At 59.2% G+C, this 110078-nt stretch carries 125 protein-coding genes, 6 tRNA genes, 2 rRNA genes and 1 pseudogene (1 of these 134 running past the window's edge); 86 read left to right on the forward strand and 48 right to left on the reverse strand.

Annotation, left to right across the window (positions count from 1 at the left end):
• The 51 genes from IE079_RS12915 to rplQ all read left to right on the forward strand — a co-directional run.
• Positions 1 to 1176: ribosomal RNA gene (locus IE079_RS12915) — 23S ribosomal RNA — on the forward strand; the annotation flags it as partial.
• Positions 1177 to 1266: 90 nt separating this feature from the next.
• Positions 1267 to 1382: ribosomal RNA gene (gene rrf / locus IE079_RS12920) — 5S ribosomal RNA — on the forward strand.
• Positions 1383 to 1746: 364 nt separating this feature from the next.
• Complete coding sequence (locus IE079_RS12925) at positions 1747 to 2709, forward strand: biotin--[acetyl-CoA-carboxylase] ligase (protein ID WP_189577100.1); 963 nt, start codon at positions 1747 to 1749, stop codon at positions 2707 to 2709.
• Positions 2706 to 3443 carry a type III pantothenate kinase gene (locus tag IE079_RS12930; RefSeq protein WP_189577102.1) on the forward strand — a complete coding sequence of 246 codons (738 nt, stop codon included), beginning with the start codon at positions 2706 to 2708 and terminating at the stop codon, positions 3441 to 3443. Before IE079_RS12925 ends, IE079_RS12930 begins: the two co-directional genes overlap by 4 nt.
• Entirely contained in the window at positions 3443 to 4204 is a 762-nt protein-coding gene (locus tag IE079_RS12935) for a hypothetical protein (protein ID WP_189577104.1), read from the forward strand. The genes IE079_RS12930 and IE079_RS12935 overlap by 1 nt, the downstream gene beginning before the upstream one ends.
• A gap of 31 nt (positions 4205 to 4235) precedes the next feature.
• Positions 4236 to 4311, forward strand: a tRNA-Thr gene (locus IE079_RS12940).
• Between the two features lie 42 nt (positions 4312 to 4353).
• Positions 4354 to 4437 (forward strand) — tRNA-Tyr (locus tag IE079_RS12945).
• Positions 4438 to 4446: 9 nt separating this feature from the next.
• Positions 4447 to 4521 (forward strand) — tRNA-Gly (locus IE079_RS12950).
• A gap of 13 nt (positions 4522 to 4534) precedes the next feature.
• Positions 4535 to 4610 (forward strand) — tRNA-Thr (locus IE079_RS12955).
• 48 nt (positions 4611 to 4658) lie between these two features.
• Positions 4659 to 5855, forward strand: coding sequence for an elongation factor Tu (tuf, locus tag IE079_RS12960; RefSeq protein WP_189577106.1), 1197 nt, complete (start codon positions 4659 to 4661; stop codon positions 5853 to 5855).
• Between the two features lie 75 nt (positions 5856 to 5930).
• Positions 5931 to 6006: transfer RNA gene (locus IE079_RS12965), tRNA-Trp, on the forward strand.
• A gap of 34 nt (positions 6007 to 6040) precedes the next feature.
• On the forward strand, positions 6041 to 6409 hold the full coding sequence (gene secE, locus IE079_RS12970) for a preprotein translocase subunit SecE (protein ID WP_189577108.1): 369 nt from the start codon (positions 6041 to 6043) through the stop codon (positions 6407 to 6409).
• Positions 6410 to 6422: 13 nt separating this feature from the next.
• Complete coding sequence (gene nusG / locus IE079_RS12975; protein ID WP_189577110.1) at positions 6423 to 6956, forward strand: transcription termination/antitermination protein NusG; 534 nt, start codon at positions 6423 to 6425, stop codon at positions 6954 to 6956.
• A 100-nt stretch (positions 6957 to 7056) separates the two neighbouring features.
• Complete coding sequence (gene rplK, locus IE079_RS12980) at positions 7057 to 7488, forward strand: 50S ribosomal protein L11 (RefSeq protein WP_189577112.1); 432 nt, start codon at positions 7057 to 7059, stop codon at positions 7486 to 7488.
• Between the two features lies 1 nt (position 7489).
• Positions 7490 to 8188 carry a 50S ribosomal protein L1 gene (gene rplA, locus IE079_RS12985; protein WP_189577114.1) on the forward strand — a complete coding sequence of 233 codons (699 nt, stop codon included), beginning with the start codon at positions 7490 to 7492 and terminating at the stop codon, positions 8186 to 8188.
• A 267-nt stretch (positions 8189 to 8455) separates the two neighbouring features.
• Complete coding sequence (gene rplJ / locus IE079_RS12990) at positions 8456 to 8986, forward strand: 50S ribosomal protein L10 (RefSeq protein WP_189577116.1); 531 nt, start codon at positions 8456 to 8458, stop codon at positions 8984 to 8986.
• A gap of 39 nt (positions 8987 to 9025) precedes the next feature.
• Positions 9026 to 9403 (forward strand): 50S ribosomal protein L7/L12, encoded by a 378-nt coding sequence (gene rplL / locus IE079_RS12995; RefSeq protein WP_189577118.1) that lies wholly within the window; start codon positions 9026 to 9028, stop codon positions 9401 to 9403.
• A 245-nt stretch (positions 9404 to 9648) separates the two neighbouring features.
• Positions 9649 to 13725 carry a DNA-directed RNA polymerase subunit beta gene (rpoB, locus tag IE079_RS13000; protein ID WP_189577120.1) on the forward strand — a complete coding sequence of 1359 codons (4077 nt, stop codon included), beginning with the start codon at positions 9649 to 9651 and terminating at the stop codon, positions 13723 to 13725.
• Positions 13726 to 13801: 76 nt separating this feature from the next.
• The gene (rpoC, locus tag IE079_RS13005) at positions 13802 to 18016 is read left to right on the forward strand and encodes a DNA-directed RNA polymerase subunit beta' (RefSeq protein ID WP_189577122.1); all 4215 of its coding nucleotides are present in this window, start codon (positions 13802 to 13804) and stop codon (positions 18014 to 18016) included.
• A gap of 168 nt (positions 18017 to 18184) precedes the next feature.
• Positions 18185 to 18559 carry a 30S ribosomal protein S12 gene (gene rpsL, locus IE079_RS13010; protein ID WP_189577124.1) on the forward strand — a complete coding sequence of 125 codons (375 nt, stop codon included), beginning with the start codon at positions 18185 to 18187 and terminating at the stop codon, positions 18557 to 18559.
• A 111-nt stretch (positions 18560 to 18670) separates the two neighbouring features.
• On the forward strand, positions 18671 to 19141 hold the full coding sequence (gene rpsG, locus IE079_RS13015; protein WP_036203340.1) for a 30S ribosomal protein S7: 471 nt from the start codon (positions 18671 to 18673) through the stop codon (positions 19139 to 19141).
• Positions 19142 to 19159: 18 nt separating this feature from the next.
• Positions 19160 to 21265: an elongation factor G gene (fusA, locus tag IE079_RS13020; RefSeq protein ID WP_189577126.1), complete on the forward strand. Its 2106-nt coding sequence runs from the start codon at positions 19160 to 19162 to the stop codon at positions 21263 to 21265.
• 35 nt (positions 21266 to 21300) lie between these two features.
• The gene (tuf, locus tag IE079_RS13025) at positions 21301 to 22497 is read left to right on the forward strand and encodes an elongation factor Tu (protein WP_189577106.1); all 1197 of its coding nucleotides are present in this window, start codon (positions 21301 to 21303) and stop codon (positions 22495 to 22497) included.
• Positions 22498 to 22681: 184 nt separating this feature from the next.
• Entirely contained in the window at positions 22682 to 22993 is a 312-nt protein-coding gene (gene rpsJ / locus IE079_RS13030; protein ID WP_077529290.1) for a 30S ribosomal protein S10, read from the forward strand.
• A gap of 77 nt (positions 22994 to 23070) precedes the next feature.
• Positions 23071 to 23709 carry a 50S ribosomal protein L3 gene (rplC, locus tag IE079_RS13035; protein WP_189577129.1) on the forward strand — a complete coding sequence of 213 codons (639 nt, stop codon included), beginning with the start codon at positions 23071 to 23073 and terminating at the stop codon, positions 23707 to 23709.
• Positions 23710 to 23720: 11 nt separating this feature from the next.
• On the forward strand, positions 23721 to 24326 hold the full coding sequence (gene rplD / locus IE079_RS13040) for a 50S ribosomal protein L4 (protein WP_189577131.1): 606 nt from the start codon (positions 23721 to 23723) through the stop codon (positions 24324 to 24326).
• On the forward strand, positions 24323 to 24616 hold the full coding sequence (rplW, locus tag IE079_RS13045; RefSeq protein ID WP_189577133.1) for a 50S ribosomal protein L23: 294 nt from the start codon (positions 24323 to 24325) through the stop codon (positions 24614 to 24616). The genes rplD and rplW overlap by 4 nt, the downstream gene beginning before the upstream one ends.
• Positions 24617 to 24633: 17 nt before the next feature.
• Positions 24634 to 25461 (forward strand): 50S ribosomal protein L2, encoded by an 828-nt coding sequence (gene rplB, locus IE079_RS13050; protein ID WP_189577135.1) that lies wholly within the window; start codon positions 24634 to 24636, stop codon positions 25459 to 25461.
• Positions 25462 to 25485: 24 nt separating this feature from the next.
• Positions 25486 to 25761 carry a 30S ribosomal protein S19 gene (gene rpsS, locus IE079_RS13055; protein WP_189577137.1) on the forward strand — a complete coding sequence of 92 codons (276 nt, stop codon included), beginning with the start codon at positions 25486 to 25488 and terminating at the stop codon, positions 25759 to 25761.
• Positions 25762 to 25778: 17 nt separating this feature from the next.
• The gene (gene rplV, locus IE079_RS13060; RefSeq protein ID WP_189577139.1) at positions 25779 to 26111 is read left to right on the forward strand and encodes a 50S ribosomal protein L22; all 333 of its coding nucleotides are present in this window, start codon (positions 25779 to 25781) and stop codon (positions 26109 to 26111) included.
• Between the two features lie 11 nt (positions 26112 to 26122).
• A complete protein-coding gene (gene rpsC / locus IE079_RS13065; RefSeq protein WP_189577141.1) occupies positions 26123 to 26806 on the forward strand; it encodes a 30S ribosomal protein S3 in 684 nt (227 codons plus the stop codon).
• A 12-nt stretch (positions 26807 to 26818) separates the two neighbouring features.
• Positions 26819 to 27232, forward strand: a complete 414-nt coding sequence (rplP, locus tag IE079_RS13070; protein ID WP_189577143.1) for a 50S ribosomal protein L16 — start codon at positions 26819 to 26821, stop codon at positions 27230 to 27232.
• The gene (rpmC, locus tag IE079_RS13075) at positions 27232 to 27423 is read left to right on the forward strand and encodes a 50S ribosomal protein L29 (protein ID WP_008174877.1); all 192 of its coding nucleotides are present in this window, start codon (positions 27232 to 27234) and stop codon (positions 27421 to 27423) included. Before rplP ends, rpmC begins: the two co-directional genes overlap by 1 nt.
• A 1-nt stretch (position 27424) precedes the next feature.
• Positions 27425 to 27691 (forward strand): 30S ribosomal protein S17, encoded by a 267-nt coding sequence (gene rpsQ, locus IE079_RS13080; protein ID WP_189577145.1) that lies wholly within the window; start codon positions 27425 to 27427, stop codon positions 27689 to 27691.
• 59 nt (positions 27692 to 27750) lie between these two features.
• Complete coding sequence (gene rplN, locus IE079_RS13085) at positions 27751 to 28119, forward strand: 50S ribosomal protein L14 (protein WP_091854882.1); 369 nt, start codon at positions 27751 to 27753, stop codon at positions 28117 to 28119.
• 16 nt (positions 28120 to 28135) lie between these two features.
• A complete protein-coding gene (rplX, locus tag IE079_RS13090; protein ID WP_189577146.1) occupies positions 28136 to 28456 on the forward strand; it encodes a 50S ribosomal protein L24 in 321 nt (106 codons plus the stop codon).
• Between the two features lie 14 nt (positions 28457 to 28470).
• Positions 28471 to 29010 carry a 50S ribosomal protein L5 gene (gene rplE / locus IE079_RS13095; RefSeq protein WP_189577148.1) on the forward strand — a complete coding sequence of 180 codons (540 nt, stop codon included), beginning with the start codon at positions 28471 to 28473 and terminating at the stop codon, positions 29008 to 29010.
• Positions 29011 to 29022: 12 nt separating this feature from the next.
• Positions 29023 to 29328 (forward strand): 30S ribosomal protein S14, encoded by a 306-nt coding sequence (gene rpsN / locus IE079_RS13100; RefSeq protein WP_189577151.1) that lies wholly within the window; start codon positions 29023 to 29025, stop codon positions 29326 to 29328.
• An 85-nt stretch (positions 29329 to 29413) separates the two neighbouring features.
• Positions 29414 to 29806: a 30S ribosomal protein S8 gene (gene rpsH / locus IE079_RS13105; protein WP_189577153.1), complete on the forward strand. Its 393-nt coding sequence runs from the start codon at positions 29414 to 29416 to the stop codon at positions 29804 to 29806.
• A 9-nt stretch (positions 29807 to 29815) separates the two neighbouring features.
• Entirely contained in the window at positions 29816 to 30349 is a 534-nt protein-coding gene (gene rplF, locus IE079_RS13110; protein WP_189577155.1) for a 50S ribosomal protein L6, read from the forward strand.
• Between the two features lie 9 nt (positions 30350 to 30358).
• Positions 30359 to 30706, forward strand: a complete 348-nt coding sequence (gene rplR, locus IE079_RS13115; protein ID WP_189577157.1) for a 50S ribosomal protein L18 — start codon at positions 30359 to 30361, stop codon at positions 30704 to 30706.
• A 12-nt stretch (positions 30707 to 30718) separates the two neighbouring features.
• A complete protein-coding gene (gene rpsE, locus IE079_RS13120) occupies positions 30719 to 31219 on the forward strand; it encodes a 30S ribosomal protein S5 (protein WP_189577159.1) in 501 nt (166 codons plus the stop codon).
• A 4-nt stretch (positions 31220 to 31223) separates the two neighbouring features.
• Positions 31224 to 31409, forward strand: a complete 186-nt coding sequence (rpmD, locus tag IE079_RS13125) for a 50S ribosomal protein L30 (protein ID WP_092016150.1) — start codon at positions 31224 to 31226, stop codon at positions 31407 to 31409.
• A 1-nt stretch (position 31410) separates the two neighbouring features.
• On the forward strand, positions 31411 to 31845 hold the full coding sequence (gene rplO / locus IE079_RS13130; protein ID WP_189577161.1) for a 50S ribosomal protein L15: 435 nt from the start codon (positions 31411 to 31413) through the stop codon (positions 31843 to 31845).
• Between the two features lie 17 nt (positions 31846 to 31862).
• Positions 31863 to 33182, forward strand: coding sequence for a preprotein translocase subunit SecY (gene secY / locus IE079_RS13135; RefSeq protein ID WP_189577163.1), 1320 nt, complete (start codon positions 31863 to 31865; stop codon positions 33180 to 33182).
• Positions 33183 to 33215: 33 nt separating this feature from the next.
• Complete coding sequence (gene rpmJ, locus IE079_RS13140) at positions 33216 to 33329, forward strand: 50S ribosomal protein L36 (protein ID WP_004580765.1); 114 nt, start codon at positions 33216 to 33218, stop codon at positions 33327 to 33329.
• A gap of 139 nt (positions 33330 to 33468) precedes the next feature.
• Complete coding sequence (rpsM, locus tag IE079_RS13145) at positions 33469 to 33825, forward strand: 30S ribosomal protein S13 (RefSeq protein ID WP_189577166.1); 357 nt, start codon at positions 33469 to 33471, stop codon at positions 33823 to 33825.
• 14 nt (positions 33826 to 33839) lie between these two features.
• Positions 33840 to 34229: a 30S ribosomal protein S11 gene (gene rpsK / locus IE079_RS13150; protein WP_004580767.1), complete on the forward strand. Its 390-nt coding sequence runs from the start codon at positions 33840 to 33842 to the stop codon at positions 34227 to 34229.
• A 15-nt stretch (positions 34230 to 34244) separates the two neighbouring features.
• Entirely contained in the window at positions 34245 to 34865 is a 621-nt protein-coding gene (gene rpsD, locus IE079_RS13155; RefSeq protein ID WP_189577168.1) for a 30S ribosomal protein S4, read from the forward strand.
• 34 nt (positions 34866 to 34899) lie between these two features.
• On the forward strand, positions 34900 to 35904 hold the full coding sequence (locus IE079_RS13160) for a DNA-directed RNA polymerase subunit alpha (protein WP_189577170.1): 1005 nt from the start codon (positions 34900 to 34902) through the stop codon (positions 35902 to 35904).
• Positions 35905 to 35937: 33 nt separating this feature from the next.
• Positions 35938 to 36333, forward strand: coding sequence for a 50S ribosomal protein L17 (rplQ, locus tag IE079_RS13165; protein WP_189577172.1), 396 nt, complete (start codon positions 35938 to 35940; stop codon positions 36331 to 36333).
• Between the two features lie 120 nt (positions 36334 to 36453).
• On the opposite strand, the gene IE079_RS13170 is transcribed toward rplQ, so the two are convergent.
• From IE079_RS13170 to IE079_RS13210, 9 genes are all read right to left on the reverse strand, one after another.
• Positions 36454 to 37308 carry an alpha/beta hydrolase gene (locus IE079_RS13170; RefSeq protein ID WP_189577174.1) on the reverse strand — a complete coding sequence of 285 codons (855 nt, stop codon included), beginning with the start codon at positions 37306 to 37308 and terminating at the stop codon, positions 36454 to 36456.
• Positions 37278 to 39161 (reverse strand): Lnb N-terminal periplasmic domain-containing protein, encoded by a 1884-nt coding sequence (locus tag IE079_RS13175; RefSeq protein ID WP_189577176.1) that lies wholly within the window; start codon positions 39159 to 39161, stop codon positions 37278 to 37280. The genes IE079_RS13170 and IE079_RS13175 overlap by 31 nt, the downstream gene beginning before the upstream one ends.
• 100 nt (positions 39162 to 39261) lie before the next feature.
• On the reverse strand, positions 39262 to 39723 hold the full coding sequence (locus IE079_RS13180) for a DUF3015 domain-containing protein (RefSeq protein ID WP_189577178.1): 462 nt from the start codon (positions 39721 to 39723) through the stop codon (positions 39262 to 39264).
• Between the two features lie 170 nt (positions 39724 to 39893).
• A complete protein-coding gene (locus tag IE079_RS13185) occupies positions 39894 to 40595 on the reverse strand; it encodes an ABC transporter ATP-binding protein (protein ID WP_189577180.1) in 702 nt (233 codons plus the stop codon).
• Positions 40596 to 40598: 3 nt separating this feature from the next.
• Positions 40599 to 41354, reverse strand: a complete 756-nt coding sequence (gene livG / locus IE079_RS13190; RefSeq protein ID WP_189577182.1) for a high-affinity branched-chain amino acid ABC transporter ATP-binding protein LivG — start codon at positions 41352 to 41354, stop codon at positions 40599 to 40601.
• A gap of 3 nt (positions 41355 to 41357) precedes the next feature.
• A complete protein-coding gene (locus tag IE079_RS13195; RefSeq protein WP_189577184.1) occupies positions 41358 to 42629 on the reverse strand; it encodes a high-affinity branched-chain amino acid ABC transporter permease LivM in 1272 nt (423 codons plus the stop codon).
• The gene (gene livH, locus IE079_RS13200) at positions 42629 to 43552 is read right to left on the reverse strand and encodes a high-affinity branched-chain amino acid ABC transporter permease LivH (RefSeq protein ID WP_189577186.1); all 924 of its coding nucleotides are present in this window, start codon (positions 43550 to 43552) and stop codon (positions 42629 to 42631) included. The genes IE079_RS13195 and livH overlap by 1 nt, the downstream gene beginning before the upstream one ends.
• A gap of 83 nt (positions 43553 to 43635) precedes the next feature.
• Positions 43636 to 44751, reverse strand: a complete 1116-nt coding sequence (locus tag IE079_RS13205) for a branched-chain amino acid ABC transporter substrate-binding protein (RefSeq protein ID WP_189577188.1) — start codon at positions 44749 to 44751, stop codon at positions 43636 to 43638.
• Between the two features lie 291 nt (positions 44752 to 45042).
• Positions 45043 to 45987, reverse strand: a complete 945-nt coding sequence (locus IE079_RS13210) for a TPR end-of-group domain-containing protein (protein WP_227712500.1) — start codon at positions 45985 to 45987, stop codon at positions 45043 to 45045.
• Between the two features lie 204 nt (positions 45988 to 46191).
• Between IE079_RS13210 and IE079_RS13215 the strand changes: the two genes are divergently transcribed.
• Entirely contained in the window at positions 46192 to 46737 is a 546-nt protein-coding gene (locus IE079_RS13215) for a MarR family winged helix-turn-helix transcriptional regulator (RefSeq protein ID WP_189577190.1), read from the forward strand.
• Between the two features lie 364 nt (positions 46738 to 47101).
• On the opposite strand, the gene IE079_RS13220 is transcribed toward IE079_RS13215, so the two are convergent.
• The 8 genes from IE079_RS13220 to trhP all read right to left on the reverse strand — a co-directional run bounded on the left by IE079_RS13220 (position 47102) and on the right by trhP (position 55179).
• Positions 47102 to 47563: a SufE family protein gene (locus IE079_RS13220; RefSeq protein ID WP_189577192.1), complete on the reverse strand. Its 462-nt coding sequence runs from the start codon at positions 47561 to 47563 to the stop codon at positions 47102 to 47104.
• Positions 47560 to 48102, reverse strand: coding sequence for a putative Fe-S cluster assembly protein SufT (gene sufT, locus IE079_RS13225; protein WP_189577194.1), 543 nt, complete (start codon positions 48100 to 48102; stop codon positions 47560 to 47562). The genes IE079_RS13220 and sufT overlap by 4 nt, the downstream gene beginning before the upstream one ends.
• 29 nt (positions 48103 to 48131) lie before the next feature.
• Positions 48132 to 48485 (reverse strand): HesB/IscA family protein, encoded by a 354-nt coding sequence (locus IE079_RS13230; RefSeq protein ID WP_189577196.1) that lies wholly within the window; start codon positions 48483 to 48485, stop codon positions 48132 to 48134.
• 13 nt (positions 48486 to 48498) lie between these two features.
• Entirely contained in the window at positions 48499 to 49752 is a 1254-nt protein-coding gene (locus IE079_RS13235; protein ID WP_189577198.1) for an aminotransferase class V-fold PLP-dependent enzyme, read from the reverse strand.
• A gap of 6 nt (positions 49753 to 49758) precedes the next feature.
• Positions 49759 to 51042, reverse strand: coding sequence for a Fe-S cluster assembly protein SufD (gene sufD / locus IE079_RS13240; RefSeq protein WP_189577200.1), 1284 nt, complete (start codon positions 51040 to 51042; stop codon positions 49759 to 49761).
• Positions 51043 to 51057: 15 nt separating this feature from the next.
• Positions 51058 to 51822: a Fe-S cluster assembly ATPase SufC gene (gene sufC / locus IE079_RS13245; RefSeq protein WP_189577202.1), complete on the reverse strand. Its 765-nt coding sequence runs from the start codon at positions 51820 to 51822 to the stop codon at positions 51058 to 51060.
• A 245-nt stretch (positions 51823 to 52067) separates the two neighbouring features.
• Positions 52068 to 53516, reverse strand: coding sequence for a Fe-S cluster assembly protein SufB (sufB, locus tag IE079_RS13250; RefSeq protein ID WP_189577204.1), 1449 nt, complete (start codon positions 53514 to 53516; stop codon positions 52068 to 52070).
• A gap of 349 nt (positions 53517 to 53865) precedes the next feature.
• Positions 53866 to 55179: a prephenate-dependent tRNA uridine(34) hydroxylase TrhP gene (gene trhP / locus IE079_RS13255; protein ID WP_189577206.1), complete on the reverse strand. Its 1314-nt coding sequence runs from the start codon at positions 55177 to 55179 to the stop codon at positions 53866 to 53868.
• Between the two features lie 147 nt (positions 55180 to 55326).
• On the opposite strand from trhP, the gene IE079_RS13260 reads away from it, so the two are divergent.
• The gene (locus IE079_RS13260) at positions 55327 to 55833 is read left to right on the forward strand and encodes a helix-turn-helix transcriptional regulator (protein WP_227712501.1); all 507 of its coding nucleotides are present in this window, start codon (positions 55327 to 55329) and stop codon (positions 55831 to 55833) included.
• A 75-nt stretch (positions 55834 to 55908) separates the two neighbouring features.
• Here IE079_RS13260 and fabB read toward each other — a convergent pair whose 3' ends face one another.
• The 3 genes from fabB to IE079_RS13275 form a co-directional block, all read right to left on the reverse strand.
• On the reverse strand, positions 55909 to 57123 hold the full coding sequence (gene fabB / locus IE079_RS13265) for a beta-ketoacyl-ACP synthase I (RefSeq protein WP_189577208.1): 1215 nt from the start codon (positions 57121 to 57123) through the stop codon (positions 55909 to 55911).
• Positions 57124 to 57134: 11 nt separating this feature from the next.
• Positions 57135 to 57644 (reverse strand): bifunctional 3-hydroxydecanoyl-ACP dehydratase/trans-2-decenoyl-ACP isomerase, encoded by a 510-nt coding sequence (gene fabA / locus IE079_RS13270; RefSeq protein ID WP_189577210.1) that lies wholly within the window; start codon positions 57642 to 57644, stop codon positions 57135 to 57137.
• Between the two features lie 179 nt (positions 57645 to 57823).
• Positions 57824 to 59011, reverse strand: coding sequence for an NnrS family protein (locus IE079_RS13275; RefSeq protein WP_189577212.1), 1188 nt, complete (start codon positions 59009 to 59011; stop codon positions 57824 to 57826).
• Between the two features lie 134 nt (positions 59012 to 59145).
• Between IE079_RS13275 and IE079_RS13280 the strand changes: the two genes are divergently transcribed.
• The gene (locus tag IE079_RS13280; RefSeq protein ID WP_189577213.1) at positions 59146 to 59520 is read left to right on the forward strand and encodes a SirB2 family protein; all 375 of its coding nucleotides are present in this window, start codon (positions 59146 to 59148) and stop codon (positions 59518 to 59520) included.
• Between the two features lie 38 nt (positions 59521 to 59558).
• Here the strand turns inward: IE079_RS13280 and IE079_RS13285 are convergent, their stop codons facing one another.
• A complete protein-coding gene (locus IE079_RS13285) occupies positions 59559 to 60389 on the reverse strand; it encodes an ion transporter (RefSeq protein ID WP_189577214.1) in 831 nt (276 codons plus the stop codon).
• Positions 60390 to 60608: 219 nt separating this feature from the next.
• Positions 60609 to 61970 carry an MFS transporter gene (locus IE079_RS13290; protein ID WP_189577215.1) on the reverse strand — a complete coding sequence of 454 codons (1362 nt, stop codon included), beginning with the start codon at positions 61968 to 61970 and terminating at the stop codon, positions 60609 to 60611.
• A 287-nt stretch (positions 61971 to 62257) separates the two neighbouring features.
• Here IE079_RS13290 and IE079_RS13295 point away from each other — a divergent pair, with 287 nt between their 5' ends.
• The 3 genes from IE079_RS13295 (at position 62258) to IE079_RS13305 (ending at position 64781) form a co-directional block, all read left to right on the forward strand.
• Entirely contained in the window at positions 62258 to 62719 is a 462-nt protein-coding gene (locus IE079_RS13295) for a universal stress protein (RefSeq protein WP_189577216.1), read from the forward strand.
• A 40-nt stretch (positions 62720 to 62759) separates the two neighbouring features.
• Complete coding sequence (locus IE079_RS13300; protein WP_189577217.1) at positions 62760 to 64262, forward strand: MFS transporter; 1503 nt, start codon at positions 62760 to 62762, stop codon at positions 64260 to 64262.
• Positions 64263 to 64412: 150 nt separating this feature from the next.
• Entirely contained in the window at positions 64413 to 64781 is a 369-nt protein-coding gene (locus IE079_RS13305; RefSeq protein ID WP_189577218.1) for an ankyrin repeat domain-containing protein, read from the forward strand.
• A 253-nt stretch (positions 64782 to 65034) separates the two neighbouring features.
• Here the strand turns inward: IE079_RS13305 and IE079_RS13310 are convergent, their stop codons facing one another.
• The 12 genes and pseudogenes from IE079_RS13310 to IE079_RS13365 all read right to left on the reverse strand — a co-directional run bounded on the left by IE079_RS13310 (position 65035) and on the right by IE079_RS13365 (position 77183).
• The gene (locus IE079_RS13310) at positions 65035 to 66627 is read right to left on the reverse strand and encodes an MFS transporter (protein WP_189577219.1); all 1593 of its coding nucleotides are present in this window, start codon (positions 66625 to 66627) and stop codon (positions 65035 to 65037) included.
• Positions 66628 to 66884: 257 nt separating this feature from the next.
• Positions 66885 to 68027, reverse strand: coding sequence for an NnrS family protein (locus IE079_RS13315; protein WP_189577222.1), 1143 nt, complete (start codon positions 68025 to 68027; stop codon positions 66885 to 66887).
• 49 nt (positions 68028 to 68076) lie between these two features.
• Entirely contained in the window at positions 68077 to 68742 is a 666-nt protein-coding gene (gene trhA / locus IE079_RS13320; RefSeq protein ID WP_189577224.1) for a PAQR family membrane homeostasis protein TrhA, read from the reverse strand.
• Positions 68743 to 69020: 278 nt separating this feature from the next.
• On the reverse strand, positions 69021 to 69731 hold the full coding sequence (locus IE079_RS13325; RefSeq protein WP_189577226.1) for a Crp/Fnr family transcriptional regulator: 711 nt from the start codon (positions 69729 to 69731) through the stop codon (positions 69021 to 69023).
• A 132-nt stretch (positions 69732 to 69863) separates the two neighbouring features.
• The gene (locus IE079_RS13330; protein ID WP_189577228.1) at positions 69864 to 71357 is read right to left on the reverse strand and encodes a nitrite reductase; all 1494 of its coding nucleotides are present in this window, start codon (positions 71355 to 71357) and stop codon (positions 69864 to 69866) included.
• Positions 71354 to 72190: pseudogene (gene cobA, locus IE079_RS13335) on the reverse strand (uroporphyrinogen-III C-methyltransferase); the annotation flags it as partial. The pseudogene cobA and the gene IE079_RS13330, both read right to left, overlap by 4 nt.
• Before the next feature lie 38 nt (positions 72191 to 72228).
• The gene (gene nirJ / locus IE079_RS13340) at positions 72229 to 73425 is read right to left on the reverse strand and encodes a heme d1 biosynthesis radical SAM protein NirJ (RefSeq protein WP_189577232.1); all 1197 of its coding nucleotides are present in this window, start codon (positions 73423 to 73425) and stop codon (positions 72229 to 72231) included.
• Positions 73426 to 73543: 118 nt separating this feature from the next.
• A complete protein-coding gene (ahbB, locus tag IE079_RS13345; protein WP_189577234.1) occupies positions 73544 to 74071 on the reverse strand; it encodes a siroheme decarboxylase subunit beta in 528 nt (175 codons plus the stop codon).
• Positions 74046 to 74516 (reverse strand): Lrp/AsnC family transcriptional regulator, encoded by a 471-nt coding sequence (locus IE079_RS13350; RefSeq protein WP_189577236.1) that lies wholly within the window; start codon positions 74514 to 74516, stop codon positions 74046 to 74048. Before IE079_RS13350 ends, ahbB (IE079_RS13345) begins: the two co-directional genes overlap by 26 nt.
• On the reverse strand, positions 74500 to 75036 hold the full coding sequence (gene ahbB, locus IE079_RS13355) for a siroheme decarboxylase subunit beta (protein WP_189577237.1): 537 nt from the start codon (positions 75034 to 75036) through the stop codon (positions 74500 to 74502). The genes IE079_RS13350 and ahbB (IE079_RS13355) overlap by 17 nt, the downstream gene beginning before the upstream one ends.
• Positions 75033 to 75497, reverse strand: coding sequence for an AsnC family transcriptional regulator (locus IE079_RS13360; RefSeq protein WP_189577239.1), 465 nt, complete (start codon positions 75495 to 75497; stop codon positions 75033 to 75035). Before IE079_RS13360 ends, ahbB (IE079_RS13355) begins: the two co-directional genes overlap by 4 nt.
• Positions 75498 to 75524: 27 nt before the next feature.
• Positions 75525 to 77183 (reverse strand): cytochrome D1 domain-containing protein, encoded by a 1659-nt coding sequence (locus IE079_RS13365; protein WP_373296213.1) that lies wholly within the window; start codon positions 77181 to 77183, stop codon positions 75525 to 75527.
• Between the two features lie 282 nt (positions 77184 to 77465).
• On the opposite strand from IE079_RS13365, the gene IE079_RS13370 reads away from it, so the two are divergent.
• The 5 genes from IE079_RS13370 (at position 77466) to IE079_RS13390 (ending at position 80920) form a co-directional block, all read left to right on the forward strand.
• A complete protein-coding gene (locus IE079_RS13370) occupies positions 77466 to 77822 on the forward strand; it encodes a c-type cytochrome (protein WP_189577243.1) in 357 nt (118 codons plus the stop codon).
• A gap of 13 nt (positions 77823 to 77835) precedes the next feature.
• Positions 77836 to 79035, forward strand: a complete 1200-nt coding sequence (locus IE079_RS13375) for a cytochrome D1 domain-containing protein (protein WP_189577245.1) — start codon at positions 77836 to 77838, stop codon at positions 79033 to 79035.
• Between the two features lie 85 nt (positions 79036 to 79120).
• Positions 79121 to 79795: a PhnD/SsuA/transferrin family substrate-binding protein gene (locus tag IE079_RS13380; protein ID WP_189577247.1), complete on the forward strand. Its 675-nt coding sequence runs from the start codon at positions 79121 to 79123 to the stop codon at positions 79793 to 79795.
• The gene (locus tag IE079_RS13385; protein ID WP_189577249.1) at positions 79792 to 80571 is read left to right on the forward strand and encodes a CbbQ/NirQ/NorQ/GpvN family protein; all 780 of its coding nucleotides are present in this window, start codon (positions 79792 to 79794) and stop codon (positions 80569 to 80571) included. The genes IE079_RS13380 and IE079_RS13385 overlap by 4 nt, the downstream gene beginning before the upstream one ends.
• Positions 80546 to 80920: a hypothetical protein gene (locus IE079_RS13390; protein WP_189577251.1), complete on the forward strand. Its 375-nt coding sequence runs from the start codon at positions 80546 to 80548 to the stop codon at positions 80918 to 80920. Before IE079_RS13385 ends, IE079_RS13390 begins: the two co-directional genes overlap by 26 nt.
• A gap of 4 nt (positions 80921 to 80924) precedes the next feature.
• On the opposite strand, the gene IE079_RS13395 is transcribed toward IE079_RS13390, so the two are convergent.
• From IE079_RS13395 to IE079_RS13420, 6 genes are all read right to left on the reverse strand, one after another.
• Entirely contained in the window at positions 80925 to 81164 is a 240-nt protein-coding gene (locus IE079_RS13395) for a cytochrome C oxidase subunit IV family protein (RefSeq protein ID WP_189577253.1), read from the reverse strand.
• A 10-nt stretch (positions 81165 to 81174) separates the two neighbouring features.
• A complete protein-coding gene (locus tag IE079_RS13400; protein ID WP_189577255.1) occupies positions 81175 to 81747 on the reverse strand; it encodes a cytochrome c oxidase subunit 3 in 573 nt (190 codons plus the stop codon).
• Positions 81748 to 81752: 5 nt separating this feature from the next.
• A complete protein-coding gene (locus IE079_RS13405; protein ID WP_189577257.1) occupies positions 81753 to 83576 on the reverse strand; it encodes a nitric oxide reductase activation protein NorD in 1824 nt (607 codons plus the stop codon).
• A 1-nt stretch (position 83577) separates the two neighbouring features.
• Positions 83578 to 84537, reverse strand: a complete 960-nt coding sequence (locus IE079_RS13410) for a 4Fe-4S binding protein (protein ID WP_189577259.1) — start codon at positions 84535 to 84537, stop codon at positions 83578 to 83580.
• A 61-nt stretch (positions 84538 to 84598) separates the two neighbouring features.
• Positions 84599 to 86014: a cbb3-type cytochrome c oxidase subunit I gene (locus tag IE079_RS13415; protein ID WP_189577261.1), complete on the reverse strand. Its 1416-nt coding sequence runs from the start codon at positions 86012 to 86014 to the stop codon at positions 84599 to 84601.
• Positions 86015 to 86024: 10 nt separating this feature from the next.
• The gene (locus IE079_RS13420) at positions 86025 to 86474 is read right to left on the reverse strand and encodes a c-type cytochrome (RefSeq protein ID WP_189577263.1); all 450 of its coding nucleotides are present in this window, start codon (positions 86472 to 86474) and stop codon (positions 86025 to 86027) included.
• Positions 86475 to 86683: 209 nt separating this feature from the next.
• On the opposite strand from IE079_RS13420, the gene IE079_RS13425 reads away from it, so the two are divergent.
• The 4 genes from IE079_RS13425 (at position 86684) to IE079_RS13440 (ending at position 89944) form a co-directional block, all read left to right on the forward strand.
• Positions 86684 to 87328 carry a bacteriohemerythrin gene (locus IE079_RS13425; RefSeq protein ID WP_189577265.1) on the forward strand — a complete coding sequence of 215 codons (645 nt, stop codon included), beginning with the start codon at positions 86684 to 86686 and terminating at the stop codon, positions 87326 to 87328.
• Between the two features lie 33 nt (positions 87329 to 87361).
• Positions 87362 to 88282, forward strand: coding sequence for an AEC family transporter (locus IE079_RS13430; RefSeq protein ID WP_189577267.1), 921 nt, complete (start codon positions 87362 to 87364; stop codon positions 88280 to 88282).
• 60 nt (positions 88283 to 88342) lie between these two features.
• Positions 88343 to 89335 carry a Vgb family protein gene (locus IE079_RS13435; RefSeq protein WP_189577269.1) on the forward strand — a complete coding sequence of 331 codons (993 nt, stop codon included), beginning with the start codon at positions 88343 to 88345 and terminating at the stop codon, positions 89333 to 89335.
• A 150-nt stretch (positions 89336 to 89485) separates the two neighbouring features.
• Complete coding sequence (locus tag IE079_RS13440) at positions 89486 to 89944, forward strand: DUF2147 domain-containing protein (RefSeq protein WP_189577271.1); 459 nt, start codon at positions 89486 to 89488, stop codon at positions 89942 to 89944.
• A 24-nt stretch (positions 89945 to 89968) separates the two neighbouring features.
• Here the strand turns inward: IE079_RS13440 and IE079_RS13445 are convergent, their stop codons facing one another.
• Positions 89969 to 91000: a histone deacetylase family protein gene (locus tag IE079_RS13445; protein WP_189577273.1), complete on the reverse strand. Its 1032-nt coding sequence runs from the start codon at positions 90998 to 91000 to the stop codon at positions 89969 to 89971.
• A gap of 172 nt (positions 91001 to 91172) precedes the next feature.
• On the opposite strand from IE079_RS13445, the gene IE079_RS13450 reads away from it, so the two are divergent.
• From IE079_RS13450 to IE079_RS13545, 19 genes are all read left to right on the forward strand, one after another.
• Positions 91173 to 92606, forward strand: coding sequence for a thioredoxin domain-containing protein (locus IE079_RS13450; RefSeq protein WP_189577275.1), 1434 nt, complete (start codon positions 91173 to 91175; stop codon positions 92604 to 92606).
• Positions 92607 to 92620: 14 nt separating this feature from the next.
• On the forward strand, positions 92621 to 93130 hold the full coding sequence (locus IE079_RS19030) for a UGSC family (seleno)protein (protein WP_505744172.1): 510 nt from the start codon (positions 92621 to 92623) through the stop codon (positions 93128 to 93130).
• A gap of 32 nt (positions 93131 to 93162) precedes the next feature.
• Positions 93163 to 94578: an L-seryl-tRNA(Sec) selenium transferase gene (gene selA, locus IE079_RS13465; protein ID WP_189577279.1), complete on the forward strand. Its 1416-nt coding sequence runs from the start codon at positions 93163 to 93165 to the stop codon at positions 94576 to 94578.
• On the forward strand, positions 94575 to 96560 hold the full coding sequence (gene selB, locus IE079_RS13470) for a selenocysteine-specific translation elongation factor (protein WP_189577281.1): 1986 nt from the start codon (positions 94575 to 94577) through the stop codon (positions 96558 to 96560). Before selA ends, selB begins: the two co-directional genes overlap by 4 nt.
• A 12-nt stretch (positions 96561 to 96572) precedes the next feature.
• Positions 96573 to 96668 (forward strand) — tRNA-Sec (locus tag IE079_RS13475).
• Positions 96669 to 96902: 234 nt separating this feature from the next.
• The gene (locus IE079_RS13480) at positions 96903 to 97361 is read left to right on the forward strand and encodes an SRPBCC domain-containing protein (RefSeq protein ID WP_189577283.1); all 459 of its coding nucleotides are present in this window, start codon (positions 96903 to 96905) and stop codon (positions 97359 to 97361) included.
• 154 nt (positions 97362 to 97515) lie between these two features.
• Positions 97516 to 97770 carry a type II toxin-antitoxin system ParD family antitoxin gene (locus tag IE079_RS13485; protein ID WP_189577285.1) on the forward strand — a complete coding sequence of 85 codons (255 nt, stop codon included), beginning with the start codon at positions 97516 to 97518 and terminating at the stop codon, positions 97768 to 97770.
• The gene (locus IE079_RS13490) at positions 97770 to 98066 is read left to right on the forward strand and encodes a type II toxin-antitoxin system RelE/ParE family toxin (protein ID WP_189577287.1); all 297 of its coding nucleotides are present in this window, start codon (positions 97770 to 97772) and stop codon (positions 98064 to 98066) included. Before IE079_RS13485 ends, IE079_RS13490 begins: the two co-directional genes overlap by 1 nt.
• Positions 98067 to 98245: 179 nt before the next feature.
• Entirely contained in the window at positions 98246 to 98560 is a 315-nt protein-coding gene (locus IE079_RS13495; protein WP_189577289.1) for a transcriptional regulator, read from the forward strand.
• On the forward strand, positions 98553 to 98852 hold the full coding sequence (locus IE079_RS13500; RefSeq protein ID WP_016914159.1) for a helix-turn-helix domain-containing protein: 300 nt from the start codon (positions 98553 to 98555) through the stop codon (positions 98850 to 98852). The genes IE079_RS13495 and IE079_RS13500 overlap by 8 nt, the downstream gene beginning before the upstream one ends.
• 148 nt (positions 98853 to 99000) lie before the next feature.
• Positions 99001 to 99213 carry a BrnT family toxin gene (locus IE079_RS13505; protein WP_227712502.1) on the forward strand — a complete coding sequence of 71 codons (213 nt, stop codon included), beginning with the start codon at positions 99001 to 99003 and terminating at the stop codon, positions 99211 to 99213.
• A 39-nt stretch (positions 99214 to 99252) separates the two neighbouring features.
• Positions 99253 to 99522: a type II toxin-antitoxin system BrnA family antitoxin gene (gene brnA, locus IE079_RS13510; RefSeq protein WP_189577291.1), complete on the forward strand. Its 270-nt coding sequence runs from the start codon at positions 99253 to 99255 to the stop codon at positions 99520 to 99522.
• A gap of 29 nt (positions 99523 to 99551) precedes the next feature.
• The gene (locus IE079_RS13515; protein WP_189577506.1) at positions 99552 to 100175 is read left to right on the forward strand and encodes a hypothetical protein; all 624 of its coding nucleotides are present in this window, start codon (positions 99552 to 99554) and stop codon (positions 100173 to 100175) included.
• On the forward strand, positions 100123 to 100302 hold the full coding sequence (locus IE079_RS19110; RefSeq protein WP_373296208.1) for a hotdog domain-containing protein: 180 nt from the start codon (positions 100123 to 100125) through the stop codon (positions 100300 to 100302). The genes IE079_RS13515 and IE079_RS19110 overlap by 53 nt, the downstream gene beginning before the upstream one ends.
• Positions 100303 to 100393: 91 nt before the next feature.
• Entirely contained in the window at positions 100394 to 100861 is a 468-nt protein-coding gene (locus tag IE079_RS13525; protein ID WP_189577294.1) for a DUF3291 domain-containing protein, read from the forward strand.
• Positions 100858 to 101241 (forward strand): RidA family protein, encoded by a 384-nt coding sequence (locus tag IE079_RS13530; protein WP_189577296.1) that lies wholly within the window; start codon positions 100858 to 100860, stop codon positions 101239 to 101241. Before IE079_RS13525 ends, IE079_RS13530 begins: the two co-directional genes overlap by 4 nt.
• Positions 101242 to 101258: 17 nt before the next feature.
• Positions 101259 to 101567 (forward strand): DUF1272 domain-containing protein, encoded by a 309-nt coding sequence (locus IE079_RS13535; RefSeq protein WP_189577298.1) that lies wholly within the window; start codon positions 101259 to 101261, stop codon positions 101565 to 101567.
• A 327-nt stretch (positions 101568 to 101894) separates the two neighbouring features.
• A complete protein-coding gene (locus IE079_RS13540; RefSeq protein ID WP_189577300.1) occupies positions 101895 to 102716 on the forward strand; it encodes a type IV toxin-antitoxin system AbiEi family antitoxin in 822 nt (273 codons plus the stop codon).
• Entirely contained in the window at positions 102706 to 103623 is a 918-nt protein-coding gene (locus tag IE079_RS13545) for a nucleotidyl transferase AbiEii/AbiGii toxin family protein (protein WP_189577302.1), read from the forward strand. Before IE079_RS13540 ends, IE079_RS13545 begins: the two co-directional genes overlap by 11 nt.
• Before the next feature lie 114 nt (positions 103624 to 103737).
• On the opposite strand, the gene IE079_RS13550 is transcribed toward IE079_RS13545, so the two are convergent.
• From IE079_RS13550 to IE079_RS13580, 7 genes are all read right to left on the reverse strand, one after another.
• Positions 103738 to 104715, reverse strand: a complete 978-nt coding sequence (locus tag IE079_RS13550) for an NADPH:quinone reductase (RefSeq protein WP_189577304.1) — start codon at positions 104713 to 104715, stop codon at positions 103738 to 103740.
• 116 nt (positions 104716 to 104831) lie between these two features.
• Positions 104832 to 105464: a cation efflux transmembrane domain-containing protein gene (locus IE079_RS13555; RefSeq protein ID WP_189577306.1), complete on the reverse strand. Its 633-nt coding sequence runs from the start codon at positions 105462 to 105464 to the stop codon at positions 104832 to 104834.
• 122 nt (positions 105465 to 105586) lie between these two features.
• Entirely contained in the window at positions 105587 to 106039 is a 453-nt protein-coding gene (gene cadR / locus IE079_RS13560; protein ID WP_189577308.1) for a Cd(II)/Pb(II)-responsive transcriptional regulator, read from the reverse strand.
• Between the two features lie 119 nt (positions 106040 to 106158).
• On the reverse strand, positions 106159 to 107490 hold the full coding sequence (locus IE079_RS13565) for an ATP-binding protein (RefSeq protein ID WP_189577309.1): 1332 nt from the start codon (positions 107488 to 107490) through the stop codon (positions 106159 to 106161).
• Positions 107491 to 107758: 268 nt separating this feature from the next.
• Positions 107759 to 108355 (reverse strand): SCO family protein, encoded by a 597-nt coding sequence (locus IE079_RS13570; RefSeq protein ID WP_189577311.1) that lies wholly within the window; start codon positions 108353 to 108355, stop codon positions 107759 to 107761.
• A complete protein-coding gene (locus IE079_RS13575; protein WP_189577313.1) occupies positions 108352 to 109191 on the reverse strand; it encodes a cytochrome c oxidase assembly protein in 840 nt (279 codons plus the stop codon). Before IE079_RS13575 ends, IE079_RS13570 begins: the two co-directional genes overlap by 4 nt.
• Positions 109192 to 109387: 196 nt before the next feature.
• Positions 109388 to 109519 (reverse strand): DUF2256 domain-containing protein, encoded by a 132-nt coding sequence (locus IE079_RS13580; RefSeq protein WP_189577315.1) that lies wholly within the window; start codon positions 109517 to 109519, stop codon positions 109388 to 109390.
• Between the two features lie 95 nt (positions 109520 to 109614).
• Here IE079_RS13580 and IE079_RS13585 point away from each other — a divergent pair, with 95 nt between their 5' ends.
• On the forward strand, positions 109615 to 110078 hold the 5' end (the start) of the coding sequence (locus IE079_RS13585) for an HAD family hydrolase (protein WP_189577317.1). It continues 1225 nt past the right edge of the window; the window shows 464 of its 1689 coding nt (coding positions 1-464); its start codon is at positions 109615 to 109617; the stop codon falls past the right edge of the window.

A 110078-nucleotide genomic window follows, 5' to 3' on the forward strand; every position in this document is an offset into this window, starting at 1 on the left:
GCGGGTGGAGCGGAAGCCGGTCGAAGATACCAGGCCCCTGCGACTGTTTATTAAAAACACAGCACTGTGCTAACACGAAAGTGGACGTATACGGTGTGACGCCTGCCCGGTGCCGGAAGGTTAATTGATGGGGTTAGTCCTCGGACGAAGCTCTTGATCGAAGCCCCGGTAAACGGCGGCCGTAACTATAACGGTCCTAAGGTAGCGAAATTCCTTGTCGGGTAAGTTCCGACCTGCACGAATGGCGTAACGATGGGGGCGCTGTCTCTACCCGAGACTCAGTGAAATTGAAATCGCCGTGAAGATGCGGTGTATCCGCGGCTAGACGGAAAGACCCCGTGAACCTTTACTATAGCTTCACAGTGAACTTTGAGCATGTTTGTGTAGGATAGCTGGGAGGCTTTGAAACCGGGACGCCAGTTCCGGTGGAGCCGACCTTGAAATACCAGCCTGACCTGTTTGAGGTTCTAACTTCGCTCCCTTATCGGGAGTAAGGACACTGTGTGGTGGGTAGTTTGACTGGGGCGGTCTCCTCCCAAAGCGTAACGGAGGAGCACAAAGGTGGGCTAAGCACGGTCGGACATCGTGCGGTTAGTGTAATGGCACAAGCCCGCTTAACTGCGAGACAGACACGTCGAGCAGGTACGAAAGTAGGTCATAGTGATCCGGTGGTTCTGTATGGAAGGGCCATCGCTCAACGGATAAAAGGTACTCCGGGGATAACAGGCTGATACCGCCCAAGAGTTCACATCGACGGCGGTGTTTGGCACCTCGATGTCGGCTCATCACATCCTGGGGCTGAAGCCGGTCCCAAGGGTATGGCTGTTCGCCATTTAAAGTGGTACGCGAGCTGGGTTTAGAACGTCGTGAGACAGTTCGGTCCCTATCTGCCGTGGACGTTGGAGATTTGAGGAAAGCTGCTCCTAGTACGAGAGGACCGGAGTGGACGAACCTCTGGTGTTCGGGTTGTCACGCCAGTGGCACTGCCCGGTAGCTATGTTCGGACGGGATAACCGCTGAAGGCATCTAAGCGGGAAGCCCCTTCCAAGATGAGATCTCCCCGGGCCCTCGAGGCCCCTGAAGAGCCGTTCAAGACCAGGACGTTGATAGGTCGGGTGTGTAAGCGCTGCGAGGCGTTGAGCTAACCGATACTAATTGCTCGTGCGGCTTGACTATATAACACCCAAGCCAACTGAAAACAGACAACCGCGATAACCTTGATCGGTATCCACTTCAATCTCATCCGCCCAGTGATCAACCGTTTTGCCTGACGACAATAGCGCTCTGGAACCACCTGATCCCATCCCGAACTCAGCAGTGAAACAGAGCAGCGCCGATGGTAGTGTGGCATTTGCCCATGCGAGAGTAGGTCATCGTCAGGCTCCTAAATAAAACACCCCCAGCGGCTTTGCCGTTGGGGGTTTTTTATTTTGGATACGATAGTTCTCTCTCACTACAATGGCCCCATGCGACAAGCCTGCCGCAGGCAGGCGCAGGACGTCGGAGCGCAGCGACGACGGGCCCGAAGGGCCGAAGGCCGCAAGGCCTGAGCAATGTAGGTCATCCCAGTGCGTAGCACTGGCCGAAACCAGCACCCAGCACCCATCGACCACGTTGCATCTGGGCGGCGTCGTTTGGGCGCCTGACGATGACCTGCTGACCCACCCCAAACTTTGTCTTTTCCCTCTCCCTGTAGTTTAATCCCTCACCTTGAACCCAATAGCCACTGACCACTCGGGCGAGCCCATGAACACCAGACCGCTACTCAAATTACTTGCCGATGGCGCGATCCACTCCGGAGAATACCTCGCTGAATCCCTGGGTATCAGCCGAACGGCAATCTGGAAGCAGGTTCGCAAGCTTCAGAGCGATGGTATCCATGTGGACACGATCCGTGGGCGTGGCTACCAGCTTGCGGCGCCAATGGATCTGTTGTCTGCCGAAGGGGTCCGTGAGGGACTACAGGGCGAGCTGGGGGGTCGGATGTCGCTGGAAGTCCATGACCGTATTGATTCCACCAATAGCCAGATAGCGCGACGCTGGCAACAGGGTGAAACCGGTTTGCTGGTAACCATCGCGGATTGCCAGGAGCAGGGTCGGGGTCGTCGTGGGCGGCCCTGGCAAAGTCCTGTGGGTCAGAACCTGTATATGAGTGTTGGCGTCACCATCGCCCGGGGCTTCACTCAACTGGAGGGGCTCAGCCTGGTAGGCGGCATCGCCATGATCGAGTCGCTTGCCCTGCCAGAAGGGGTGAAGGCGGGTCTGAAATGGCCCAATGATCTGCTGCTCGACAACAGAAAACTTGCCGGTATCCTGATCGAACTCCAGGGTGAGCTCGAGGGCGCGGTCAGGGTCATCCTTGGGGTTGGGCTCAACGTTCACATGACGGAGGCAGCGTCGGTGGATCAGCCCTGGACCAGTCTGGCCCTGGCTGCTCCGGGGCGCCCGTGGCGGCGTAACCAGCTGGCAGCTGATATCCTTGACCAGCTGGTGGCTCGACTGGATGCGTTCGAGCAAAGTGGCTTCGCTCCATTCTGTGATCTCTGGAACGAATACGATCTGTTTCGTGGGCAGACACTCAGGGCCACCAGTGGCGACTTATATGGCCAGGGTCTGGGTGTGGACGACGCTGGCAACTACCTTCTGCAGACAGAGCGAGGCCTGCAGAAAATCAACGCCGGGGAAATCAGTTTACGAGTGGCTTCATGAATCTTCTGGTTGATGCGGGTAACACGCGAATCAAGTGGCAGCTGCGGGATGGAGGCGCGCTGCTCCGGGCCGGCTCGGGAAGCCTTGAGGCGAATGATCTGTTTCAGGGGATAACCCCGGGCCAATGGGAGGTTGTCTCGTCGGTGTCCGTGTCCACGGTCCGGTCCGAAAGCGCCCGTCAGTCCCTTGAATCCGTTATCTCCGCCTATACCTCTGCGCCTGTCCGTTTTTTCTGGACCCGGGCGAGCCATGGACAGTTGGTTTGCGCCTACAGTGATCCGGCCACCATGGGCGCAGATCGCTGGCATGCAATGGTCGGCGCCTGGGACCTGATTCGGGGTGCCTGTGCGGTCGTCGACGCAGGCAGTGCGATCACTATTGACTGGATTGATCATCACGGTTATCACCTTGGCGGCTATATTCTTCCCGGTCGGAACATGATGACCGGCTCGTTAAGGCAGGGCACCGCGCGGGTGTTGTTTGAAAGCCAGGAAGCAAGGGGCACCACTCCCGGGCGCTCGACCGCCGAGTGTGTCTTTCACGGAGTGAACTGGATGATCGAGGCGCTGGCATTCAAGCTGGGCCGTGATCTGGAGGTACCGGTGCTGATCACCGGCGGCGACGGCGCGCTTATAAAGGAAGCGCTGGATAACAGTGATGGCTGTCGCATCCCCAGGGCGGAACTGAGACCGGACCTGGTCCTTGATGGTCTGGCGTTGGTGGAGTCCGGATAGTGCGCTGGTTCGTGCTTTTGCTTGTCGCCGCCAATGTGGGTCTCTATTTCTGGTTTTCGGCCAACCAGCCGGAAAACGTCCGTTCAGTTGACGAGGGGAGGCTTCCTCGCGTCGCCGAAATCGAAATGATCGGACAGCGGGACTCTCAGCCTTCTCCCCAGGTGCCGGAGCAACCACCAGTGTCAGAGGAGGACTCTGGCCAGGAGGTTGTGGAGAGCGAGCCGGTCAGCGAGCCTCCGCCGAAGCCCGCCGAGCGTCCCCCGCAGCAATGCTTTGGTATCGGCTGGTTCGAGGAAGAGGCTCACGCCGAGGCCTACCGGCGTCAACTCGCAAGAGAAGAAGTGGATTTCAGGTTTCGTGGCCTGACCCAGCGAGAGGAGGAGCTTGAGCCCTTCCACTGGGTTATCATCCCTCCGCTGGAGAGTCGCCAGGCTGCCATGGAGCGCTACCGTGAGTTGGTGGACCTGGGGGTCGAGGCCTATGTAGTACCCTCCGGGGAGCGGCAGCACGCGATTTCGCTGGGTCTTTTCCGCTCCAGGCGCTCTGCCGAGGATATCCTCCGGCAACGTCGGGAACAAAATATCAATGCAATACTGGTAAAGTTCCCCCGAAATCGTATAAGCTACGCCCTCGTTTTTGAGGGGGTGTCGCCCGGTTCATTTGAGGGCATTGGCAGCACACCCAGCCAGAGCGAGTCCGGTCTACAACTGATTGAATTCAGTGATTGTGAGGGTGTTGCAACCACTGAAAAAAATCCGTAGTATACCGCCCTCGCTGATGAGGCGAGCGTGAGCTGGCGTAGCTCAGTTGGTAGAGCAGCTGACTTGTAATCAGCAGGTCGGGGGTTCGATTCCGTCCGCCAGCTCCATTTAAGTTTTTTGAGTGCCTCCGTATTGACGGAGTCATCTCTGGAGGGGTTCCCGAGTGGCCAAAGGGATCAGACTGTAAATCTGACGCGAAAGCTTCGCAGGTTCGAATCCTGCCCCCTCCACCACTTATTGATGCGGGCATCGTATAGTGGCTATTACCTCAGCCTTCCAAGCTGATGACGCGGGTTCGATTCCCGCTGCCCGCTCCAATTTTGGTTGAATGCTCATGTAGCTCAGTTGGTAGAGCACACCCTTGGTAAGGGTGAGGTCGGCGGTTCAAATCCGCCCATGAGCTCCATTTTATCCGGTCAACGTTACAGTCTGGTTGATTAGGGAGACTGGTCGAATGTCTAAAGCAAAATTTGAACGTAACAAACCGCACCTGAACGTGGGCACCATTGGTCACGTTGACCATGGCAAGACCACGCTCACGGCGGCACTGACTCGCGTATGTCACGAAGTGTGGGGTACTGGTTCTGCAAGCGCATTCGACTCGATCGATAACGCACCGGAAGAGAAAGCGCGTGGTATCACCATCGCGACCTCTCACGTTGAGTACGATTCACCGAACCGTCACTACGCGCACGTAGACTGCCCGGGCCACGCTGACTATGTGAAGAACATGATCACCGGTGCGGCGCAGATGGACGGTGCGATCCTGGTTTGCTCCGCGGCTGACGGCCCCATGCCGCAGACTCGCGAGCACATCCTGCTGTCCCGCCAGGTTGGCGTTCCCTACATTGTCGTGTTCCTGAACAAGGCCGACATGGTAGACGACGAGGAGCTGCTGGAGCTGGTCGAGATGGAAGTTCGCGAACTGCTGAGCCAGTACGACTTCCCGGGCGACGACACGCCGATCATCACTGGCTCCGCGCTGATGGCGTTGGAAGGCAAGGATGACAACGAGATGGGCACTACCGCGGTACAGAAGCTGGTAGAAGCCCTGGACGACTACCTGCCGGAGCCGGAGCGTGCCATCGATCAGCCGTTCCTGATGCCGATCGAGGACGTCTTCTCCATCTCTGGCCGTGGTACCGTTGTAACCGGTCGTGTAGAGCGCGGCATCGTCAAGACTGGCGATGAAGTGGAAATCATCGGTATCAAGGATACCGTCAAGACCGTAGTGACCGGTGTTGAGATGTTCCGCAAGCTGCTCGACGAAGGTCGTGCCGGTGAGAACATCGGTGCGCTGCTGCGTGGCACCAAGCGTGACGACGTAGAGCGTGGCCAGGTACTGGCGGTACCGGGTTCCATCACTCCGCACACCAAGTTCGAGTGCGAAGTGTACGTGCTGAGCAAGGACGAGGGCGGTCGTCATACCCCGTTTTTCAAGGGCTACCGTCCGCAGTTCTACTTCCGGACCACTGATGTGACTGGTTCTTGCGAGCTGCCGGAAGGTGTTGAGATGGTAATGCCGGGTGACAACGTGAAAATGTCTGTTACCCTGATCGCTCCGATCGCCATGGAAGATGGCCTGCGCTTCGCGATTCGCGAAGGCGGCCGTACCGTTGGTGCCGGCGTGGTTTCCAAGATCATCGAGTAACAGCTCCGGTGATTTGAAAGCAGGAGGGCTGCGTTGAGTGGTCCTCTTGTTGCACCGCTTAAAAGGTTTCGGTGCAGGCCAGTAGCTCAATTGGCAGAGCAGCGGTCTCCAAAACCGCAGGTTGGGGGTTCGATTCCCTCCTGGCCTGCCATTTATAACACGTCTGGATACATAAGCTGATTCCTATGGAGTCAAAAGCCCAACAGTCGACCAGCCGCTTTGACGTTCTCAAGTGGCTGGTTGTTTTCGTTTTGATTGCCGTGGGAGTAGTCGGCAATCAGTATTTCAGTGCTGAATCCGTGCTCTATCGGGCCCTGGGATTAGTGGCGCTGGCTCTGGTTGCCGCATTTGTGGCGCTGCAGACTGATCGTGGGCGCCGTTTCGCGACACTGCTGAAAGAAGCCAGGGTTGAGATACGCAAGGTTGTTTGGCCAACTCGTCCCGAGTTGATTCAGACCACGGCGATTGTGGTTGTGTTCGTGCTTGTGGTGGCGCTCATCCTGTGGGGTATGGACTCGTTCATCGGTTTCCTCGTTCAGGGTTTCATCGGTTAAGCAGGGGCAGGCAATGGCTAAGCACTGGTTTGTGGTTCAGGCGTATTCCGGTTTTGAAAAACATGTCATGCGTACGCTGAAAGAGCGTATCGCGTTGAACGACATGGAAGACAAGTTTGGCGACGTCCTGGTTCCTACCGAGGAAGTTGTCGAGATGCGTGATGGCAAGAAGCGCAAGAGTGAGCGCAAGTTCTATCCCGGGTACGTGCTTGTCCAGATGGAAATGGATGACGCGACGTGGCATCTTGTAAAGGATACGCCGCGCGTTCTCGGCTTTATTGGTGGCACCAAAGACAAGCCTGCTCCGATCACCGAGAAAGAGGCTGACGCTATTCTGCGCCGCGTAGAGAGCGGTGTTGATCAACCGAAGCCCAAAACGCTGTTCGAGCCGGGCGAGATCGTTCGTGTTACGGAAGGTCCCTTCGCCGACTTCAACGGCGTGGTGGAAGAAGTGGATTACGACAAGAGTCGTGTCAAGGTGGCTGTTCTGATCTTCGGTCGGTCCACTCCGGTAGAGCTGGAGTTTGGCCAGGTCGAGAAAGACTGACCCGCCTCTGAAGCGAAGGGCTCGCTCACATTGGTGAAGCGGGCTTTTTGTGTCTGAAAACCGGGGAGCCGAAAGGCGATTGAACCCATAGGAGAGCATCATGGCCAAGAAAATCCAGGCGTATATCAAGCTTCAGGTTGCTGCCGGCAAGGCCAACCCGAGCCCGCCCGTAGGCCCCGCGCTGGGTCAGCACGGTGTCAATATCATGGAATTCTGCAAGGCGTTCAACGCAGCCACCCAGGACATTGAGCCTGGCTTGCCGACTCCAGTGGTCATTACCGTCTACAGTGACCGCAGCTTTACCTTTATCACCAAGACCCCGCCGGCACCGGTTCTGCTGAAAAAGGCAGCCGGTATCAAGAGTGGTTCCGGTCGTCCGAACACCGAAAAGGTCGGCACCGTAACCCGCGAGCAGCTGGAAGAGATCGTCAAGACCAAAGAGCCCGATCTGACCGCCGCTGACATGGATGCGGCCGTTCGCACCATCGCTGGTACCGCCCGTAGTATGGGCCTGAACGTGGAGGGTCTGTAAGATGGCCAAGTTGAGCAAACGTCAAAAGCTGATTCGCGAAAAAGTTGACGGGAACCGTGCTTACACCGTCGACGAAGCCGTCGCACTGCTGGTGGAGCTGGGTAGTTCCGTCAAGTTCAAGGAGTCCATCGACGTCTCCGTTAACCTGGGTGTGGATGCGCGTAAATCCGACCAGGTGGTTCGTAGCAGCACGGTTCTGCCGAATGGTACCGGCAAGACGGTCAGGGTGGCTGTGTTTACCCAGGGCGCCAACGCCGACAAGGCCAAAGAAGCCGGTGCTGACATCGTGGGCATGGATGACCTGGCTGACGAAGTCAAGAAAGGCAACATGGATTTCGACGTGGTGATTGCCACCCCGGATGCGATGCGTGTTGTTGGCCAGCTGGGCCAGATTCTCGGTCCGCGCGGCCTGATGCCGAACCCCAAGGTTGGTACCGTGACGCCGGATGTGGAAACCGCGGTCAAGAATGCCAAGGCCGGTCAGGTGCGTTATCGCACCGACAAGAACGGCATCATTCATGCTCCGATGGGTAACGTGGAATTTCCTGCCGAGGCTATCAAGGAAAACCTTGAAGCCTTGATCGCAGATCTTAAAAAGGCCAAGCCTTCAACGTCGAAGGGCGTGTACCTGAAAAAGGTATCACTGTCCTCAACGATGGGTCCTGGCCTCACTGTTGACCAGAGTTCTCTCAACATCTGATCTCTGGCTGACAGTTGCTTTGTAGTCTGGGCGGAAGCCAAGGCTGTCAAAGACCGCAGGCCCCCGCGGCGCGCGTTCCCTCGGGACCGCGCCATAAGGGTTAAAGCAACGCCTGCGCAGACGGTGTGATGACGTTCTCTGAACCCAAACACCGTTAGGCGCCTGAAGAAACAACGCAATGAACATCGTGAACGATGATCAGCGCGTTGGATTTAAGGGCAACGATGGGTTTGCCGGAATACTCCGGCGAAATCGAGGAGAAATCCAGTGGCAATTAGACTCGAAGACAAGAAAGCGATCGTCGCTGAAGTCAACGAGACTGCTGGTACTGCTCTGTCTGTGGTTATGGCTGACTACCGTGGTGTCACTGCTGGTGACATGACGGCGCTTCGTGCCAAGGCTCGTTCGGAGAATGTGCGTCTGAAGGTTGTTCGTAACAACCTGACCAAGATCGCCATTCGCGGTACCGAGTACGAGTGCATTGACGAAGCTCTGGTTGGACCGACCATCCTGGCATTCTCTATGGAAGATCCCGGCGCCGGAGCACGGTTGCTTAAGGATTTTGCCAAGGGAAATGACGCATTCGAGATCAAGGGTCTGGCCTTCGGCGGTGAGCTGATGGGTGCGGAACAACTCGATCGTCTGGCTACTCTGCCAACGCTGCACGAAGCGTTGACCAGGCTGGCTGTTGTCACACAGGCACCGGTTACCAAGCTCGCACGCAGCCTGAACGATGTTCCGGGCCGTATTACGCGTGTTGTAGCAGCAGTCCGCGACCAGAAACGCGAAGCTGCTTGATTCTGTTGAAAACCATATTTTATTTTTTTGGAGAAAGTCATGGCTCTGTCTAAAGACGATATTCTGAACGCAATTGCCGAAATGAGCGTAATGGAAGTGGTTGAGCTCGTAGAAGCAATGGAAGAGAAGTTCGGCGTTTCTGCCGAAGCGGCGGTTGCTGCCGCTCCTGCTGCTGGCGGTGGTGAAGCTGCTGCTGTAGAAGAGCAGACCGAGTTCGACGTGGTTCTGACTGGTCCGGGCGAGAAGAAAGTGAACGTCATCAAGGCTGTTCGCGAGCTGACCGGCCTGGGTCTGAAAGAAGCGAAGGAAATGGTTGATTCCGCTCCGTCCACCGTCAAGGAAGCTGCTTCCAAAGACGACGCTGAAGCGGCCAAGAAGAAGCTCGAGGAAGCAGGCGCTTCTGTTGAGCTCAAGTAATAGCCGATTGCTGATCGGTTCCGTGCATTAGGCATGGATAGGCTGGTGGCTCCGGGCCACCGGCCTTTTTCTGTTGTATATATGCTATAGAGATGGATGCAGTTGCTATAGTAAATAGTCTGCCTCTGTCACCTACGGCCAGAGTCTTGTTCAAGACGGCGCAGTACGCCGAGCAAATCGGCCCCGAAGCAGGTAAATGATTGCTTCTTGATACCAGGTATCAGGTCTAACGCTGGGGAATGCAGATGACTTACTCCTACACTGAGAAAAAGCGGATTCGCAAAGACTTCAGTAAATTGCCTTCCGTGATGGACGTCCCTTACTTGCTGGCTACCCAGCTTGATTCTTACCGGGACTTCCTGCAAATGGAAGCCGACGCTGATGCACGCCAGGAAACTGGCCTGCATGCAGCCTTCAAATCCGTATTCCCGATTGTCAGTTACTCTGGCAACGCGGCGCTTGAATACGTGAGCTACCGTATTGGCGACCCGGTATTCGACGTCAAGGAATGTCAGCTCCGGGGCGTAACCTATGCTGCACCCCTGCGCGTAAAAGTTCGCCTGATCATCTACGATCGTGAGTCCTCCAACAAGGCGATCAAGGATATCAAGGAACAGGAAGTCTACATGGGCGAAATGCCCCTGATGACTGGAAACGGTACCTTCGTTGTCAATGGTACCGAGCGGGTGATCGTGTCCCAACTTCACCGTTCGCCTGGTGTGTTCTTTGATCATGACAAGGGCAAGACTCACTCTTCCGGGAAACTGCTCTATTCTGCCCGCGTGATTCCTTACCGTGGCTCGTGGCTGGACTTCGAATTCGATCCCAAGGATTCCGTGTTTGTCCGGATCGACCGTCGCCGGAAGCTGCCAGCCAGCATTCTGTTGCGTGCTCTGGGCTACACCTCCGAGCAGATGCTCGGGATGTTCTTCGACACCAGCAAGTTCACCGTTGGTGAGGAAGCCGCTCGTCTGGAGCTGGTGCCGAGCCGCCTGCGTGGTGATATTGCCACCTTCGATATCAAGGACAAGGACGGCTCCGTCATTGTCGAGGAAGGTCGTCGTGTTACCGCCCGGCACATCCGTCAGCTGGAAAAATCTGGCATCACCGAACTGGAAGTGCCCACCGAATACCTTCATGGTCGGGTCATTGCCCGTGACATGGTAGACACCAAGACCGGCGAAGTTCTGGTGGAGTGCAACACCGAAATCACCGAAGAAGTGATGGAAAAGATTCTGGGTGCCGGCGTCACTGACGTGGATACCCTTTACACTAACGATCTCGACTGCGGTCCGTTCATGTCCGATACCATTCGTATCGACCCGACCCGTACCCAGCTCGAAGCCCTGGTGGAAATCTACCGGATGATGCGTCCGGGGGAGCCGCCCACCAAAGAGTCTGCGGAGAATCTGTTCAACAATCTGTTCTTCTCTGAAGAGCGGTACGACCTTTCCGGCGTGGGGCGCATGAAGCTGAACCGTCGCCTGGGCCGTGAGGAAAGCACGGGTGAAGGCACACTGACCAACGATGACATCATCGATGTGCTCCGGACGCTGATCGACATCCGTAACGGCAACGGTCATGTCGACGATATCGATAACCTTGGTAACCGTCGTATTCGCAGCGTTGGCGAGATGGCGGAAAACCAGTTCCGTGTCGGGCTGGTCCGTGTCGAACGGGCGGTACGCGAGCGTCTGAGCCTGGCGGAAAGCGAAGGCCTGATGCCTCAGGACCTGATCAACGCCAAGCCGGTTGCCGCTGCGGTGAAGGAGTTCTTTGGTTCCAGCCAGCTGTCCCAGTTCATGGACCAGAACAACCCGCTGTCCGAGGTTACGCACAAGCGTCGTGTATCGGCGCTCGGGCCGGGTGGCCTGACGCGGGAGCGCGCCGGCTTTGAGGTGCGTGACGTGCATCCGACCCATTATGGTCGCGTATGCCCGATCGAAACGCCGGAAGGTCCGAACATCGGTCTGATCAACTCACTGGCGACCTATGCCCGGACCAACTCCTACGGCTTCCTTGAAAGTCCGTACCGGAAGGTTATCGAAGGCCAGGTGACTGACGAGATTGTTTACCTTTCCGCCATCGAAGAGAGTAATTTCATTATCGCCCAGGCCAGCTCCGCGCTGACCGATCAGGGCCGTCTGGCGGATGAACTGGTAACGGTTCGCCACCAGAACGAGTTCACCGTTACTCCGCCGGAGAACGTTAACTTCATGGACGTTTCCCCGCGCCAGGTGGTATCGGTGGCAGCTTCCCTGATCCCGTTCCTGGAGCACGACGACGCCAACCGCGCACTGATGGGCTCGAACATGCAGCGTCAGGCGGTTCCGACTCTGCGGGCGGACAAGCCGGTAGTCGGTACAGGCCTTGAGCGTATCGTTGCCCAGGATTCCGGTGTCTGTGTTACCGCCCAGCGGGGCGGGGTCATCGAGGACGTGGACGCGGCTCGGATCGTGGTGCGTGTGGCAGATGTAGAAACCGAAGCCGGCGATGCTGGCGTGGATATCTACAACCTCATCAAGTACACCCGTTCCAACCAGAACACCTGCATCAACCAGCGTTCCATCGTGAAACAGGGTGATGTTGTCGCCCGCGGGGATGTACTCGCTGACGGTCCGTCCATCGATCTGGGTGAACTGGCACTGGGTCAGAACATACGCATCGCGTTCATGCCCTGGAACGGTTACAACTTCGAGGACTCCATCCTGATCTCCGAGAAGGTGGTTCAGGAAGACCGCTTCACCAGCATCCATATTCAGGAGCTGACCTGTGTGGCTCGTGACACCAAGCTGGGTAGTGAGGAGATTACTGCGGATATTCCCAACGTGGGCGAAAGCGCACTCTCGAAGCTGGACGAGTCCGGCATCGTATACATCGGTGCGGAAGTCGGCCCGGGCGACATTCTGGTGGGCAAGGTGACGCCAAAGGGCGAAACCCAGCTGACGCCGGAAGAAAAGCTGCTGAGGGCGATCTTTGGCGAGAAGGCGTCGGACGTGAAAGACACGTCCTCACGCGTCTCCGCCGGCACCCACGGTACCGTTATCGATGTTCAGGTCTTTACCCGGGACGGCATCGAGAAGGACGAGCGGGCCCTGTTCATTGAGCAGGAGCAGCTCAACAAGTACCGCAAGGATCTTAAGGACGAGTATCGAATTGTCGAAGGTGCCACTTTCGAGCGTCTTACCTCTGCGCTGGACGGGCAGGAAGTGATCAGTGGGCCCGGCCTGAAGAAGGGCGCGGTGCTTGATCAGGACTATCTGAGCGAGTTGGAACGGGGCCAGTGGTTCAAGCTGCGGATGAAGGACGAAGCGCTCAACGAACTGCTTGAAAAGTCCGAGCAGGGCCTGGAAGACCGCAAGAAGGAACATGACGAGCGTTTCGACGACAAGAAGCGCAAGCTTCAGCAGGGCGATGACCTGGCGCCTGGCGTACTCAAGATCGTCAAGGTTTATCTGGCTATCAAACGCCGGATCCAGCCAGGCGACAAGATGGCCGGTCGTCACGGCAACAAGGGTGTTATCTCCGCTGTTATGCCGGTAGAGGACATGCCCTACGATTCGGAAGGCACGACAGTTGATATTGTGCTGAACCCGTTGGGCGTGCCATCCCGGATGAACGTCGGTCAGGTGCTGGAAACGCACCTGGGTGCTGCTGCCAAGGGGCTCGGTCTGAAGATCAATGCCATGCTTGAAGAGCAGCGCAAGGTGTCTCAGATTCGTGAGTTCCTTGGCAAGATCTATAACCACAGCGAAGAAGTTCCGGTGGTGGATCTTGACAGCCTGAATGACGAGGAAGTGCTTCAGCTGGCCAATAACCTGCGCGATGGCGTGCCCATGGCAACAGCCGTCTTCGACGGCGCCAAGGAAGCCGAAGTGAAGCACATGCTTCAGTTGGCCGACATGGACACCAGCGGCCAGGTCACGCTGTACGACGGCCGTACCGGTGATGAGTTTGATCGTCCGGTGACAGTTGGCTACATGTACATGCTGAAGCTGAACCACCTGATCGACGACAAGATGCACGCCCGGTCCACTGGTTCCTACAGCCTGGTTACCCAGCAGCCGCTGGGTGGTAAGGCGCAGTTCGGTGGACAGCGGTTCGGCGAGATGGAAGTCTGGGCCCTTGAGGCCTATGGCGCGGCTTACACGTTGCAGGAAATGCTGACCGTCAAGTCTGACGACGTGAATGGCCGCACCAAGATGTACAAGAACATTGTCGATGGCGATCACCGGATGGAGCCGGGAATGCCTGAGTCGTTCAACGTTCTTGTCAAGGAAATCCGCTCGCTGGGTATCGACATCGAGCTGGAATCCGAGTGAGCCGAATCGTTTTTTGGCAGCGTGAGCGGGCACAACAGTGCCCGCCCGAGATTAACGCCATCCGGAGCTGTTACTGATGAAAGATTTGTTGAATCTTCTCAAGAGCCAGAACCAGAGCAAGGAATTTGACGCCATTCGTATTGGTCTGGCGTCTCCTGACATGATCCGTTCCTGGTCCTTCGGGGAAGTAAAGAAACCCGAGACCATTAACTACCGTACGTTCAAGCCTGAGCGTGACGGTCTGTTCTGTGCCAAGATCTTTGGTCCGATCAAGGACTACGAGTGCCTGTGCGGCAAGTACAAGCGACTCAAACACCGTGGTGTCATCTGTGAAAAGTGTGGTGTCGAGGTGGCCCTGTCCAGCGTTCGCCGTGAGCGAATGGGGCATATTGACCTGGCGAGCCCGGTGGCCCACATCTGGTTCCTGAAGTCCCTGCCGTCCCGCATCGGCATGATGCTGGACATGACACTGCGTGATATCGAAAGGGTGCTGTACTTCGAGTCCTTCATCGTGATCGAGCCGGGCATGACCACCCTCGAGCGTGGGCAGTTGCTCAACGATGAGCAGTACTTCGAAGCGCTGGAAGAGTTCGGTGACGAATTCGATGCCCGTATGGGTGCCGAGGCCGTCAAGATGCTGCTTGAGGACATCGAGCTGCAGGAAGAGGTTGACCGCCTGCGGGAGGAAATTCCCCAGACCAACTCCGAAACCAAGATCAAGAAGTTCACCAAGCGACTGAAGATCCTGGAAGCCTTCCTGTACTCCGGTAACCGCCCCGGCGACATGGTGATGACCGTGCTGCCGGTGCTGCCGCCGGATCTGCGTCCGCTGGTACCGCTGGATGGCGGTCGTTTCGCGACCTCTGATCTGAACGACCTCTACCGTCGCGTCATTAACCGGAACAACCGCCTCAAGCGCCTGCTGGAGCTGAATGCTCCGGATATTATCGTGCGTAACGAGAAGCGGATGTTGCAGGAAGCCGTTGACGCCCTGCTGGATAACGGTCGTCGTGGTCGTGCCATCACCGGTACCAACAAGCGCCCGCTGAAATCCCTGGCCGACATGATCAAGGGCAAGCAGGGCCGCTTCCGGCAGAACCTGCTGGGCAAGCGTGTCGACTATTCCGGTCGTTCGGTGATCGTGGTAGGCCCGTACCTGCGCCTGCATCAGTGTGGTCTGCCCAAGAAGATGGCCCTGGAACTGTTCAAGCCGTTCATCTTCTCCAAGCTGGAGCATCGTGGCCTGGCGACCACCATCAAGGCCGCCAAGAAAATGGTCGAACGTGAAGAAGGCGTGGTCTGGGATATCCTCGACGAAGTCATCCGCGAGCACCCGATCATGCTGAACCGGGCGCCGACCCTGCACCGTCTGGGTATCCAGGCGTTCGAGCCGGTGCTGATTGAAGGCAAGGCCATCCAGCTGCACCCGCTGGTATGTGCGGCCTACAACGCCGACTTCGACGGTGACCAGATGGCGGTGCACGTACCGCTGACCCTGGAAGCCCAGCTGGAAGCCCGTGCGTTGATGATGTCCACCAACAACGTACTGTCGCCGGCCAACGGCGAGCCCATCATCGTGCCGTCCCAGGACGTGGTTCTCGGTCTGTATTACATGACCCGTGAGCGCAAGAACGCACTGGGCGAGGGGCGTGTCTTTGCCGACGTGAAGGAAGTGCATCGTGCCTATGGTGCCGGGGCTGTCGACCTGCAGGCCAAGATCAAGGTTCGCGTCAAGGAAGTGACCTACGACGAGAACGAAGAGCTCAAGACCGAGCACGTTATCGTTGATACCGTGGTTGGCCGCGCGCTGCTGTTCGACATCGTGCCTGACGGCCTGTCCTATGAGACTGTCAACAAGCCGATGGCGAAGAAGAACATTTCCAACCTGATCAATACCTGTTACCGGATTGCCGGCCTGAAGGATACGGTGATTTTCGCCGATCAGTTGATGTACATGGGCTTCCATTACGCCACTGTGTCGGGCACCTCCATCGGCTTCAACGACTTCGAGATTCCTCCCGAGAAATACGAGATGGTCGATGCGGCCACCGACGAGGTGAAGGAAATCGAGTCGCAGTACTCCTCGGGCCTGCTGACCCAGGGTGAGAAGTACAACAAGGTGATCGATATCTGGTCCCGGGCCAATGACAAGGTGTCCAAGGCCATGATGGACCGCCTCTCCCAGGAGCAGGTGGTGGATGCCGAGGGCAAGCCGGTGTTCCGTGAGGACGGTGAGCCGGAGATGCAGGAGTCCTTCAACTCCGTCTACATGATGGCCGACTCTGGCGCCCGGGGTTCCCCCGCGCAGATCCGTCAGCTGGCCGGCATGCGTGGTCTGATGGCGAAGCCGGATGGTTCGATCATCGAGACACCGATTACCGCCAACTTCCGTGAGGGCCTGAACGTACTTCAGTATTTCATCTCCACCCACGGTGCCCGTAAGGGTCTGGCGGATACGGCTCTGAAGACGGCCAACTCCGGTTACCTGACCCGTCGTCTGGTCGATGTATCCCAGGACCTGGTGGTGACCGAAGCTGACTGTGGTACCGAGGAAGGTCTGCTGATGACGCCGCACATTGAAGGCGGCGACGTTGTTGTACCTCTCGGCGATCGTGTCCTGGGCCGTGTGACCGCACGTGATGTATTCACACCGACCGACAAGGACAACGCGGTGGTTGAGGCCGGCACACTGCTGGACGAGAAGACCATCGAGATGATCGAAGGCGCCGGTGTGGATGAAGTGTGGGTGCGCTCCGCCATTACCTGTGAAGCGCGCCATGGCGTGTGTGCCAACTGTTATGGCCGCGACCTGGCACGGGGTCATCTGGTTAACGTGGGTGAAGCGGTTGGCGTTATCGCCGCGCAGTCCATCGGTGAGCCGGGTACCCAGCTGACCATGCGGACCTTCCACATCGGTGGCGCGGCAAGCCGGGCCTCCGCCGTGGACAACATCCAGGTCAAGCACGGTGGCCGGATCCGTCTGCACAACATGAAGTCTATTGAAAAGACCGATGGCACGCTGGTTGTGGTCTCCCGCTCCTCCGCCCTTGCGGTGGCCGACGAGCAGGGCCGTGAGCGTGAGTGGTACAAGCTGCCCTATGGTGCGGTGTTGTCCGTCAAGCACGGCGACGACGTCGAAGCCGGCGCCGTGGTGGCCAAGTGGGATCCTCACACCCACCCGATCATCGCCGAGGGCGTTGGTACGGCCAGATTCGTGGGTATGGACCAGGGCATTACCGTCCGCACCCAGACCGACGAACTGACCGGCCTGTCCACGATCCAGGTGATCGATCCCAAGGATCGTCCGGCGGCAGGCAAGGACCTGCGTCCGGCGATTGAGGTGGTGGATGCCAAGGGTGAGGAAGTGGAACTGCCGGGCGGTGCTCCGGGCCACTATTTCCTGCCGGCAGATGCGCTGGTCACTCTGGCTGACGGGGCTAACGTGGAAGTGGGCGACGTGGTTGCCCGTATTCCCCAGGAAAGCTCCAAGACCCGGGACATTACCGGTGGTCTGCCACGGGTTGCCGACCTGTTCGAGGCCCGTCGTCCGAAAGAGCCGTCCATCCTGGCGGAAATTACCGGTGTGGTGTCCTTCGGCAAGGAAACCAAAGGCAAGAAGCGCCTGGTGATTACTCCGAAGGATGATGACCCGTATGAGGTTCTGATTCCCAAGTGGCGTCAGCTCAACGTGTTCGAGGGTGAGACCGTGGAGAAGGGTGAGGTCATTTCCGATGGCCCGTCCAACCCCCACGACATCCTGCGGCTGTTGGGTGTGGTGGCACTGGCGAAGTACATCACCAACGAGATCCAGGACGTGTACCGTCTGCAGGGTGTTGTCATCAACGATAAACATATCGAGGTTATCGTTCGTCAGATGCTGCGCAAGATGGAGATCACCGATCCGGGCGACACCACGCTGCTGTCCGGGGACCAGGTGGAATATCACCAGTTCCTGGATGCCAACGAAGATGCCATTGCAACGGACAAGCAGCCCGCCAGGGGCGAGCGTCAGTTGCTGGGTATCACCAAGGCCTCCCTGGCCACCGAGTCGTTCATTTCGGCGGCATCGTTCCAGGAGACCACCCGGGTACTCACCGAAGGTGCGGTTACCGGCAAGCGTGATTACCTCCGTGGCCTGAAGGAAAACGTGGTAGTGGGTCGTCTGATCCCGGCCGGTACCGGTCTGGCCTACCACAACGAACGTCGCCGCAAGCGCGAGCTGGAAGAGCAGGGTGTCACTGCGGAAGACGTGGTCGAGGCTCTGAGCGCCGAGCTCAACCGGGAGGAATAAGCCCCGGCGACCTTTAACCCCCGGGAACTACGGATCCCGGGTTGGTTAAAAAGAAATCAGTCGTCTTGACTGACCAGGGCCGCGGGCTTACACTTGCGGCCCTTAATTTTTACCCCCGTTCGCCGGGGGTAAGTTTCATTGGAATGGTTTTTTTTGGAGTTTGCTTACATGGCAACGATCAACCAGTTGGTACGTAAGCCTCGTAAACGCCGGGTAGCCAAGAGCGATGTACCTGCTCTGCAGGCCTGCCCGCAGCGTCGTGGCGTATGCACCCGTGTATACACCACCACGCCGAAGAAGCCGAACTCCGCACTTCGTAAAGTGTGCCGTGTTCGCCTGACCAACGGCTACGAGGTTTCCTCATACATCGGCGGTGAAGGTCACAACCTTCAGGAGCACAGTGTTGTGCTGATCCGTGGCGGTCGAGTAAAAGACCTTCCGGGTGTGCGCTATCACACTGTTCGCGGAACGCTGGACACCCAGGGTGTACAGAACCGTAAGCAGGGCCGCTCCAAGTACGGTACTAAACGACCCAAGTCCTGATGTCCCTGATGGGTGTCTTTTATCGTCACTGTGAACGGTAAGAGTAAGGCTGAGTAGCTTCGTGCTATCTCAGGGGTTCCTGAAGACCTTAATTTTTAGAAGGGCTTATCGATGCCTAGAAGAAGAGTTGCAGCTAAACGGGAGATTATCCCGGATCCGAAGTTCGGCAGTGCACGGCTTGCCAAGTTCATCAACCATGTGATGGAAAGTGGCAAGAAGGCTGTTGCAGAGCGCATTGTTTATGGCGCGCTTGATATCGTTGCCGACAAATCCAAGGAAGAGCCGATCGACATGTTCGAGAAGGCCCTGGAAAACATCCAGCCGATGGTCGAGGTCAAATCCCGTCGTGTTGGTGGTGCTACCTACCAGGTGCCTGTAGAAGTACGGCCTTCCCGTCAAAACGCGCTGGCCATGCGCTGGCTCGTAGAATTTTCACGGAAGCGTGGTGAAAAGTCCATGGCACAGCGACTGGCAGGTGAAATCCTGGACGCCGCTGACAGCAAGGGCTCCGCTGTTAAGAAGCGCGAAGACGTTCACCGCATGGCAGAAGCCAACAAGGCGTTCTCTCACTTCCGTTTCTAATCAGCCGAGGTTTATACAGTGGCACGAAAGACTCCAATCAAACGATACAGAAACATCGGTATCTGTGCCCACGTGGATGCGGGTAAAACCACAACCACCGAGCGGGTACTGTTCTACACCGGTATCTCCCACAAGATCGGTGAAGTGCACGATGGCGCGGCTACCATGGACTGGATGGAGCAGGAGCAGGAGCGGGGCATTACCATCACCTCCGCCGCTACCACCTGTTTCTGGCAGGGCATGGACAAGCAGTACGACGAGCACCGTATCAACATCATCGATACGCCGGGACACGTTGACTTCACCATCGAGGTGGAGCGGTCCCTGCGGGTTCTCGACGGTGCCGTGGTCGTATTCTGTGGCTCCTCCGGCGTAGAGCCCCAGTCCGAAACCGTATGGCGTCAGGCCAACAAGTACGAAGTTCCCCGCATGGTGTTCGTCAACAAGATGGACCGTGCCGGTGCTGACTTCCTGCGTGTGGTTGACCAGATCAAGAATCGCCTGGGTGCCAATGCCGTACCCGTTCAGCTGCCGATCGGTGCCGAAGACGAGTTTGCCGGTATCGTCGATCTGATCCGGAACAAGGCGATCTACTGGAACGAAGATGACGCTGGCGCAACCTATGACGAGCGTGATGTTCCCGAGTCCATGGTCGACGAAGTGGCCATGTACCGTGAGCAGATGGTTGAAGCGGCCGCCGAAGCCAACGAAGAGCTGATGGAACGCTACCTTGATGAAGGCGAGCTGAGCATCGAGGACATCAAGAAAGGTCTTCGCATCCGCACACTGGCCAACGAGATCGTCGTTGCGACCTGTGGCTCTGCCTTCAAGAACAAGGGCGTACAGGCCGTTCTGGACTCCGTCATCGAGTTCCTGCCGGCACCGAACGAAGTCAAGGCGATTCGTGGTGAAATCGACGACGAAGGCACCGAGGCTATCCGTGAAGCGGACGACAATGCGCCGTTCGCAGCCCTGGCGTTCAAGATTGCCACCGATCCGTTCGTGGGTACGCTGACCTTCTTCCGGGTTTACTCCGGTAAGCTGGAGTCCGGCAACGCGGTCTACAACTCCGTGAAGCAAAAGAAAGAGCGCGTCGGCCGTATGGTGCAGATGCACTCGAAAGAGCGTCAGGAGATCAAGGAAGTACTGGCTGGCGATATTGCCGCAGCGATCGGTCTCAAGAACGTCACCACCGGCGACACCCTTTGTGACGAGAACAACAAGATTGTTCTGGAGCGCATGGAGTTCCCGGAGCCGGTTATTTCCGTAGCCGTTGAACCGAAGTCCAAGGCGGACCAGGAAAAGATGGGCGTAGCCCTGGGCAAGCTGGCCCAGGAAGACCCGTCGTTCCGCGTTCGTACCGACGAAGAGTCTGGTCAGACCATCATTTCCGGTATGGGCGAGCTGCACCTGGACATCATCGTTGACCGCATGAAGCGTGAGTTCAAGGTAGAAGCCAACATTGGCAAGCCCCAGGTGGCCTACCGCGAGCGCATTCGCAAGGCGGTGGACGTCGAGGGCAAGTTTGTTCGCCAGTCAGGCGGTCGTGGTCAGTATGGTCACGTCAAGATCAAGCTCGAGCCGCTGCCTCTGGACGAGGAAGATGGCGAGAACTTTATCTTTGAGAATCAGATCGTGGGCGGTGTGGTTCCCAAGGAATACATCCCGGCGGTTCAGCAGGGTATTGAAGAGCAGATGCAGAACGGCTGTTTGGCCGGCTATCCGCTGCTGCGCATCAAGGCCATCCTGTATGACGGTTCGTTCCACGAAGTCGACTCCAATGAGATGGCGTTCAAGGTAGCGGGCTCCATGGCCATGAAGAAAGGCGCACTGGAAGCCGACCCGGCAATCCTCGAGCCGATCATGAAGGTCGAGTGCGTTACCCCCGAAGAATACATGGGTGACGTGGTTGGTGACCTTAACCGTCGTCGGGGCGTTGTCCTGGGTATGGATGAAGGTCCTGCAGGCAAGGTCATCCGTGCCGAGGTTCCGTTGTCGGAGATGTTCGGTTACGCCACAGATCTGCGTTCAGCAACGCAGGGCAGGGCGTCTTACGCAATGGAGTTTGCCGGTTATTCCGAAGCTCCCTCGAACATTGCCGAAGCGATCATTAAAAAGGGTTGATCCCCAGGACTTGAGAAACAGGAAGAGGTATAACCGTGTCTAAAGCAAAATTTGAACGTAACAAACCGCACCTGAACGTGGGCACCATTGGTCACGTTGACCATGGCAAGACCACGCTCACGGCGGCACTGACTCGCGTATGTCACGAAGTGTGGGGTACTGGTTCTGCAAGCGCATTCGACTCGATCGATAACGCACCGGAAGAGAAAGCGCGTGGTATCACCATCGCGACCTCTCACGTTGAGTATGATTCCCCGAACCGTCACTACGCGCACGTAGACTGCCCGGGCCACGCTGACTATGTGAAGAACATGATCACGGGTGCGGCGCAGATGGACGGTGCGATCCTGGTTTGCTCCGCGGCTGACGGCCCCATGCCGCAGACTCGCGAGCACATCCTGCTGTCCCGCCAGGTAGGTGTTCCCTACATTGTCGTGTTCCTGAACAAGGCCGACATGGTAGACGACGAGGAGCTGCTGGAGCTGGTCGAGATGGAGGTTCGCGAACTGCTGAGCCAGTACGACTTCCCGGGCGACGACACGCCGATCATCACTGGCTCCGCGCTGATGGCGCTGGAAGGCAAGGATGACAACGAGATGGGTACTACCGCGGTACAGAAGCTGGTAGAAGCCCTGGACGACTACCTGCCGGAGCCGGAGCGTGCCATCGATCAGCCGTTCCTGATGCCGATCGAGGACGTCTTCTCCATCTCTGGTCGTGGTACGGTTGTGACGGGACGTGTAGAGCGCGGCATCGTCAAGACCGGCGACGAAGTGGAAATTATCGGTATCAAGGACACCGTCAAGACCGTTGTTACCGGTGTTGAGATGTTCCGCAAGCTGCTCGACGAAGGCCGTGCCGGTGAGAACATCGGTGCGCTGCTGCGTGGCACCAAGCGTGACGACGTAGAGCGTGGCCAGGTACTGGCGGTACCGGGTTCGATCACTCCGCACACCAAGTTCGAGTGCGAAGTGTACGTACTGAGCAAGGACGAGGGCGGTCGTCATACCCCGTTCTTCAAGGGCTACCGTCCGCAGTTCTACTTCCGGACCACTGACGTGACTGGCTCTTGCGAGCTGCCGGAAGGTGTTGAAATGGTAATGCCGGGTGACAACGTGAAAATGTCTGTTACCCTGATCGCTCCGATCGCCATGGAAGATGGCCTGCGCTTCGCGATTCGCGAAGGCGGCCGTACCGTTGGTGCCGGCGTGGTTTCCAAGATCATCGAGTAACAGCTCCGGTGATCCGGAAAAGGGGCTGCTGCGCAGCCCCTTTTTCTGTTCCGCAAGTACGCGTGCTCGGCAATGTTTGGCAGATCTATAGCTGCTTGACACTGCTGGGTATTATGCATACAATGCGGCTCCTTTTTTTGAAGGTCGGCTAACAGTAGCTGTTACTAGTGGAGTTTGGTGCATCATGCAAAGCCAAAAGATTCGAATCCGGTTGAAGGCGTTTGATTATCGCCTTATCGACCAGTCCACGCAGGAGATCGTCGATACCGCCAAGCGGACCGGCGCCCAGGTGCGTGGACCTATCCCTCTGCCGACGCGGAAGGAAAAGTACACCATCCTGATCTCTCCGCACGTCAACAAGGACGCGCGCGATCAGTATGAAATTCGCACACATAAGCGTTTGCTTGACATTGTTGAGCCGACGGAAAAGACAGTAGATGCTTTGATGAAGCTGGATCTGGCAGCAGGTGTAGACGTTCAGATCAGCCTCGGCTAATACCAGCCTGGTATTGGTCAGTGTAACTGTCCTAAGGCCATAGAGGGTGCGAGCCCCGTACACTATAGAGGTGAAACATGGCAATTGGTGTAGTCGGTCGTAAGGCCGGAATGACCCGTATTTTTACGGAAGACGGGCAAGCAGTGCCCGTAACGGTAATTGAGGTTGAATCCAACCGCATTACCCAACTGAAAACCCTCGAAAGCGATGGCTATCGTGCCGTTCAGGTAACTGTTGGCAACCGTCGCCCCTCCCGGGTATCCAAGGCCCAGTCCGGTCACTACGCGAAGGCGGGTGTCGAGGCTGGTCGTGGTCTGTGGGAGTTCCGTCTTGCCGATGACGAAGGCGACGAACTCCAGGCCGGTGGCGAGATCACCGTCTCCGTCTTTGAAGATGGCCAGACCGTGGATGCCACAGCCCACTCCAAGGGTAAGGGTTTCCAGGGTGGCGTGAAGCGCTGGAACTTCTCCATGCAGGACGCCACTCACGGTAACTCCCTGTCCCACCGTGCTCCGGGTTCCATTGGTCAGAACCAGACCCCGGGTAAGGTATTCAAGGGCAAGAAGATGGCCGGTCAGATGGGCAACAAGCAGGTAACCACCCAGAATCTGGAAGTGGTTCGTGTTGATGCCGAGCGCAATCTGCTGCTGGTCCGCGGCGCTGTTCCCGGTGCTACCGGTGGCAACGTGATCATCAAGCCTGCAGTTAAAGCCTGAGGAGCGGTGCGATGGAATTGACAATTACAGGTAGCGGTCAGGGAATTTCGGTTTCCGATGCCGCGTTCGCCAAAGAATTCAACGAGTCGTTGGTTCACCAGGTCGTCACCGCCTACATGGCTGGTGGCCGTCAGGGTACCAAGGCTCAGAAAACCCGTTCTGAAGTCAGCGGCGGTGGCAAGAAGCCGTGGCGTCAGAAGGGTACGGGCCGCGCCCGTGCCGGCACCATCCGTAGCCCGATCTGGCGCTCCGGTGGCGTAACCTTCGCCGCCAAGCCCCGTGGCTTCGAGCAGAAGGTGAACCGGAAGATGTACCGCGCGGCAATGCAGTCCATTTTTTCCGAGCTGGTTCGTCAGGAGCGTCTGGTCCTGGTTGACGACATTAATGTCGACACCCCGAAGACCAAGGCATTCAACGAAAAGCTGAAGGGTCTGGGCGTCAGCAATGCCCTGATTCTTGCCGAGAATGTAGAGCAGAACCTTCATCTGGCGTCCCGCAATATTCCGCACATCGACGTGCGCGACGTTGCAGGCCTTGATCCGGTAAGCCTGGTTGCCTTTGAGAAGGTTGTGGTTACCGTTCCGGCTCTTAAGAAGATCGAGGAGATGCTGGGATGAATCAGGAACGTATCTACAAGGTTCTTCTGGGACCTCACGTATCAGAAAAGACGTCTCTGGCTGCCGAGAGCAACCACGTTGTCTTCCGGGTCGCCCCGGACGCAAGCAAACCGGAGATCAAGAAAGCCGTTGAACAGCTGTTCAACGTCACCGTCGAAGGTGTTCAGGTTCTGAACCGTAAGGGTAAGCTCAAGCGTACCGTTCGCGGCTTCGGCAAGCGTTCTGACATTCGTAAGGCTTATGTGAAGCTTGCGGAAGGTCAGGACATCGATTTTCTGGATGTGGAATAAGGTAAAGGGGTCGTAATATGCCGATCGTCAAAACCAAACCAACATCTGCCGGACGCCGTCACGTTGTAAAGCTTTACAACCCGGACCTCCACAAGGGGCGCCCTTACGAGCCGTTGGTAGAGTCGAAGAGCAAATCGGGTGGTCGTAACCATTTTGGTCGTATCACTACCCGTCACGTTGGTGGTGGCCACAAGCAGCACTACCGCATTATTGATTTCAAGCGGACCAAAGATGGTATCCCGGCGGTTATCGAGCGCCTGGAATACGATCCGAACCGCTCTGCGCACATCGCACTGCTGAAGTATGCTGATGGTGAGCGTCGCTACATTATCGCTCCCAAGGGCGTGCGGATCGGTGACCCTGTTCGCTCCGGTATCGACGCACCGATCAAGGTGGGCTCCACGCTGCCGCTCCGGAACATTCCGGTCGGTTCCGTGATCCACTGCGTCGAACTCAAGCCTGGCAAAGGTGCCCAGCTGGCTCGCTCCGCGGGCGCATCCGTACAGCTGGTTGCAAGGGAGGGGGCATATGCCACCATCCGCCTGCGTTCAGGTGAAATGCGTAAGGTGCTTGTAGAGTGCCGTGCAACGCTGGGTGAAGTATCCAACAGCGAGCACACTCTCAAGCAGCTTGGTAAAGCGGGTGCATCACGTTGGCGCGGCAAAAGGCCAACAGTACGTGGTGTTGCTATGAACCCAGTTGACCACCCACATGGTGGTGGTGAAGGGCGTACCTCTGGCGGGCGTCACCCGGTTACTCCGTGGGGTGTTCCGACCAAAGGGCATAAGACTCGTAAGAACAAGCGTACTGACAAGATGATAGTACGTCGTCGTTCGGCCAAGTAAAACGACTACATAGAGGTAATTGCTGTGCCACGTTCTTTGAAGAAAGGTCCTTTTATAGACCTGCATCTGATGAAGAAGGTCGAAACAGCTCTGGAAGCGAACGACAAGCGGCCGATCAAGACCTGGTCCCGTCGTTCCACGATCTTTCCGGAGTTCGTTGGTTTGACCATTGCAGTCCACAACGGCAAGCAACACGTGCCCGTCTATGTGACCGAAGATATGGTTGGTCACAAGCTGGGCGAGTTCGCGGCAACGCGTTCTTACCGTGGTCATGCAGCCGACAAGAAAGCTAAACGCTGATTGTGAGGGGAAACGAAATGGAAGTAGCAGCCAAGTACAAGGGCGCTCGCCTCTCTGCTCAGAAAGCACGTCTTGTCGCTGACCAGGTACGTGGGAAGGCAGTTGAGGACGCCCTTAACATTCTGACTTTCAGCCCGAAGAAGGCATCGGTGATCATCAAGAAAGCTCTTGAGTCCGCCATTGCCAACGCTGAGCATAACGAAGGTCTGGACGTAGATGATCTGCGGGTTTCCACCGTCATGGTGGATGAAGGTCCGACGCTCAAGCGGATCAAGGCTCGAGCCAAGGGGCGCGCTGACCGCATTTTGAAGCGCACCTGTCATATCACCGTCAAGGTCGCCGACAAGTAGGAGATGCTCAGATGGGTCATAAAGTAAATCCGACCGGCATGCGCCTGGGAGTTGTCAAAGAGCACAACTCCGTCTGGTATGCCGAGAAGAAGGACTATGCAAAAAAACTGCTGAATGACATCCAGGTCCGTACGTTCCTGGAAAAGCGCCTGGCCAAGGCGTCAGTCAGCAAGATTGTGATCGAGCGCCCTGCTCAGAACGCCCGTATCACGATCCACACCGCCCGCCCCGGTATTGTTATCGGCAAGAAGGGTGAAGATGTTGACCGTCTGCGTCGCGAAGTCGGCGAACTGATGGGAGTGCCTGTGCACATCAACATCGAAGAAGTCCGCAAGCCGGATCTGGATGCCAAGCTGGTAGCGCAAAACGTTGCCGGTCAGCTCGAGCGTCGTGTGATGTTCCGTCGTGCCATGAAGCGCGCGGTTCAGAATGCCATGCGTCAGGGCGCCAAGGGCATCAAGATCCAGGTTGGTGGTCGTCTCGGGGGCGCCGAAATTGCCCGTTCCGAGTGGTACCGTGAAGGTCGCGTTCCGTTGCACACATTGCGTGCAGACATTGATTACGCCACCTACGAAGCGAAAACCACCTACGGCATCATCGGCGTAAAGGTATGGATCTTCAAGGGTGAGATTCTTGGTGGCATGGACGAGGTCCGCGCTGACAAGAATGCCTCTCGCAAGAAAGGTTCCAAGTAAAGGGGCACTCGTATGCTGCAGCCAAAACGCACCAAATTCCGAAAGGTAATGAAAGGCCGTAACACCGGTCTTGCTCATCGCGCCAATAAAGTGAGCTTCGGTGAATACGGATTGAAAGCGACAACCCGTGGGCGTATAACAGCACGCCAGATAGAAGCGGCCCGTCGGACCATGACGCGTCGTATCAAGCGGGGTGGAAAGATCTGGATCCGGGTGTTCCCGGACAAGCCGATCTCCAGCAAACCGCTTGAAGTTCGTATGGGTAAAGGTAAGGGTTCTGTCGAGTACTGGGTAGCGGAGATCCAGCCAGGTCGTATGCTCTACGAAATGGAAGGGGTCCCGGAAGACGTGGCGCGTGATGCGTTCACTCTTGCCGCTGCCAAGCTGCCCGTTCAGACAACCTTTGTAACGAGGACGGTGATGTGATGAAAGCAACAGAGCTGCGTGAGAAATCAGTCGAAGAGCTGAATAAAGAGCTGATCGACCTCCTGAAGGAGCAGTTCAACCTGCGTATGCGCAAGGCGACAGGTCAGCTGAATCAGAGTCACCTTCTCGGCAAGGTGAAGCGCGACATCGCACGCGTGAAAACAGTATTGAACGAAAAGGCAGGACAGTAACATGACTGAAGCTACCAAAACTGCCAGAACTCAAACCGGCAAGGTCGTGAGCAACAAGATGGAAAAGTCCATCGTTGTTCTGGTGGAGCGTCAGGTGAAGCACCCGCTTTATGGCAAGTACGTAAAGCGCTCCACCAAGATTCAGGCTCATGACGAACAGAACGAGTGCAATATCGGTGATCTGGTAACGATCCAGGAAACCCGCCCAGTCTCTAAAAACAAGAGTTGGGCTCTGGTTGAAGTCACCGAGCGCGCTTCCAAGGTGTAACTCGCCCGGACGGTGAGTCTTGTCGAAACTGCAATAGTGGTTTCTGCTGGAGAATAACCATGATTCAGACTCAAACAATGCTTGAAGTCGCGGACAACAGTGGTGCGCGCCAAGTGCAGTGCATCAAGGTCCTGGGCGGTTCACACCGGCGTTACGCCAGGGTGGGGGATATCATCAAGGTGACCGTCAAGGAAGCCATCCCCCGCGGCAAGGTGAAGAAGGGCCAGGTCCTCAATGCTGTTGTCGTGCGTACCCGTAAGGGTGTGCGTCGTCCGGACGGGTCACTGATCCGCTTTGACGGCAACGCGGCAGTACTTCTTAACAACCAGGACGCGCCCATCGGTACCCGTATCTTCGGGCCGGTAACACGCGAACTGCGTAACGAGAAGTTTATGAAAATTATCTCACTGGCACCCGAAGTACTGTAAGGACTAGAGGCCGGTTATGAAAAAGATCAAACGAGATGACGAAGTCATCGTGACCACGGGTAAAGACAAGGGTAAGCGCGGCAAGGTCCTGAAGGTTCAGGACGACGGTCGCCTGGTGGTTTCTGGCATCAACATGATGAAGAAACACACCAAGCCGAACCCCATGGTGGGTACCCCGGGTGGCATCGTCGAGAAAGAAGCGCCTATTCAGGCTTCCAACGTGGCTATTTTTAATCCGCAGACCGGCAAGGCCGATCGCGTAGGCTTCCAGATCAAGGAAGACGGCGCCAAAGTGCGGATCTTCAAGTCCACGAATGAAGCTGTCGATAACCAGTAAGGGTGGTGGTTACGATGCTTAACATGAAAGAGCAATACGGTAAGGAAGTGATACCGGCTCTGCAGAAAGAGTTCAGCTACAAGAACGTCATGCAGATTCCGCGTATCGAAAAGATCACCCTGAACATGGGTGTTGGCGAAGCGGTTGGTGACAAGAAGCTGATCGAGAACGCCGTTGCAGATCTTGAGCGTCTGGCAGGCCAGAAGCCTGTTGTGACCAAGGCACGGAAATCCGTTGCTGGCTTCAAGATCCGTGAAGGTTGGCCCATTGGTTGTAAAGTGACTCTGCGTGGTGAGCGCATGTGGGACTTCTTTGATCGCCTGGTTCACATCGCGATTCCTCGCGTTCGTGACTTCCGCGGTCTCAATCCGAAGTCCTTCGATGGTCGTGGAAACTACAGCATGGGTGTGCGTGAGCAGATCATCTTCCCGGAAATCGACTACGACAAGGCCGACAAGATCCGGGGCCTGGATATCACCATCACCACCACCGCTGGAACCGATGATGAAGGCCGCGAACTGCTGAAAGCCTTTGGCTTTCCGTTCAAGAGATAAGGAACGAGTGACATGGCAAAGGTTTCCATGAAGAACCGTGAGCTGAAGCGCGAAAAGACGGTACAGAAGTACGCCGCCAAACGCGCCGAGCTCAAGGCGATTATCAAGAACCCGAATACCAGCGATGAAGAACGTTGGGACGCACAGATGAAGCTGCAACAGCTTCCTCGCGATGCCAGCCCCTCACGTCTTCGCAATCGTTGCCAGGTTACTGGTCGTCCTCACGGCGTCCTGCGCAAGTTCGAGCTTTCACGGATCAAACTCCGTGAGCACGGCATGCGTGGCGATGTCCCGGGCCTGACCAAGTCTAGCTGGTAAGGGTCACTGCGACTAATCGCGGTGATCGTTGGTAAGCGGTGCGGCGCGCCGCTGCACAACTAAAAAGATCAGGAGACTCATACCAATGAGTATGCAAGATACGCTTGCGGATATGTTGACTCGTATTCGTAATGCACAGATGGCACAGAAGGCCGACGTGGCCATGCCGTCTTCCAAAATGAAGGCCTCAGTAGCCCAGGTCCTGAAGGACGAAGGCTATGTGGAGGATTTTTCCGTCTCAGCTGACGCCAAGCCGGAACTGACCATTACCCTCAGATATTTCGGCGGCAAGCCGGTTATCGAGGAGATTCAGCGTGTCAGCCGCCCAAGTCTGCGGCAGTACAACGGCGCTGGTTCCCTGCCCAAAGTTGCAGGTGGTCTTGGGGTCGCTATCGTGTCTACGTCCAAGGGCGTTATGACCGACCGCGCTGCACGTGCTGCCGGCGTGGGTGGCGAAGTCATCTGCACCGTATTTTAGGAGAAAGACATGTCCAGGGTTGCCAATAATCCTGTCGTGCTGCCTTCCGGTGTTGAGGTTAAGCTGAACGGACAGGACATTAACGTAAAGGGCTCCAAGGGAGCGCTTGATTTCACCATTCACCAGGCGGTGGAAGTTACCCAGGAAGACAATATCCTGCGGTTTGCTCCCCGTGATGGTGCCAAACAGTCCCGCGCTCTTGCTGGCACGACCCGTGCGCTGGTTAACAACATGGTCACCGGTGTGTCCAACGGGTTCGAGCGCAAGCTCAACCTGACCGGCGTCGGTTACCGGGCGCAGGCTCAGGGCAAGAAACTCAACCTGACACTGGGTTTCTCACACCCGGTTGAGTATGAGCTGCCCGAGGGGGTCACCGCTGAAACGCCGTCCAATACAGAGGTTGTTATCCGCGGGATCGACAAGCAACAGGTTGGCCAGGTCGCTGCTGAAGTCCGCGCGTTCCGTCCGCCCGAGCCTTACAAGGGCAAAGGTGTGCGTTACTCGGATGAGCAGGTCAGACGCAAAGAAGCCAAGAAGAAATAAGGCGGGACTATGAGCGCGAATACTGAAAGATTGCGTCGCGCACGCAAGGTGCGCATGAAAATCCGTAAGCTGGGCACTGACCGCCTCTGTGTACACCGTACACCGCGGCATATGTATGCCCAGGTCACCACCGCAGATGGCAGCAAGGTAATTGCTTCTGCCTCGACGCTGGACAAAGATCTGCGTCAGGGTGCTACGGGTAATGTGGATGCAGCCACCAAGGTGGGCCAGCTGATTGCTGAGCGCGCCAAGGCTGCTGGTGTCGAAAAGGTCGCTTTTGACCGGTCCGGTTACCGTTACCATGGTCGCGTCCAGGCCCTGGCCGACGCCGCCCGTGAAGCTGGCTTGCAATTCTAAGAGGTGGAGAAGATGAGCGTTAACGAACAGAAGGCGCCTGAGCTCCAGGAAAAGCTGGTTCAGGTTAACCGCGTAGCCAAGGTGGTTAAGGGCGGTCGTATCTTTGCCTTCACTGCACTGACTGTAGTGGGTGATGGCAAGGGCCGTGTAGGCTTCGGTCGTGGCAAGGCCCGGGAAGTCCCGGTTGCCATCCAGAAGGCCATGGAAGCTGCGCGCAAAAATATGGTGGACGTTGCTCTCGACGGCAACACCCTGCAGTATCCGGTACGGGCACAGCATGGCGGCTCCAAGGTCTACATGCAGCCGGCTTCCGAAGGTACCGGTATCATCGCCGGTGGTGCGATGCGTGCGGTAATGGAAGTGGCAGGTGTTCAGAACGTACTGTCCAAGTGCTACGGGTCTACCAACCCGGTGAACGTGGTACGTTCCACCATCAAGGGTCTCCAGGCCATGAATGCGCCTGAAGATGTTGCAGCCAAGCGCGGCAAGACCGTGGAAGATATTCTGGGTTGAAGTCATGGCGAACAAGACAATCAAAGTAACACTGACCCGCAGCCCGATAAGCTGTCAGCCCAAGCACAAACTGTGTGTCAAGGGTCTGGGTCTTCGTAAAATCGGTCATACCGTGGAAGTGGAAGATACACCGTCCATCCGTGGCATGATCAACCGGGTGAATTACCTGGTACGGGTCGAGGAGAACTAGGATGCGTCTGAACGAACTTAGTCCGGAACCGGGTTCACGCCCGTCCGCCAAGCGCGTCGGTCGTGGTATCGGTAGTGGCCTGGGCAAGACCGGTGGTCGTGGCCACAAGGGTCTGAAGGCCCGCTCCGGCGGCTCCGTCTCTCCGGGGTTCGAGGGTGGTCAGCAGCCGCTGGCCCGTCGTCTGCCGAAGTTTGGCTTCACCTCCCGCCAGCAGCGTTATGTCGCGGAAATCCGGCTTAATGAGCTGGCCAAGGTCGACGGCGATGTTGCCGACCTGGAAGCCCTGAAGAAAGCTGACGTGATCCGTGAGGAAATCCGCGTGGCACGTGTCATCCTGTCCGGGGAATTGTCCCGTCCGGTGACTGTCAAGGGTTTGAAGGTGACCAAGGGCGCTCGTGAGGCAATCACTGCCGCGGGTGGCAAAGTCGAAGAATAAGGCGAGTCGAGGACTGCATGGCCAAGACATCATCAACGCCTGCGGGTGCGGGTAAGGGACTGGGAGAGCTGCGTTCGCGGCTCTGGTTTGTGGTCCTGGCGCTGCTGATCTATCGGATCGGCGCGCATATTCCGGTCCCGGGTATCAATCCGGATCGCCTGGCGGCACTGTTTGATCAGAATCAGGGCACCATCCTGAGTATGTTCAACATGTTCTCCGGTGGTGCGCTTGAGCGGATGAGTATCTTCGCCCTTGGCATCATGCCTTACATCTCGGCGTCCATCATCATGCAATTGATGACGGCGGTGAGCCCCAAGCTTGAGCAACTCAAGAAAGAGGGGGAGTCCGGTCGCCGCAAGATCAGCCAGTACACGCGCTACGGCACTGTGGTGCTGGCCCTGGTTCAGGGTATGGGCATCTCGATGGGACTGGCGTCCCAGGGTGTAACCTTCAACGACAGCTTCAGCTTCCACTTCGTGGCCGTTGTCTCCTTTGTGAGCGGCGCGGTATTCATGATGTGGCTGGGTGAGCAGATCACCGAGCGGGGCATTGGCAACGGGATTTCCCTGCTGATCTTCGCCGGTATCGTTGCTGGCCTGCCCGGCGCGATCGGGCAGACTCTGGAGCAGGCCCGCAGTGGCGAGATGAGCCTTCTGATCGTGCTCGGTATTGGTGTTCTTGCGGTCGCAGTAGTTGGCTTCGTGGTCTTCATGGAGCGGGGCCAGCGACGGCTGACCATCAATTATGCCAAGCGGCAACAGGGTCGCCGGGTGTTTGCCCAGCAGTCCAGTCATTTGCCTTTGAAGGTGAACATGGCGGGTGTTATTCCGCCCATCTTCGCCTCGTCGATCCTGCTGTTCCCGGCGTCCATCGGGCAGTGGTTTGGCCAGGGTGAAGGCATGGAATGGCTGGGCTCACTGTCTCAGGCGCTGGCGCCCAGCCAGCCGCTGTACATCATCCTGTTTGCGGCAGCAGTGGTATTCTTCTGCTTCTTCTATACGGCGCTGATGTATAATCCGAAAGAAGTGGCTGACAACCTGAAGCGTTCCGGAGCCTTTATTCCGGGCATTCGCCCGGGTGAACAGACCGCCAAGTATATTGATGGTGTTCTCACCCGTCTGACGCTCTTCGGTGCGATGTATATTGCAGCGGTATCCCTGTTTCCCCAGCTGTTGATGGTGGCAGGTAATGTTCCGTTCTATCTGGGCGGTACGTCGCTGCTGATCGTGGTAGTCGTGGTAATGGATTTCATGGCCCAGGTGCAATCTCACCTGATGTCCCATCAGTACGAATCACTGATGAAGAAGTCCAACCTCAAGGGCTATGGCCGGGGCTGATTTTTCAGCCCCCATAGAAATCTGGAGTCGACAATGAAAGTACGCGCTTCGGTAAAGAAAATTTGCCGTAACTGCAAAGTAATTCGTCGCAATGGCTCGGTTCGGGTCATCTGCACGGAGCCTCGTCACAAGCAGCGCCAGGGCTGATTCCCAGGGAATCGGTTCGGGTCGCGCGCAGGGCTTGACTGATAGCGCTTGACTCCGTAAGGGGTCAAGCGCTATTATTTCGCGCCCGTTTTGTGGCGGAAAATTCACACAGCAAAGCTTTGAACGCGGAGTAATCTGAATGGCACGTATAGCCGGTGTCAATATACCCGATAACAAACATGCTGCTATCTCGCTGACCTACATCTTCGGTGTTGGCAAGACAGCAGCCCAGAAGCTTTGTGATGCAGCCGGTGTCCAGCAGGACGCCAAGATCAAGGACCTGTCCGACGATCAAGTGGAGTCACTTCGTACTGAAGTGGGCAAGCTGACCGTTGAAGGTGATCTGCGTCGCGAAGTTCAGATGAACATCAAGCGTTTGAAGGATCTCGGTTGTCACCGTGGTCTGCGCCATCGTCACGGCCTTCCGGTTCGTGGCCAGCGCACCAAGACCAACGCGCGCACCCGTAAAGGTCCTCGCAAACCTATTCGAAAGTAAACAGGTAGGCAAACATGGCAAAGCCAGGTACACGTACCCGTAAAAAGGTGAAAAAGACGGTTGTTGATGGCGTCGCGCATATCCACGCGTCCTTCAACAACACGATCGTGACCATTTCCGACCGCCAGGGCAACGTCCTGTCCTGGGCCACGTCCGGTGGTTCCGGTTTCCGTGGGTCACGCAAGAGCACACCTTTTGCTGCGCAGGTAGCAGCTGAAAGAGCCGGTAATGCGGCTGCTGAATACGGCCTTAAAAACCTGGACGTAGAGGTTAAGGGTCCCGGGCCCGGACGTGAATCCGCTGTACGCGCACTCAATGGGTGCGGATACAAGATTACGAACATTACTGATGTGACGCCGATTCCCCATAACGGCTGTCGTCCGCCCAAGAAGCGCCGCGTTTAAAGGAGACAGTTAGATATGGCACGTTACATAGGTCCGAAATGTAAGCTGTCTCGCCGTGAGGGGACAGATCTTTTCCTGAAAAGTGGTGTTCGCGCACTGGATTCAAAGTGCAACATGGAACAGCCACCGGGCATGCACGGCGCGCGCCGTGGCCGTCTGTCCGAATATGGCGTACAGCTCCGCGAGAAACAGAAAGTCCGTCGTATTTACGGCATACTTGAGAAGCAGTTCCGCAATTACTACAAGGAAGCGGCCCGACTGAAGGGCGCGACCGGCGAGAACCTGCTGCAACTGCTGGAAACCCGTCTCGACAACGTGGTTTACCGGATGGGCTTTGGCTCCACGCGAGCAGAATGCCGTCAGCTGGTATCCCACAAGGCGGTTCTGGTAAACGACAAGCCGGTGAACATTCCGTCCTACCAGGTTCGTGCTGGTGACGTGGTGAGCATCCGTGAAAAAGCCAAGAATCAGCTGCGTGTAAGAGGCGCTCTGGAGCTTGCTGCAAGTCGTGCCCCGGTAGAATGGGTCGAGGTTGACGCCAACAAGATGACCGGCACCTTCAAGACGGTACCAGAGCGTACCGAATTGTCGTCGGACATCAACGAGAACCTCATCGTCGAGCTTTACTCCAAGTAAAGTCCATTAGCAACGAGAGCAGATAGGGGCGTCTATGCAGCGTTCAGTACATGAGTTATTGACACCTCGTACCATTGACGTGAAGGAGCTGAGCAGCACTCGCGCCAAGGTGACCCTGGAGCCGCTCGAGCGCGGCTTTGGTCATACCCTGGGCAGTGCGCTGCGCCGTATCCTTTTGTCCTCAATGCCTGGCTGTGCCATCACCGAGGCACAGATCGACGGTGTGCTGCACGAGTACAGCGCCATTGAGGGTGTCCAGGAGGACGTCATTGAGATTCTTCTGAACCTCAAGGGCGTTGCCGTGAAGATGGGCGGGCGTGACGAAGCTGAGGTCTCTCTCAGCAAGAAAGGCCCGGGTGTCGTGACCGCCGGCGATATCGCGCTGGATCATGATGTTGAAGTGACCAATCCGGATCATGTGATCTGTCACCTGAGCGAGAAGGGTGAAGTGAGCATGCGTCTGAAGGTGGTGCGGGGTCGTGGTTATGAGCCCGCCGACCAGCGTGGTCTGGATGAAGACGAGACCCGTGCGATTGGTCGCCTGCAGCTGGACGCTACCTTCAGCCCGGTACGTCGTGTCGCCTACGGGGTTGAAAGTGCCCGTGTAGAGCAACGTACCGACCTGGACAAGCTGGTTATTGACCTGGAGACCAATGGCACCATCGATCCGGAAGAAGCGATTCGCCGGGCCGCTACCATTCTTCAGCAACAGCTGGCCGTCTTTGTCGACTTCGATCACGAAAAAGAGCCGGAGAACGTAGAGGAAGAGGAAGAAATCGATCCTATTTTGCTGCGCCCGGTTGATGATCTGGAGCTGACGGTCCGTTCAGCGAACTGCCTCAAAGCAGAAAACATTTACTACATCGGCGATCTTATCCAGCGGACAGAAGTAGAGCTGCTGAAGACGCCTAACCTGGGCAAAAAGTCGCTTACCGAGATCAAGGACGTACTGGCCTCCCGTGGCCTGTCCCTGGGTATGCGTCTTGACAACTGGCCACCGGCAAGCCTTCGTGGCGATGACCGGGTTCTGGGCGGTTGATCGCCGATTAGTTCGAGTTAAGGAATAAGAGCAATGCGTCATCGTAAGAGTGGTCGTAAGTTCAGCAGGACCAGTGCGCATCGCAAGGCCATGTTTCGGAACATGACTGCGTCACTGGTTGGTCATGAGCTGATCAAAACAACCCTGCCCAAGGCGAAGGAACTTCGTCGGGTAGCGGAGCCGTTGATCACGCTCGCCAAGAATGATTCGGTTGCCAATCGTCGTCTGGCGTTTTCCCGTCTGCGCGACGATGCAGCAGTCGCCAAGCTCTTTGACGAGCTGGGCCCGCGTTACAGCGAGCGTCCGGGTGGCTATCTGCGCATCCTCAAGTGCGGCTTCCGTGCCGGCGATAACGCCCCCATGGCGTTCGTCGAGCTGGTGGGTCGTCCGGTGGATCTTGAAGCCGAAGAGATGGACGACGACGAGTAAGTTTTCTCGTCGAATCCGAAAAAAGCCGGGGGCCACAAGCTCCCGGCTTTTTTTTGTCTGCGCAAAAGAGGAGGCTCGGTCCGGCGAACGGGAAGGTTCGCCGTGGCCAGGCCCGGGTGCCTATCGGTTCGAGGACTCTTCCATAAACCGAAGCAGGGCGTCCTGATACTCTGGCAACATGAAGCTGCCGGCGTGGGGCATGTCGGTCCTGAGGAAGCGCTTGGGCTCCTCAGCGGCCTCGTAGAGGGCCAGGCCATGGTGGATCGGGATGATGCCGTCACGGACACTGTGTATGACCATGACGGGTACCGGGCTTATCTGGTCGATAATCTCCACGCCTTCGTACTGGTCGGTAACCGTCCAGCTCAGTGGTATCTGGAACGGCCATGTCAGCCAGAAACCATCCAGCTTTTCCCGGGCGATGGCGCGATAGCCGGAAAAGGTGCTGTCGGCGATAACGCCGGACAGTGGTGGTTGTTCGCCGCCGGGCACCCATTCACTCGCCAGGGTGATGGCCAGTGCACCTCCGAGGCTCTGGCCCAGCAGATACAGCGGAAGTTCCCCGGTAGCCTTCTCCCGGCCCAGCCAGCGGAGACCCGTCTCGGCATCGTGCAGGGCACCTTCCAGGTCCGGGGAGCCGGTGGACTGCCCGTATCCGCGGTAGTCAATCAGCAGCACATTGTAGCCGGCCTCCGGCAGCCAGGCGACGTTCAGGATATGGCTGCTGATATTCTGTGCGTTACCGTGAAGAAAATAGACATGACCAAGGGCGTCTCCCTTTGCCGGTAGCCACCAGGCGTGGAGGGTCTCGCCATCGGGCGTATCGATCCAGAGTTCATCATGATCCAGTTCCAGGCGGTCCGGTGTGACGTAGACCTGCCGGTCGGGGAAGAAGAACAGACTGGTGCAGCCACTGAGCAGCCCCAGCCCGAACAGTGTGATGATCAGAAGTAGGCGCGGAATCCGAGCTGCCATAGGGTTTCATACCGGTCGTAGTGATGTTTCCGCTCCAGCGAGGCTTTTACGCTGTAGTCGCGCCCCAGGTGCCAGGAGCCTTCCAGGTATAGCCGATCTTCTCGGTGCTGGTCGCTTACAATCCAGGCCTTGCTGCGCACCCCGGTCATCAGGCTGATCTGGTCGCCCTGGTGTAACAGCGACAGGTCAACCCCGGGGGCAATATCGTAACCCCGGCGCATGTGCTTGCTGATCTCCAGGTCGCCGGTGACTATGGCCAGAGCCCTGAGTCCGCTGCCAAGGCGCCAGGTGCCCCCGGCACCCCCTTCCAGGTAGGGGGTGAAGATCCGGTCGCCGTCGGGCATTTCCGAGCGCCGGCCGCCGAAACTCACCTGCCATGAGAGCGGTGTGAAAAACGCATCACGGGGCGTCAGGGAGCGAATACCGACGCCCACCAGCCGTTCCACCTGCACTTCCTGGTGATCGCTGTAGAGCCTTGTGTCCAGGCGCAGAAACTGCAGCTGGGCGCCGGGGCGGTAGCCAGCTGGCGGGTCCAGAAGATCGTGGTACGCGGGGCGCAATGACAGTTCGGTGTAGTGCCGGGCGCCCGTATAGCCGGCACCAACCCCGACCCGCATGGTGTCGTGGCCCTGATCATCCCGTACCTCGGGACGCTCCGGCGGGCCTATGCTGGGCTGATCATCCAGCTGGCTGCGGGCGACCAGCAGGTTGTGGGACAGGGGGGCGGCGAAATCCCTGGGCCAGTCTTCTGCCTGGGTCTGGTGGCGGACATAATCGTAGGTGGCGTCGAGTACGTTTGCCTTCGAGGATTCAGACAGCGACTGCACCTCGGCATCGTCCACCTGAACGTAACCGTTGGCGATGGCCGCGGACAGCTGGCGCTCGTGGCTGTCGAGGCTTTCCAGGGCATGCTCCACCTTGGTGGCAGAGGAAGGGCGATAGGTGACGTCTGCCACCAGGTTACGGTCCACGATCCAACGTATGGTGTCTGACGGGATGGCATGGGTGCTGACCTCGTCGAGCAGTTGGGTGCCGGGGCGGGCGACGTCGATCAGGGCCAGCAGGCGGTAGGCGCAGTTTTCGTCAAAGAAGTAGTAGTCGAAATTGCGGTTCCGTATCTCCCAGGTATGCGCCAGCATCTGGTCGACTTCGTCCTGGGTCAGGTTCAGCTCGTATTCCCACAGATCCCGGTTTTCAATGTCGGAATACACCTTCACCATTTCGTAGTAGGGCCGGACGGAGGTAATCCCGGGATAGCCGCCAACAATGCCCCGGTAAGCAAACAGGATCTCACTGTCGTGCTCCGCCGCATCCGCGGCATAGGAAATGGTGTTGGCCAGAAGCAGGTTGGTTTCGCCGTCTTCCTTTGGTGGATCCAGTCGCAGGAAGGTATGCCCGAACATGGACGATGGACTGTTCAGGTAGGAGGCGGCGAACACCATGGTGACGGCCCGGGTGTTGAGATCTCCTTTCCAGTCATTGAAATCGGTGCAGTTGACCGCCGGTTGCGGTAACTCCAGATGCGAGCGTATCCAGGCATCACGGGCCGGGAACTGGCACCGGGCATGGTCGTTGGGGTCACCGGTTACCGGTGCAGTGATGGCATCGATGGTGGCCTGCAGTTCAGCGCGGGGGTCGCTGTCGCCGTCTTCGGCGAGGAAAAAACTGGCGTCGTCCGCCTGACTGGTGTGCCCGGAACCGAGGGTGTCCGGATGGTAATGGCCCAGAGTGAGCCAGGCATCGGAAGCGGCGAGTTCTGCCAGTTTATCCGGTGTAGGGGTGGATGCGATAGTGCCTGTGGCGGCGGTCAACAGCAGCCCGAAGGTCAGGCCTGGTAGGGTCCGTGGTGGCATGGAAAGTCAGGTCTTGTGGCTGAAAGGCTGCAGTGCAGGCGGTGGATTCGGAATACTGATGACCCGCCCGGGAGGCGGGCCATCGGAGCGCATCAGCGGATTACGCGACGTACTTGCTCAGGCGCTCGTTTTTCTCGAGCAGTGTCACAATGGCGTCTACGGCCTGGTCCGAGGTGGTGTCGGCGTTCGGGAAGACAGACGCGAAGTTGTCCTGCAGCAGTCGGCTGAACTCGCCACGGTCGGCTTCGTCAACACCCAGCAGGACGGCCAGCGTCTCAAGGTTCTCGCCGGAACCGCGGGACATGTCGCGGGCCACCTTGTCGATGTTGCTGTCCATGTACATGGCCATGGACTGGACGGACTCATTGGTCTGGCAGCCCAGCGTGCCGGTGGTCATGCCGAAGGTCTGGTTACCGAAAATGCCATTGGTGGTGGCTGCCAGCACGTGGGGGGCAATGCCGGACTGTCCTTTCCAGACCATGGCACCGACGCCACATCCTGGCTGTGCGAAAGCCATGCTGGATGCGCCGAGAAGAATGGCACCTGCAATCAGTTTTTTCATGTTTTGCTCCTTGATTATCATTTTGCGTCGCTCATAACCGAATGGGCTCCCCTGGAGCCTGCATTCGTACGGTGCAGTCCGAAACCCTGACCGTTCCCGATCAGTATAGTCCAGACTGTTCAAACGCCAAGCTTGTTCATTGATATTTCGGCAGAAATCACGACCGTTTCTCAGCCGCCGAGATAGGCTGCCTGTACGTCAGGGTTGGCGAGCAGGTTGCTACCTGTGTCATGAAGTCTTATGCGTCCTGTCTCCAGAACATAACCGCGGTCGGCGAGCTGCAGTGCCTGATTGGCGTTCTGCTCAACCAGGAACACGGTGATTCCCTCTTCCCGCAATTGGCCGATGATCTCAAAGATCTGTTTGATTACCAGCGGGGCCAGACCCAGGGACGGTTCATCCAGGATCATCATTCGCGGCCTGCTCATCAGGGCCCGGCCGATGGCCAGCATCTGCTGTTCGCCACCGGACATGGTGCCGGCCCGTTGATGCTCCCGCTCCTTCAGGCGCGGGAACAGCTCGTAGACGTGCTCGATACCTTTCTGGTTATCCGTGCGTGAATTGAAGAAGCCCCCCATGAAGAGATTTTCTTCCACCGTCAGGCCGGAGAAGACGCGCCGGCCCTCGGGCACAATGGAAATGCCGGAGCGCATGATGTCGGCCGTGGGCAGGCGGGTGATATCCCGGCCCTCAAGCAGGACCCGACCGGAAGTCGCCTGGGGGTTGCCGCATACGGTCATCAGCAGTGTTGTCTTGCCGGCGCCATTGGCGCCAATCAGTGAGACGATCTCACCCTGTTTTACTTCGAGGGAGACGCCGTGTAGTGCCTCGATCTTGCCGTAGTGGGTATGAACATCTTCCAGTAACAGCATGGGTCAGGCTTCCCCCAGGTAAGCTTTGATAACGTCGTCGTTGTTGCGGATCTCGTCCGGCGTTCCTTGGGCCAGCGGACGGCCCTGGCTGATCACGTTGATGCGGTCGGAAATGCCCATGACCAGGCTCATGTCATGCTCGATCAGTAGCACGGAGACGTTGTAGTCTTCCTTGAGGCTGATGATCAGTTGGTCCAGCTCCCGGGTTTCCGCCGGGTTGAGGCCGGCGGCCGGCTCGTCCAGCATCAACAGGCGGGGCTCGGTGACCATGCAGCGGGCAATCTCCAGGCGCCGCTGCTGACCATAGGCCAGGTTGCCTGCCTCAAGGTTCGACTGCTGCATCAGTCCCACCCGCTCCAGCCAGTAAGCGGCGCGGTCCAGGGCTTTCTGTTCCCGGGCCCGGTAATCGGGGGTGGCAACCAGCCCCGACAGCAGGTTGGTGTTGAGATGCCGATGCTGGGCTACCATCAGGTTTTCCACCACCGTCATGCGGCCAAAAAGCCGCACGTGCTGGAAGGTGCGCACCAGACCCAACCTGGAGATCTTGTAGTCGGGTTTGTTCTGGATTTCCCGGCCCTCGAACAGGATTTTGCCGCCGGTTGGTCTGTAGAACCCGCTCATGCAATTGAAAACCGTGGTCTTGCCAGCGCCATTGGGGCCGATGATCGACACGATCTCATGTTCCTGTACGTCCAGCGATACCTGGTCCACTGCCAGTAGGCCGCCAAACCGCATCGACAGGTTCTGTACTTCCAACATGAATCAGGTCTCCGCCTTCAGTTTGATTTGCCGACGTCGCATGGGCAGCAGGCCCTGGGGCCGCCACACCATCATCAGCACCATGGCGGCGCCGAAGATCAGCATGCGGTATTCGGCAAATTCCCGTGCCAGTTCCGGCAGTATCGTGACCGCTATGGCGGCCAGGATGACTCCCATCTGTGAACCCATGCCACCCAGAACCACAATCGCCAGAATGATGGCCGACTCCAGGAAGACAAACGATTCCGGGCTGATAAAGCCCTGCTTGGAGGCAAACACGGTGCCGGCAAAACCGGCAAAGAAGGCACCAATAGTGAAAGCCGACAGCTTGACCCCGGTTCGGCTGAGGCCCAGTGAGCGGGCAGCGATCTCGTCTTCCCGCAGGGCTTCCCAGGAGCGGCCCACCGGCATGCGCATCAGCCGGCGAATGGCGAATGCGGTGATGATGGCCAGTACCAGTGCGATCAGGTACAGGAAGATAACCTTGTGCTCGCCGGCATAGGCGATGCCAAAGGTTTCGTGGAAAGAAGTGTTGCCTTCCTCTTTTACGCGGCGGCCGAATTCCATGCCGAACAGGGTCGGGTCGGGAATCCCGCCAATGCCGTTGGGCCCGCCGGTGACGCTGGTCCAGTTGTTCAGCAGGATGCGGATAATTTCGCCGAAGCCCAGGGTGACAATGGCCAGGTAGTCACCCCGCAGTCGCAGCACCGGGAACCCCAGTACCAGGCCGAACAGGGCGGCCATAAGGCCGCCAATGGGCAGGGCCATCCAGAAGGAAATGCCCCAGTAATTGGAGAGCAGGGCAAAGGTGTAGGCACCAACCGCGTAGAAGGCGACGTACCCCAGGTCCAGCAGGCCTGCCAGGCCCACCACCACGTTCAGCCCGAGGGCCAGCATGATGTAGATCAGCACCAGGGTGGCCAGATCCACCGAGCCCCGGGAGACAAAGAAGGGCCAGAACAATGCAATGGCAATCAGGACGCCCAGGCCGATGTTCTCCAGACGGACCCGTTTTTCCTGGGGCATGGGCTCTCGGTCTGCCATCGGGTTGAGTTCCGCCAGACCTCCGAGGCCACCCATGATCCGGTCACGGAACAATTGGAACAGGAACACGATAAACGCTGCCACGGCTACGGCTATCCAGGTAAAGGCGCTGGCCCCGTTAACCGTGATCTGTGTGCCCTCGGCAACAAGCTTGAAGCCAAGAATCGGCCACGCGATGATAAGCGTGATCACAGCACAAAAGAAGGCGTGTCGGAAATTGTGGGCGACCATCAAATCTTCTCCACTTCCGGTTTGCCCAGCAGCCCGGTGGGCTTGAACAGCAGGATCAGGATCAGCAGGCTGAAGGAAATCACGTCCTTGTACTCACCGCTGAGATAGCCAGAGGTCATGGCTTCCGCGATGCCCAGAATCAGTCCCCCCAACATGGCGCCCGGAATACTGCCAATGCCGCCGAGAACCGCTGCGGTAAAGGCTTTCAGGCCAGCGATGAAGCCGAACAGAGGGTCCACCGAGCCGTAGTACATGCCCAGCAGCAGGCCGGCGACAGCGGCCAGGGCGGCGCCAATCACAAAGGTGGCCGAGATGATGCGGTTGGTATCAATGCCCAGCAGGTTGGCCATGCCCAGGTCCTGGGATACGGCCCGGCAGGCGCGGCCGATGCGTGAGCGGGAGATAAACAGGGAGAGAGCGGTCATGCAAACGAAGGTGGTGACAAAGATGGTGATCTGTATCCAGGAAACGGACATCTGGAAGCTATCTTCTCCACCGAACCGGAAGCCACCTTCGATCAGGGCCGGAAAGCCGATGTTGCGGGAGCCCTGGGCCAGGTGTACGTAGTTCTGCAGGAAGATGGACATGCCGATTGCGGAAATCAGCGGAATCAGCCGATGCCGGCCCCGCACGGGGCGGTAGGCCACCCGTTCCACCGCCCAGCCCGTGGAGCTGGATACAATCACGGCGCAGATAAGCGCAATAAGGAGCACCAGCGGCACCCAGGCAATGCCGAGCGTGGCCAGGCCGGTAATGGCGATCAGCGCGGTGTACGCGCCAATCATGTAAATCTCGCCATGGGCGAAGTTGATCATGCCGATGATGCCATAGACCATGGTGTAGCCAATGGCGATCAGGGCATAGGTGCTGCCGATGGTCAGCCCGTTGATCAGCTGCTGACAGAAATAAAGCAGGTCTTGCATGGAAGGAACTCTCCGCCAACCTGACCGCAGGTGTCCGTCCCCCGGGCCTGGTCGGCCCGGGGTGCGCCACTTCGGGTTAGGGATTACTGGTTGACGGGCGTCTTGCTGCCGTCAGCGTGCCATTCGTAAACCACAAACTCGAAGGATTCCATGTCACCCTTGTCGTCGTATCTGACGGTACCGATGGGCGTCTCGAAGGATCCTTCGCGCAGGGCGTCGGCTACCTCGAAGGGATCTGTGGAGCCGGCCTGCTCTATGCCCTCGGCGATCAGCTGCACGGCGGTATAGGAGGTCAGCACGAACGGCCCCGAGGGGTCCTCACCTGCCTCTTCGAACGCCTGTACCAGTTCCTGGTTTTCTTCCTTCTCGTCAAAGCTGGGCGGCAGGGTCACCAAAAGGCCTTCAGCGGCATCGCCGGCGATGGTGTTGATGTCCTTGTTGCCGACGCCTTCAGGGCCCATGAAGGTGGCGTCCAGCTCCGCCTGTTGTGCCTGGCGCAGGATCAGCCCGAGTTCCGGGTGGTAGCCGCCGTAATAGACATAGTCGACATCGGCCTGCCTGAGTTTGGTGACCAGGGAGGAAAAGTCCTTGGCACCGGCGGTAATGCCTTCGAACATCACCACGTTGACGCCGGCCTCTTCAAGGGTATCGCGAACCTCGGTGGCGATGCCTTCCCCGTACTGTTGTTTGTCGTGAACCACGGCCACCCGCTTCGGGTCGAGGGAAATCAGGTGGTTGGCGGCGGCCGGGCCCTGCATGCTGTCCAGCCCGATGGTGCGGAATACCAGTTCGTAGCCGCGTTCGGTGATCGCCGGGCTGGTGGAGGCGGGGGTAATCATGAGTATGCCCTCGTCCTCATAAATGTCGGACGCCGGCTGGGTCGAACTCGAGCACAGGTGGCCGACAACAAAGCTGACCCCTTCATTGATCATGTTGTTGGCGACACTGACGGCCTGTTTGGGGTCGCATACGTCGTCCATCTCGACGGCCTCAAGCATTTCGCCGTCGACACCACCATCGGCATTGATCTGCTTGATGGCCATGCGCGCGCCGGAAAATTGCATGTCGCCATACTGAGCGACGGGGCCTGTCACGGGGCCGGCAATGCCGATCTTGATTTCCGCCAGTACAGACGCGGGAAGAACGATCGCGGCGGAGATGCCGGTCGCCAGGGCTAGTTTGGTGAAATTCCTGATCATGTGAAGCTCCTGCCAGTTGTGATTTTTTTCTTGGTTGACAACGGATTAAACAAACACCACCTGATCTTCCCTGTCAAGGAAGTACGGGAACAGCCAGTCGGCCTGTTGCCGCCGCCGGTCACTGTTCACAGTTTCCTCTTTCGTCGCATCCCCTGCATCGTCACGATTCCGGATTATGTGACATTCTGAATCGTTTTTCGATGACTTTGGGCGAATGTTCACAGGCAATGATCGGGTGATGGCCGATATCACAGGGTCAAAGCAAAAGCCGCGCCATCATTTTCCTACCGGTCAGGTGTCGTCCTGTTGCGGGTCGTTTTCCTGCGGATAGACCAGGTCACGGAACGCCTGGTGATCCTGTAGCCTGGCAAAGCTGGGGTCCACCGAGGCGTCGTCACGATAGGCATCGGAGATTTCCACCGCCGTGGAGAGGTTGGCCACCGCATCATCCCAGCGGCCGATCTCGGCGTAAGCGCAGGCCAGCTGGTAGTGTGCGTGGCCGTTCTCGGGGTTCAGTTTCAGGGCCCGCTGGCACAGGCTGATGGCCCACAGCGGTTCCTGCATTTCCAGCACCGCGTCGGCCTTGAAGCTGAGGGCCTCCACATCGTCCGGGCGAAGATCCAGAATGCGGTCGTAGGAAGCGATCTTGTTCTGTTGAGAGGTTTCCTGGCTGGCCTTCAGCCACAGGGAGTGCACCTCGTTGGTGCGCTCGATCTCCGCCTGGTTCTGGTGGATGATGTCGGATTTCTGTTGCAGCTGTTCCTCGATGGATTCGAGGCGGTTCTCGTACTCCACCACCAGTTCGTTTACCCGCTTCTCGGCCAGGCTGGTGAGCTGGTTGCGCATGTCGCGGATCGAGTTCCAGCCGATGACTACCAGAATGGAGGTTGCACCGGCGATCAGGTAGAAAAAGTAGGTCACGGTATCCGTGGCATAGGACATGGTCTTGTCGGCCACGGACAGTTCCTTGTCCACCACCTTCTCGATCAGCTCCGCGCGGGTGTTCTGCATCTCGGTCCGCAGGGCCTTGGTTTCCTCCAGCAGATAGAGCTCCACGAACGGTGTGTACATGGATTCCTCCAGCTCTGGTATTTCCTGCTCCACATCCTCTGCGGTCGCGCCACCCCGCTCCTCTCCGGTGGGCTGGGCCATGACAGTGGCCGGCAGGGTGAGCAGGACAGCCATCAGGCAGGACAGCAGGCGGGCGCGGAGAGGGAGAGACGGTGTCTGGTACATCGCAATTCCTGTGAATCGGGGTGGCAACGGGATGCGAACCATAGCATAACCTTTGTCAATGCTGCTCTGCGATGGCTTTACCGGACCATAGCAGAGCGCGGCCAGGGGCGCCGGGAAAAGCCCGTAAGGGGTAGGGCGTACTTGCTTTTTATGGCGCAAAGACCTCTAATAGTTAGTGGTATAAACAAATGGTGTTGCCGAGACATGTCCAATCTGAATGAGCGCCACAGTAGCCCGGAAGCTTCCCGGGACGACAGCAAGAATTATGAGCAGGTACTGGTTGCCCTGCGGCGGGTTATCCGTGCTACCGATCTTCATTCCAAGCGCCTGAGCAAACACGCCGGCCTGACCGGCCCGCAGTTGCTGATCATGCGCTCAATCCGGGATCTGGGCGAAGTGACCATCGGTACCATTGCCGATCATGTCAGCCTGAGCCAGGCCACGGTCACCACCATTCTTGACCGGCTGGAGCTGCGCAACCTGGTCTACCGAGTGCGCAGTACCCGCGACAAGCGCAAGGTTCATGCCCACCTGACCGATGAAGGTGACCAGGCGCTGGCCCGTGCACCGCTACCCCTGCAGGACAACTTTATCCGCAAGTTCCAGAACCTGGATCAGTGGGAGCAGAGCATGATTGTAGCGTCGCTGCAGCGGGTTGCGAATATGATGGACGCGGATGACATTGATGCGTCTCCGGTGCTTGATGTGGGCTCGGTGCTGCGGGAAGACGGCTGGAAAGGAAAAGGCTAGTGTGCCGTCCGGTTAATTCGCTGATCTACTGAGCCCCTGAGGGCCTTGAGAGCAAGGCGCGGTGGTGAAGGTTTGGTGGTTCCAAATCGAGTCAGCGCAACGCGGCTATCAAGGCCCTCAGGGGCTCCCGAAGGGCGCGACGCTGGGACTTCTGGCCGGTGTTGCCAGTCCTTGATGTGGAACCACCACACCGGCGGACTGGCGCCTTGGCCAGAAGCCCCAGCGTCACGCAGTAGGTCAGCGAATTAACCGCACGGCACACTAGGGGCAGGGCAGCAGTCGGCAATGCTGAAGCAGAAAACGCTGAGTTGTCGGGTCCGCCTGGCTGGCGGACCCTGACTGTGAGGTCAGTGCCTGGTAAGGGTCAGGCCGCGACTTCTTTCGCCGCGATGTCGCGGATCTTGCCTACCATGGCCCTCAGACCGTTCCCCCGGGTCGGGGAAATGTGGCGGAACAGGTCCAGGCGCTCGAACAGTTCGTCGACATCGGTGGTCAGCAGTTCACGGGGCGTCTTGCCGTTCATGGCGACCAGAATGATCGCCGCCAGGCCGCGGACGATCATGGCATCCGAGTCGATCAACAGATACAGCCTGCCACTGTCCTCGTGGAAATGGTGGATCAGCCAGACCTGGCTCTGACAGCCATGAACGTAGTTGCCCTCCACCCGCTCATCGTCCGGAAATGCGGGTAGCTGCTTGCCCAGGTCAATAATGTAGGCGTAGCGGTCCTCCCAGTCATCCAGGAACTCGAACGCATCGACCACATCATCCAGGGTGGTGGTCTTGCCCAGGGGGTTATCGAGAAACTGCTGTTCGCTGGCCGTCATAGCATCCCCAGTTCAAGTTTCGCCTCGTCAGTGAGCATTTCGCTGCTCCAGGGCGGGTCGAAGGTGAGATCCACGGTAACCTTGTCAACATTGGGAACGTGTTCAAGCTTGCGCTTCACATCGTCAGTGATCACGGGGCCCATGCCGCAGCCGGCGGCGGTGAGGGTCATCAGGATGTGGATGTGGTTGCCGTCGTCGGTGTCGTTGTGGATCTGGCAATCATAGATCAGTCCCAGATCAACCACATTGACCGGAATTTCCGGGTCGTAGCAGTTACGCAGGGCTTCCCACACCTGGTTCTCGTTGACGGTGCCGTCGGCGGGAGTCTCGAAGCTGCTCTCCAGCGGCTGCTTGCCGAGTGCGTCGGCATCGTGCCCCTCGATACGGGCCAGGTTACCGTTCACCGCTACCGTAAAACTGCCGCCCAGCGACTGGGTGATGGTCACAAAGGTATCCGACGGAATCATGATTTCCGTGCCAGAGGGCACAAGGCGGGCTTCCACCTCGCGTTTGGTCAGGACCACTTCCCGTTCTTGCATGCCTGTAATGGCCTCGCTGTTGTCGTCGATCAGGCGACGGTGAAACTTTCACCACAACCACACTCTGCGGTGGCGTTGGGGTTGCGGAACTCGAACATGGAATTGACACCCTGAGTCACAAAGTCGATCTCGATGCCGTTGACCATGGGCAGGTGTTCCTTCCTGACGTAGATGTCCACGCCGTCCACGGAATACACCTCGTCGTCGGCTTCAGGTGTCTCGACCCAATGGGTCTCGTACTTGAAACCAGAGCAGCCACTCTTGCGGATAGCAAGACGAATGCCCCTGGCTTCCGGCTTTTTCGCCAGCTGCTTGCGCACATGCTCCACGGCCGTAGGCGTCATGGTGACGCCGGCGGCCGGTGTGAAGGTTTCAGCTGTCATGGTTCCACCTCCGTCAGGCAAAAAGGCGCTGGATCTTCTGCAGACCGGTGAACAACTGGTCCACCTCTTCCAGCGTATTGTAGAACGCAAAGGACGCCCGGGCAGTACCGGGAACCCCGTAAAAATCCATCAGCGGCATGGCGCAGTGGTGACCGGTGCGGATAGCGATACCCTGCTGGTCCAGCAGGGTACCTATATCACTGGGGTGCAATCCTTCGATTTTAAAGGACAGCACCGGCACTTTGTTCTGTGCCGTGCCGATCACGCTCATGCCCGGTACCGTCCCGACCAGATCATTGGCCCGGGTCAGCAGGGCGGCCTCCGCTGCTTCCATGGCCTGGCGGTCCAGCCCTTCCACGTAGTCGATGGCGGCACCAAGACCCACGGCTTCGGCAATGGCCGGCGTCCCCGCCTCGAACTTGTAGGGCAGGGTGTTCCAGGTGGTCCGCTCGAAGGACACACGCTCGATCATCTCACCACCGCCCTGGTAGGGCGGAATCTCTTCCAGCAGCTGTTCCCTGCCGTACAGCACGCCAATGCCGGTGGGGCCGAACAGCTTGTGGGAGGAGAAGGTGTAAAAGTCACAGTCCAGGGCCTGCATGTCCGGCCTGAAGTGAGGCACCGCCTGGGCACCGTCCACCACGGTGATCACGCCCCGGGCCTTGGCCTGCTCGATCAGCGGCGCTATCGGATTGACCGTACCCAGCACGTTGGACACATGGGTAATGGCCAGCACGCGGGTGCGCTCCCCCAGCAGGCTGTTGAAGGAATCCAGATCCAGCTCGCCATTGGGGTGCACCTGAACCGGCACTACTCTGGCACCGGTACGCTCGGCCACCATCTGCCAGGGTACGATATTGGCGTGGTGCTCCATATGGCTCACCAGAATCTCGTCGCCTTCCCGCAGGCGGGGTGCCAGGCCGTTGGCGACCAGGTTGATGGCTTCGGTAGTGCCCCGGGTCCAGATAATCTGCCGCGTGCTTTCGGCATTCAGGAATCGGCGTACCGTTTCACGGGCCCCTTCAAAAGCGGTCGTCGCCCGGTCGCCCAGGCTATGGGCGCCCCGGTGCACATTGGAATGCATCTCGCGGTAATAACGGTCCATGGCATCCAGCACGGCCACGGGCTTCTGGGCCGACGCGCCATTATCCAGATACACCAGCGGCTTGCCGTTCACCTGTTGGGACAGGATCGGAAAGTCCCGGCGAACAGCTGCAACGTCAAAACCGGCCTTGCTGGCGTTGTTTGCCACGGAAAGATCGCTCATACCGGATCAGGCCTCCCTGAAGGTGTGGTCAAAGAACTGGTTCAGGCGTTCGTTGGCGCTGTCACGAACCTGCTCCACCGGAATCTGTTTGACCAGTTCGTTGATGAACGCCATGGTCAGCAGCACATTGGCGTCGCGGCGGTCGATGCCCCGGGACACCAGGTAGAACAGCGACGTCTTGTCGAGCTGGCCAATGGTGGCGCCGTGGGCGCACTGCACGTCATCCGCGTAAATTTCCAGTTCCGGCTTGGTGTCTATCTCCGCCCCGGTGGACAACAACAGGTTCTTGTTGTTCATCTCCGCGATGGAGTTCTGGGCGTCCTGATGAATATGGATGCGACCGTTGAACACCGCGTGGGACTCGTCCGCGGCAATGTTGCGGTAGGTCTCCTCGCTGTTGCAGTTGGGCACCATATGATCGATGCAGGTGTGGTTGTCATAGTGCTGCTTGCCCTGGGTGACCACCACGCCGTTGAGCTTGCACTCGGCGCCTTCGCCTTCCAGCCGCAACTGCAGATCATGCCGGCGCAGAGGGCCGCCAAAGCCGACGCAGTGGCTCTCGAAACGGGAGTTGCGCTGCTGGCGGACCCCGGTGGCGCCGATGTGCTGTACGTTCTGGCCTTCCACATTCAGGCGGATGCTGGTGATCTGCGCGCCATCACCAACCGTGAACTCGGTAACAGAGTCGACCATGACCGATTCGTCGCCACTGGAAAGGTATTCCTCAACCAGCGTCATCTGGCTGTGGCGGGCGGCGTCCACATAGATTCGCGGGTAGGCGGAACCACTTGCAGAGGCGGTAACCTCATGCACGATAAACAGGGGCTCGCGCAACACGGTATCCGGCTTCAGGGTGATCAGCAAACCATCCTCGAAACGGGCCGAGTTCAGACGCGCCATCTGCGTGGCCTTGCTGTCCAGAGTATTGTCCAGGCGCTCGGCCAGGGCGGTCGCATCAGCGTCGGGCAGGTCGGCAAAACGCTGCACGGACAGGCCATCCACCTGCGGCAGCCTGCTGGCCTCACTGTCTACCACGCCATTGCGGAACACCACCCGGTAGCCGTCTTCGGCCACGCTGGTGCTGGCACTACCGGCGGGCAGGGGAGAGGCCAGCTCGTCGGACAGCTTCAGATGCTTGCTGGAATACTTCCAGTTCTCGGTCTTGCGGGTCGGCAGTGGCATATCCACCAGAGCCGTACCCCGTTGTTTGCGCAGCGCCAGCAGCGGTTGCGGCAGGGCTTCACCCGCCGGTTGCAGGAAGGCGCTGGAAAGCGTTGGTGCTGGTCTCATTCCAAAACCTCCTGATCAGTGGGCTGCGGCTTCTTCGTCTTCGACACCCAGCCAGCTATAGCCGCGCTCTTCCAGCTCCAGCGCCAGCTCACGGCCACCGGACTTGACGATCCGGCCGCCGGCCAGCACGTGCACGTAATCCGGCACAATATGGTTCAGCAAGCGCTGGTAGTGGGTCACCATCAGGATCGCCCGGTCCTCGGCGCGCAGGGCGTTGACCCCGTCGGACACCACTTTCAGGGCATCGATATCCAGGCCGGAGTCGGTTTCGTCCAGAATCGCCAGCTTCGGCTGCAGCAACAGTGCCTGCAGGATCTCGTTGCGCTTCTTCTCGCCACCGGAGAAGCCCTCGTTCACGCCACGCTTAAGGAAAGCCGGATCCAGATCCACCTGCTGGGAGACCTTCTTCGCCAGCTTCATGAACTCGGCGGCGTTCATTTCGTCTTCCCCACGATGGGTGCGCATGGCGTTGACCGCGGTGCGCAGAAACTGCAGGTTACTGACGCCGGGAATCTCCACCGGATACTGGAACGCCAGGAAAATACCTTCCCGCGCCCGCTTCTCGGTTTCCAGCTCCAGCAGGTTTTCCCCGTTCAGCGTAACCTCGCCGGAAGTGACCTCAAATGCCTCATTCCCTGCCAGTACCTGGGACAGGGTGCTCTTGCCCGAGCCATTAGGCCCCATGATGGCATGGACCTCCCCAGCCTTGATCTCCAGATTGATGCCCTTGAGGATCTCTTTCCCCTCAACGGAAGCGTGCAGGTTCTTGATACTCAGCATTTGTAGGATTCTCTCTCGTCAAAAAACGTTCAGAATTCAGTTGTGTCTGTCCCCACACGCCGCTGTGTCAGCAGGCCATACAAAGGTTCGGGGGACAGTGATCGGGTAGGGCTTTCCGGGACCTTCAAAAACAGGGACGTTTTTGAAGAGCCTCCAGGGAAGGATTCACGGCGTGTCCCGGAAAGCCCTACCCGATTGCTGGCCCTCCCCCAGAGCCAGCAGGCAACATTCGCTAATAATCAGGGTCAGCCAACAGACCCTTCAAGACTAACCTCAAGCAACTTCCCGGCCTCGACCGCAAACTCCATCGGCAGCTCCTTGAACACCTCTTTACAGAAGCCGTTCACAATCATGGAAACCGCCTGCTCCGGGTCGATACCGCGCTGCCGGCACAGGAACATCTGCTCGTCACTCACCTTCGAGGTGGTGGCCTCATGCTCCACAATGGCCGATTTGTTCTTGCTCTCAATGTAAGGGAACGTGTGCGCCCCGCATCGATCACCAATCAGCAGCGAGTCACACTGGGTAAAGTTCCGCGCGCCCTCGGCACCGGGCTGGAACTTCACCAGACCGCGATAGGCATTGGAACTGCGACCGGCGGAAATACCCTTGGAAATGATCGTACTGGTCGTATTCTTGCCCAGATGAATCATCTTGGTGCCGGTATCCGCCTGCTGATAGTTGTGGGTCAGGGCCACCGAGTAGAACTCGCCGACACTGTTATCGCCCTTGAGAATGCAGCTCGGATACTTCCAGGTGACGGCAGAACCGGTCTCCACCTGGGTCCAGGAAATCTTCGAACGGTCGCCAAGACAGGCGCCACGCTTGGTGACAAAGTTATAGATGCCACCCTTGCCGTGCTCGTCACCGGGGTACCAGTTCTGAACCGTGGAATACTTGATTTGCGCATCGTCCAGCGCCACCAGCTCAACCACCGCTGCGTGCAGCTGGTTCTCGTCCCGCATGGGCGCGGTGCAGCCTTCCAGGTAGCTGACGTGACTGCCGGCATCGGCAATGATCAGCGTACGCTCGAACTGGCCGGTGTTGGCGGCATTGATGCGGAAGTAGGTGGACAGCTCCAGCGGGCAGCGAACACCCTTCGGAATGTAGACGAAAGAGCCGTCAGAGAAGACCGCGGAGTTCAGGGCGGCAAAGAAATTGTCCCCGGCCGGAACCACCGAGCCCAGATACTTCTCCACCAGCTCCGGGTACTTCTGCACCGCCTCGGAAATCGGGCAGAAGATCACGCCGGCTTCTGCGAGCTGATCCTTGAAGGTGGTACCGATAGACACAGAATCGAAGACCGCATCCACCGCCACACCGGCCAGCTTCTCCCGCTCGTGCAGGGGAATGCCCAGCTTCTCGTAGGTGCGCAGCAGCTCCGGATCCACTTCATCCAGGCTCTGGGGCATGTCTTCCTTCTTCTTGGGCGCGGAGTAGTAGGAGATAGAGTTATAATCCATCCGCGGGTAATCCACGTGCGCCCAGGTGGGGTCATCCATCTCCAGCCAGCGACGGTAGGCCTTCAGGCGCCAGTTAAGCATGAACTCCGGCTCCTGTTTGATCTCCGACAGGCGGCGGATGACATCCTCGTTCAGCCCGGGTTCAAACGAATCGGTTTCGATTTCAGTCACGAAACCGTGCTCGTATTCCCGTTTGATCAGCTCTTTCACCTCGTTATCGGTGGTCGCCATGATCGTCGCTCCGTAATTCTCTCATCGCGGGCACTTGGCCCATTAGTGTTGCCTGCAACCGGGGCTAAGGTTTGCCGCGGGAGGCAGATTTGAATCCGGGAAGTCGCAGTGGTCGCTCGTCCGGTGAGTACGCCCTGCAATCATTTATTGGATGAGTCGCCATCTCGTGAAAAGCCACGGGAGGCACTGCCTTTTGGGGCTATCCCGATGTTTCTGATGACCAATTGTACAATATCAGAGTATTTTAGTCAGGTATTATTTCGTGACAGTCTGAATTATACCCCAATCGCCGTGCCGAGGCTCCTCAAGCACGGTAATCGGGGTAATAGGGAGGGGCTGTTAACAGGGTTTACCGATAATCCACGCGGGTCAGATAGGCATGTGCGAGATCGGCGGGGGTGTTGTCGGGCTGCGGTATGCGAACCACGTGGCCGCTGCCGGGAGCCCGTTCCGTCGCCTCACCCCGGGCAGTTTCCATCTGTTGTGCCAGGAATTCCGTGCGGCCGGAGGGGGTGAGAAGCTCCAGGGTGTCGCCCACCCGGAACTGGTTCTTCACATCAATGGTCAGCCAGCCACCGGAGCGGTCAGTGATGGTGCCTACCACCTGCTGGGTGCCGGCGAAGGAAGAGCCCTGTTCGTAGGTCTGATATTCCTTCGGTGGGTGGCGGCGCAGGAAACCTTCGGTGTATCCCCGGTTCGACAAGGCCTCCAGCTCGTCCATCATCGCCATGTCGAAAGGTTTGCCCGCCAGCGCGTCATCGATGGCCCGCCGGTAGACGCCGGTGGTACGGGCCACGTAATAGGTGCTTTTCGTGCGGCCTTCGATTTTCAGGGAATGAATGCCCATTTTTACCAGCTCCGACACATGCTGCACGGCACGAAGATCTTTCGAGTTCATGATGTAGGTGCCATGCTCATCTTCGTAGGCAGGAATCAGCCCGCCGGGGCGGTTGGGTTCTTCCAGCAGCATTTCGCGGGGCTCGAATTGTCCGACTGTGTCATCCCTTGAGGTGGCTATCAGATCACCGGTCTGGTCCTGATCGTGGGCCACCGGCTTATAGTTCCAGCGACACGCATTTGTGCAGGCGCCCTGGTTGGCATCCCGGTGGTTCATGTAACCTGATAGCAGGCATCGCCCGGAGTAAGCCATGCAGAGCGCGCCATGGACGAAAACTTCCAGCTCCATGCCCGGGACCTGCTGGCGGATTTCACGGATTTCCTCCAGGGCCAGCTCCCGGGACAGGATCACCCGTCGAATGCCCTGGCGGCGCCAGAATTCCACGGTGGCCCAGTTGACGGCGTTGGCCTGGACCGACAGGTGAATGGCCTGGTCCGGCCAGCGCTCCCGTACCAGCATGATCAGCCCGGGGTCGGACATGATCAGGGCGTCGGGGCGTCGTTCGATGATGGGCTCCAGGTCTCTCAGGTAGGAGCGCACCTTGCTGTTGTGGGGCGCGATGTTGGAGACCAGGTAGAACGACTTGCCCTGGCTGTGGGCCAGCTCGATACCTTCCGACAGGGCTGTCACATCCCTGAAACTGTTGTTCCGCACTCTCAGCGAGTAACGGGGCTGGCCGGCATAGACAGCGTCGGCGCCGTAGGCGAGGGCGGTTGTCAGGTGGTCCAGGGTGCCGGCAGGGGCGAGAAGTTCAGGCTTGTGCATGGGTCTACGATGTCCGGGGCATTTTGTTGCCCGGAGTCTGCCGCAGCTTCAAGGCTTATGCATTGACCCGTCTCAATGTTCATGAGACAAATTTTGAGCTAACATCTGTACGCTCAAAATCTACAAACGCAGCGAGGTTTCCAGCCCATGAGGTCGGATGCATTGGGGACTCTGATCGTCGCCATGGTGCAATTTCTTCAGTCGTCGGGGTTTTCCCGTGGCGAGCTGGCCCGTTATGCAGGGTTGTCGGCGGAAGAGCTGGCAGAACCCGAGGTCCGCTTGTCGCCGTCGCAGATGCAGCGTCTGTGGCAGCTGATCCAGACCAGGATTTTGCCCACCCTTACATTCAGCCGGCAGGTTCGCCCGCTGATTACCCGTCATCTTGCCCGCGGCAAGGTCAAGGTAGCGTCAGTGGCGGCAGAGCTTAATATGAGCCGCTATACCCTGTACAAGAAACTCAAGGAGGAGAATCTGACCTTTGCCGGTCTGTTGGAGGACGTGCGACGGGAGCAGGCTTTGAAGTACCTGCGTGACAGCAATCGTTCACTCTCTGAAGTGGCTGAGTTGCTGGGGTTTTCGGAGCTCAGTGCGTTCAGTCGGGCGTTCAAGCGATGGATGGGTAAGTCGCCGGCGGAGTTTCGGGCGGCGTGTTAAGGAACTGAAGTCTTACCGACCCGGCGCGTCAGGCACCGGGTCGGTAAGCTCGGGCAGAAAAATCAGAAGTTTCAGTTAGCCCTGGTACTTTCTGAACACCAGCGAAGCGTTCGTCCCACCAAATCCGAAGCTGTTGCTCATGATCAGTTCGGTCGGGGTGTTCTGCAGCTCGCGGATGATCGGGTAGCCTTCGGCGCCTTCATCGAGGGTCTCGATATTGGCGGACGGTGTGATGAAGTCATTCTGCTGCATCAGCAGGGAGTAGATGGCTTCATGCACGCCAGCTGCGCCCAGGGAGTGACCAGTCAGCGGCTTGGTGGATCCCAGTGGCGGGATCTTGTCGCCGAATACCTGCTTGAGGGCCTTCAGCTCGGTCACATCACCAGCCGGTGTGGAGGTGCCGTGGGTGTTGATGTAGGACAGTTCGCCGTCAACGTTTTTCAGTGCCTGCTGCATGCAGCGAACAGCGCCTTCACCACTGGGGGCGACCATGTCGGCACCATCGGAAGTGGCGCCAAAGCCTACCAGTTCTGCAATGATGTTGGCGCCCCGGGCCCTGGCGTGTTCCAGTTCTTCCAGGATGACCACGCCGCCGCCGCCGGCAATCACGAAGCCGTCGCGGTTGGCATCGTAGGTGCGGGAGGCCTTTTCCGGGGTGTCGTTGTACTTGGTGGACAGGGCACCCATGGCATCAAACAGCAGGCTCAGGCTCCAGTGCACGTCTTCGCCGCCGCCGGCAAACATGATGTCCTGGCGCCCCATGGCGATCAGGTCAGCGGAGTGACCGATGCAGTGGGCGCTGGTGGCGCAGGCGGAGGTGATGCTGTAGTTCACGCCCCGGATGCCGTACGCGGTCGACAGGGAGGCGTTGATGGCGCTGCCCATGGTGCGCGGTACCCGGTACGGGCCCACACGGCGGATGCCACGGTCACGGTGGGTATCGATGGAGTCCATCAGCTCGACCGTGGACGCGCCACCGGTGCCCATGATGATGCCAGTGGTGTCGGCCTTGATCTGCTCGTCGGTCAGGCCTGACTGCTCGATGGCTTCTTTCATCGACAGATAGGCGTAGGCCGAGGCGGGGCACATGAAGCGAAGCAGCTTGCGGTCAATCAGTTCCTTGTAGTCCAGATCAATGTCACCGCAGATATGACTGCGCAGGCCGGCGTCCTTGGCCTCCTGGCTGAAACGGATGCCGGGTTTGACGTCACGCAGGGACTGGGTGACTTCCTCTTTATTGTTACCGAGGCTCGAAACGATGCCCATTCCGGTAATGACAACTCGACGCATGGTGCCGGCTCCTAAAAATCTTCTGTTGAGGTGAACAGGCCAACCCGAAGGTCCTTGGCGGTGTAGATTTCACGACCGTCAACTTCCATGCGGGCATCAGCAATAGCCATGGTCAGCCTACGTTTGACCATTCTTTTGATATCAAGATGATACCGGACCAGCTTGTTTTCTGGCAGCACCTGGCCGAAGAATTTCACTTCGCCTGCGCCCAGCGCACGGCCCTTGCCCTGGCCACCGGACCAGGCCAGGAAGAATCCCAGCAGTTGCCACATGGCATCAAGGCCGAGGCAGCCGGGCATCACCGGGTCGCCCTCGAAGTGAACCTTGAAGAACCAGAGGTCCGGGTTGATGTCCAGTTCAGCAATCAGGCTGCCCTTGCCGTAGGCACCGTCGGTGTCATTGATGTGGGTGACGCGGTCCAGCATCAGCATTTCATTGATGGGCAGGCGCATGTCGCCTTCAAAGAGGCGTCCATGCCCGCAGTCGATCAGTGCGGCTTTGTCAAAGTGGTCTGGCTTCATGAGTGCGGGAGGTTCCGTTTCTGACTGTAACCTACACTTTACTCGTTACAGCAGAAAAATCTATTGACCGATGGTTGTAGTTTTTTGACTGGTGGTTGCTCGGGTAACCCCCGAAGCCCTGATTGACGGGCTTCGGGCGGAGGTGAACGCTTTTCGGGCTGACTGGCTTTTTTCTCCGCTCAGCCCGGTTTTCCATCCACCCTCGGGCTCGCGAGTATGCCGGTGTACCTGGCCAGGAAGATGGCATAGGCGAGTGCCCAGAGCAGACCGCTGACGGTGACGCCGGCGTGCCAGGGCAGGCCCTCGAAGGCCGTGGTCACTCGTATCAGCGCCGCCAGGTGAATGGCTGCGAAGGCCAGCACCATGCCTTTCGGCAGTACCATGGGGCGCCCCGTATGGCCCAGCGATACCCGGGCAATCACTCCCAGCACCAGGCAGGCGACGGCACCGGTGCCGGCGGCGTGTGTCCACGCGGAGGCTGGCCAGCCCGCCAGCAGGGTACCGGCGAGCAGGATCAGTGCCACCGGCACCCAGAGTATCGACAGGTGCAGGATCCACAGCAGCGGCTCTTCGCGTACCAGCCAGCCTTTCCAGTGGTAGAGTCGGACCAGTATCAACGCCGCAGCCACCAGCGCCAGGCCAGCGGTGACCATGGTCCATCCGGTCACCAGTGAAGCCAGTAGCAGGACCATGGTGAACACGCTGGCCATGTCCAGGGCCGGCACCATACGGACACGGTCAGCGGCCAGCCCCCGCTGCCGCAGCCAGCCAGTGGTGAATGCCGGGGTGATGCGACCGCCGATAATGCTGATCAGGGCCATCGCCATGATGAGTGCGCCATAGGCATATACCGGGTTCAGGCGCACTACGAAGGCTATCTGCATCAGCCACAGCAGGCCCAGTACCAGCAGAATCATCAGTTGCCTTTTCTGGCGGGCATGCCAGATACGCCAGCCGGCATCCAGCATCACCAGCGGCAGAAAGGCCAGGTTGACGCCCTGAACCAGCCAGGCGGGCAGGTCTGCGCCGACTGTCAGCAATACCCGGGCGCTGGCCCAGACGGCCCAGAGCAGGAACAGCCGCATCCCATGGGTTCGTTCGGTGCCGGTCCACACGCAGACGGCGGTCAACAGGAAGCCGGCAATGGCTGCCGACAGGAACCCGAACAACATTTCATGCTGATGCCACAGAACACCGGGCATGGCGAGAGGCAGCTGGATGGTGCCGGTCACCTGTAGCACCCACAGGGGAATGCCAATCAGTGACAGCAATGTCAGTGACAGAAAGAAAATGCGGAACGGATAATCAAAAAGTCGGGTCACACTGGCGCCGGAGCGCCTGGTCTCATGGCTGGATATGGCCTGCATCGCGGACCTCCGCTTAACATGTATTATGGGTGTAGATTAAGGCCGCGAGTGCCAGGCTGGCTATACCCGCTTGGAGGTAATTACCCCAAGCATCGCGTATAATGGCCTACCACGCTGATTCGATAAGGAAAAAAATGGCTTACGTAATACTCAAGCACCTGCACATGACCACCGCCTATCTCACGGTGGTGCTGTTTGCCCTGCGCCTGCTGCTGGATATGGTCGGGCGGCCGGGCTGGCGTCAGACACCACTGAGGTGGATTCCCCATGCCAACGACACCCTGCTGTTGCTGGCAGCTATCAGCCTGTTGTTCGTCACCCCCTGGATGCCATTCGTCAATGACTGGCTGACCTGGAAGGTGTTCCTGCTGGTTGGTTACATCGTAGCGGGTGTTTTTGCCATGAAGCCCGGGTTCAGTGTCCCGGTACGGGCGGTGGCGGCCATCCTGGCTCTGGTGCAGATTACCCTGATCTTCCATCTGGCGATGACGAAGGCTGTTCCATTCTGATGCTGCGGCGCTCTCCGGCCACGGGGAGCGCCCGTTTGTCAGGTCTGGCGACTACCTGCGCCGATCTGTGTTGAGAGCTTATTGAGCTGTGTCTGAATGGCGGTCAGTTGCCGCGCCATTTCATCCCTTTCATCGTGCGCCCTCTGGGCTTCCCGGGCGTTCTGCTCTTCCCCCATCACCTCCAGTATCGCGCCGATCATCATGTTCAGGAACACGAAGGCGGTCAGGAAAATGAACGTCAGGTAGTAGATCCAGCTGAGCGGATAGGCTTCCATGGTGGCGTACATGACATCGGTCCAGTCCTCGAAGGTTGCCACCCGGAACAGGGTCAGCATGGCAATGGCCACGTCCCCCCACAGGGCTTCATCCACTTTTGCAAAGAACATGGACCCCATGGCCGCGTAGATATAGAAGATGATGAACATCAGCAGGGCGATGTAGCCCATGCGCGGGATGGCCTTGAGCAGGGAATTGATAAGAAAGCGCAGCTCAGGTACTACGGAGACCAGACGCAGTACCCGGAATACCCGCAGCAACCGGCCCAGTAGCACGGCTTCGGAATTGTTCAGGGGGATCAGGCTGCCAACAACTACCAGAGTATCGAAGAGGTTCCAGCCATCAAACAGGAAGCGCTTCTTGTCGGGGCACGCCGCGAACCGGAACAGGATCTCGATCAGAAAGAAAACCGTGATCGCGTTATCCATCACTGTCAGGCTACTTTCCACCAGCGTTGGCAGATCATAGGTCTTGGCGCCGATTGTGAGGGCGGAAAGAATGATGATGGTAATCACCACTCCCTGAAAAATCTTGCTGGACTCAATATGGCGTAACTGATGCAGCCCTGACTTCGGGTTCAGCTCGGCAGACATAACGACAGCTCCAGGTGGACAGGACGCGGGGATTCTAATGGCGGGGATGCTCGGGGTATAGGTGTCTGCAGATTAAATCTGCCTTATGCCGTCCACCGGCTCGCCTTCTGGCCGCCGCATTGTTATGGCGGCCTCACCAGCTTCGCGTCCCGGCATATCCAACGAAAAGCCCCCGGTCGTCCGGGGGCGTGTTGTCAGGGTTGGGCTGGTGCGCCGGTCTCAGGGTTTCCGGGGCGGAGGAGGCGTGCCGGTGTCCTGGTGATCCCGTGCACGAGTCAGGGGATAGAACAGGTGTGGCGTGGACAGTTCCGGAAGATCGGTCTGCTCCTGATTGGCTCCCCATTCCTGGCGCTCGGCGATACGGATCGCGTAGTGCATCCAGATCAGGGCGGCCGCCACGATCACAAACATCAGCATGAAACTGCTTTGCCAGATACCGGTGATGTCATTCAGCACGCCGAACGCCAGAGGCAGAATAAAACCGCCCAGTCCGCCGATCATACCCACGACACCGCCGACGGCCCCGACGTGGAGCGGATAATACACCGGAATGTGTTTGTAGACCGCCGCTTTCCCGAGGGACATGAAAAAGCCCAGGGTGAAGATCAGGGCAATGAACAGGGGCAGGGTCGTGGTGAGCGTGAAGCGGATGTCACCATCGATGCCGTGGATGATGTACTCGGTGGGCGGATAGCTGAGCAGGAAGGTGCAGATGACAGACGCAATAAAGGTCCAGTACATCACCCGGCGTGCACCATACCGGTCTGACAGCCAGCCGCCCAGAATCCGGAACAGGGAGGCGGGGATGGTGTACAGCGCGGCAATCATGCCCGCGGTGCGGATATCCAGGCCATAGACGCCGATAAGGTAGTGGGGCAGCCACAGAGCCAGCGCCACGAAGGCACCGAACACAAAGAAATAATACAGCGCAAATCGCCACACCCGGAGCTCCCTCAGGGGCTCCATTTGCTCCATGAACGATTTTGCTTCCTCTCCCCTGCGCTTCGCTGCCAGCGGATCTTCCTTTGCCAGGATAATGAACAGCACGCCCATGACCGCCAGCACCGTGGCGTAGATCTGGGCAGTCTGTTCCCAGCCGAATGCCACCAGCAGGAAAGGGGCACCGAAGTTTGTTACCGCTGAGCCGACGTTACCCGCGCCGAAGATGCCCAGGGCCGTACCCTGTCGCTTGGGTTCGAACCAGGCGGCCGTGTAGGCCACCCCGACGATGAACGAACCACCGGCCAGGCCGACTCCCAGGGCACCGACCAGCAACATGGCGTAACTGGTGGCGAAGGTCAGCAGATAGACACAAAGGGCAGTGGTCAGCATCAGAACACCGAACACCCAACGCCCGCCGTAACGGTCGGTCCAGATGCCAAGAAACAGCCGGCTGATGGAGCCGGTCAGAATCGGTGTAGCCATCAACAGGCCAAGCTGGGTATCCGAGAGCGCCAGGTCTTCGGCGATGCGGATGCCGATAATCGAGAATATTGTCCACACCGCGAAGCACAGGGTGAACGAGAAGGTGGATAAGCCCAGAGCCCGGTACTGCTGTGAGCGTGTTGGCGTGGTCGTCATTGCGGTCCTCCGGTCCTGCGATTCGTACCTGAATACTGGCTTTAACCTTATCAAAAACGGGGTTTTTTCAGGCGGGGCATTGGAGGTACCTCCTGGTGGATGCGGCAGAGGTATGAATCAGGGGGTGATTGTCCCCTGGGGGGTAGGTTGTTGATTTCCCTGGTGGGGTACACCTGATCAGCGTTGATATCGGTCAATTCAGGATGACAGTGGAACGTGGGCTAATGGCTGACAGATATCAATAGACGCCCCGTTTACGGGGTAATTGCCTGTCTCAGGAGAAGCCCATGAAAATCATGCTTGCCTACGATGGTTCGAGGAACGCTAGACTGGCCCTCGCCCAGACCATCACCATGTTCCGGGATCTGAATCCCCATTTGATTCTGGTGGCGGTGGCGGAAAACCCCCGCGATATCACCTCGGGTAATGAAGAGCTGTTCCAGCAGGAAGTGGAGGAGCTCAAGCAGCATATCAAGGAAGCCCTGGCCGTATGCGAAGGGGAAGCTGTGACCAGTGAAAGCCTGATGCTGGAAGGCGACCCCCGCAAGATGCTGCTTTACGCCACCGAGAAAAAGTTCCAGCCAGACATGCTGGTGATTGCCCGGCACAGCCACGAGCCGGATGGCGGCTTCATCGCCCGTTCCCTGACCTATTTCGTTGATGAGCTGGATTACATGACCTTCGGCAGCGTGAGCTCGTTTCTTGCCCGCCGCGTTCAGTGCCCGCTTCTTATCCTTCCCAGCCGCTGAGTGCGGCCGTATTACGAGTTGATAGCCCAAGGAGGCTGCCATGAAAGTCGCTGACGTGTTCCGCGTTCGCAATCCGGAGGTCAGGGCCCTGCACCTGACCTGGATTGCGTTCTTTATTACCTTTTATGTCTGGTTCAATATGGCGCCGCTGGCGTCGAGCATGCTGAAAAGCGTGAACTGGCTGACGGCAGATGATCTGCGCCTGTTTGCCATCTGTAACGTGGCCCTGACGATTCCGGCACGGATCGTAGTGGGCATGGCCCTGGACCGCTTTGGTCCCCGCCGGGTGTTCTCGGTGCTGATGGTGGTGATGTCCATCCCCGCCCTGGTGTTTGCGTTCGGTAACACCATGACCCAGTTGCTGGTCAGCCGTCTGGTACTGAGCTCCATTGGTGCCAGCTTCGTGGTGGGTATCCACATGACCGCCATGTGGTTCAAGCCCAAGGATATTGGCTTTGCCGAGGGTTTCTATGCCGGCTGGGGCAATTTCGGCTCCGCCGCTGCAGCCCTGACCCTGCCCACCATCGCCCTGCAGATGTACGGCGGTGAGGACGGTTGGCGCTGGGCCATCGCCCAGAGTGCCATTGTGATGGCCGGCTACGGTGTCTACTACTGGTTTGCCATTACTGACGGCCCTGAGGGCACGGTTCATCGCAAGCCCCGCAAGGCGGTCGCGCTGGAAGTCAGCACCTGGGGCGACATGATCAAGCTGATCCTCTGGACCATCCCGTTGGTGGGCGTGTTGGGCATCCTTGTATGGCGTATCCAGGATATGGGTTACCTGAGCGTGACCTGGGCGATTGTTGCCTATGCGGTGATTGTGGCCATTGTCATCTATCAGATTATCCAGATCCTGCGGGTCAACGTGCCCATCCTCAAAAAAGGCGTGCCGGAAGATGACAAGTACCCCTTCAACAGCGTGGCTGCCCTGAACAGCACCTACTTTGCCAACTTCGGTGCCGAGCTGGCAGTGGTTTCCATGCTGCCCATGTTTTTCGAGGAAACCTGGAGTCTCAGCGCTACGGCCGCAGGCATGATCGCAGCCTCGTTCGCCTTCGTGAACCTGGTGGCCCGTCCCATGGGTGGTCTGGTGTCCGACCGCATGGGCAATCGCCGCTTCGTTATGCTCAGCTACATGTTTGGCATTTCCGTAGGCTTCGCGCTGATGGGGCTGCTGAACTCCAACTGGCCGCTGATCATTGCGGTGGGCATTACGGTGTTCACCTCCTTCTTCGTGCAGGGAGCGGAAGGCGCCACGTTCGGCATTATCCCCTCCATCAAGCGTCGCCTTACCGGCCAGATATCCGGTATGGCCGGGGCGTACGGCAACGTGGGCGCCGTGGTGTACCTCACCATCTTCACCTTCGTTACCCCGACCCAGTTCTTCTATATCATTGCTGGCGGGGCCTTTGTCAGCTGGCTGCTTTGCATACTGTGGCTGAAAGAGCCGGAGTCCGGGTTTGCCGAGGAGTACATGGTCTCTTCCGTTGACCTCGAGATTGAGGAAGAAGAGCGTCAGCGTCAGGCAAACGCGGCGACCTGACTGTCAGTAGGTAGTACAAAAAAGCCCGCCCGGAGCAATCCGGGCGGGCTTTTTTGTGTCTCTGACAAGCTTGTATTCGGCAATAGTCATTGGACGGGAGGTGCGGCCACGGCCTGGTTGGATCGTTGGTCAGGCGTGTTGGGTGGTTTGGTGGCAGTGCTGCTGGCGGGGTTGTGGCTTATATTCCAGGAAGGTGAGGATCATGAACAGCAGGATCTCCGGGGACGGACCCCACTGATCGTCGCCGCCGAAGAGGGAGACCTTGAACGGGTCGAATACCTGCTTGCACAGGATGTCCTGATTGATGCCGGCGATAACTGCCAGTGGACAGCCATGATGCGGGCCGCGGCAGGTGGTCACAGTGAGACTCTGGTAAGGCTGTTGGACGCAGGGGCAGATATCAATCATCGGGAGAAATCCGGCTATGCCGCCCTGATGGTAGCGGCCGTCATTAACCGCCTGGAGACGGCCGGTATTCTGGTGGAGCGGGAGGCTGAGCTTCAACGTTCAGGAAACTGAAAGTGGCCTGACGGCTCTGATGTGGGGGGTACGCAACCGGATCCCGGATAGGGGCAGGCTGCTGTTATCGGCGGGTGCGGATACCAGCCTCACCAACCATCAGGGTGAATCCGTAAAAGACATGGCGTGGCAGGCAAGCGCCGGGGAGTCGTCGGCAGGGCTCGATGGAATCCGGGAGGTGCTGGGGTGCCAGCCATGAAAAAGCCGGCCCCGAAGGGCCGGCAGACGAGACTGATCGTTGAGGTATCGGGTATCAGGGGTTCTTGATGTAGGCGTTCTTGCGCAGGTAGAACCACCAGTTCACCACCAGGCAGACCGCGTAGAACACCGCGAAGCCGTACATGGCCACCTCGGGTGTGCCGGCCTGGATCTCCTGGCCCATGACACGCGGTGCGATAAAGGCACCGTAGGCGGCAATGGCGGATGTCCAGCCCAGTACCGGGCCTTTCTGCTGCTGGTCAAAGATCACACCGATGCTGCGGAAGGTGGAACCGTTACCGATACCGCTGGCCGCAAACATGATGATGAACAGGATCATGAACACTGCGAAGTAGCTGTTCGGATCAGTGGAGTTGTAGGCCAGCATCATCACATAGCCGGTTGCGACGGACGCCACCACCATGACCACGGAGATGATCTGGGTGACGATGGAGCCGCCCATCTTGTCGGAAATCCAGCCACCGACCGGGCGAATCAGGGCACCCACAAATGGACCAATCCATGCCCAGGTCAGAGCACTGGGGGCGTCCGGGTTGACCACCCGGGTAACGGTTCCGTCCGCAGCCACTTCCATCATATTGCCGAAGATGACGCTGATGGACAGCGGCAGTGCGGCAGAAAATCCGATAAACGAACCGAAAGTGAGGATGTAAAGCACGGTCATTGACCAGGTGTGCTTGTTGCTGAAGATGGCGAACTGGTTTTTGATGTTGGGTTTGATATCTCCCGGGATCAGGCGCAGCAGAACCACCGTCAGAATAATGGTCATGGGCAGGGCGACCCACATGTTGAGTACAGTCAGTGCCCAGACACCAGCAATGGAGGTCAGAAGGCCCACGCCGTAGAGGCCAAGGATCTTGCCGAAGGCAGAGAGCGGATGGCCGGGATTAGGGGTGACCACCTTCAGGTTGTTCATGCCGAACCAGCTGGCAAAAGCCAGCGGAATCAGGAACACCAGCCAGATAAAGGCGGCATTCTGTATCCAGGTCTCGGTCCCGGCATCAATACGACCGATCAGGGTGCCGCTTGCTTTCTGCAACTCCAGGGGATCCCCTGCCAGGGCTCCGAAGAGACCCACCGTCATCACCAGCGGGATTACCACCTGCATGGTGGTCACACCGAAGTTACCCAGACCGGCGTTCATGCCCAGGCCATAGCCCTGCTTGCTCTTCGGGTAGAAGGAACTGATGTTGCTCATGGAGCAGGCAAAGTTACCGCCACCAATACCGGACAGCAGTGCCAGGGCCTGGAACACGAAGAACGGTGTGTCCGGGTTCATCAGGGCGATGCCGGTGCCCAGGGCCGGAATCATCAGCAGGGAGGTGGTCAGGAAGATGGTGTTGCGGCCACCGGCTATCTTGATCATGAACGATGCCGGTATGCGCAAGGTAGCGCCAGCCAGGCCGGCTACCGCTGTCAGCTGAAAAAGCTGTTCAGTGGTAAACGGGAAGCCGAGATTGCTCATCTGGGTTGTGATCATGCCCCACATCAGCCAGATGGCAAAGCCCATCAGCAGGCTGGGGATGGATATCCAGAGATTGCGGGAGGCAACTCGCTTGCCTTCCTGTTCCCAGAATTCTTCGTTTTCGACATCCCAGTGTTCGATGTCTGCGTTGGTTTTGGCCATAAATTCGACTCCCTCGGTTAACGTGCCCGGTAGCGCCTGCCGGCGGTTTTCGGGCTTCTCCCGTGCATTGTGCAAAGACTGGCGGGTATCCATTCTTGATGTTTCTCAAGGAAAAAGACTGCTAACCGGGATCGCGTTTTCCTGGTATCTCGGGGTGGTTTTTTGGGTCGATAAATGGCATTAAAAACAAAAGGTTAAGTCGGTAGTATTACCAACTGGGTAACAAGCTCGCCAGAGAGGGCAATAGAGGTAGCCAATCATTTCCGGCCGCTCATGCCTGGCAGCCGTAGCATGATCAGTTGGCCGGCCACCGTAAGGTAGGCCAGACTCCAGAGCACAGCCGAGGACCAGAGCAGGCCCGGCTCGGAAAAAGGCATTGCACCAGCGAGGTAGCGGCTGATAGCGGCGGCTGAGGTGAGCAGGCCGACCGTCAGTGCCTGCCACGTGGGTGGGAACCGGCGATGGGCGCGCTGCCACGCCAGTCGGAGCATCACGCCGGTAGACAGGGTGCCCAGGGCGCCGACGGCAATCAGATGCAGGGCGGGTGCAGCAGGCCTTCCTGTCAGCAGGTGCCAGGCGGTGACAGCACTACCGACAGCGAGCCAGCTGTAGCCAGCGGCCAGCATAAGCAGGTCGGGGCGTTCCGGGCAATGCCAGAGCTTCCATCGGGCGATGCGCACCAGAATCAGGCTGGCGACCATTAGCAGGACCAGGCCGGTGAACGCGTCCGCAACGACGGCGAGGCTGAGGGTGATCGACAGGGCGAGCAGAATAATCAGGGTGCCTTCTATCCGGGGCTGCACCCGGGCCGTCAGCGGAATTCCCTTCTTCTCCAGGGTGCCTGCAACGGCGGGGGCGATCAGCCGGCCGCCGATAAATGTCATCAGCAGAAGTAGCCCCAGGATAGCGGATTGCATTAACTGATAGGGATCGGGGGCGAACAGCCCGTTCCTGTAGTGCAGAGAGCTGGCCAGCCAGAACGCAGGCGCCAGCAGGCAAATCGTCAGGATCAGCGGGGCAGCGGTTTTGTTGCGCCACTTCTTGGCGGCACTGAAACGGGGTACCACGTAGCGGGCCAGCGCCAGTGCGAAGAGAGGGCTGAGCACCCCGGCGAACCAGCTTTCAGGTGCCAGTAGCCAGCTGAGTCTGGCGGTCAGCCACAGCGCCAACAGGGCCAGCACCCGGAAACGGGGTTGGGGGCCGAGTGTGTAGCCCGCGACCAGGGCCAGGGCAAATCCGAAAATCAGCTCGTGCCCATGCCCTGATCCAAGCAACCCTGGCGGCCACCCGCTGCCTGAAAGCACCGCATGGATAGACAGGGGCACGACGAGCGCCGCATGGAGGGCGGCCGCGGGGAAGAAAAGCCAGAATGCATGAATACTGCTCTTGCCAGAAGTCATTCCGGTTCCGGTGGTGTCCCGCGTGGTTAACGAACGAGCCAAACGGGCTCTAGGTTACGTGTGGCAGCACCCCGAAATATATGGCGCTGAAGTGACAGGCGCTGCCGCCGATCACGAATAGGTGCCAGATGGCGTGCATGTAGGGGATGCGGTCCAGCAGGTAGAACACCACGCCCACGGTATACACCAGTCCGCCGGCGATGGTCAGGTGGAGCGCGGTTGCGCTCAGGCTGTTCATCAGGTCCGCCGAAGCAAACACGATCAGCCAGCCCATGGCCAGGTAGATGCCTACCCGAACCAGCTTGAAACGATGCCTGAAGATAACCTTCAGGACCACGCCGGTTATCGCCAGCGACCAGATGATAGAGAAAAAGGTCCAGCCTACGGTTCCCCGCATATTCACCAGCAGGAAGGGCGTGTAGGTGCCCGCAATCAGCAGGAAGATGGCGCAATGATCCAGGGTCTTGAAGGCTGCCCGGAATTTTGGCGTACGGCTGCCATGGTAGAACGCCGAGGCCAGGTAAAGCAGTATCAGCGTGGTACCAAAAATGCTGAAACTGACGATCTTCCAGACATCACCCAGCTGGCTGGCGGCAATGATCAGAGCGGCGGTGCCGATGACGCTCAGCACCGCACCAAGACCATGGGTGGCGCTGTTGATCCACTCCTCGATCCGGTCGTGAACGGTGGTTGGTCTGGATTCTATAATAGTCATCGAGGCGTCTTTTCATTGAGCTGGTTGAGGCAAAGACTGTTCCTCGTGAGGTTATCACAGTTGGGGCACTGTACAGGTTTCAGGCAAGTGTCTGTTACCCCGTTTCCGGTGACAGATGGCCCTGTTCTCAGGTGCGTGAAAAGGTTTTAACATGCTGATATAGAGAAACTTCTTATTTTCAGTCCGACGCGTTTGCTGAAGGTTTCGGTCTGGTTAAAAAACCGTCAAGGGCCGCAGCGTGATGCGCGTTGCTGTTCACTCCATGGCAGCGGTCTGGTTTACGTCCGGGTGTTCTTCAGCCGGGAAAACGTCGCCGGCACTACCCCCAGCCAGGCGGCCAGCTGGTTGTCCGGCACCCGCCGAACCAGTTCCGGATATTCCTCCAGCAGCAAGTCGTAGCGCTCCTTCGCCGCCATGGTCTGTTTGCGGAATTCCCGCATGCTGGTCAGTTCCGCAAGCTCTTCGGTCAGCGACAGGGCGAAACGGGCCCAATAGCCATCGCCGCGGCTGGTCACCGCTGAACGGAATGCCGGGAAACTGGCCATCCACAGGGTGCAGCCCGTGACAGAGGTCAGGCAGAGAGTGTTTCGTTTGGTGCGGGTGCGGCCGAATACCGGCCACACCAGATCCCCCTCCGAGAAGAAGTGATGTATCGCAGTACGACCAGACGGGGCTTCCCGGTACAGGCGCATGACACCGTACTGAATCAGGTAGACATGACCCCAGGGGCTGTCCTGGACTTCGAGGGTGGTTTCCGGGTCCACTCGACGAAGCTGGAACAGTTGCGCCAGCTCCGACAGGAAACGGTCGTTGGGTGAATCCTCAGAGGAGCCGTCCAGCCGCATACCAAATACCCGGCTGAGGCCATTCAGCAGCGCCAGTGATGGCGTTGGTCGGGGTGTTGGCGCTATGTCCGGCTGGTGGGCATCCAGCAGACAGGGGGAGGAGGCCGGCGAATTGGGTCCGGCACTTCCGGTATGATCGCTCATGTCAGGCACCACTGCGTTGTGAATGCGGCTGGTACGCCGGCCAATCAGCAAGCTGACCTGCCGGACAGTCCGATTCTTTCACTAACCCCGGGGAATGTTAAATGACATAGATCATGTGTGCCCTGTGACTCCTCAGTGACTGGTGCCTTCCTCGTAGTGAATCTTGTTCCAGACGTTGTATTTGCCCGAGGGCTTGTTCATGGGCAGGCGTTTGAGCTCCTCCAGGGTGTCGGCGTCGTAGACGATCACGGCGCCGTCCTCGTCCCATACACTCAGCAGCAGCTTCTCGCCATAGCGGTCAAACTCGACATGGGCAGCGACTTTGCCAGGGGCCGGCTGAAGGGTTTTAACGATCTCCAGGCTCTGTTTGTCGATCACGTGGACCTTGTCCTTGTTGGGGCCGAAGAAGACATCCACCCAGGCATAGCGGGAGTTTTCGTGGCTGCGCATGAAGAACCCGGGGCCCTCGGTTTCCAGGGTCTTGATCACCTCCCAGTTGTCCATGTCGATGATGGACACCGCGCCGGTGCGGAAATGGGGCGTTGCCATCACCCGCCGCCCCTCGTATTCCCAGGTGATACCCGACCCCAGGTGGGGCATGCCTGGCAGCGGCAGTTCCGCCACGGTATTTCCGGTGTCCAGGTTGATCACCAGCCCATGTTCGCCATCGCGGGCGGCGCCGATAACGTGGTCATAGCCGGGGTCAAAGAAGAAGTCGTCGAGCCAGGTGTCGGTCTGCATCCGGCGCACCTCGGCCGCGTCGTTTTCCACGGTGATTTCCCAGGCTTCGGGAATGTCCTTGAGGGCGGCGATAAAGCTGTTGCGGGGTGGGGCGGCATAGACTGCGCTCACGCGGGAAGTCTCCTCGCCGCTCTCTACCGGGATAATCTCCATGAGTTCAAGATTCTCCGCGTCGAACAAAACCAGGGTATGGGGCAGGTAGTTGGCGGCCAGGACGTACTTGCCATCGGCGGACACGGCGATGTTCCGCATGTTGATACCGGCGCGGACCTCGGCGGTGACTTTCAGGTTGTACAGGTCGTACTTGGTGATCCAGCCATCCCGGGACCCGAAGTAGACGAAACGCCCGTCGGGGCTGTACTTGGGGCCACCGTGCAGCGCGTAGCGGCTGGCAAACCGGTGGATGGGTTCCATGGTATCGCCATCCAGCAGGGTGACATGGTGATCGCCCAGCTCCACGACCAGAAACAGGTTCATCATGTCCGCATCATAGGCGGGCTGGCCGGGCAGGGTACCCGCCGGGTGGGGCAGCAGGTGGCTGTCGGTTATGTCGGCCTTTTCCCAGGTGGGGGTGGTAGCCGGAGGCTGATAGATGTACTCCGCCAGAGCGGTAACGGAGGCGTCGTCGAGTACATCATCGAAGGCCGGCATCTGGGTTGCGGGCCGGCCATGGCGGATGGCGTCTTCCGCCTGGGGTTTCTTCAGTCGGGACAGGTTCTCCGGTAACAGGGCCGGGCCCATGCCCCCGAGGCGGTCCGCGCCGTGGCAGCTGGCGCAATGCTGCTGGTACAGGGTTTCGGTTTCGGTCTCGCTGGCCGCCTGCAATGATGCGGGCACTAACAGGCTGGTTGCGATGACCAGCAGGATTTTATTGCCTGGACTCACGCGGGTCTGCCTCCTGCGGAAAGGGCTGAATGTTGGGTGGGTACGCCTGTCCAGCCACTGCGTGCAGGCTGGGCCAGTGATTGCGCCAGTTTCACCACCTCACCAACGATGATCAGGGTAGGCGGCTGGAAGCCTTCGCGGATGATGGTCGCTTCAAGTTCCGACAGGGTGGTAACGGCCATGTGCTGCTGGGGCGTGGTACCACGCTCAACCAGCGCCACCGGGCAGTCACCCGGCAAACCATGGGCGGTAAGCTCCCGCACAATGGTGGGGGCGTTGTGCAGCCCCATATAGAACACCCGGGTCTGGCCTGGTGCTGCCAGTACCTGCCAGTTCAGCTCCAGGGCCTGGTCAGCCTTGCGGTGGCCAGTGACGAAGGTGACGCTCTGGGCATAATCACGGTGGGTCAGGGGGATGCCACAGTAAGACGCACAACCGGCAGCGGAGGTAATGCCCGGAACCACCTGGAAGTCGATGTCATTCTCCACCAGGAATTCTGCTTCCTCGCCGCCCCGGCCGAAAATGTACGGGTCGCCGCCCTTGAGGCGAACCACCCGGTGCTGGCGGACGGCCAGCTGTACCAGTAATTCGTTGGTGTCTTCCTGGGGCACATAATGGCAACCACTGGCCTTGCCAACGTGGATGTGCTCGGCGGCCGGATTGACCAGCTCCATGATCTCGGGGGACACCAAACGATCATAGACGACGGCATCCGCCTGCTGGATCAGCATCAGTGCCCGCAGGGTCAGCAGTCCGGGATCACCGGGGCCGGCGCCGACAATAGCGACTTCTCCGGCCTTCAAGGGCTGTTCAGCCAGTTGGAACTCCACCAGGCATTTCTTGCGTGGGTTTGTGCTCATGGTGTCATTCCTTACAGGTTGTGGACCGGGATCTCGGTGACCGGAGCAGCAACGCGCCGGGGCGCATCCACAACGCCGATCTCCTCGTTGGTGAGGTAACAGCCGGGGTCTTCTTCCCAGAAGTCGCCGGACATGTTGTAGGCGCGCACCCGGGTGTTGCCGTTACAGATGGCCAGGTACTTGCATTCGGCACAGCGGCCCTTTACCGGGCGTGGGCGTTGGCGAAAGCCCTGCATCAGCGGGTCCCTGGTGTCGGCCCAGATTGTCGAGAAAGCTGTCTGCCTCACGTTGCCCAGGTCGTGGTCCCACCAGAAAGTGTCCGGATGGACGACGCCCAGGTTGTCGATGTTGGAGATGTTGACGCCGGAGGCATTGCCCCCCCAGTTGGTGAGTCGCTGGCTCAGTGCATCCACCTGGTCCGGGTAGTGCTCTTTGGCCCACTCGATCAGGAAGGGGCCGTCGGCGTCGTTGTTACCGGTGACGTATTCCCGTTCAATGCCCCGCATGAGTTCGTCATGGCAGTGATTGAACAGCAGGTTCATGGCGTCCCTGGTCATGTCGTACCAGGCGTCCCGCTTGCGGTTGCGCCCGCCCCGGCCGGAATAGTTCAGGTGAGACAGGTAAAACTTGTCGATGTCGTGCTCATCGAGCATCTCCAGCATGGCGGGCAGTTCGGGGTAGTTGTCCTGGGTGAGGGTAAAGCGTAGTCCCACCTTGATGCCGGCCTGTTTGCACAGGGCAACGGCATGCATGGATTCGCGGAAGGCTCCCTGTTTCTGGCGGAAGGTGTCGTGGGTCTCTTCCAGGCCATCGATGCTGATGCCCACGTAGTCGTAGCCGACGGCGGCGATCTTATCGATGTTCTCTTCCGTGATCAGGGTGCCATTGGTGGACAGGCCCACGTAAAAGCCCATTTGCTTGGCCCGGTGGGAGATGTCGAAAATGTCCGGGCGCATCAGGGGTTCGCCCCCGGAGAGAATGAGAACCGGCACGCCGAAGGCTTTCAGATCATCCATGACGGTGTAGACTTCATCGGTGCTCAACTCGCCCTTGAAGTCGATATCCGCCGAGATCGAGTAGCAGTGTTTGCAGGTCAGGTTGCAGCGCCGGATCAGGTTCCAGATCACCACCGGGGCACGGGGCTTGGGAACCGGGCGCACCGGTGTCGGGTCCATCAGGCTCTTGATATAACGGGTCATGCGAAACATAGGTTATCTCTCTCCTCAGGAGTGGCTTTGCGGCCTCTCCGGGCTGGCCTTTACCGGCTCTGTGCCCTGTCACTATCGCGCTGTCGGCGGCGTGACTCCATACCTTCGATGGAGTACTTCAGGAAGCCTTTTTCTGTTCCCTGAAGCGCAATCCGGTTTTCTTGAGGATTGCCGAGCTGTACAGAATGGTGCTGGCGCGAGACGCGTTGCCCAGCAGTGCCTCGATATGCCCGGCCTTCTGCTCGACCTCGTCGCGGCTGGTGCCGTGGACCATGGCGAACAGGTTGTAGCGCCACCAGGGCAGGTGTCGGGGTCGCCGGTAGCAGTGACTGACAAAGGGAAGATTGCCCACCGCCCGGCCCATTTCGGAGACCTGGTCATCGGCCACGTCCCACACGGTCATGCCGTTGAAACGGTAGCCCAGCCGGTAGTGATCCGGCACAGCGGCAACGCGACGGATAATGCCGTGCTCCTGCATGCGTCGGAAGCGGGCCAGCACCTCATCGGCGGACATGCCCAGCTGGCGGGCAAGGTCCTCCCAGGGATCGGGTTCCAGTGGCAGGCCGCCCTGGGTGGCCAGTATCAGGGCGCGGTCCCGCTGACACAGGACATAGGGTTGATCAGACGGGGAAGTGAAGGTTGACATGGAACTCCTCCTCCTTGGGCATGTTGTAGACCGGGTAACCGGTGGCCGCTTCAATATCGGCAATGACCCGGTCAATGTCTTCGCGGGTTTCCGTTGCCAGCACAAACCACATGTTCAGATCGTGCTCCCGGCGGTAGTTGTGGGCCACCTCGTCAAAGTGGTTGACCTGTTCGGTCACCGCTGCGAACGCGTGGTCGGGGATCCGCATGGCAGCCAGGGTCAGGCCGCCGCCCATTTCACCGGCATGGAACATGGGACCGAAGCGGGTCAGGGTGCCGTTGTCGAGCAGGCGGGTGAGGGTATCGAGCAGGGCTTCCTCGCTGATGCCCAGCTCCTCTGCCACGTCGGCGTAAGGCCTGGGTGTGAGCGGCAGGCCAAGCTGTAACCGGTTGATGACGGCCCGCTCTACCCCGGTGAACAACGGCGCTTCAGTCTGAGCCGACATAACAGCCTCCCCGTTGCCGGTAAGCCTTGCTGCTGAACAGCACGGCGTGGGGGCATTGCTGGAGCTGGTGGGTGCGGATCAGCTCTTCGATCTGCCCCTCCACCCGGTCCCGGGAAACACCGTGGATCATGCAGAACAGGTTGTAGGGCCAGTCAGGCAGTCGCCTCGGGCGCTGGTAGCAGAGAGTCACGAAGGGGATGTCGGCAAACTGCCGGCCCAGGCGGCTGACCTGCTCGTCTGGAATATCCCACACCACCATGGCATTGGCCCGGTAGCCCAGGGTGCGGTGTTGTACCACCAGCCCCATGCGCTTGATCAGGCCGTCGTTTTGCCAACAGTCGACGGCGTCCATAACCTGGGCTTCGCTCAGGCCTGCCTGCTCCGCCAGGGTCTGGAACGGTCGGGGCGTGAGGGGCACCCCCTTCTCCAGCAGCTTGCGCAGGCGTAACAGCCCCCACGGGCTGGCCGGTGGCGAATTCCTGAGTACCGAGCAGACATCGGTATGCAGTCTTGGTGTCATGCCAGGGCCTCCCAGTCGATAGCGAAGCCCAGATCGATGTGGTAGCCCTCCACCATGGGGAGTCGCAGTATCGGCAGCCGTAGCTGCTGTTCCAGCTCGTCGAGCCGCTCGTCGAGGGTGTCCTCGTCCGGCGCGGTCATGACGAACCAGAGATTGTAGGGGTGCTCCCGGGCGTAGTTGTGATTCACGCCCGGGGCACGGTTGATGCGGGCAGCCACCAGATCCATCTGTTCCGGTGGCGCCGCCACCGCCGCCAGCAGGCTTGCGCCGGCGCGGTGGTGTTCAAAGACCGGTCCCACCCGGCTGATGACCCGATCGGACTGCAGCCGTCGCAGCCGCTGAATCAACTCGTCTTCGCTGATGCCCAGTTTGCCGGCCATCACTTCGTAGGGGCGCTCGCAGACAGGCAGGCCCCGCTGGTACAGGTTGATCAGTTGCTGGTCGGTGCGGTCCAGTTTCATCGGGTCATCTCCGCCGGTGGTCAGCGATCAGTACACGTCGTGCTGGGTGTTGTAGACGTTGAACTTGCCGGTTGGCGTCACCAGCCGTTCATCGGTGATCACCTTCTTCAGCTCGCGCGTTTTGTCGTCCACGACAACCAGGGCAGATTTCTTGTCCTGGGTGTTCCACACCGAGAACCAGACTTCATCGCCTTCCACGTTGTACTCCGGCTGCACGACCCGTTTCGGACCTTCGCCCAGGTCGGCCCACTCGGCGATCGGCAGTACTTCGTAGCCGGCTTCCAGGTCATTGATGTCGAACACGGCCACGCTCTGGCTGATGGACTCCGCCGGGTTCAGAGCGGTATCCACCCACAGGTTGTCGGACTCCGGATGGGTCTTGATGAACAGCGAGCCGCCGCCCTGACCGTCCAGGGTCCGCACCACCTGCCAGGCATTGTCCGGGTGACCTTCCGGGTCGGTGCCGATCAGCTGGATGGTGGGGTCGCCCAGGTGACTGGTTGCCCACACCGGACCATGTTCCGGGTCGACGAAGTTGGCGCCACGACCCGGGTGGGGAATCTTGCCCACGTCGATCATGGCCTCCAGGTTCCGGTCCCTGGAGTCAACCACGGCGATCTTGTCGGAATTGTTGGCGGCGGTCAGGAAGTAGCGCATGCTGGAATCCCAGCCACCGTCATGCAGGAACCGTGCGGCGTCGATGGTGGTGATGGAGAGGTTTTCCAGATCCTCATAGTTCACCAGCTTGATCTTGCCGGTTTCCTTGATGTTGACGATGAATTCCGGATGTTCGTGGGAGGCCACAATCGCGGCAACCCGTGGCTCCGGGTGGTATTCCTGAGTGTCCACGGTCATGCCCCGGGTGCCGACGATTTTCTTCGGCTCCAGGGTCTGGCCATCCATGATCACGAACTGGGGCGGCCAGTAGGTGCCGGCGATGGCGTACTGATCCTCATAGCCCTCGTACTTGGAGGTTTCCACCGAGCGGGCCTCCATGCCGACCTTGATCTTGGCCACGGTGCCGGGCTCTTCCATCCACAGGTCGATCATGTTGACCAGGGCATCCCGGCCAATCACCATCACATAACGGCCGGAGGCAGACATCCGTGAGATGTGAACGGCGTAGCCGGTATCAATCACCTCGACGATTTCCTTGGTGTCGCCGGAGATGAGTGCAATCTGGCCGGCATCCCGCAGTGTCACGCTGAACAGGTTCTCTAGGTTCAGGTCGTTCATCTGCTCGGTAGGGCGTTCCTCCGGCGGCACGATTACTTCCCAGGTGGCCTTCATGTCTTCAAGGCTGTATTCCGGCGGCTGGGGTGGTTCGTGCATGATGTACTTGGCCATCAGCTCGACTTCGTCTTCGGTGAAGTCCCCGGAGGTCAGCCAGTTCGGCATGCCTGCCGGCGAGCCATAACTGATAAAGGCCTTGAGGTAATCCATGCCCCGTTCCTGGGTGATGTCGGGGGTCAGTGGCTTGCCGGTGGCACCCTTGCGCAGGACACCGTGGCAGCCGGCGCAACGTTCGAAGTAGATCTGCTTGGCTTCCTGGAACTCGGCGTCGGTCAGATCCGGGGCTCCCGGCGTGCGAACCACTTGTGCCGATTCCGGATCAACCGCACTGGAGGTGCCCTCGTAGGCGGTGGAAGAAGGATCGGGGTCCTTGGGGGCCGCCTGGGTGGTCATCACGCCAAAGGACGCGACCGCCACCACAAGGGCCAGAGGTTTGAAAAATGGGTTGGTTAGTCTCATCAGGTTCTCTCCTTGTTGTACAACGTTCCTTTAGGTTTCGCTTCTTTCCGGGCTGGAACATTGACCAATGTCAGATGTGCAAAAATTGTCCGGCTTCCTACCTCGCCATGAGTACACCGAAAGATTCCCGGCCTTCCTCCGCCCGGCTTAACGGATGTCAAGGCCGCCAATCGTCACGGACTTCACGATGACGACCATATGACCCGGGAGTGGCTCATGAGTGCGTTGATATCCCGTCTGAAGGCCTGGCCCCGCCGTTTGCTGGTTTTGGTGCTGCTGATTACCCCCGTGACTGTTGCCAGTGAAGACGGCATTGATGAGGCTGACCTGAGCAATCTGGTACTTCAGGACTGCGGTTCCTGCCACGGTATGACACTCCGGGGTGGCCTGGGCCCGCCACTGCGCCCTGATGATCTGGAGCGGATGTCGGCGGGGGCCGTCGCCGCACTGATCCGGGAGGGGGTGCCGGGCACTGCCATGCCGCCCTGGAAGGCGCTGCTCAGTGAGCCGGAAATTGTCTGGATCAGCGAACGACTCAAGTCTGGTGCCCTGATCAAAGGGCCGCAAGAATGAAGCGGGAGACCTCATGAGACAGAAAGCGATAATGCTGGCCCTCGTTATGGTGATGCTGTTAGGCCTGAGCGCTTGCCAGAGCCCGGCCACGGTGAACGAGTTGCGAGGCACCGGTGACCTGGGGCTGGTGATCGAGCGGGCCTCGGGTTCCGTGCTGGTGGTGGAAACCACAGGCAACAGCGTGCTGGGCCGTGTCGAGGGCCTGGGCGACCTGTCCCACGCTTCTGTGGTGTATTCTCGGGATGGTCGTTATGGCTATGTCTTCGGGCGTGACGGTGGGTTGACGAAGGTGGACCTGCTGACCCGTTCCATCACCGAGCGGGTTATGCAGTCCGGCAACAGCATCGGCGGCGCCATCTCTCAGGACGGCCGTTATGTGGCCGTGTCCAACTATGAGCCCGGCGGCGTGAAAGTGTTCGACAGCGAGACCCTGGCGCTGGTGGCCGATGTCCCCGCCACCTATACCAATGCCGAGGGTGAGACCGCCCAGTCCAAAACCGTCGGGCTGGTGGATGCTCCGGGCAACCAGTTTGTGTTCAGCCTTTTCGACGCTGGTGAGATCTGGACCCTCGATATGGCTGCCGATTCCCACGAGATCACCCGTTACGATGCCGGCGATGCCCCCTATGATGGCCTGATCACGCCGGATGGCCGTTACTATATTGCCGGGTTGTTCGGTGAAGATGGCCTGTCCATGCTGGACCTCTGGGAGCCGCAGGCCGGGGTCACCGACATTCTGCCGGGTTACGGCAAGGGCGAGCAGAAACTGCCGGTCTACAAGATGCCGCACCTGGAGGGCTGGGCGATCGCCGATGGTCGTGCTTTCGTGCCGGCAGTAGGGCACCACCAGGTGCTGGTGGCGGATATGAACGACTGGTCCCTGATGGATCGAATTGACGTGCAGGGCCAGCCGGTGTTTGTCATGGCCAGCCCCGATAACCGGCAGATCTGGGTGAGCTTTGCCCACCCGGACAATGACGTTATCCAGGTGATCGATGCCCGCACCCGGAAGATCATCCATACTCTGGAGCCCGGCAAGGCGGTGTTGCACATGGAGTTCACTCCCAGGGGAGAGAGGGTCTGGGTCTCTGCCCGGGACAGCAACCGGGTAACTGTGTACGACACCCGTACCCTTGACCCGGTGGCCACACTCAGTGCTGAAAATCCCAGTGGCATCTTCTTTACCAGCCGGGCCCACTCACTTGGGCTTTGAGCTTCAGCGTGTCATCGTGGCCGGGTTACTGGCAGGGGCCACGCTCGGCCTCTTCGGGGGAGTGGCATATTCCGGGGAGCGGACTGTGCTGATCGGTATTGAGCCTGACGGTCGCGTGTCGGAGGTGGCACGCCGCCGCCTTGAGGGCTATCTGAATACTCAGGGGTGTACAGCAGACATCCGTTTCAACAGTAATGATCCGGCCCGGGCGCTGGTGTTTCGCGTCGGTATTCCGGGTGCCGGTGAATCGCCGGCACTGGTGGCGGTCAATTCCGCGGGCGATCTCCCGCAGCCTGCCTGGATAACCCGCCGGTCAGCCGGCGTACGGGGGTTGGCGGAACTGGAAGACCGTGACCTGGCGACCGTGGCCGGCCAGGACCCGCTGGGTGCCGAATTGCCCGTGGAAGCCCTTCGAAAAGAGGGCGTTTCACCGGATCCCGGGCAGCTCTATGAGGCAGGTGACTATAGCTCGGCGCTGGGGCTTTTGCTCCATAACAATACCCACGCCGCGGTCTCGGAGCTGGGCTTTGTTGAGCCGTTCCTGGACAAGAACGGGCTGGTCGTGACCTGGTCTGGCCCGCCGCTGATAGCCGCCGCGTGGTATCGCCACGCCGGCTGGCGTGAGGCCGCTGCCAACTGTGAGCAGGCCCTGGTCAGGCGGCAACGTGAGGATGATCGCCAGGCCTTCGCGGCCTTCCCCGAGTGGGTTGCCGGGTTCGCCCGGCATGACAGTCAGCATTCAGAGGATAGTAGCCAATGACGTTTTACCAACCGGTCGGCCACGAGGTTGAGCTGTTCCGCGCTGCAGCCGATAACGGCCTGCCCGTTCTGATCAAGGGCCCCACGGGTTGTGGCAAGACCCGGTTTGTCCGCTATATGGCGGAACAGCTGGATCGGCCGGTCTATACCGTGGCCTGCCATGACGACCTGACCGCTGCGGATCTGGTAGGCCGGCACCTGATCGGTCCGGAAGGCACCTACTGGCAGGATGGCCCGCTGACCCGGGCCGTCCGGGAAGGGGGTATCTGCTACCTTGATGAGGTGGTGGAGGCCCGCAAGGACACCACGGTGGTGCTGCACCCGCTGGCGGACGATCGCCGGGAGCTGCCCATCGAACGCACCGGTGAGGTACTGAACGCAGCGCCGGGGTTCATGCTGGTGGTGTCCTACAATCCCGGTTACCAGAGCCTGCTCAAGGGCATGAAGCCCAGCACCCGGCAGCGCTTCGTGTCGCTGAGTTTCGATTACCCGGCAACGGAACTGGAGCAGACCATCGTGATGGAGGAGTCCGGCTGTGACCGGGACCTGGCAGCGCAGTTGGTGAGCCTGGCCCAGTCAGTGCGTAACCTGAAGGACCATGATCTGGAGGAGGCAGCTTCCACGCGTCTGCTGATTCATACCGCCCATCTGGTAAGGGCGGGCGTGCCGGTAGCCCGGGCCTGCCGGTCCGGGATGATTGAACCCTTGTCTGACGACGAGGCAACCGTGAACGCATTGATGGAGGTGGTGTATGCCGTATTCGGAAGGCCAGACTAAACCTGGTAGCGCCGCCGTGGTGCCGGTGATCTGGTATCTGCTGAACCTGCTGGCGCTGCCGGTCATCGGGTTTGCGGTGCTGCTGTGGCTCTACCTGCGCTCTGCCGACATGCCGGAACTGCGACGGATGCATGCGCGGGCGACGTTTTATATGTCGATCATCGGTGCGGTGCTGATTTTCGGCGGCGTTGGGGCGTTCTGGCTGGCCTTCGGCCATACCGGCAATTTCTGGACCGGGGCCATTGTGTGGGCCATCGTGCTGCATACCAGCTTTGTGCTTTGGGGCATGATTGCCCTGGCCCAGGCTATCGGGGAAAAGCCGCCCTATTTTCCGCGAAAGTGGCTTTGAGCCGTCAGTTAAACAGCTGAATCACGGCCAGTGCCGCAACCACGATGGGGGCCCAGGCCTGGGCTGCGAAGCGCCAGCCCGGCGGGGCCTTGCGCATCTCCATGAAGTGGTCCACCAGTAGCGCAGCCTTGACCACCACCAGCGCAAACACCAGCCATATGAGCAGCGAAGGGTTCGCCCCTGCCTGCATGGCGAGCACCGGCACCATGGTGCAGATCATCAGCGCGATATAGATTGCCAGCATTCCGGCCTCCTCAGGCAAGCACGTACAGCATCGGGAACAGCACCAGCCACACCAGATCCACCATGTGCCAGTAGGACGCGCCCGACTCCATGCCGTTCATGTCGTCACCGTTGTAGTCGCCGTTTTTCACCTTCACCGCCAGTACCACCAGGATGATCTGGCCCAGTACCACGTGCATGAAGTGGAAGAAGGTGAGGAAGAAATAGAACATGAAGAAGGTGTCCGTCCCCAGGTTGTAACCGCCGCTGTACAGCTCCACGTATTCCCAGAGCTTGCCGAAGGTATAGATGGAGGACGCGGCAATGGCCCCCCAAAGCAGCAGGGCGACCCGGGTCTGGCGGTGACGCAGGCGGTGCACGGCCACGGCCACCAGATAGCTGGCGGTAATCAGGCCGATGGTGTTGATCAGCCCGGTCCAGGGATGCAAAGCGGCCCGGCCGGCCGAGAAGGTGTCCGGGTCCAGGCTGCGGGCGATGCCGAAGCCGATGAAGAAGATGCCGAACACCGCCAGTTCCGCAAAGATAAAGAACCAGACGGCCAGGTCGCCGGGCAGGTGACGGTTGTCGGATGAGGCGTTTTCCATGCGGATCAGCGGGTCAGGTTCATGTAGAGCTTGGGCAACTGCAGGGGCAGCTGGACCGGGTCCTTGATGACCACAAAGTTGTTGCTGCCGAACACGTAGGGCAGGTATTCACTGGCGTCGTCATCAATGGTGACGCAGAACGGCGTCAGGCCTGCTCGCTGGGCTTCCTGCACCGCCATGCGGGTGTCTTCCACGCCGTACCGGCCTTCGTACAGGTCCAGGTCATTGGGCTTGCCGTCGGTGAGCAATAGCAGGATCTTCTGGTGCTCGTGTCGCCCCTGCAGCAACCGGGTGGCCTGGCGGATGGCGGCGCCCATGCGGGTGTAATAACCCGGCTCCAGGGCCTGGATGCGGCCCCGGCTGACGTCGTTGTAGGGTTCGTCAAACGCCTTGATGTGGTGGAAGCGTACATGGTCCCGGCGTCGGGATGAGAACGCAAACAGGGCGAATGGATCGCGGCTGGCCTGCAGGGCTTCACTGAGCAATTGCAGCCCGTCCCGGGCGATGTCGATCACCCGCTGGTTGTTGTTGATGAAGGTGTCCGTCGACATGGAGATGTCCGCGAGGATCAGGCAGGCCAGGTCCCGCTGGTTCTTTTTGCAGCGGCGGAACAGCTTCTGGTCTATGGCACCGGTGCCTCGACGGTGCTGAACTTCCCGGTCCATGCAGGCGTCAAGGTCCAGTTCTTCCCCCTCGGTCTGCCGTCGCTCCCACTGGCGCAGCGGTTTCAGGGCGCTGAACTGGCGGCGCAGTGTCATGGCAGAGCGGGACAGATGGTCCGGAAGCCTCGACGGCACCGACTCCTTGCTGAGCATGGGGTGCAGACAGCAGTAATTGTCCCGGTAGCTCTGGCTGCGCCAGTCCCATTCCGGCAGGTGAATGCCCGGGCCCAGGTGCAGGTCGTCGTTCTCTTCCGAGGGCAGGTCCAGGTCGAACTTGATGGCGGAAGAGGACTCGCGGCGGTCGCTGGACACCGAGATCATGTCCATGTCATCCGCCACCGCGTCGGCGTCTTCTTCCTCAGTGTCGTCTCCGGCCCGGTCCACGGGAATGAACTCGCTCCAGGAGAACAGGCTTTCCAGGCGGAACAGCATCAGCCCCTGGTCCTTGTCGAAGGAATCCACCCGTTCGGCCCGGCGGCGTTTGCGCTTTTTCTCCAGACCACCGGGTTTCGAGGTGGTGTTGTCGTCGCCGATAATCTGACCGGAGATCTTGCCAGGCGAGAGGGTGGGATAAAGCCAGATGATCACCGGCCAGGGGTCGGAATCCGCTGCCGGCAGTGATTCCACGCTGCCCGGATGGATCAGGGCCTGGCGGATGGCTTTTTCCCGGTGACTTTCCGCCTCGGGCAGGGTGCCCGGGTCCGGGCGCCACTGCAGGGTGTGGCGGACCAGGCGCTGGTAAACAGGCTCCAGGCCGGGCCATCGGGAGAGCAGGGTCTGCACCATGGCCTGGTTGCTGGTCAGCCAGCCATCGTCGGTACATTCGCCCTGGGAGGCGAGGGCGGCAAGCCACAGGTACAGGTCGCGGTTGAGTTGTAGCGAGGGAAACAACGCCAGTCGGTCCGGCAGGCGCAGGCTCTGTTCGTCCCGCCAGGCCAGCTCGAACTTCTTGTGGGTGCCCGCCAGTTTCTGCAGGAAACGGCGGCGGGTGCGGAAGTGGCGGGGTTCGGCCACCACCAGGCTCAGGGCCGGGTCGCCTCCCAGGGCCCGGAACAGTACGCCCAGGGTGCGGGCTTCATCTTTGAGATGCACCGCATGTTCCGGGAACTCGCCCATGGCATGGCGGGTAATGTATTCATGCCATTTGAAGCCTACCCACTCTTCCATATCAACCCCCCGTGTTCAGGCGTGTGGGTGGTGTGGTGTCGATCTGACGCATTGGTATCAACACGGTCTGCCTGCCCGGTGTGCCGGGCTCCCAGTGCAGCAGGGAGCCGTCCGGGTTGTCCTTCTGGACCTCGCGGCAGGCACTGACACATTGCAGGCACTGGGTGCAGGAGAACTTGGCCCGCTTGTGGCTGCGGGTGGGCAGGCGCATGGGGCAGGCCTCGTCGCAGGCTTTGGTGCAGTCGCGGCAGGCGGCGGCCCGTGTGGTGTCGAAGGTGACCACCGGGCCGCGGCCATTGGTCATCCAGGCGATGCTCTGCACCAGCCCGACGGCACAACCGAATTTGCAGAACAGGTGCCGGGCAAACAGAAAGTCAAAGGTGAACACAGCGGTGGCGACCGCCAGGAAAATGGCTGGATAGCGGCCCAGCTGGCCGGTTACCAGATCGGTATAAAGGGGGAGGGGCGGCAACAGGTAAGAAAGCAGTGCCAGCGCCCAGGAAAAACCGATCAGTGCGCAGACCAGGGTCAGGCCGGCCCAGTGAAGGCCCTTGCCGGTGTTGCCTTTTCTGAGGGCCTCCCAGAGCGTGGGTCGGCCGGTGATCCGGGTCATCAGGTTATTGATGGTCTCGACCACGGAGAAGTGCGGGCACAACCAGCCACAGTACAGGCGCCCCCACTTGAAGAAAATCCACAGTGCCAGCGGCACCAGAACGAGAATCGGCAGTACGAACCAGAACAGGATCTGCCCGGCCACTTCCGCCGGTGAACTCTGAATGACCCAGGCCGGGTCCAGGTTGAATGACAGGGGAAAGCCGAACAGCACGAAACGGGTTTCGGTCAGGTCGTAGCGAAAAATATTGAGCACAGGCGCGAGCAGGAACAGCAGGAAGAACGCGCTGCGTGTGATCAGCCGCTTCTGCTGGAGGGTGTCCTTGCTGTTGACGGTTTGCGCATGCACAGCGTTGGTCCGGAGGTTGAGGGAATGACCGGGGCCCGCAGGCCCCGGCGGATAGTGCGGATCAGGCGTCGGCGGTTGCCGGGCCACGGACTTCTTCGGCGGGGCTTGCCTGCCCCTTGATAAAGAAGCTGCCCAGGTACACCACCAGGCCGGCCATGAAGAAGGCGCCAGCTACGAATCGCATCCAGTAGAAGATGGTGAGCTGATCCTGGCCTGCCATGAAGGACATGGCCTCACCGCTCTCCGGAATACGTTGCAGCCACACCTGCAGCACACCGGCGGCGGTGAGGAACAGGGTGATGAACACCATGGAGATGGTCATCAGCCAGAAGCCCCACATTTCCACGACCTGCGCCGTGTTGCTGTTGCCGTAGGGGCGGCCACGCATGATCGGCACCGCGTAGGAAATGATGGTCAGTACGATCATCACATAGGCACCATAGAACGCCATGTGGCCGTGGGCTGCCGTGATCTGGCTACCATGGGTGAACCAGTTCACCGGTGCCAGGGTGTGCAGGAAGCCCCACACGCCGGCACCCAGGAAGGCCATCACGGTGGTGCCCATGGCCCACAGCAGGGCCGCCTTGTTGGGATGGTTACGGCGGCGCCGGTTGATCATGGTGAAGGCGAAGACCACCATCATAAAGAACGGCAGCGGTTCCAGCGCCGAGAACACGGAGCCCAGCCACAGCCAGTACTCGGGCGGCCCGATCCAGAAGAAGTGGTGCCCGGTACCGATGATGCCGGTAATCAGCGCCATGGCAACGATCACGTACAGCCACTTCTCGATGACCTCCCGGTCGACACCGGTGAGCTTGATCAGCACGTAGGCCAGGATGGCGCCCATGATCAGCTCCCACACGCCTTCAACCCACAGGTGGATGACAAACCACCAGAAGTACTTGTCGGTGGCCAGGTTACCCGGATTGTAGAAGGCAAACAGCCACAGTACCGCCAGCCCGATCAGGCCGGTGACCAGCACGATATTCACCACCGTCTTGCGCCCCCTCAGGGCCGTCATCATGACGTTGTAGAGGAAGCCGCCGACCACCACGAGTATGCCGAACTTGGTGATGGTGGGTTGTTCAAGGAATTCCCGCCCCATGGTGGGGAAGTATTCGTTGAAGGTCAGTTCCGCCAGGCGGGCGTAGTCCACGAACAGGTAGCCGAGGATAGTCAGGGTGCCGGCAGCGGCGAACACCCAGAACAGAATCCAGGCAAGCAGCGGGCTGTGCAGCTCGGTCTGGGATTCTTCCGGCACCATGTAGTAGGTCGCCCCCATGAAGCCGAATAGCAGCCAGACAATCAGCAGGTTGGTATGAACCATCCGCGCGACGTTGAAGGGAATCTCCGGGAACAGGAAATCACCCACAACGTATTGAAGCCCCAGTACCAGGCCAAACACGATCTGGCCGGCAAACAGGATCAGGGCGAAGATAAAGTAGGGCATTGCCACTTTTTGCGATTCGTATTTCATATCGGTGCCCTCAGCCTTCGATGTTGGGTGGCCAGTCGTTGTCGTCAATCTTGGAGGTCCACTCCAGGAACGCCGCGAGATCGTCGATCTCGTCGTCGGTCAGATTGAAATTCGGCATCTGCCGGCGCCCGGGAACGTTGGTTGGCATGGCGTTCATCCAGGCATTCAGGTAGGACCTGAAGACCTCGCTGTTGCCACCGCCCCGGCGGTCAAACACGTTGCCCAGTTCCGGTGCGAAATAGGCCCCTTCGCCCATGATGGAATGACAACCCACGCAGTTGTTCTCTTCCCACAGGTGTTTGCCGCGAACCACCTGATCGGTCAGCTGGTCGCGGTTGTCCCGTTCGGGCATTGCCCGAAGCTGAGTGTCAAAAGTCAACGCCAGGAACAAGAGGACGAAGAAGGCACTTCCCCCCAGATAGATGTTCCTGGCCATGCCTTTGGTAAAGCGCTCGGCCATTGGTCTGCTCTCCGTTTTCGTTATAAAACCCGACTGCAGCGCTAGGGTATAAAGTGGGAAGTGCAAAAGGTTTGATGATTGTCAAAGGCGGGCGGCCATTTACCAAATATCCTGTAGATTACCTCCTGAGGGGTACGACCGGTGTGGTGATGCTGATGTACTCGGGCGGCACCGGGTACCTAAATGCTCCAATGAAGGATGGTGACCCTATGTCTCAACGGTCTGCCCCCTCGCCTGACTTCCAGCTATTCCCCTGGACCAGCCAGTTCGAAACCGGAATTGATCAGATTGACGAGCAGCACCAGAAGCTGGTGGAGATCGTCAATCGTCTCGCCTGGCACCTGTCCGCCGAACAGGACGAGCTGCGCGCTGGCGACGTGGTGGACGAACTGCTGGACTATGCCGGGTACCACTTCAGCTGCGAGGAGGCCATCTGGCAGCAGTATTTCAGCGGCAGCAGCCTGGAAGCCAACCACCACAAGGCCCATGAATACTTCTTTGAGCAGATCCGGTATTACGAGGGTCGGCGTCAGCAGGGTGAGGAGAGTACCCTGGCCGACATGTTCGACTTCCTGACGCGGTGGCTGGCCTTTCATATTCTCGAGTCGGACCGGCGCATGGCCCTGATGACATTCTCCATCCGCGCCGGGTATTCCATCGAAGAGGCGGCGGACGAAGCCGACCGGACGCTGAGCGGCACCACATCAGTGATGGTCAAGGCCATTCTGGAAATGTACGGCAAGCTCTCCGGCAGCACCGTCCAGCTGATGAAGGAGCGGGCTGCCCGTCGGGCGGCGGAAGAAGAGCTGGAAAAACTCAGGGCGGAAAGGGGCCGCGACGGGCCCGATAACTGAGGCTACAATGGCGGTCCCTCATCAGGAGATGTCATGACCGCTGCACTCGCCCTGCTGTTCAAGCTGCTGCCGCTGTATATCACCGTCGCCCTGGGGTGGATTGCCGGTCGCTATCTGCAGGCCAGCGGCCGCCATATTGCCGGCATCATGCTGTACATCGTCACCCCGTCGGTAGTGTTTTCCGGGGTGATGGCGGCGCCACTGTCGCCGGAAGTCATTCTGCTGCCGTTTCTGGTATTTGCCCTGTGCTCACTGATTGGCCTGGCCCACCTGTGGCTGGCCCGGCGGATGCTGCACGACGGCAGTGCCAGTATCATTCCCTTGTCTGTAGGTACCGGCAATACCGGTTACTTCGGCATACCGGTGGCGTTGCTGCTGTTCGGCGAGCAGGGTCTGGCGCTTTATATTGTCTGCATGCTGGGCACCACCCTGTTCGAGAACTCCGTGGGTTTTTACCTGGCGGCCCGGGGGCGATATGGCATCCGCGATGCACTGCTGAGGGTGGCCCGGCTGCCCTCGGTGTATGCCTTCGGGCTGGCGGTGGTGCTGAACCTGTCGGGGGTGGGTATCCACGAGGTGCTGACGCCGCTGTTCGATAACCTGCGCGGCGCCTACAGCATCCTCGGCATGATGATTATCGGCATGGGTATCCTCAGCTTTCGCGGGCTGGCGGGGAACCTGCGATTCACCGGGCTGGCGTTCTTCGGCAAGTTCGTGATCTGGCCGCTGGTGGCGGTGGCGCTCTGGTGGCTGGATGCGGCGGTGCTGGGCATTTATGACAGCGCGGTCCACCAGGCCATCTTTCTGATTTCCATTACCCCCATCGCCGCCAATACCGTGGTCATTGCCACTCTGCTGGATACGGCGCCACGTCAGGCGGCCGGTACCGCGCTGCTCAGTACGCTGTTTGCACTGGCTTTCATCCCCTTCATGGTGGCCATGGTGCTGTCCTGAGATCACGCAGTCGTACTATAGTGAGACCGAATTGAGGAACCCTGTTCAAGGAGCGCTGCCATGAAGTCTTTCTCCCCGATCCTGGCCGGTCTGGTGCTGGCCCTGGCATTGCCAGTGGCACAGGCTGAGGCACCGGCAACACCCGACCTGAAGGAGTGGGACATCCCCTGGGACAACACCCGCCCCCGGGACCCGTGGGTAGGCCCGCAGGACAACACGGTCTGGTTTGTGGGCCAGGCCGGTGACTACGTGGCCACCCTCAACCCGGAAACCGGCAGCCTGAAACGCTACCGCCTGGACCCGGGCACTGGCCCCCATAACGTGATTGCCGATGAGCGCGGCGCCTTTTACGCCGGCAACCAGGCCGAGCACATTGGTCTGATCGACCCGGATAGCGGCGAGATCCGTAAGTTCAGACTGGAAGGTGATGGCCCGAAGGACGTCCACACCATGGCCTTCGATGCCAATGGCGACATTTTTTTCACCGAGCAGGGTGGCAACCGCATTGGCTGGCTGGATGTGGATGAGTACGACTTCCGGATGTTTGACGTCGAAACCGAGTGGGCCCGGCCCTACGGGATCGTGGTCAGTCAGGACAACCGGCCCTGGGTGGCCCTGTTTGGCACCAACAAGCTTGCAACCGTTGATGCCAAAGGGACGTCGCACGAAGTGACACTGCCCCGTGAAGGGGCCCGGCCAAGGCGTCTGGATATGACCGACGACGGCATGGTGTGGTACGTGGACTATGCCGAGGGCTTCCTGGGGCGGTTGAATACTGATAGCGGGCAGATACAGGAATGGCCCGTTCCCGGTGGCCCGGATGCCCGCCCCTATGCCATGGCTCTGGACGACCAGAACCGGTCCTGGTTTGTGGAAACCGGCCATAGCCCCAATCGTCTGATCGGGTTTGACCCGAAAACGGAGAGCTTCTCCGAACCCGCCACCATCCCGAGCGGTGGTGGCACCGTGCGCCATATGGTGTTTGATCCCGAGGCGCGGGCGCTGTGGTTCGGCACGGACACCAATACCGTCGTCCGGGCGACGCTTCGGTAAGCATTCCTGTACGGGGCAGGTCATGAGCCTGCCCCGGTTTCCGGTCCGGATTCCGAGAAACAGGCTCTGGTATTCCGCCACACGGATCGATATTCTTGCAGTACGCCCGCGATTAACATCGGGTATAACAAAAACAATGAGATCCAGACTATGAAAACCAGACTGAACCTGCTGACCGCGCTGGCGGTTGTCCTGTCCTTCCTTTCTGTTCGCGAAGCCTACGCGGATCCTCGTGGCTTGTGGAATACCGAAGACGACAGCGCCCAGGTGCAGCTTGAATCCTGCGGTAATGCTTTGTGCGGCCGGATCGTCTGGCTGGAGGAGCCGCTAGATGATAACGGCGGCCCCAAGACTGACACCGAGAATCCGGAACCTGAACTCCGTGACCGCCCCATTGAAGGTCTGAAGATTGTGTGGGGCCTGCAGGACAGTGGCAACGGCGAAACCTGGGAAGATGGCAAGGTCTACGACCCGCAAAGTGGCAAGACCTATAACGCCAAGGTCAGCCTGGAAGACCAGGAGACCCTGGAGTTGCGGGGCTATGTGGGGGTGCCGCTGTTCGGGCGTACATCAACCTGGACACGGGCTGAAAATCCTCGTGGCGAATAAGTTTGCTGCAGGGGAGCACGCCCCTCAGAGGGTGAGGTCAAAGCCCTTCAGAACATTGGCGACATTGACCCCGATCGCGTCCACATCATAACCTCCTTCCATGGTGAACAGGGTCGGCAACCCCAGCCGGCCCAGGCGCTCTCCCATTGCCAGATAGTTCTCTGATTTCAACCTGAAGAACGAGATCGGGTCACCTTCGAAGGTATCCACGCCAAGGGGCACCACCAGTGCATCCGGCCTGAAATCAGCGACGCGCTCGCAGGCGGTTTCCAGACCCTGTTGCCATTCGCTGAACGGTGTACCGGGCGGGTAGACAATATTCAGGTTGTAGCCTGCGCCATCACCCTCGCCAATCTCGTCCTCGAAGCCGAGGAAGTGGGGGAAGACCAGATCCGGGTCGCCGTGGATGCTGATGGTCAGTACATCATTGCGGTGGTAGAAAATGCTCTGGGTGCCGTTGCCGTGGTGAAAGTCCACATCCAGGATGGCCACCCGTTTCGCGCCCTGGTCCAGGAAGGCCTGGGCCGCAATGGCGGCGTTATTGAAGAAGCAGTAGCCACCGAACAAGTCCGCCGCGGCGTGATGGCCGGGCGGGCGGCACAGGGCAAAGGCGGCGCGCTCGCCCCCGGCCACCAGTTCCTGGGCAGTGAGCGCCACGTCCACCGAGGCCCGGGCCGCTTCCCAGGTGCCTTCCGTAATGGACGTGTCGGCTCCCAGGGCGTAGTACCCCAGCCGCCCGTCGATATCCTTCGGCGCCCGCTGGCGCATGCCTCTTGCGGGCCAGAACTGTGGGATGGCTTCGCCCGGTTTGCCGGCGGCTGCCCATTCTTCCCAGCAGTGTTCCAGGAAGCTGACGTACTCCAGGGTATGCACCCGCAGAATGGGGGCCAGATCGAAGTTAACCGGCGCCACGATCTCACCCAGTGCCTGATCGCGAACACGCTGCAGGATGGTTTCGGCCCGTGACGGACGCTCGTGGGGGGCGATCAGCACCCCACCATCCAGTTCGGAGGTGGCGGTGCGGCGGTGATGCAGCGGCGAGTAGACGGTTTTCATGGGCGTATCTTCCGGCATCTTTGTGGTCAGAATATTACTGTTTCACAGCCGTGCGGGGATCTCAATCAGCATGGTTTTTTAGGACAACCGCTCGATTTTTTCCTGCCGCCTGCTATCCTGTTTTCCATCCCCAAACGTCAACAAGACCCGGAAACCGGGCGGAACCAAAACCATGCCTTCATTACCCGATGGCCTGATTGTGGTCGCCAAGCGAGACTGCCCCACCTGCCAGCTGATCGAACCGTTGCTGGCGGATATTGACCGCCAGGCCGGCCCGCTTACAGTCTATTCGCAGGATGACCCCACTTTTGGCGAGGGTGTCAGTGGTGCACATCATGACGCCACCCTGGAGCATTCCTTCCACCTGAAAACCGAGTTCGTGCCCACCCTGATCCGTGTCGAGAATGGTGAGGAGGTGGAGCGCACCTACGGCTGGCACCGGGAAGACTGGCAGCGCCTGACCGGCATCGCCGATCTGGGTGAGGACCTGCCTGTTATGCGACCCGGCTGCGGTTCGAAAACCCTGGAGCCGGGCATTGCCGAGAAACTGGAAGTGCAGTTTGGTGACACCCGCCTCCATGCCCGCGAGATTGACACCGATGCCGACGACCTGATCGAGGCCTGCTATGAGCGGGGCTGGAGCGATGGCCTGCCGGTGGTGCCGCCGACCCCGGAGCGGGTACTGCGAATGCTGAAGGGCACCGACCGTGACCCGGCGGAGGAGGTCGGCCTGGTGCCCCCCGACCTGGCCCCCTGCACCGTGGAAAAGGTCGCCATCAATGCCGTGATGGCCGGTTGCAAGCCGGAGTACATGCCGGTGCTGCTGGCGGCCCTGGAAGCGGCCCTGACCGATGAGTTCGGGCTCCACGGCCTGCTGTGCACCACCATGTTTGCCGGCCCCATGATTATCGCCAACGGCCCCGTGACCAAGGCCATTGGCATGAACTCCGGCAACAACGCCCTGGGCCAGGGCAACCGGGCCAACGCTACTATCGGCCGGGCCCTGCAGCTGATCGTGCGCAATGTGGGCGGCGGCCGTCCCGGCGAGATCGACCGCGCCACCCTGGGCACGCCGGGCAAGTACACTTTCTGTTTTGCCGAAGCGGAGGACAGCGAATGGCTGCCCCTGGCGGAAGAGCGGGGCGTGCCCTCCGGTAACTCCGCCGTCACCCTGTTTGCCGGGGAGGGTGTACAGGGCATCGTGGACCAGAAATCCCGCACGCCCGAGTCCCTGGCGAAGTCCTTTGCCCTGGCCCTGCGAGCGGTGGACCATCCGAAAATGGCCATGGCCGGCGATGCCGTGCTGGTGGTATCGCCGGAACACAGCCGCGTATTCATTGAGGCGGGCTGGACCAAGGCCCGCTTGCTGGAAGAACTGGAAACACTGCTCCGGTTCCCCGGCGAGGAAATGGTCGCCGGCGCCGGTGGCATTGCCGAGGGTATTCCGGAGCAGTTCCGGGACAAGACCGTGCCCAAGTTCCGCCCCGGCGGATTACTGATCGTCCGGGCTGGCGGCACCGCCGGCCTGTTTTCTGCCGTCATTGCCGGCTGGGCCGCCTCCGGTCCGGTCGGTTCCAGTCCTGTAACCAGAGAGGTGAAGGTATGACTCAAGCAAGTGTGATGCTCGACCCCACGGGCGAGTTGTCACCAGCGGTACGGGCCCGGCTGGCCCGGCCCGATAGCCTGGCGGGCAAGACCGTCGGGCTGCTGGACATCTCCAAGCCCCGGGGCGACGTGTTCCTGGATCGTATCGAGGAACGTCTGACCGCCATGGAAGTGAGCGTCAAACGCTATCGCAAGCCCACATTCACCCGGGTTGCCCCCACCGAGCTGAAACAGCAGATCGCCGGTGAAGTGGACCTGGTGGTTGAAGGGCTGGCCGACTGAGGTTCCTGCACGTCGTGTTGTACACATGACATCGCAGACCTGGAAGGTCGCAAGATTCCGGGCGTAGGCGTTGCCTCCACCGAGTTCATCCAGGCCGCGGCGGCCCAGTCGAAAACCCTGGGTTTCGAGCCGGCCATGGTGTTCGTGGATCATCCCATACAGGACCGCACCGACGACGAGATGCGGGCACTGGCGGATGAGGCCCTGGAGGAAATCGTCCGGCTATTGACACACACAGAATAGACATCCCTGCTCCGCCAGGGATGGCGGAGCCCATGAACGCACCTGACCCCATACCATCGGCGACCGACCGGACACGGCCTCCTTCTGTTGACCAGATCCTTGCCTGGCCCCTGATGGCCCGGCTTTGCTCCCTCCATGGCCGCCCCCTGGTGCTTGATGCCATCCGGGTCGGGCTTGATCACTGGCGCCGGGAACCCGGACCGTTTGATGACACCGACTTTGCCACTGCGGTGGAACAGGCAGTGCTGAAGGCGGTGGCCTCCTCCCTGCGCCCGGTATTCAACCTGACCGGCACGGTGCTGCACACCAATCTTGGCCGGGCACCGCTGCCGCAGGAAGCCATCGATGCCATGGTGGCCGTTGCGTCCGGTGCCTCCAACCTGGAATTCGACCTGGACAAGGGCAAACGGGGCGACCGGGATGACCATGTGGAAGCCCGGGTCTGCCGCCTCACCGGCGCCGAGGCCGCCACGGTGGTCAACAACAATGCCGCCGCCGTGTTGCTGGTGCTCAATTCCCTGGCTCGGCGCAAGGAAGTGATTGTCTCCCGTGGCGAGCTGATCGAGATTGGCGGCGCCTTCCGCCTGCCGGACATCATGGCCCGGGCTGGCTGCAAGCTCCACGAAGTCGGTACCACCAACCGTACTCATCCCCGGGATTTTGACGAAGCCATCAGCAGCCGGACCGCCTTGTTGATGAAGGCCTACACCAGCAACTACCGCATCGAGGGGTTCACCGCCGAAGTGGGGGAGGCCGACCTGGCCGCCATCGCACGGGCAAACAACCTTCCCCTTGCGGTGGACCTGGGCAGCGGCAGCCTGCTGGATATGACTGCCCTGGGCCTGCCGGCGGAACCTACCGTGCGGGAGACCCTGGACAAAGGCGCCGATGTGGTCACCTTCAGCGGCGACAAACTGCTGGGTGGCCCCCAGGCGGGCATGATTGCCGGTCGCAGGGACCTGATACAAAGGATCAAAAAGAACCCCCTGAAGCGGGCCCTCCGCTGCGACAAACAGACCCTGGCGGCACTGGAGGCGGTGCTTGGCCTATACAGCAACCCGGACACGGTCGCCCAACGAGTACCGGCACTGCGCCTGCTGACCCGTCCTGAACCAGCCATAAGGGCTACCGCCGAGGCCATCTCCGGACTGCTGAAAGCCTGGGCCGGTGATGGCTGGCAAACGTCGGTGATGCCGGTCAAGAGCCAGATTGGCAGCGGCTCCCTGCCGCTGGACCTTCTGCCCAGCGCTGCTGTGCGCCTGGCTCCTCTGGTCGGCAACAAGCGTGAACGCAACCGTCAACTAAAGGCCTTGTCCGCCCGCCTGCGCCAGCTCCCGATGCCGGTCATCGGGCGCATTTCCGAGGAATCCCTGCTGCTGGACTGCCGTTGCCTGGAAAACGAGGCCCCCTTCATTGCCCAGCTCAAGCCGGAGACGGGGGCGTTGTGATTATTGCCACCGCCGGCCATGTGGATCATGGCAAGACCACCCTGATCCATGCCCTGACGGGGCAGGATACGGACCGGCTGGCGGAGGAAAAGCGCCGGGGCCTGACCATCGATCTGGGTTTTGCCTGGAGCCGCACGGAACAGGGGCACTGGCTCGGGTTTGTGGATGTACCCGGCCACGAAAAGTTCATCCGCAATATGGTGGCCGGCGTGGCGGCGGTGGACGCCGTCATGCTGGTGATCGCCGCCGATGACGGCCCCATGCCCCAGACCCGGGAGCACTTGGCGATTCTTGATCTGCTGGGCGTGGACGCGGGCCTGGTGGCCCTCACCCGGGCAGACCGGGTCAATTCGTCCAGGCTGGCCGGGGTTACCGAAGAGGTCAGGGAACTGCTGGGGGGAACCGCCCTGGCGAACGCCCCGGTGTTTCCGGTGTCCGGCCTGACCGGCGAGGGCCTCCCCCCATTGAAGGCATGGCTGGCGGACCAGGCTCTCATCCATCAACGGCAATCCGGCAGCCCGGCGGCGGGCACCCGGTTTGTGGTGGATCGCAGCTTTTCGGTAACCGGGCGGGGCTGCGTGGTCACCGGCACCCTGGTGGCCGGGACGCTCTCCAGGGAAGACGCCCTGACGGTTTCGCCAGCGGGTCATCCGGTCCGGGTCCGGGGGCTTGAGGCACACGGTGAAGCGGTTGAAAGCCTGATGCCAGGCCAGCGATGCGCCATTAACCTGGCCGGAGAAGTTGGCCATGACCACATCCACCGGGGCGACTGGCTGGTCGCCCCCTGGCTGCACCGGCCCACGGATCGCCTGGATGTGGGCATGGCCCTGCTGCCGGACACGCGGCTCCATCGGGGCACCTTTCAGGTACACCTGGGGGCGGCGGTGCGAAGTGCCCGGGTGGTGGTACTGGAAGAAGGGCAGGGCAATACGCCCATGCTGGCGCAGCTGATGCTGGAGCAGCCGGTGCAGGCCTGCGTGGGTGACCGACTGATCCTGCGGGACCCGGCGCTTAACCGAACCATTGGCGGCGGCCAGGTGGTGGACCCGTTCGGGGAGGGCCGTGGGCGATCCACCGGTAAGCGGGTGCAACTGCTTCGAACACTTCTGGACAGTCAGGCTCCTGCGACCCATAACCCGGAAGACGATAGTTACAGGACCCGGCTACAGGCCTGGCTGGAGGCGCATTCCGAAGGCATCAATCTCGACCGGTTCGCGGCTGCGGAAAACCTGCCCGCCGAACGGATGGAGCCGACTCTGGCCGCCCTTGAGCCTGTCACCATCCAGACCGGAACTGCTCTGGTCGGCTTTGCCCCTGAGCACTGGGCCACCTTGCAGATCCGGGTGCTGGAACAGCTGGACCAGTGGCATGAAGATCACCCGGACAAGATCGGCCCAACAGAGCCGGAGCTGACCCGATTGCCCGGTATACGTCTGCACCAGGAACTGCGCCATGAGCTGTTACATCAGCTGCTGGCGGCGGAAGAAATCGCCCGCAATGGCTTCCGCTTCCACCGGCCGGGCCATCAAGCAAAACTGGCGGAGGCGGACCAGCGCCTGCTTGATAAGGTAATGGCCGAACTGGAAGGCACCGGCCTGAAGCCACCTATCGTCGGGGAGCTGGCAGAGGCCCTGGGCATTGAGCGGGAAACCATGCTGGCGTTCCTGGGACGCATGCACAAGCTGGGCTTGTTGGTGGCGGTGGCGCCGAACCGATTCTACCGCCCGGAAACCGTCACCGAACTGGCGGCGATCGCTGTGGAACTGGCAGAAAACTCCCCCACCGGCGCCTTCGACGCCCGCGCCTACCGGGATCGCTCCGGCATCGGCCGCCGCCTGACCGTCAGCGTGCTGGAATACCTGGACCGCGCTGGCGTCACCGCCTTCATCAACGAGGAACGCCGCCTGCAGCCGGCCTACAAACACCGGTCGGCGGTAACGCTCTCAACCACAAATGAAAAAGGTTACACTTCTGACGGCTAAACCCTGAATAAAGGAAGGGGATCGCTTCCCGGTGGAGCGCCCGGACTTCAAATCCGGTGAGGTGCGCGACGCGCGCCTGGTGGGTTCGACTCCCATACCCTTCCGCCACTTCCTGATCGCCCATCTTGTCAGCAACCTGCCTTATCGCCGTTTTCTTCTCCGTACAAAGGAAAAATGATCATTTTTCCTGCGGCATCCCAGCAGATAAAAGGACAGAACTCGTTGACTGGTGGGGGAATTCTGGTTACTTTCGGAAAAATCGTCGCTTGAAATATGAGTCGTGGGAAAAACAGTCGCGGCGACTTATATACAAATGTTAGGCACTAATTCATAGGGACAGTGATGGCTAGCCATTTTATTAAGACGGAAATCGAGATTGACGCATCGGCCGAGCAAGTTTGGAGCGTGTTGTCTGACTTCAACTCCTATTCCGAATGGAACCCTTTTATAAGGTCCGCTATTGGGCAGCCGATCCAAGGGGAGCGACTCCGGATTACGATTCAGCCTGGTGACGCAAAACCAATGCGTTTTTCTCCCAAAGTTCTTGTTTCAGTGCCAGGGCGTGAGCTCAGGTGGCTCGGGCGGCTGGTTGCGCCCGGCGTGTTCGATGGTGAACATTGTTTTATTATCGAAAAGTTAACGGACAAAAAAGTCCGATTTGAACAGAGTGAGAGGTTCAATGGCTTTCTCGTTGGGCTGCTGCGGGCAACTCTGGAGCGTGGTACAAAGCGCGGATTCGAAGAAATGAACCGAGCCCTCAAAGCACGATCAGAATCAATAGCGGTTGGGCAACATGCCTAAATGCAGGCACGGCGACGCCCATTACATTGCGCCTTCGGCTCCATTCCGTGGCCGCGCGTGCTGAGCGGCGCTGGGCGACAAGAAATCGAGCATTGATTCGACCCAAGCAAGTGATATGATAATGTCATATCTTTGCTTTGTTAGGGCGCCAGCTATGAGCATGCACCGGAAAACTATCACGCTGACTGAGCAGCAAGACGACTGGGTGAAAGGCCAGATTGAGAGCGGTCACTTTGGCAATGATAGTGAGTATATCCGCGATCTCATCCGAAGAGACCAGCAGGCCAAGGAACGTCTGGCCACGCTGAGGCAGGCCCTCGCTGAGGGCGAGTCAAGTGGGAAACCTGAGCCGCTCGACATATCGGCGATCAAGGCGGCTGGGCGTAAGCGGATGAAGGCTGCTGATTAGTGCTTAACCTGAGTGTCACGCCCAGGGCGGAATCAGACCTCATCGGAATTTGGGTGTATACCTGCGAAGAATGGGGGGTTGATCAGGCCGATAGTTACCTGGATCAGCTTGATGCAGGAATGAATCAGTTGATTAATCATCCATCCCTCGGCGCTAACTACGCCCATGTCCTTCCCGGGTATCGCAGATTGCAGGTAGAGCATCACGCTGTTTTCTATCAAGTCCTGGAGCCGGAGGTACTCGTTGTTCGTGTTCTGCACGAGGACATGGATGCACCGCAAAGGCTTCTGGGTTAGCGGCGGCTATCCTTTGGCACCGCGCATGTTTTCCATCCAGGTTCCGTGGTGTTGTCGCCCAACAAATAGCTGCACTCGGAAAAATTACTCGCTGCGCTCCTGATTTTCCGGTGAGCAAGGCGTTAATCCTTCTAGCCGCCCACCTTGCAAAACTCCGTCAATGACGTATATTTGTCGGTATGTTTACCATCATCGAAACCCCTACATTTGAAGCGGACACCAGGAAAATTTGGACTGAAGAGGAGCGGAGCGCTTTCTTCGCTTGGCTGGCAGCCAATCCGGAAATAGGTGACCCCATTCCCGGTAGTGGTGGATGTAGAAAGGTTCGTTGGTCGGTTGCGGGTTCAGGGAAGCGGGGTGGAGTGCGAGTTATCTACTTCACCAGGTTGGCAAATGGCGAGACCTGGTTGTTGGTGATCTACAAAAAGGCCGTCAAGGACAACATACCCGCGCATATCCTGAAGTCGATTCGTGAGGTATTGGAAAATGAGTAATGAGACCCTGAGTGCTGAGGAGCTTGGCAACAAGCTGCTCCAATCCGTCAAAGAAATGAAAGCTGGCAAAGCCGCACGAGTCAGTCGTGTGGAGCCTAATGAGGTGGCAGAGGCACGCGGTAAAACCGGCCTGACCCAGAGGGAGTTTGCTGAAGTACTGCATATCTCTCCGCGTACATTGCAGGAATGGGAGCAAGGTCGACGTAAACCCTCCGGGCCGGCAAAGGCGCTCATCGAGATTGCTTTCCGCCATCCGGAGGTGATTCGGGAAGACCTCGAACTCAGGGGTTAACAAGTTGTTGCAGCCCGTTTCGGGCCATAAGGCCCTCCACCGGATACCTTTTTGTTGCGTTACAAGGGTATCGCTGAACAAAAGCGTCAGCAGCTGCACGCCTCCTCCGACACCTTGCAGGATGAGTAAAAAGGAATAATTTGTACTCATGGATGATTTTGAGTTCGACCAAGCCAAAAGCCAGGCCAATCTGAATAAGCACGGTATCGACTTCGTGGTTGCCCAAGGGCTGTGGAAAGATCCGTATCTGCTGGAAACCCGCGAAAGATCTGAGGATGAGTCAAGATTCCTGCTGATAGGGAAGATTGTGAAAAGCACTGGTCGGCTGTCGTTACTTACAGGGAAGGCCGTATTCGTCTGATTTCAGTCAGGCGTTCCCGCAAGAAGTAGGTTGAGCTCTATGAAAGCTAAAGACTTTGATAAAAAATTTGAGGAGGCTCAGGAAGATATTGTTGATGATCTGGACCTTTCCTCTGCTCGCCGTGTGAATCAGGAACAAAAGCGCATCAACGTTGATTTTCCGGCCTGGGTTGTAGAGTCGTTGGATCGCGAGGCAGCGCGCATTGGCGTTACCCGTCAATCGATAATCAAGGTTTGGCTGGTGGAGCGCCTGCAAGCCGAATCTGCCAACAAGCAGCGTAATGGTGATGCCGCAGGCGGCGCACATTAGCGGAGCATTGGACGCCGTAAGGAGAAAGCATGACCCCGCAACCGGATTTCGAGCTTCCTGAAAGTGGCCCGCTTACCAGAGAGGTACGGCGGCACGGGTTCGATCATTTTCTTGCCCTGGCCGAACATGTCCGGCAGCTTCCTTATGGGCGCCCCTCGGATCCCGGAGACTTTCTGGCGGTGCTGAAGGAGGAACGAGGTACATGCAGTTTCAAGCATCGCCTGCTCGCTGCGGTTGCCCATGAATGCGGGCACTCGGAGGTCGAGCTGGTTGTCGGGCTCTACGGAATGTCTGACCAGAACACGCCAGGTGTCGGGGTGGTGCTGGATGACGCAGGTTTCGGTTCTATCCCGGAAGCTCACTGCTATCTTCGACTCGGAAGCCGGCGATACGACTTTACCGGTGTGAGTGCAGGAAGCATGTCACCTTTCGACGCTTTGCTGTCGGAGCATGTGATATGTCCTGAGCGACTTACAGAAGAGAAGAAGTCTCTGCACCAGGAAGCGATAGGGGCATGGGCCCGGTACAATAACCAGTCGTTCGGGGATGCATGGGCGTTGCGGGAGGACTGTATTCAGGCACTCGCGTCCAGCAACGCCCATGGTGACTACCAGCCAAACCGTGGACTACGTGGGCAAGGCGGAGAAGGGTGACTGGATTGAGGTTCACACCGATGTTCAAAAGGTCGGGCGCAGCGCGGCATTTGCCAACTGCTACTTTCACGTTGGTTCCAGGCGTATTGCGCGAGCCAGTGCTGTCTTCAGTGTCATCGCCTCATAACCATAGCCGTCGTGGCGACAGCTTTTACAGGACAGCTTCGCCCATATTCCAGACCGCGCGCCCTGCGTGAATCATTTTCAGGGAGGAGAAGGTGAGTCAGTATCATATTGCGCAACTGAACATTGCCACGCTGGTGGCCCCGATCGATTCGCCGCAGCTTGCGGATTTTGTCGCGAATCTCGACAGGATTAACGCGCTGGCAGAGGTGTCACCGGGTTTTGTCTGGCGGCTCCAGACCGAAGACGGTGACGCTACCGGCATTGATTATTTCGGTTCCGACAAGATTGTGAATCTTTCCGTCTGGGACTCCATTGAGGCTTTGCATCGTTACGTCTACCAGTCTGCCCACGTTGAGATCATGCGCCGTAAGAAAGAGTGGTTTCACAAAATGCGCGAGTCACACATGGTGCTTTGGTGGGTGCCTGCCGGTCACACTCCGTCCATTGAAGAGGCAGCGCAAAAGCTGGGCATGTTGCAGGAGCATGGCCCAACCGCGGGGGCGTTCACGTTCAAGCAGGCATTCCTGCCTACCGGTGACGTTATAAGGAGAGCGGTGTGAAGCGAAAACACATTTCAAGCGGATCCGGGTTTGAAGCAAAGATTGGCTATTCCCGCGCTGTTGTAGACGGAGATTACGTCTTTGTCTCTGGCACCACGGGCTACGACTACGAGACTATGACAATCTCTGCCGATCCGGTGGAGCAGGCTGAGCAGTGTTTCAGGAACATTGAGAAGGCACTGGTTCAGGCAGGTAGTAGTGTTGATAACATTGTCAGGGTTCACTACATCTTTCCGGAGAAGTCGGACTTCGAGCCATGCTGGCCAGTATTCAAAAAGTACCTGGATAAGGCCAGGCCTGCCGCTACCATGTTTGTGGCAGGCCTGCTCGATGAGGCAATGAAGCTGGAAATCGAAGTAACGGCAAGGCTGGATGCATAAAGCAGGAGTTTTCTGAAATGCTGGAAATCAGACCAAATTGTGAGTGCTGCGACACGGACCTGGCACCAGGCTCTACTGAGGCCATGATTTGCAGTTACGAATGCACGTTCTGTAAGCGCTGTGTGGACGACATCCTGGAGAATGTTTGCCCCAACTGTGGCGGCGGTTTTACTCTGAGACCGATTCGGCCAAAAGTGGCAAGAAGACCAGGGTTAAGTATCGATCACCAACCGGCATCGACAAAAAGAATCCATACGACATACGGCGCTAGCGAACTGAAAGAATTTGCACGCAGTACAAGGCATATAAAACCGGAACACAGGTAATTTCTTGACTTCCCGTAGCTCCAGTATGTTGTTGGCCCGACGCTTTCTCGTAAAAGCGCCCATATCGCTGCACTATGGGAATCCACTGAAAAGAAACGTGTCCCGATTTCGCAGAGGACCCATGAACCCACACATACAGGTCAAGTTCGATAGCTACCCACGCCGGCAACTTGTGAGTGTGCGAAAACTGATTCCGACGCTGCTCACGCTATGATTTAGTCAATGATCTTTGAAAAATGTTATTTTACGGGGTTATAAACGCTTCAGAACCGATGTTTTCAAAGTTTCAGCTGTGAGTTTTTTTGAAATTATGTAAATATAAGTGTTATGAGCACTGAAATTTCAGGAAAGTTAAAGATGGTTCTCGAGGCTGTGCCTGCCGGGTATCTGGTCGATGCCCAATGGCTCACGTCTCATGACGTCGCTTACGAGACCTTCCGCGACTACGTAAAGCGCGGCTGGTTGGAGCGCGTCAGTCGCGGGGTCTTTCGCCGTCCCCCGCCGAACGCGTCGAAGTCTGCCCTCATTGACTGGAAGACCTGCATGCTTTCCATGCAGCATATCATGCGTTATGACATCCATATTGGTGGTACAACCGCACTCGCACAACAGGGCTACGAGCACTATCTGCGTCTGGGCAGTAGTGCCCCGATTTGGGTATACGGTGACGCCATACCAAACTGGCTTGGCAAGCTACCACTAGACGCACCGATCCTGACACGGAGCAAATCGCTGTTCGCCGACCCGTCACTTGGTCTTGCCAGGGGCAACCTGAATGCAGAAAACACCCTGCCATGGGACTGGAAGCTCACGATGTCGGCACCCGAGCGGGCGATTCTGGAAGCGATGGAGGAACTGCCCGGCCATGAAAGTTTTCACAACATCGACAAGGTGTTCGAAAGCCTGACTACCCTGCGCCCGAAGACACTGACGGCGCTGCTGCATAGTTGCAAGAAGATCAAGGTCAAGCGTCTTTTCTTTGTCTTTGCGGATCGCCACGGCCACCCCTGGCGCAAGCGCCTTGACCCTGCGGAATTCAACCTCGGGAGTGGCGATCGCGCTCTGGTCAAAGGCGGCAGGATACATCCACGCTATCGCATTATGGTGCCCGAAGATTTTGTGAGGGTGGGGTCTGTCGATGGCGCGTGATACCTATGAAGCTCAGGTCGCGCTTCTTGTGCGCATACTTCCTTTTGTCGCAAAGGAAGGAATATTTGCGCTCAAGGGTGGCACTGCGATCAACCTTTTCTATCGTGACCTGCCTCGCCTGTCAGTAGATATCGACCTGACCTACCTGCCGATCAAAAAAAGAGGTGTAAGCCTTTCCGAGATCAACGAAGCGATGGATCGGATGGCAGTCGCTGTTGAGGGCGGTATTGCGGGTGCCAGAACACAACGTATTCAGGGTGGCGGCGGCAGTGCCACCCGACTTCTTGCCCGTCTGAACAGCGCCGAGATCAAGATTGAGACCTCACCGGTTACACGCGGCGTCGTCCACGTTCCTGAGACACTCTCTATCTCCGAGGCCGTCGAGGATGAATTTGGCTATGCTGAAATGCAGATCGTATCCTTCGAAGACTTATTCGGCGGCAAGTTGCTCGCTGCCCTGGATCGCCAGCACCCGCGCGATCTATACGACGTAAAGCTACTATACGAGAACGAAGGACTGACGGACGATCTGTTCCGCACCTTCATGGTCTATATCGCGAGTTCATCGCGCCCCGTGCATGAGCTTCTGAACCCGAGTTTGATCGACCTGGACCAGCCTTATCTCAAAGAGTTCGAGGGTATGACCAAGATCCCAATCAGCCTCGAAGAGCTCCTGGACGCCCGCAAAAGACTGATCACGGATATCCGGTCCCGCTGCGATGCGAACATCGGGCGATACTTGCTGAGTCTGCATGAAGGCGCGCCCGATTTTGATGCCATCAACCGGCCTGATGCAGCGGCCCTGCCTGCTGTACGCTGGAAGCTCCTCAACCTGAAGAAACTGAAAAATGAGAACCCCACCAAGCATGCTGAACAACGAGGCGAGTTGGAAGCGCTACTGAGGTAACCGTGATCGCCCGTAGGGGTGACGACCGGAACTTGAATTGTTCAATCAGGTAACTGAAAAGGCTCCCGGGCCAGGCAATACAGGAGCCTTCTTGGCCCAAGTGGGCATAGCCAGTTATGGCAACAACACAGTTGATCCGGTGGTCTTGCCCGTCGCCAGCGCCTCATGGGCCTTGGCCACTTCCGCCAGTGGGAAGCGCTGGTTGATATCCGCCTTGATCGCGCCGCTGGCCAGCATTTCGAAGAGTTCACCGCACATGGCTTCGAAGCGGGGGCGGGTATCCGCGTAACCGGCCAGGCTGGGGCGGGTCACGAACAGCGAGCCTTTCTGGTTGAGGATGCCGATATTGACGCCGCTCACCGGGCCAGTGGTGTTGCCAAAGCTGACCATGAGGCCGCGCTTTTGCAGGCAGTCGAGGGAGGTTTCCCAGGTATCCTTGCCCACGGAGTCGTAGACCACGGGCACCATGTCGCCGCCGGTCAGTTCCCGCACCCGCTCGACGATGTTCTCCTCCTTGTAGTTGATGGTGGCCCAGGCGCCGTGGTCCATGGCCAGCTGTGCCTTCTCCGGGCCGCTCACAGTTCCAATCAGCTTTACCCCCAGGGCTTTTGCCCACTGGCAGGCAATCAGGCCGACCCCGCCGGCGGCGGCATGGAACAGGATCGTCTCGCCGGCCCTGACCGGGTAGGTCTGGCGCAGCAGGTATTGCACGGTCAGGCCCTTGAGCATGGTGGCCGCTGCGGTTTCAAAATCCACTGGCCCGGGTAGCCGCATGGCTTTCTCTGCCGGCAACACATGCTGCTCAGCGTAGGCTCCCAGCGGTGCCTGGGCGTAGGCCACCCGGTCTCCCACCTGAAAGTCCGTGACGTCATCGCCCGTCGCGTCGACCACACCGGCGCCTTCGGTGCCCAGGCCCGAGGGCAGGGACGGTACCGGATAGACGCCGGAGCGGAAGTAGATCTCGATATAGTTCAGGCCGATGGCCCGGTTGTTCACGCGGATCTGGCCGGGGCCCGGTTCCGGTTGTGGAACATCTTCCAGTGTCAGGACGTCCGGGCCGCCGGTTTCGGCAAATCGAATGGCTTTGCTCATCACCAGGTACCTTTTGTTGGTGGTTATTGTCAGATCGCTCGGCTGCGCCAGGAGCGTGAAAGTCTCAGTGTTCCATCATACGCGTCATAAGCCGGGTTGGTCTGCCATGCCAGCCTTCATTGAGTTGTACCATGGGCCGGACGGGCCTCGCGGATATCACTGCGGGCATGGCGGACCACGCTGATGCCGGAGGTGACCGCCAGGCTGCCGATTACGGCGGCAACGGTCAGGTCGGGCCAGGCGGTGCCGGTGCCGACAACCCCCAGGGCGGCGACCATCACGGCCACGTTGCCGATCGCGTCATTGCGGCTGCACAGCCATACCGAGCGCATGTCGGAATCGCCGCTGCGGTAGCGGAACAACAACCAGGCAACGGAGGCGTTGGCCGCAAGCGCCAGGAAGCCGACCAGTCCCATGGTGACGGCCTCCGGGGTAATGCCACTCTGGGCAACCCAGACGGCACGGGCCAGCACGGCGATACCGAACACGGTCATGGTGACCCCTTTGACCATGGCCGCGCGGCCCCGCCAGACCATGCCCATGGACAGCACCGTCAGGGACAGCAGATAGTTGGCACTGTCGCCGAAGAAGTCGATGGCGTCGGCCATCAGCGAGACGGACCCGGACTGGAAACTGGCGATACCCTCGATCAGGAACATGGCCAGGTTGACCCACAGGGCAATCCACAGGGCGCGACGGAATCCTGGTGACGGTGTTTTCGGTTCCGGGGCGGAACAGCAACTGCTCATAATGACCTCCTGTTCTTTGATTGAGGACATTACAAGGCCTGTAGTTGCTACAGGGTCAAGTACTTCAGGATCAAGTACTACAGGGTCAAGCGCCACAGGGGCAGGCTGTCGGAGAAACGTTCTTACCGGCTGCCGTGGCTGCCCGGAATGTGGTTGTGACTGCCATGGGGCAGGTCGCCGGTCAGGTCGTCCGAGAGGCCCCCGAGGATGCCACACTCGGCCACGGTACGGCCTTCCGAACAGGCCTGCTGGAGCCGGGACAGGGTTGACTCCAGTTGCCGCAGCTCCTCAAGTCGTTCCCGCACGTGTTCCAGGTGCCGGGCCAGCAGGGAGTCCACTTCGCTGCAGTCTGCCCCCGGTCGATCCGCCAGACGGACAAGCTCACGGATCTCATCCTGGGCCATGTCCAGGTTGCGGCAGCGGCGGATAAACATCAGGCGGTCAAGGTGAGACTGACGATAGTCACGATAGCCATTGAGCTCTCTGTCAGGGGGCGGGAGCAGTCCGATTTTCTCGTAATAGCGCACTGTCTCTACCGGGGTGCCGGCCTTTTCTGCCACCTGGCCAATCCTCATGGCTGTTCTCCACTGGCTTGCTGATTACGGGTTTACCGGAAAGTGTACCCGGATACCGGCGGCACAGCCCAGGTCGGTGGCCGGCGTCAGACAGTCCCGCCCCCGCGATCCGCCCCTGCTCAGCGATAGGCGTCCCGGGTGGCGAAATTCCGGCTCAGTGGTGATCCGGGAATGGCGGCAATAACCTCAAGCCCTCCCAGCCGGCTGCGGTCGAAGGCCAGTGAGCCGCCGCGGGCATCCAGTACCTGGCGCACGGTCACCAGGCCTTTGCCGGCGGGCTGGTCCTCGTTGATGCGGAACCCTTCTTCCCCCATGTGTTGTGTTAGCTCGGGATCAACGCCGGGGCCGTCGTCCGACACTCCGAAAACCAGCATGTTGCCCTTGATGGCCAGGAAAACATTGACCTGGGATTCCGCCCATTTGCCGGCGTTGTCCAGCAACTGACCAAAGACTTCCGTCAGTTCCGCCTCGCGGATGGTCCAGGGATCGTTTTCTGTCACATCGGTGATCAGGTCAAAATTCACGTCCGGGTAGCGCTGGCCCAGCATGGCGATCAGCTTGCGGCATTTGCGGGCCGGAAAGCCCATGTTTTTGCTGGTGCCGGACACCGGTGGTGTCTGTTGGGGCTCACCTGTTGTGGCCGTGTTGCCCTGTTTTTCAGTCTGAGGCGCGGCCCTGTCGCCGGCTGCGGGAGCCAACGATTGCTGCGGCTCGGGTGGTGGCTCCGGCGGTTCTTCTTTCAGGGCCTTGTCGATGTCAGCGTCCAGCTCCTCCAGCGACACCTCCAGCTCCTCCGTGTCTTCCGGATCGGTCGGTGGTGCCGGCGGTGGGGTGCGCTCGGGGGGTGGTTCCGGTTGCCTGCGGCGTCCTGGCGAAGCGGCTTCAGGCGCGGGCGGCTCGGGGCGAGCGGGCTCCGGGGTGGTCCGTGGCGCTGGTGCAATGGGCTGCGAGAAACGCCGGTCGGTATGGACATGCTCGCGGGGTGTCACTGGCCGGTTCTGATCACTGCTCAGGGATTCCCGGCTAACGGCTGTATGGGCAGCCGGCTTGTCCGGCGGGCTTCCGGCGCCAGCCTGCAGGATCCGGTTGAGCAGCTGGACCAGAGGGCTTATCTCCCGGGGAGCGTCAGGGTCCAGCGCATTGCGGTGGCCCTTCTGAAAGTCCAGTACATCCTGCTGCAATTCCTTCAGGTGGGCCTGGAATAGTCCCAGGGACAGGGCGGCGCTAACGGACAGCAGTATCAGGATGCCCGCACCCAGAAAAAGCCATGGCATCAGGCCCGCCTGGAAGTTGCACACCCACTCTGAATAGCCCTTCTCGCTGCAATTGGCGATCAGCGGTTGTGCCAGCCAGGGGCCGATCTTGCTGTGAACCACCCATGCCAGCAGGGTGAAGGTCAGGGCAAAGGGGGCGACCAGGAGAAACAGGCTGGAGCGGATGGAACGGCGCATAAAGGGTACATCTCCCTGGTGTACTGTTCCTCGCTGAACGTGCCATCAGGCGGGAAACAATAGACTGACACTTCGGACTTCCCTGAGCCCCGGGTAAACCGGGGGGCAATCAAGCGGGTTACCTTTGGTTATGGCAACGTGTTCTTCAGCCACGGCACCTTTCACCGGTAACTCCGAGAAGCACATTGTGAACCACCAGAGACCTTTCTGACATTACGGGTGTGACAGGGTGATGTCGTGTTCGTTCATAAACCGGACGGGTCAGCTGTCAGGCGCGGGTACTTCGGGCCAATTGGGTCAGGTCTCGGGTGATCTGTTCCGTGGTCAGGCCCGGGCGCAGCAACAGCCTTGCCTCGCCTTCGCCGTCGAAGACATAGACCGCCGAGCTGTGCGACACGTTATAGTTGCCCCGCTCGTCCGCTTCGTCGTAGCCGAAGGTGGTGCGATAGCGTTTGGCCAGGTCCCGCAGGGCGGGTTCATCGGCGGTCAGGCCCACGGTGCGGTCATTGAAGAAACTCACGTACTTGCCCAGTGCTTCCGGGGTGTCCCGTTCGGGGTCGACACTGACAAACAATGGCGTGACGTCCGCTTGCAGGTCCTCCGGCATCGCCTTAATGGCGCGGTTGAGCCGGGCCATGGTGGCCGGGCACACGTCCGGGCAGTTGGTGAAGCCGAAGAACAGCAGGCGGATCTGGCCCCGGTAATCATCCGCTTTCACCGTCTCGCCGTCGCTGCGAATCAGGGTGAACTGCAGGTCCGGCATCAGGCCATCGATTTCCTTGGCATGCCAGCTCTGGTCTGAACCGAAACACCCGGCCAGCAACAGGGCCAGGCCGGCTATCATCAAAGGCTTGGTCCAGTTCATCGGGTTGCTCCTTCCAGGGTCTGTGGTTGCGGCTTGGGGCGGTCGTCCTTCATGGCCCGGGACAGTATGATCAGTATGCCGATAATGCTCATCATTGCCGGTGGTATCCAGGTCAGGATGCCACCGATCAGCTGGTCGTCCTCTGGCGACATGGGCCAGGCCCGGCCGCAGACCTCGTACACGTCATACACCATGCCCCGGTTGAACACGATCCAGGCCCCGAGCACCATCTGCGGTACGCCGACCAGCACCAGCAGCAGAATGCGCTTGCCATAGCCCAGGGAGAGAGGGTCGTCGTGGGGCGAACGGGGATCGAAGATCAGCCACCAGAACAGCAACCCGTCCAGCAGCATGCTCCAGTTCATCACCCAGTACAGGTTACGGCTGAGCATGGCGTCGAAGTGGATCGGGGGCCAGAGCCAGAAATACACCAGCCCGGCAAACAGGAAGGCGGCGATCAACGGCTGTTGCAGGGTGTTGTATGCCCAACGCAGGGGAATGGCCCAGGCGCCCAGCTCCGGGGCTATCCGCTGGTGCCAGAAGCGCAGTATCGGCAACGGGTTGGACAGGGCAATCAGCACCGGGCCCAGGTGGTGAAGGATCAGGTGCTGGCCCCGGTGGATGAAGAACATGTACTGGGCGTAGTAGTCGAACCGGGTCTGCATGACCGCGTAACACAGCCCCAGGCCGAGGAAGAAGGCAAATACCCGCACCGGACCGGGGCGTTCGCCATGGGGCAGGGCCCGGAAAGCCACGATATAGCCGGCGGCCACCAGCAGGTATGCCAGTACCGTCAGGGGCGAGAAGTCGTAAGGGAGCAGCACGGACCAGTTCATGGGATCACGCCGGGGCGTCAGGGCCTTTGTCGATATTGTTATCAGGTTGCCGGTTGCGGGACCAGACGTCGTCCGGCCCAAGGGCGAGAGTAGCAAGATCAACGCCTGACCGGAAGCCTGACCATACCCGCCTGGTGGTCAGGCCGGCAGGTGTCGGGAGCGGTCCTCGCCAAACAAAGGGAGCCGCGGGCTGTGGTTACCTGTTCCTCCGGCAGCGCTCACTACAGTAGCGTACCTGATCCCAGTCCCGGGCCCATTTACGCCGCCAGTTGAACGGGCGCTGGCACACAGGGCATAGTTTGCTCGGCAACCGGGTTTTTTTGTGCATCGTGGTATCTTGCGTTTAACTGAGAGACAACAAACCCTTACGTCCGGTTCCCGGTTTCAGCTCAGGAATCGGGAACCGGTTCAGGAGATCAATTGATGGCACGATTCAGCGACTGCCTGCCGCCACCGTCGGTGCTGGTCTTTGACTGGCATGGCACCCTGGTGGACACCCACGATGCCATGTTCAGCGCGATGGAAGACATGCTGCCGCAGCTGGAAGACCTGGGGCTGGTGGAGCGGTTGTTGCCGGAAGATCAGTGCCGTACGCCGGATGATGCCCGGCTGGTGCGTTACATCCGCATTTTCCGTGGCCTGCACCCGCGCATCCTCGCGGAACGGCGGGTGTCCCGCACCGATATATTCAACGCTATCTTTGGCGACGACCGGGACGCCAAGCTGATCGCCCACAAGGCCTATAACGAGTGCTACCGGAAGTATTTCGGGCAGGTCAAACCCTTCCAGCCCGGGGCCTATGAATACCTCACCGCCCTCAAGCGCATGGGCATAAAGCTGGCGGTCTCCACCAACCGCAACCGGGAATTCCTCGACAAGGAGTTGCG

This window comes from Marinobacter zhanjiangensis (assembly GCF_014651935.1).
GTDB classification, from domain to species: Bacteria; Pseudomonadota; Gammaproteobacteria; order Pseudomonadales; family Oleiphilaceae; genus Marinobacter; species Marinobacter zhanjiangensis.

Excerpts from the sequence above, each read along its gene's own strand:
- IE079_RS13370 (WP_189577243.1), top strand. The coding sequence starts at position 77,466 with ATGAGTGCGTTGATATCCCGTCTGAAGGCCTGGCCCCGCCGTTTGCTG.
- rpsE (WP_189577159.1), top strand. The coding sequence starts at position 30,719 with ATGAGCGTTAACGAACAGAAGGCGCCTGAGCTCCAGGAAAAGCTGGTT.
- sufC (WP_189577202.1), bottom strand. The coding sequence starts at position 51,822 with ATGCTGAGTATCAAGAACCTGCACGCTTCCGTTGAGGGGAAAGAGATC.
- IE079_RS13300 (WP_189577217.1), top strand. The coding sequence starts at position 62,760 with ATGAAAGTCGCTGACGTGTTCCGCGTTCGCAATCCGGAGGTCAGGGCC.
- IE079_RS13450 (WP_189577275.1), top strand. The coding sequence starts at position 91,173 with ATGCCTTCATTACCCGATGGCCTGATTGTGGTCGCCAAGCGAGACTGC.
- sufD (WP_189577200.1), bottom strand. The coding sequence starts at position 51,042 with ATGAGACCAGCACCAACGCTTTCCAGCGCCTTCCTGCAACCGGCGGGT.
- rpsM (WP_189577166.1), top strand. The coding sequence starts at position 33,469 with ATGGCACGTATAGCCGGTGTCAATATACCCGATAACAAACATGCTGCT.
- IE079_RS19110 (WP_373296208.1), top strand. The coding sequence starts at position 100,123 with ATGGTGACTACCAGCCAAACCGTGGACTACGTGGGCAAGGCGGAGAAG.
- IE079_RS13535 (WP_189577298.1), top strand. The coding sequence starts at position 101,259 with ATGCTGGAAATCAGACCAAATTGTGAGTGCTGCGACACGGACCTGGCA.
- IE079_RS13220 (WP_189577192.1), bottom strand. The coding sequence starts at position 47,563 with ATGACGGCCAGCGAACAGCAGTTTCTCGATAACCCCCTGGGCAAGACC.
- rplP (WP_189577143.1), top strand. The coding sequence starts at position 26,819 with ATGCTGCAGCCAAAACGCACCAAATTCCGAAAGGTAATGAAAGGCCGT.
- IE079_RS12930 (WP_189577102.1), top strand. The coding sequence starts at position 2,706 with ATGAATCTTCTGGTTGATGCGGGTAACACGCGAATCAAGTGGCAGCTG.
- rplW (WP_189577133.1), top strand. The coding sequence starts at position 24,323 with ATGAATCAGGAACGTATCTACAAGGTTCTTCTGGGACCTCACGTATCA.
- rplL (WP_189577118.1), top strand. The coding sequence starts at position 9,026 with ATGGCTCTGTCTAAAGACGATATTCTGAACGCAATTGCCGAAATGAGC.
- IE079_RS13495 (WP_189577289.1), top strand. The coding sequence starts at position 98,246 with ATGTTTACCATCATCGAAACCCCTACATTTGAAGCGGACACCAGGAAA.
- IE079_RS13230 (WP_189577196.1), bottom strand. The coding sequence starts at position 48,485 with ATGACAGCTGAAACCTTCACACCGGCCGCCGGCGTCACCATGACGCCT.
- IE079_RS13215 (WP_189577190.1), top strand. The coding sequence starts at position 46,192 with ATGTCCAATCTGAATGAGCGCCACAGTAGCCCGGAAGCTTCCCGGGAC.
- IE079_RS13420 (WP_189577263.1), bottom strand. The coding sequence starts at position 86,474 with ATGGCCGAGCGCTTTACCAAAGGCATGGCCAGGAACATCTATCTGGGG.
- cadR (WP_189577308.1), bottom strand. The coding sequence starts at position 106,039 with ATGAGGATTGGCCAGGTGGCAGAAAAGGCCGGCACCCCGGTAGAGACA.
- nusG (WP_189577110.1), top strand. The coding sequence starts at position 6,423 with ATGGCTAAGCACTGGTTTGTGGTTCAGGCGTATTCCGGTTTTGAAAAA.
- IE079_RS13580 (WP_189577315.1), bottom strand. The coding sequence starts at position 109,519 with ATGCACAAAAAAACCCGGTTGCCGAGCAAACTATGCCCTGTGTGCCAG.
- rpsJ (WP_077529290.1), top strand. The coding sequence starts at position 22,682 with ATGCAAAGCCAAAAGATTCGAATCCGGTTGAAGGCGTTTGATTATCGC.
- IE079_RS13185 (WP_189577180.1), bottom strand. The coding sequence starts at position 40,595 with ATGCTGTTACTGGAAGATGTTCATACCCACTACGGCAAGATCGAGGCA.
- IE079_RS13310 (WP_189577219.1), bottom strand. The coding sequence starts at position 66,627 with ATGGCCAAAACCAACGCAGACATCGAACACTGGGATGTCGAAAACGAA.
- IE079_RS13505 (WP_227712502.1), top strand. The coding sequence starts at position 99,001 with ATGGATGATTTTGAGTTCGACCAAGCCAAAAGCCAGGCCAATCTGAAT.
- IE079_RS13500 (WP_016914159.1), top strand. The coding sequence starts at position 98,553 with ATGAGTAATGAGACCCTGAGTGCTGAGGAGCTTGGCAACAAGCTGCTC.
- IE079_RS13550 (WP_189577304.1), bottom strand. The coding sequence starts at position 104,715 with ATGAGCAAAGCCATTCGATTTGCCGAAACCGGCGGCCCGGACGTCCTG.
- brnA (WP_189577291.1), top strand. The coding sequence starts at position 99,253 with ATGAAAGCTAAAGACTTTGATAAAAAATTTGAGGAGGCTCAGGAAGAT.
- IE079_RS13570 (WP_189577311.1), bottom strand. The coding sequence starts at position 108,355 with ATGAACTGGACCAAGCCTTTGATGATAGCCGGCCTGGCCCTGTTGCTG.
- rpoC (WP_189577122.1), top strand. The coding sequence starts at position 13,802 with ATGAAAGATTTGTTGAATCTTCTCAAGAGCCAGAACCAGAGCAAGGAA.
- IE079_RS13170 (WP_189577174.1), bottom strand. The coding sequence starts at position 37,308 with ATGGCAGCTCGGATTCCGCGCCTACTTCTGATCATCACACTGTTCGGG.
- secE (WP_189577108.1), top strand. The coding sequence starts at position 6,041 with ATGGAGTCAAAAGCCCAACAGTCGACCAGCCGCTTTGACGTTCTCAAG.
- rpsG (WP_036203340.1), top strand. The coding sequence starts at position 18,671 with ATGCCTAGAAGAAGAGTTGCAGCTAAACGGGAGATTATCCCGGATCCG.
- IE079_RS13280 (WP_189577213.1), top strand. The coding sequence starts at position 59,146 with ATGGCTTACGTAATACTCAAGCACCTGCACATGACCACCGCCTATCTC.
- IE079_RS13430 (WP_189577267.1), top strand. The coding sequence starts at position 87,362 with ATGACCGCTGCACTCGCCCTGCTGTTCAAGCTGCTGCCGCTGTATATC.
- rplB (WP_189577135.1), top strand. The coding sequence starts at position 24,634 with ATGCCGATCGTCAAAACCAAACCAACATCTGCCGGACGCCGTCACGTT.
- IE079_RS13260 (WP_227712501.1), top strand. The coding sequence starts at position 55,327 with ATGAGGTCGGATGCATTGGGGACTCTGATCGTCGCCATGGTGCAATTT.
- IE079_RS13485 (WP_189577285.1), top strand. The coding sequence starts at position 97,516 with ATGAGCATGCACCGGAAAACTATCACGCTGACTGAGCAGCAAGACGAC.
- IE079_RS13285 (WP_189577214.1), bottom strand. The coding sequence starts at position 60,389 with ATGTCTGCCGAGCTGAACCCGAAGTCAGGGCTGCATCAGTTACGCCAT.
- fabB (WP_189577208.1), bottom strand. The coding sequence starts at position 57,123 with ATGCGTCGAGTTGTCATTACCGGAATGGGCATCGTTTCGAGCCTCGGT.
- IE079_RS13385 (WP_189577249.1), top strand. The coding sequence starts at position 79,792 with ATGACGTTTTACCAACCGGTCGGCCACGAGGTTGAGCTGTTCCGCGCT.
- IE079_RS13205 (WP_189577188.1), bottom strand. The coding sequence starts at position 44,751 with ATGATCAGGAATTTCACCAAACTAGCCCTGGCGACCGGCATCTCCGCC.
- ahbB (WP_189577237.1), bottom strand. The coding sequence starts at position 75,036 with ATGACACCAAGACTGCATACCGATGTCTGCTCGGTACTCAGGAATTCG.
- rpsD (WP_189577168.1), top strand. The coding sequence starts at position 34,245 with ATGGCACGTTACATAGGTCCGAAATGTAAGCTGTCTCGCCGTGAGGGG.
- rplR (WP_189577157.1), top strand. The coding sequence starts at position 30,359 with ATGAGCGCGAATACTGAAAGATTGCGTCGCGCACGCAAGGTGCGCATG.
- IE079_RS13555 (WP_189577306.1), bottom strand. The coding sequence starts at position 105,464 with ATGAGCAGTTGCTGTTCCGCCCCGGAACCGAAAACACCGTCACCAGGA.
- rplV (WP_189577139.1), top strand. The coding sequence starts at position 25,779 with ATGGAAGTAGCAGCCAAGTACAAGGGCGCTCGCCTCTCTGCTCAGAAA.
- rpmJ (WP_004580765.1), top strand. The coding sequence starts at position 33,216 with ATGAAAGTACGCGCTTCGGTAAAGAAAATTTGCCGTAACTGCAAAGTA.
- IE079_RS13275 (WP_189577212.1), bottom strand. The coding sequence starts at position 59,011 with ATGCAGGCCATATCCAGCCATGAGACCAGGCGCTCCGGCGCCAGTGTG.
- IE079_RS13400 (WP_189577255.1), bottom strand. The coding sequence starts at position 81,747 with ATGGAAAACGCCTCATCCGACAACCGTCACCTGCCCGGCGACCTGGCC.
- IE079_RS13540 (WP_189577300.1), top strand. The coding sequence starts at position 101,895 with ATGAGCACTGAAATTTCAGGAAAGTTAAAGATGGTTCTCGAGGCTGTG.
- IE079_RS13440 (WP_189577271.1), top strand. The coding sequence starts at position 89,486 with ATGAAAACCAGACTGAACCTGCTGACCGCGCTGGCGGTTGTCCTGTCC.
- IE079_RS13365 (WP_373296213.1), bottom strand. The coding sequence starts at position 77,183 with ATGACCACCCAGGCGGCCCCCAAGGACCCCGATCCTTCTTCCACCGCC.
- tuf (WP_189577106.1), top strand. The coding sequence starts at position 4,659 with ATGTCTAAAGCAAAATTTGAACGTAACAAACCGCACCTGAACGTGGGC.
- rplQ (WP_189577172.1), top strand. The coding sequence starts at position 35,938 with ATGCGTCATCGTAAGAGTGGTCGTAAGTTCAGCAGGACCAGTGCGCAT.
- IE079_RS13435 (WP_189577269.1), top strand. The coding sequence starts at position 88,343 with ATGAAGTCTTTCTCCCCGATCCTGGCCGGTCTGGTGCTGGCCCTGGCA.
- rpsK (WP_004580767.1), top strand. The coding sequence starts at position 33,840 with ATGGCAAAGCCAGGTACACGTACCCGTAAAAAGGTGAAAAAGACGGTT.
- IE079_RS13545 (WP_189577302.1), top strand. The coding sequence starts at position 102,706 with ATGGCGCGTGATACCTATGAAGCTCAGGTCGCGCTTCTTGTGCGCATA.
- rplX (WP_189577146.1), top strand. The coding sequence starts at position 28,136 with ATGAAAAAGATCAAACGAGATGACGAAGTCATCGTGACCACGGGTAAA.
- rplE (WP_189577148.1), top strand. The coding sequence starts at position 28,471 with ATGCTTAACATGAAAGAGCAATACGGTAAGGAAGTGATACCGGCTCTG.
- IE079_RS13175 (WP_189577176.1), bottom strand. The coding sequence starts at position 39,161 with ATGCCACCACGGACCCTACCAGGCCTGACCTTCGGGCTGCTGTTGACC.
- IE079_RS13360 (WP_189577239.1), bottom strand. The coding sequence starts at position 75,497 with ATGAAACTGGACCGCACCGACCAGCAACTGATCAACCTGTACCAGCGG.
- IE079_RS13575 (WP_189577313.1), bottom strand. The coding sequence starts at position 109,191 with ATGAACTGGTCCGTGCTGCTCCCTTACGACTTCTCGCCCCTGACGGTA.
- rplC (WP_189577129.1), top strand. The coding sequence starts at position 23,071 with ATGGCAATTGGTGTAGTCGGTCGTAAGGCCGGAATGACCCGTATTTTT.
- IE079_RS13210 (WP_227712500.1), bottom strand. The coding sequence starts at position 45,987 with ATGTACCAGACACCGTCTCTCCCTCTCCGCGCCCGCCTGCTGTCCTGC.
- IE079_RS13195 (WP_189577184.1), bottom strand. The coding sequence starts at position 42,629 with ATGGTCGCCCACAATTTCCGACACGCCTTCTTTTGTGCTGTGATCACG.
- IE079_RS13235 (WP_189577198.1), bottom strand. The coding sequence starts at position 49,752 with ATGAGCGATCTTTCCGTGGCAAACAACGCCAGCAAGGCCGGTTTTGAC.
- IE079_RS13160 (WP_189577170.1), top strand. The coding sequence starts at position 34,900 with ATGCAGCGTTCAGTACATGAGTTATTGACACCTCGTACCATTGACGTG.
- rplD (WP_189577131.1), top strand. The coding sequence starts at position 23,721 with ATGGAATTGACAATTACAGGTAGCGGTCAGGGAATTTCGGTTTCCGAT.
- IE079_RS13395 (WP_189577253.1), bottom strand. The coding sequence starts at position 81,164 with ATGCTGGCAATCTATATCGCGCTGATGATCTGCACCATGGTGCCGGTG.
- IE079_RS13350 (WP_189577236.1), bottom strand. The coding sequence starts at position 74,516 with ATGTCGGCTCAGACTGAAGCGCCGTTGTTCACCGGGGTAGAGCGGGCC.
- IE079_RS13295 (WP_189577216.1), top strand. The coding sequence starts at position 62,258 with ATGAAAATCATGCTTGCCTACGATGGTTCGAGGAACGCTAGACTGGCC.
- sufB (WP_189577204.1), bottom strand. The coding sequence starts at position 53,516 with ATGGCGACCACCGATAACGAGGTGAAAGAGCTGATCAAACGGGAATAC.
- rpsN (WP_189577151.1), top strand. The coding sequence starts at position 29,023 with ATGGCAAAGGTTTCCATGAAGAACCGTGAGCTGAAGCGCGAAAAGACG.
- IE079_RS13180 (WP_189577178.1), bottom strand. The coding sequence starts at position 39,723 with ATGAAAAAACTGATTGCAGGTGCCATTCTTCTCGGCGCATCCAGCATG.
- rpsH (WP_189577153.1), top strand. The coding sequence starts at position 29,414 with ATGAGTATGCAAGATACGCTTGCGGATATGTTGACTCGTATTCGTAAT.
- livH (WP_189577186.1), bottom strand. The coding sequence starts at position 43,552 with ATGCAAGACCTGCTTTATTTCTGTCAGCAGCTGATCAACGGGCTGACC.
- IE079_RS13390 (WP_189577251.1), top strand. The coding sequence starts at position 80,546 with ATGCCGTATTCGGAAGGCCAGACTAAACCTGGTAGCGCCGCCGTGGTG.
- IE079_RS12925 (WP_189577100.1), top strand. The coding sequence starts at position 1,747 with ATGAACACCAGACCGCTACTCAAATTACTTGCCGATGGCGCGATCCAC.
- IE079_RS13375 (WP_189577245.1), top strand. The coding sequence starts at position 77,836 with ATGAGACAGAAAGCGATAATGCTGGCCCTCGTTATGGTGATGCTGTTA.
- rpoB (WP_189577120.1), top strand. The coding sequence starts at position 9,649 with ATGACTTACTCCTACACTGAGAAAAAGCGGATTCGCAAAGACTTCAGT.
- rplF (WP_189577155.1), top strand. The coding sequence starts at position 29,816 with ATGTCCAGGGTTGCCAATAATCCTGTCGTGCTGCCTTCCGGTGTTGAG.
- trhA (WP_189577224.1), bottom strand. The coding sequence starts at position 68,742 with ATGACTATTATAGAATCCAGACCAACCACCGTTCACGACCGGATCGAG.
- nirJ (WP_189577232.1), bottom strand. The coding sequence starts at position 73,425 with ATGTTTCGCATGACCCGTTATATCAAGAGCCTGATGGACCCGACACCG.
- rplO (WP_189577161.1), top strand. The coding sequence starts at position 31,411 with ATGCGTCTGAACGAACTTAGTCCGGAACCGGGTTCACGCCCGTCCGCC.
- rplK (WP_189577112.1), top strand. The coding sequence starts at position 7,057 with ATGGCCAAGAAAATCCAGGCGTATATCAAGCTTCAGGTTGCTGCCGGC.
- IE079_RS13425 (WP_189577265.1), top strand. The coding sequence starts at position 86,684 with ATGTCTCAACGGTCTGCCCCCTCGCCTGACTTCCAGCTATTCCCCTGG.
- rpsL (WP_189577124.1), top strand. The coding sequence starts at position 18,185 with ATGGCAACGATCAACCAGTTGGTACGTAAGCCTCGTAAACGCCGGGTA.
- fabA (WP_189577210.1), bottom strand. The coding sequence starts at position 57,644 with ATGAAGCCAGACCACTTTGACAAAGCCGCACTGATCGACTGCGGGCAT.
- IE079_RS13315 (WP_189577222.1), bottom strand. The coding sequence starts at position 68,027 with ATGACTTCTGGCAAGAGCAGTATTCATGCATTCTGGCTTTTCTTCCCC.
- IE079_RS13290 (WP_189577215.1), bottom strand. The coding sequence starts at position 61,970 with ATGACGACCACGCCAACACGCTCACAGCAGTACCGGGCTCTGGGCTTA.
- selA (WP_189577279.1), top strand. The coding sequence starts at position 93,163 with ATGAACGCACCTGACCCCATACCATCGGCGACCGACCGGACACGGCCT.
- IE079_RS13565 (WP_189577309.1), bottom strand. The coding sequence starts at position 107,490 with ATGCGCCGTTCCATCCGCTCCAGCCTGTTTCTCCTGGTCGCCCCCTTT.
- rpsQ (WP_189577145.1), top strand. The coding sequence starts at position 27,425 with ATGACTGAAGCTACCAAAACTGCCAGAACTCAAACCGGCAAGGTCGTG.
- sufT (WP_189577194.1), bottom strand. The coding sequence starts at position 48,102 with ATGCAAGAACGGGAAGTGGTCCTGACCAAACGCGAGGTGGAAGCCCGC.
- rplA (WP_189577114.1), top strand. The coding sequence starts at position 7,490 with ATGGCCAAGTTGAGCAAACGTCAAAAGCTGATTCGCGAAAAAGTTGAC.
- rplN (WP_091854882.1), top strand. The coding sequence starts at position 27,751 with ATGATTCAGACTCAAACAATGCTTGAAGTCGCGGACAACAGTGGTGCG.
- IE079_RS13480 (WP_189577283.1), top strand. The coding sequence starts at position 96,903 with ATGGCTAGCCATTTTATTAAGACGGAAATCGAGATTGACGCATCGGCC.
- IE079_RS13405 (WP_189577257.1), bottom strand. The coding sequence starts at position 83,576 with ATGGAAGAGTGGGTAGGCTTCAAATGGCATGAATACATTACCCGCCAT.
- IE079_RS13445 (WP_189577273.1), bottom strand. The coding sequence starts at position 91,000 with ATGAAAACCGTCTACTCGCCGCTGCATCACCGCCGCACCGCCACCTCC.
- rpmC (WP_008174877.1), top strand. The coding sequence starts at position 27,232 with ATGAAAGCAACAGAGCTGCGTGAGAAATCAGTCGAAGAGCTGAATAAA.
- secY (WP_189577163.1), top strand. The coding sequence starts at position 31,863 with ATGGCCAAGACATCATCAACGCCTGCGGGTGCGGGTAAGGGACTGGGA.
- rpsC (WP_189577141.1), top strand. The coding sequence starts at position 26,123 with ATGGGTCATAAAGTAAATCCGACCGGCATGCGCCTGGGAGTTGTCAAA.
- livG (WP_189577182.1), bottom strand. The coding sequence starts at position 41,354 with ATGTTGGAAGTACAGAACCTGTCGATGCGGTTTGGCGGCCTACTGGCA.
- IE079_RS13325 (WP_189577226.1), bottom strand. The coding sequence starts at position 69,731 with ATGAGCGATCATACCGGAAGTGCCGGACCCAATTCGCCGGCCTCCTCC.
- IE079_RS13415 (WP_189577261.1), bottom strand. The coding sequence starts at position 86,014 with ATGAAATACGAATCGCAAAAAGTGGCAATGCCCTACTTTATCTTCGCC.
- trhP (WP_189577206.1), bottom strand. The coding sequence starts at position 55,179 with ATGCACAAGCCTGAACTTCTCGCCCCTGCCGGCACCCTGGACCACCTG.
- IE079_RS13515 (WP_189577506.1), top strand. The coding sequence starts at position 99,552 with ATGACCCCGCAACCGGATTTCGAGCTTCCTGAAAGTGGCCCGCTTACC.
- rpmD (WP_092016150.1), top strand. The coding sequence starts at position 31,224 with ATGGCGAACAAGACAATCAAAGTAACACTGACCCGCAGCCCGATAAGC.
- ahbB (WP_189577234.1), bottom strand. The coding sequence starts at position 74,071 with ATGTCAACCTTCACTTCCCCGTCTGATCAACCCTATGTCCTGTGTCAG.